A 115,343-nucleotide genomic window follows, 5' to 3' on the forward strand; every position below is an offset into this window, starting at 1 on the left:
AAGTTCCCGACACCGTTCGACGACGCCGTCTCCGGGGGCGAGGGCGGTGACGCCGAGCTTGGTGGCCTGGGCGCGGCGGTATTCGTTCGGTTCGACAACGACGGTGTAGGCCGCCCCCATCAGCTGTGCCAGGTGTGCGAGCACCAGGCCGACCGGGCCAGCGCCACTGATCAGTACGGCACGTCCTGCCACCGAGTAGTTGGCTCGTTGGATGGCGTGGACGGCGACGCCTGCCGCTTCGAGGAGAGCGCCCGACTCGAACGACAACGCGGCGGGCAGCTTTACGCAGATCCCGGCCGGCACGCTCATGTATTCGGCGAAGAGCCCGTCGATGTGCATGCCGATGATCCCGGTTCGTTCGCACGTGTGCGCATCCCCGGTGCGACAGGGAAAGCACTCGCCGCAGGTGAGGTGACTTTCCAGCGCCACTCGATCGCCGACGGTCAGTCCGGTGACCCCGGGCCCGACTTCGACGACAGTTCCCGCGCCTTCGTGACCGAGGATGACGGGCAGGTTCAGATTGAATGCCTGCGCGGACGGTGTCCACTCGTAAAGTTCACGATCGGTGCCGCACAAGGACGCCGCTGCGACCTCGATGACGACGTGGCCGTCGCCGGCCTTCGGGTCGGCGGCGTCGGTGACGTAGTCGACGCCGCGTTGTGCTGCTGATTTCATTACCGCTCTCACGGGTTGCCTTCTTTCTCTCGATCTGGAGGTCTGGTTTATGCGGGGAGGTGGCCGGCGAAGCGGCGCAGGATGTGCGGGGGGCCGACTTGTCCGCCCTTGAGGAGCAGTCGGCATCCTGCGACGGGTGCTGCGTCGTCGCTGTGGCAGATCGGCCCGGCGGTGACGAACTGTTCGGCGACCCGTAGTTGCGCCACGCCCATGGCGATCAGGGCGTGGCTCGAGGTGTCGCCGCCGAAGACGGCGATGTCGTGGGTCAGGCCAGCGGACGCCATTCGGGCGGCGAGAGAACCGATCAGAGTTCCGACATGGGCGGGGTCGACCGGTCCGAGGTTCGAGAAGCGTGGGTCGTCGGATCCTCGGGTGGTGTGCACCACGACATCGTGGCCGGCGGACAGTGCCGCCGACACCGCCGCGTCGAGGGCGGCCAGTTGCTGAGGTTCGGAGGACGCCAACAGGGAGGGCGGTACCGGCACCTCGACCCAGCCATGGTCGAGGGCGTCGGCGATCTGCTGCGCGGTCACACTCGACGCCGAGGCGCTGACCGCCAGGACCGGGCCGCTGGCGCGGTGGGGGTCGGAGGTGGTGGGGGTGCGGTGTCCTACGGTGCGGGCGAGGGCGGACATGATGCCCCCGGATCCGACGACGATGGCCGGGGTCGATCGGGCCGGATGCGTGCGGAGGGTCCCGGCGACGGTGTCGAGGTGGGTGTCGTTGACAGCGTCCACGACGAACGCCGGTCCGCCCGCGACGCGGTGCTGTTCCCATGCCTGGGTGAAGGTGCCGTCGTCGTAGGTCGGCAGCTGGATCGCACCGGGGATGGTCTGGGTGCCGAACTGCTCGGCCAGGATTTCGCGTAGGTCGGCCTCGTGCATCGGAGTGGAGGGATGGGTGGCCATGACCGGGTGTCGGTCCAGTCGGTAGATCTGTCCGTCGTAGGTGGCGTAGTGATGACTGAACGCGGTGAACCGGCCGAATCCTGGCTGCGCCGGCACCACCGGGATGGGTCCGTGCTCGGGAAATTGTTCGTGGATCAGCTCGATTCCGCGGCCGATGCTGCCGAGCTTCGGTGAACTGTCGAACGTCGAGCAGACCTTGTACAGCAGTACCTCAAGATCGAGTTCGGCGATGCGGGCGAGATCGCGGCGTACGTGTTCGTCGAAGGCCGTTCCACCGAGGGACCGCGCCGGCCCGGCGATACCGACGACGTCGGCGTCGGTGGGTAGTGCTGCGTCGCCGATCACGAGAACGGCATCGAGTCCGTATCGATGTGCTTGTGCGAGCACGTCGCTTGCGCCGGTGAGATCGTCGGCGACGAATCCGAAGGAGGCCATTTCAGTTCCTTCCGAACGCCTGCACTGCATGCAGGAGGTCGGTGTTGCCGTCGTCGGCGTGGTCCGTGGCGGCGGTGGTCAGTGGGACCCCGTCGACGGCCGCCGCCCACGCTTCGCGCAGGCTCCGGACACCGGCGGCGGGGCCGTCCGGGTGGGCGGCTACTCCACCGCCGGCAAGCATCAACAGGTCGGTCGATCCGATCGCATCGAAGGTCGGAGCAGGTGTGGTGACGTTCTGGCCGGAGGACAGCACCGGTAGTGGCGTGATCGTCTCACCGAGGGGCGTCAGCAGGGACTGCACGTTCGCGGTGACCTGCGCATCGCGTTCGTAGAATTTGCTGCCCAGCCCGCTCACGTGGAGGTGGTCGGCACCAGCGAGTCGGGCGAGTTGCTGCCATACCTGGTAGTCGATGCCCACGCCTTTTGCACGCATCGATGCCGCCAGGCCAGCGCGGTGTCCGTGGATGGGGACCTCGGTGAACGAGCGCAGCCATTCGAGTGCCGGGATGCCCATGACCGGAATGTTGAGCATCACGCATCGTCCACCGGCTCGAACGACCATGTCGTGCCGCTTGCGCAGACCTTTCAGGTCGCCGGTGATGTTGAATGCGTACATCGTCGGGTGTCCGGTGATCTGCTCGGCGGCAGCGATCTCCTCGGTGGCGACCGCGACACGTCGTTCCAGTGGCAGGTAGTCGGGATCGGTCATCAGCTCGTCATCCTTGATGACATCGATCGACGCTCTCGCCAATTCCCGTACCACGAGCCGGAACTCATCTTCGGACAACCCGACATTCGGCTTGACGATGGTGCCGATGAGCACGCCTGGAGCGGCGCCGATCAGCTTCCGGGTACCCCCGATCCCGTAGGCGGGGCCGGGGTGGGCGGAGACGAATTCCTCGGGCAGCGTCAGCGACTCGAGCCGACAGGCGAACAGGTCGCCGAGCTCGAAGAGGTTCCCGGCGATAGTGGTGTGCAAGGTCGCCAGGTCGGTACCGATGTTTTCCATCGGGAAATCCACGGTCACCAGCGCGGCCCGGACTTTTTCCGGGGCGGTACGGGAGCCGAGGGAGGGTGGGCACACCCCCAATTCCTCGACCTCGACGACCTGTGCGGCATGCCTTTCCCGGATCCGCGCCGACTCTCCCGGCACCGGGACGAACGTGCCGCTGGACTGTTCCCCCGCCATCAGGGCTGCTGCCTTCTCCGGAGGAATTTCCGACTCGAGGTAGTAGGTGCATCGCACCGTGCGTTGATCTCGCATGAAGTCTCCAATCGTGGGCCGGCCGCTCGTGTTCGGCGGACGTCGGCCTGGCGCATCTGAGGTGGCGCATTTCTCCGCGGGCACCCCGGCGAAATTTGTGCGTACTTTTCGTACGTACATTAGACTGTGATTGCAGTCACCGTCAACCGAATGAGGATCCAATGCACGTCAACGCCATTACGCACGCCTACGATGAGGTCGTGCATACGGAAGTGAGGGGGCAACTCCCGCGCGTCGACCGAGATGATCCGCGCCCACTTCACGTGCAGATTTTCGACATACTGCATCAGCAGATCTCCAGCCACGCCCTGCCACCCGGGTCCGCGCTGCCCACCGAAGACGAACTGCAGCAGCAGTTCGGCGTCTCGCGCAGCGTGGTCCGGCAAGCGTTGGCGAGCCTGGCCGACCGGGGTTTGATTCACCGCCAGCGCGGTCGCGGAAGCGTGGTCGCCGCCGCTCCTGTGCTCCGGCGCAGCGTGCAACGCGCCGGAGGTCTGAGCGAGCAGGCTGTTGCACAGGGGCAGCAGCTCCGCACGCATGTCGTCAGCGTCCAGCCGTCCGCGCCGCCGGATGCGGCGTTGGGTGAATTGGGGACCGGACGAGCCTGGCAGATCGAGCGTGTCCGTTACCTGGACGATGTCCCAGTCGCCTACATGCGCACCTGGGTACCCCGCGAACTCTTCCCTCACTTCACCGCGGAACTGCTCGAGGGCAACTCGCTGTTGGCGCTCATGCGGGCACACGGGTACGCACCCGCCGGTGGCCCACGGCAGGTCCAAGCCGTCGCCGCGGACCCGAGCCTTGCGGCCTTCCTCGAGGTCGAGGCTGGGGATCCGCTCCTGCTTCTCGAAGGCGTCACCCGCGACACCAGTGGGCAGGGCCTCGAATGGTTCAGCGTCTGGCACCGCGCGAACACGGTCTTCGACGTCGACGCGCAAGTTGTCGCCACGCCTCCGGCGATCTCGCCGGAGCAGGTCACCCGGCTGCGTTCGATGGCGCGTGAACTCGACGCCGCGCTGGCCGAAATTGACGGCAGCCTCTGATCGGTAGGACCGTCCCGCCTTCGCTGCGACCGCTTGTGGTCGAGACGAACGGCGCGAAGGCCTGGCCATAGGCGCGGCGCGGGGGGCGCCCCTCGGGCGCGCGGCCCGGCGAAGGGCAGTGGCACTGGCGGATGCCCTGCGCGGCAGCGGCATCGGACTATCTGGATGCGGCGCTGCCGGTGGTGCGCTGCATTGCTGCCGGGGCTGGTCACCCCTCGATCGTGTTCGGCACGCCCACCTGTTGACAGTGACCGCAGTCACGCTTAATGTACGTACGAAAGATACGTACAAGCGGATCGGCTGAAGTCGCCGCTCGATGCGCCCGAGTCGTCCGGGCACTCCGGAATTGTCGTGAACTCGTTTCGACGAATTCCCTCCGCTATACCCCCGCCGCCCGGCTATCCGCGGGCGACGTCCCTGACAGATCATGAAAACTGCGGACCTACCGGTTCCTTCAAGGGAGAATCCCATGACCGTCCCCATCAAAGCCGCCATAGACAAGATTCCCGGCGGCATGATGCTCATTCCGCTGCTTCTCGGCGCCATCATCCATACCTTTGCACCCGAAGCAGGCAGCTTCTTCGGCTCGTTCACCGGCGCGTTCTTCACCGGCCTCGCCCCGATCCTGGCGGTGTTCTTCTTCTGCCTCGGAGCGACCCTGGAAGTGCGTTCCACGCCGTACATCATGAAAAAGGGCGGCGTCCTCCTCGGCAGTAAGATTGCCTTCGCCGCCCTCATCGGCATCGTCGCCGGCAGGCTTCTCGGTGAGGCGCCCATCGAGAGTGGATTCTTCGCCGGACTGTCCGTCCTGGCGATCGTCGCCGCCCTCAACGACACCAACGGCGGTCTCTATATCTCCTTGATGGGTCAGTACGGGCGGAAGAAGGACGCCGGCGCGTACTCGATCATGTCTCTCGAATCGGGTCCCTTCTTGACCATGGTGACGCTCGGCATCGCAGGCTTGGCCGCATTCCCCTGGCAGGCGCTGGTCGGCGCCATCTTGCCGCTGGCCCTGGGCATGCTGGTCGGCAATCTCGACCCAAAGATGCGTGCACTCCTGGCTCCGGCCGTTCCCGCAATGGTGCCGTTCCTCGGGCTGGCATTGGGCCTGACCATCAACCTCAATTCGGTTGTCACCGCCGGCCTCCTCGGCATCGTGCTCGGACTCTTCGTCGTCCTCGTCGGTGGGCTGGTCCTGTTCCTCGCCGACAAGCTCTCCGGCGGTGACGGCGTCGCCGGTCTGGCCGCAGCCACTACCGCCGGCAACGCCGCGCTTGTTCCCGCCATCGTGGCCGAGGCCAACCCCATCTACGCTCCTGCCGCGGAGACCGCCACCGTCCTCGTCGCCGCCTCCACCGTCGTCACCGCCATTCTGTGCCCCGTCATCACCTCCGCCTGGTCACGGCGTGTCAACCGGAACGCACAGAGCGCACCCACCGAGGACGCTGCCCCGGACGACGCACCCTCGCTCACCCAGGCCGGGACCGCACCCACCCCGGCAGCATCACGCGCCCATCACGTGCTGCCGCCAACCTGACAACTGCATCGACGCCCGTCCATCCCGACACGAGAGTGAACTCAATGCCACTGGCGCAGCAATCTTTTCGGAACAGGACCGCACCCGACCGCATCAGCGAGGACACGACGCAGCCGGCACCGGCGCCAGAGTCGCCGACACCGACCCTCCGCTGTGGACGCCGCACGAAGATCGTGTGCACCCTCGGACCCGCAACAGCCACGGGCGACCGCATACGCGAACTCGTCGACTGCGGAATGGACATCGCACGGCTCAACTTCAGCCACGGCGAACATTCCGATCATGAGAAGAACTACCTCCGGGTGCGGGACGCATCCGAACGCACCGGCCGGGCCGTGGGTATTCTCGCCGACCTTCAGGGCCCGAAGATCAGGTTGGGACGTTTCGCCGAAGGCAGCACCGTCTGGTCGGAAGGCGATCTCGTGCGGATCACCGTCGACGAGTGCGAGGGCACCCACGACCGGGTGTCCACCACCTACAAGCAACTGGCCGAAGACGCCGAACCCGGTGACCGGTTGCTCGTCGACGACGGCAAGATCGCATTGGTCGTCACCGGCGTCGAGGGCAACGACGTCGTGTGCCGGGTCACCGAGGGCGGACCTGTCAGCAACAACAAGGGTGTGTCCCTGCCGGGGATGAACGTGTCGGTTCCGGCCCTCTCGGGCAAGGACATCGCCGATCTCGAGTTCGCACTGCGTCTCGGCGTCGACCTCATCGCGCTGTCGTTCGTGCGATCGGCGGCAGACATCGAACTCGTCCACGCCGTGATGGATCGGGTCGGCCGCAGGGTCCCGGTGATCGCGAAGCTCGAGAAGCCGGAGGCGATCGACGACCTCGAGGCCATCGTGCTGGCGTTCGACGCCGTGATGGTCGCCCGCGGCGACCTGGGTGTCGAGCTTCCTCTCGAACAGGTGCCGCTCGCGCAGAAGCGGGCCATCCAGATCGCCCGCGAGAATGCGAAGCCGGTCATCGTCGCGACGCAGATGCTCGAGTCGATGATCGAGAACTCGCGGCCCACCCGCGCCGAGGCATCCGACGTGGCCAACGCCGTCCTCGACGGCGCCGACGCCGTCATGCTGTCGGGCGAAACGTCCGTCGGGAAGCACGTGATGGAGGCGGTCCGTACCATGGGCCGCATCATCAGCGCGGTGGAGGAAAAATCCACGCACGTTCCACCGCTGACGCACCTTCCCCGCACGAAGGGCGGAGTGCTGTCCTATGCAGCGCGCGACATCGGGGAACGACTGGGCGCGGCGGCGCTCGTCGCGTTCACTCAATCCGGGGACACGGTGCGGCGGCTGGCGCGACTGCACACTCCGCTGCCGTTGCTGGCGTTCACCCCGATCCCGGCGGTGCGCGCGCAGCTCGCACTGACGTGGGGCACTGAGACGTTCCTCGTCGACCCCGTGGAGTCGACCGATCAGATGATCCACCAGGTCGACCACGCGCTCCTCGGCCTGGGCAGGTACCAGCAGGGCGATCTCGTCGTCATTGTCGCGGGGTCGCCTCCGGGCACCGTCGGCTCGACCAACCTGATCCACGTCCACAGGATCGGCGACGAAGACCACCGCTGACTGGTCGCATCGGCGTCGATGCCTACCCGATGCCGGTGCGACCCTCCACCACTATCACCGCCGCCTCGACGAACACGGTGATGACTCGGCACGATCACCCACCGTGCATCACCCACCACCGGAGAACCTGATGCCTGGCAGTCTCACCCGAAACCGCGTCGGACATCTTGTCCGCCGCAACGACAAACACGGCTACCGCACCGGGCAATGGGCACAGATCGTGATGACCGTACAGTCAGGCAACCGTGATTCCTGGCTGGTTGTCTACCAGGACGGCGAAACCGATGTGATCCCGATCGACAATCACACGGACCGATACGAATTCTGTTCCCAGCCGGTCGACTGGCGGTACTGACCTGACCGTCGTGGACCTGTTCTCGGCCACAAGACAACCGGGCAGGACACCACTTCTGTGGCCGTGGCGCCCAAACCCGCTGCTGAGGTGGGGGATTGGGAACTGCGCGACCGCAATTGCGGCACCGAGTTCGTAGTGTTCTTCCCACCACATCCCGCGGTCCGGCGCGGGCGCGGGTCGAAGGCCGCGCTGAGCTTCCCCCGCCTTCCCGGAGACTTCCGAACCAGGTTTGATCGTAGGAACCGAGGAAGGACGTCATCGTGGGAACGAGGAAGTATCCACCGGAGTTGCGTGAGCGTGCGGTCCGGTTGTATCGGGAGTCCGATCCGAAGCCGGTGCTCCGGCGGCTGGCCGAGCAGCTGAACGTGCATCCCGAGGCGCTGCGGACCTGGATCCGGCAGGCCGAGGCCGATCACGGCGAGCGCGACGACCGGCCGACGACGGCGATGCTCGAGGAGAACCGGCGCTTGGCGAAGGAGAACGCGGAGCTGCGTCGGGTCAATGAGGTGCTGCGGGCGGCGAGTGCGTATTTTGCGTCGGAGATCGACCCGACCCGGAGAAGGTCATGAATTTCATTGACGACCATGACTTCTCGGTCGGTCTCGTACTACGGGTCCTGGATATCGCGTCGTCGACCTACTACGACTGGCGGGCACGGGTGACCCTGCCGTCGCGGCGGCGACGGGAGGACGCCGCACTGCTGGAGTTGATCGATGAGATCCGCGCCTCGCACGAGTTCGCCGCCACCTACGGCTCCCCGCGGGTCTGGCTCGAACTGCGCCGCCGCGGGGTGCGGGTCGGCCGTAAACGCGTCGAACGGATCATGCGGGAGAACGATCGCCGCGGCGCCTACCTGCGGAAAGGCTGGAAGGGTGGCTCGACGAAGCAGAATCCGCGGCACACCGCCGCCCCGGACCTGCTGGAGCGCGATTTCACGGCAACGGCACCGAACCGCAAGTGGGTGGCGGATCTGACGCGGATACCGACCGGTGAGGGAGTGCTGTGGCTGGCCAGTGTGCGTGACGCCTTCTCCAACAAGGTCGTCGGCTGGCGATCCGGGCCGAGAGCGGACACCGATCTGGTGCTCTCCGCGCTCGACTATGCCCTGTATTCCCGCGACATCCGGGCCGGGGAGCTGACTTTCCACAGCGACAAGGGCTGTCAGTATACGGCGGTTCGGTTCACGCAGCGGCTCGTCGATGCCGGCATCGCCCCGTCCACCGGCAGCGTCGGGGACAGCTTCGACAACGCGCTCGCCGAAAATCTGTGGTCGACCTTGAAAATTGAATTGATGTACTGGCCTGCAATCACTTTCGCCACTCGATCGGAGGCGGAGTTCGCGTTGTTCCGCTATATCGACGGGTGGTACAACCCACGCAGGATTCAGGCCGGCTTGGGCGGTCTCTCACCGGACGAATACGAACACGCTTACCACGACCGACCAGGTGGACAGGAGGCAGATATTATCCAACCTGAGCTCATCGGAGCCATGTAGAAAAGTTTCCGGAGAAGCGGGGGAACCTCACGCCTAGGAAATCTGTCATACCTGTCCCGTTCTGGACCGCTGCTGCGACACGTATTCGAGGCGGGCGAATCCTACGGGGTGTGGGGGCGCAATGATCGTCGAGGAACGCGCCCTATTCCCTCGCCGGGTGTTCGATCTCCCTGCCCGTTAACCCCTTCTCATTTCGAATTTAGGAGTGCAGTTGTCCCACATCGTCCAGGTAGGAGCCCGCGAAATCCTCGACTCCCGTGGCAACCCCACGGTCGAGGTCGAGGTGCTGCTCGAGGACGGAAGTTTCGCCCGCGCTGCAGTCCCGTCGGGCGCCTCCACCGGCGAGCACGAGGCCGTGGAGCTGCGTGACGGCGGCGAGCGTTACCTCGGCAAGGGCGTCGAGAAGGCCGTCGAGGCCGTCCTCGCGGAGATCGGCCCGGCCATCATCGGCCTCGACGCCACCGAGCAGCGCACCGTCGACCAGGCGCTCCTCGATGCCGACGGCACCCCCGACAAGGGCCGCCTCGGCGCGAACGCCCTGCTCGGCGCGTCGCTCGCCGTCGCGAAGGCCGGCGCGGAGTCGTCCGGGCTCGAGCTGTTCCGCTACGTCGGCGGCCCGAACGCCCACATCCTTCCCGTTCCGATGATGAACATCCTCAACGGTGGTGCCCACGCCGACACGGGCGTCGACGTCCAGGAGTTCATGGTCGCGCCGATCGGTGCCCCGACCTTCAAGGAATCCCTCCGCTGGGGTGCCGAGGTCTATCACTCCCTCAAGTCCGTGCTCAAGAGCAAGGGTCTGGCCACCGGCCTCGGCGACGAGGGCGGTTTCGCCCCCGACGTCGCGGGCACCAAGGCCGCGCTCGACCTGATCAGCGAGGCCATCGCCAAGACCGGCCTGAAGCTGGGCAGCGATGTCGCGCTCGCTCTGGACGTCGCGGCCACCGAGTTCTACACCGAGGGCACCGGCTACAAGTTCGAGGGCCAGAACCGGACGGCGGCCGAGATGGGCGCCTTCTACGCCGACCTGCTCGGCCAGTACCCGCTGGTCTCCATCGAGGATCCGCTCAGCGAGGACGACTGGGAGGGCTGGGTCGCGCTCACCGAGGCGATCGGCGACAGGATCCAGCTCGTCGGCGACGACCTGTTCGTCACCAACCCGGAGCGCCTCGAGGACGGCATCGTCCGTGGCGCCGCGAACGCGCTGCTCGTGAAGGTCAACCAGATCGGCACCCTCACCGAGACCCTCGACGCCGTCGACCTCGCGCACCGCAACGGCTACAAGACGATGATGAGCCACCGGTCCGGGGAGACCGAGGACACCATCATCGCCGATCTCGCCGTCGCCGTCGGCAGCGGACAGATCAAGACCGGCGCGCCCGCCCGCTCGGAGCGTGTCGCGAAGTACAACCAGCTGCTGCGCATCGAGGAGTCCCTCGGTGACGTCGCTCGCTACGCCGGCGAGCTCGCCTTCCCGCGGTTCTCCGTCGAGGGCTGACCGCCGGCATGAGTCAGCGCGGTAGATCTACGCGATGGTGTACTTCTACCTTCAACTCGTTTGCGGTCGTTGCTGCAGGACGTCGCAATGAGTCCGCAGCGCCGAGCGGCAGTGACCGGCAGCGGGCCGAGCGTGTCCGGTTGATCAACGATCAATAGCACTGGTCGTTTTCAACAAAACACTGGCACCGGACGCACCACCTTCGTTGGGTTGTCACCGATGCACGGGTGTGGGGAAGTGTCGTCTACCCGGATCAGGGCAAACGTTGGGTGTCGCGCGGCGGGGCCAGTCGGGGGTCTGGCTGTGTTGACGGGCACGCAGGTAGCCGTACGCGCAGACGGCCATCAGCACCAGCGCTCCGAGTAGCAGCCCGGCGGTCACAATCACGCATTTGCAACATCCGCCACTTGTGGTCGGCATCGTGCGGTGGCATCAGCTCGCCGATAACCACTTCTGGAGGTACACGTGAACGCCGACAACCGGATCCCGACCAGCTCCCCGTGGGGCGCCGTGCAGGACGGCCGCGTTCTCGCCCATGGCATCATCATCGCCTCGACAGCCGGGCACGGCGGCGTGCGGATCAGCCCCGCACGGTTGAAACAAATGCCTGCCGCCCTGCGACTCGGGCGCCGGCGCTGGTTCGAGGAAGACTGCGAGGCAGCACTCGTCGGACTTGCCTTTGCCGACGACCTCGAATTCACCGACAGTCGGCGAGACGACCTGGCCGCCGTCGTCGCCAAATTGGTTCCCGACGAACTGGGAGGCGTACTTCGGTCGCACGCTCGAGCCGGGAGAGTCGTACCTGCGGGACAAGGAAACCTTCGAAGCGGCCACGGCCGACCAGTTCGTCGTCGACAGTGCGTTGGGGGACTGGCACGAGGACGTCCCGGCAGGACTGGTCGGAGTGACCGCACTCCGCCGCAGTGACGGCATCCGCGGCAAGTTCCTGGTGGCCGCGGAGCGGTACTCCCGGCGCAACCGGTTCGGGTACGTGATCGACGAGACGGTCGACGTGGTGTGGTCGTCCGCGCCGAAACTCGCGGCGTAGTCACCGGACGGTCGGCCCTCGGGGAAGTCAGTCCTGCCCACCGGCTTTTGGGTCGGTCAGCCGCAGCATGGTCAGGAACAGGTGGGCGGCGGTGACGAGGGTGACGTGGTGGTGCCAACCGAGCCAGGAACGGCCCTCGAAATGATCGAGTCCGAGGGCGACCTTGAGCTCACGGTAGTCGTGTTCGATACGCCAACGCAGCTTCGCGAGTCGGACGAGCTCGTCGATCGGGGTGTCGGCGGGCAGGGTCGACAGCCAATAATCGGTGGGCTGCGCTGCGCCGGTTGGCCATTCGGCCAGCAACCACACCTGTTCGACCGAGCCGTCGTCGGCGCGAGGCACCCGATGTCCCGCGGGGCGGGCCCGTAGCGCGACGAACTGGGAGCGCATGACGGCCTCGGGATTGCCCGGTGTGGACTTGGTGCCCCGTCGCCACGACACCGTCAGCGCCTGATTTCGTCCGGCGGCGGTCACCATGTCCTGGCAGCTCGATTTCGGGACCCGGTAACGAGCGGTGAAGGGGCGGCCTCGACCGGTGCGTGGTGGGGTCTCGGGGACAGCGTCGGCCGGGTACACGCTGGTCGTGGCCTTGACCGCCACCATGTAGGCAATACCGCGGGCGGTGAGTTCGCCACGGAACTGGGCGCCCTCACCGTAGCCGGCATCGGCAACGACCACACCTGGCCGGGGGCGGCCCCAGGCGAGGAGTTCGTCGATCATCTCCACCGCCATCGCCGACTTGGAGCGATGCCGCTGGTCGGACGGTATCGCCGACTTCACCCGCCGAGCGGCAACCGCACTCGCCTCATCAGAGTCCTCGACACACCCATCGTCCCAGCTCGGCGGCACGAACAATCGCCAGTTCAGGGGGCAGGACGCCTCATCGGACGCGGCGTGCACGCTGACCGCGATCTGACAATTTCCGACCTTGCCCAAGGTGCCCGAGTACTGCCGTGCCACGCACGGTGAGGCGTCGCCGTCCTTGGCGAATCCGGTGTCGTCGACCACCCACGCATCCGGGGCGATCACCTCGCACGCTGTGCGGGAGAGCACCATACGCACCGGTTCGACCTTCCACGGCGAGCTGGTCACGAACTGCTGCAACCGTTGATGGGGGCTCCCCCTTGAGTATGGACATCGTGAACACTGGATCCTGAGGATCCAGAGAAAGTGATGTCACAGATGGCGAAGAAGGCATACTCGGCGGAATTCAAGGCCGATGCCGTCGCGCTGTACCTGTCCGACCCGAGCCACACCTTCGATGGCATCGGCAACGACCTGGGCGTCAGCCGGGAGACCCTGCGCAACTGGGTCCGCGCCGAACGCAAACGCACCGGCACCCCCACCGCCGACAGGCCCCGGAAGCCGGCATCGACGGGCGGGGTATCGTCCGAGTCCGTGTTGGAGGAAGAAAACAGGCAGCTCAAGGCCCAGATCCGGAAGCTGGAGACCGAGCGGGAGATCCTGCGCAGGGCCGCGAAATATTTCGCGGGCGAGACGAATTGGTGAGGAGCCGTAACTTACAGATGTTTCGATAATTGAGTGAGTACGGATCATAAGGAAAGTCCGGTGTGGTCGAGGAAACCGTGGCACAGGTCGTAGCTCGAGCCGATCCGGGTCAGCCCGGTCTCGGTTGCGGTGCGGACCTCGTCGAGGGTATCGGGACACAGGTTGGCCAGTTCGGTGGATTTCATGTTCCCCCAGACCTGTTCGATCGGGTTGAGTTCGGGCGCATACGCCGGGAGTGAGCTTCCCCCGCCTTCCCGGAGACTTCCGAACCAGGTTTGATCGTAGGAACCGAGGAAGGACGTCATCGTGGGAACGAGGAAGTATCCACCGGAGTTGCGTGAGCGTGCGGTCCGGTTGTATCGGGAGTCCGATCCGAAGCCGGTGCTCCGGCGGCTGGCCGAGCAGCTGAACGTGCATCCCGAGGCGCTGCGGACCTGGATCCGGCAGGCCGAGGCCGATCACGGCGAGCGCGACGACCGGCCGACGACGGCGATGCTCGAGGAGAACCGGCGCTTGGCGAAGGAGAACGCGGAGCTGCGTCGGGTCAATGAGGTGCTGCGGGCGGCGAGTGCGTATTTTGCGTCGGAGATCGACCCGACCCGGAGAAGGTCATGAATTTCATTGACGACCATGACTTCTCGGTCGGTCTCGTACTACGGGTCCTGGATATCGCGTCGTCGACCTACTACGACTGGCGGGCACGGGTGACCCTGCCGTCGCGGCGGCGACGGGAGGACGCCGCACTGCTGGAGTTGATCGATGAGATCCGCGCCTCGCACGAGTTCGCCGCCACCTACGGCTCCCCGCGGGTCTGGCTCGAACTGCGCCGCCGCGGGGTGCGGGTCGGCCGTAAACGCGTCGAACGGATCATGCGGGAGAACGATCGCCGCGGCGCCTACCTGCGGAAAGGCTGGAAGGGTGGCTCGACGAAGCAGAATCCGCGGCACACCGCCGCCCCGGACCTGCTGGAGCGCGATTTCACGGCAACGGCACCGAACCGCAAGTGGGTGGCGGATCTGACGCGGATACCGACCGGTGAGGGAGTGCTGTGGCTGGCCAGTGTGCGTGACGCCTTCTCCAACAAGGTCGTCGGCTGGCGATCCGGGCCGAGAGCGGACACCGATCTGGTGCTCTCCGCGCTCGACTATGCCCTGTATTCCCGCGACATCCGGGCCGGGGAGCTGACTTTCCACAGCGACAAGGGCTGTCAGTATACGGCGGTTCGGTTCACGCAGCGGCTCGTCGATGCCGGCATCGCCCCGTCCACCGGCAGCGTCGGGGACAGCTTCGACAACGCGCTCGCCGAAAATCTGTGGTCGACCTTGAAAATTGAATTGATGTACTGGCCTGCAATCACTTTCGCCACTCGATCGGAGGCGGAGTTCGCGTTGTTCCGCTATATCGACGGGTGGTACAACCCACGCAGGATTCAGGCCGGCTTGGGCGGTCTCTCACCGGACGAATACGAACACGCTTACCACGACCGACCAGGTGGACAGGAGGCAGATATTATCCAACCTGAGCTCATCGGAGCCATGTAGAAAAGTTTCCGGAGAAGCGGGGGAACCTCAGAGGCGTTCGACGTGGAGCCAGTGGCGTTGGGTGGCCAGCCAGGCGGTCATCGCCCGGGACCGGTGGGCCATGAGCCCGTCCCAGAGCACGATGAGCTTCTCACCGGCGAAGTGGGCGCGTAGTTCGGTGAGGAACTCGATGAGCTTGCCGGTGTCGTAGGCGCCGTCGGTCATGGAAAACACGAACGCGCTTTCGCTGCGGTCGGGGCGATAGGCCAGCACCCCGGCCATGGACATGCGCTTCCAGGAAAAACGGTGACGGAGTACGGGTGTGACACCTTTCGGCGCCCAGGTCGCGCGGACCACCGGGAGCAGCGAAACACCGCTTTCGTCCTGGAAGCAGATCCATGCACCTCGGCGCCGCGCTATTTTTTTATCCGCGGCCACTCGTTCTCACGCCACGCAACGATGGCATCCTCGTCGCGTTCGACCGCCCGCCGGGCGGGACGTTGCCGGCTCCAGCCGAGCCTGGTCCGCAGAATCGTCCACGTCTGGGTGGGACCGTAGGTCACGCCGGTGAGCCGCTCGATCACGATCGCGACCCGCCCCAGGGTCCATACCCCGGTGGCGAAGCCGTGAGCCTGGGGGCCTTTGAGCAGTTCTTCTCGGATCACCTCGATCTGGGTGTCGTCGAGACGTGGCCGGCGTCCCGCCCGACCTGCACCTTCGAGCGCTTCGCTACCACCTTCGGTCCACTGCCGAAACCATCGGGACGCAGTCTGCTGGGAAACCTCTAATTCGACCGCGACATCGATCTGCCGTCGTCCTGCGGCGAACATCTCCGCGGCCTGCATCCGCCGCTCGCGCAACGCGTCGAGATCACGACGAGCTCCGCGTTGCTTGTCTTTCCGGGCGTCGGACTCCCCGCCGGAACCGGTCTTCTTCCCTGCCATTCGTCAATGATCAAGCAGTGCGGTGCGAATCATGCACAACGACACGCCCTATTACCGAAACATCTTTAACTACTGCCGGAATTGATCTCGTTGTCGTGGTCCTGGATCAGGCGCTTCAAGGCTTCGAGCGTGCGGGGAGGGCGGGCCCGGCGGAAGACGAGGACTCTTGCGAGCTCGGGCCCGGCGAAGGCCAGCATCGGCTTGGACCTGCCGGCGTGGTAGCTCAGCACGTTGCGCTTGCGGCCCATCAATTCGGCCGCGAGGGTCAAGGTGACGGTGTTACGGCTTCGGAGCACAGCGGTCAGGACGCGGTGACGGTGATCAAGGGTGCCGAAGCCGGGGTTGCGGCCGCGGCCGTCCCTGCCTGCACTTTGCCGTTCGGCCTCGGTCAGGACCTGTTGACACGGTTCGAGCCGGAGCACGAGCTGGTCGAACTCTTCGCGTGTCAAGCCGGTCAGGACGGGATGGGTGAGTAGGAAAGTCGTTTCGTCCGGGATCGGTGGCGGTGCTGGCTTGGGTGCGGACCGAGCAGCTTGTACGGGGTCGTGTGGGGCGATCGTGTAGTTCCACTCACCATGGAACTCGTCGCGAGTGACGCGCTCCATGATCGCTTTACGGTTGGCCCGGGTAAGCGTGCGACCGGTGGGGTAGGTGTTCTCGTCCAGCACGGCCTTGATGGTCAGTCCGGTGCGAGTCCGGGTCGCCGAGATCGTCTGGATCAGTACTTCGTAGCTGGTCAGGGGTTGGCCGCGCAGGCTGTGGGTGATGCGCGAGAACAGGCGATGTTCGACCTTGTTCCACTTCGATGTCCCGGGCGGGAAGTGGGCGACCGTGACGAACAGTCCGGACTCGTCGGCGAAGGCAGCGAGGTCCATCTTGAACAGGTGGGAGTCGGCGGAGTTCGCTCCGCCGGAGTCCGCTGTGACCAGCAGCCTGCCAGCGCCGGGGTAGTCCGCCTTGCCCTGGTCATTCCACCAGCGGCGCAGGGACTCCACTGCGAAGGCGGCGGTGTTGCGGTTGGTGCCCACGTTCACCCAGCCGGTGTCTCGTCCCAGGTCATAGACGCCGTAGGGGATGGCGACCGGGGTGTCCGGCCCGGTGAAATCATGGTCCGGAGCGGTGATCGGATTGCCCTTGGGGCGGTAGGCGCGGCCGGGACGAGCGAACTCGCCGATCGGTTCTTTCTGCTTTGCGTCTACGCTCACCACGGGTAGGCCGCGGGCCAGGAAGAGCTCGGCGGCCGCGTTGATATGGCGGAACTGGGCGTCCCGGTCCGGGGACTGCAAGCCGGCCCGGGTCTTGGCCATGGCTTGCAGGCTGAATCCCATCTCTCGCAGTAGCCTGCCGACCACTGGAGCGCTGACCGGATGTCCCGCATCGCTCAGCTCTCGGGCCAAGTCCCGCAATGACGCCGTGGTCCAGCGTAATGCAGACACCGGATCACCCACCTCCCGCGGCTCGATCAGCGCCTCGAGCGCCGGCCGGAGACCAGGGTCTCGCACAGCAGCCGACCTGCGGCCGCCGCCTGACCGACGTGTCCGGCCCAATGGCTCTGCCCCGCTGCTAAGTTCGGCGCATCCCCGCGCGACGGTCGACTCCGATACTCCCGCCAGCCGGGCCACCGCTACGATCCCGCCGTGGCCCAGCGCTGTGGCCTCCGAAGCCAGATACAGACGACGTTGCCGCTCATCCAGATGCGGTAGCAACGCTGCGAACTTCACGTCCAGGACAGCCCGGTCCTTCTCAGAAATCCTCACAACAGACCACGTATCACGGCACGCACCGCAGCTGCCTCAAAACCGTCAGTAATTTACTGACGGTTCCTCACCAGTTCGTCTCGCCCGCGAAATATTTCGCGGCCCTGCGCAGGATCTCCCGTTCGGTTTCGAGCTTCCGGATCTGCGCTCTGAGCTGCTTGTTCTCTTCTTCCAACACGGACTCGGACGATACCTCGCGCCCCGACCTCAGCGTCCGGGGCGGATGTGTGGCCTCGGATGTACCGGTTCGTTTACGTTCGGCGCGTACCCAGTTGCGTAAAGTTTCTCGGCTGATCCCCAGGTCCTTGCCGATGCCCTCGTAGGTGTGGTTCGGGTCGGACAGGTACAGCGCGACGGCATCGGCCTTGAACTCTGCCGAGTATGCCTTCATCGCCATCAGTGACATCTCTTCCTCTGGATCCTCACGATCCAGTGTTCACGATGTCCTCACTTCTGGGGGAACCCCCCAGCGAGCCAGCTCGGCGATGGACACCCCATCGTCGGCGTAGCGGCGGAACAGCTCGCTTACCAGCACTGCTTCGTGCTCGACGACCTCGTAGGCGGCGCCGGCGTGGTCGTTCTTGCGGACATAGCGGTAGCCGAACGGAGCGCCGGAGAGCACGCCCACCGACCCGGTCTTGGCACGATGGGTCTTGCCGCGCCGGTAGCGTTCGAGGATCTGCGCCTTCTCGTACTCGGCGAACATGCCCTGGAACTGCACTAGCAGTTGGTCCTCCGGCGAGTCGCCACTGGGACCCTGGACGAACTGCACCCGGGTTCCGGCGCGGGTGAACTCCTCGATCAGCAGGCCTGGTAGGCGAACTTGCGAGGTAATCGTCCGCAGGAGAACGGGATCGTCATGTTCGACACCACCACCGTTGCGATTACTCGGTATCGGTGGCGGGCGAGCAACATCCCCACACCATGGTCCAGCACGGGAGCGTCGGTTCCCGCCTGATAGTGGCAGTCCGTGGAGCGCCGGATGCGATGAGAGTCGCACGTCCGGTGCGGAGGGCGGCCCGGGGAAACGGGCCGGGAGCAATCCCGGCACCGCGCCCCGGTCCGACCCCTACATCATCGGTCTGACCCGGTCCGCGATCGGGACACTCGTCGAGCGCACCAGCAGATTCACGACACTACTACACCTGCCACGTCTGAAAGGTTATGGGACAGCGGCGATGGTGAAGAACGGGCCGGCCCTGTCCGGATATGGTTCCGAGTCCCCTCCGTGATGTTCTGGCGGCGACGCTGACACCATTGCCCGAGCGTCTACGAAGATCCGTGACATGGGATCGGGGAAGGGAACTGGCGCGTCATGCCGAGCTGACCGCTTCCACCGGTATCCGCGTTTACTTCTGTGATCCGTACAGTCCGTGGCAGCGGGGGACGAACGAGAACACGAATGGGCTTTTGCGGCAGTATTTTCCGAAAGGTGCCAATCTGTCCAGATACGTTCGACGGGACCTCGATGCGGTCGCGCATGCGCTCAATAACCGCCCCCGAAAAGTTCTCGGTTGGAGAACGCCTGCGGAAGTTTTTGCCGATCAACTACACTCACCCACACGACGCAGTGTTGCGACGACCGATTGAATCCGCCCAGTACACGTCGCTGGCCTTCACCGAGGCATTCCCCGGGCCAGCCACCACAAACGCTTACAGGCGGTTCAGCTCGCGCTGGAACTCGGCCAGGACCGACAACATGCCGTACATGGCGCAGCCCTCGGCGGTGGCAGTGTCGCGTTACCCACATGTGGCAATCAACGTGTTGCCGGGCCAGGCGTCTGAGCTGGATTGGCAGCACATCAGTGCACACGACGTAACAGCGCGGCGAGGGCTTGGCCGCCGCCGATGCACATGGTGACAATACCTAGTTCTAGATCGCGTCGCACCAGATCTTTGGCAACACGCAAGGTCAGAATGGCGCCGGTGGCGCCGACGGGGTGGCCAAGTGCGATCGCACCCCCATAGGGATTAGTCTTCTCCGAATCAAGCTTGGCGTCGCGGATTACCGCGACCGCCTGAGAGGCGAATGCCTCGTTCAACTCGATGGTGTCGATGTCGGCGGCGGTGGTGCCGGTCTGCTCGAACAGTTTGGCGAGCGCCAACGCCGGTGCGTAGCCCATCAGCTCCGGCTCGAGGGCAGCGGTCGCGACCGACTCGATCGTTGCCAGCCCGCCCAACCCTCTCTCCCGGGCAACGGATCCACGAGAAAGTACCAGCGCACCTGCCCCGTCGTTGATGCCCGAAGCGTTGCCGGCAGTGACGGTCCCACCGGCCTCGAAGGCAGGGCGCAGCGTGGCCAAGGTTGCGACAGTGGTGCTGGACTTGGGATGTTCGTCCGTGGTGATGGTGACAGGCTTGCGACCTCCGACCTGGACTGGGGTGATCTCCTCGTCGAACACGGCTCGGGCACGAGCGGTAGCGGCGCGGCGCTGCGATTCGGCCGCGAACTCGTCCTGCTGTTGACGGCTGATTCCGTACTTGCGTGCAACGTTCTCGGCGGTGATACCCATGTGTATGCCGTCGAAGGGGTCGGTGAGCATGCCGACGGTGCCGTCGACGAGCGTCCGATTCCCGAGTTTGTAACCGGTGCGGGCCCCGAAGTCGTAGAAGGGCATGCGGGACATGTTCTCGTTACCCCCGGCGACGGTGAGACTGGCTCCACCCCAACGTATCTGCATCGCAGCGGACCATACAGCCTGCAACCCTGAGCCGCACAACCGGTTGACGGTATGGGCAGGGACCGAAACCGGCAGTCCAGCGGACAGGGCGACACGGCGAGCGTTGTAAGCATCCGCCCCCACCTGACCAACACAGCCCATCACCACTTCATCGATGTCCTCGGGCGCGACGCCCGCGCGGACAAGGGCGAACTTGGTGGCGGTGGCGCCGAGTTCGTGGGCGGGTACATCGACGAACACGCCACCGAAGCTGCCAACGGGGGTGCGGGCACCGTCGACGATGACGACAGATTCCTGAGTGGTCATGTCTGGTATCTTCCAATCTTGTTTGTTGCAGGTGTATCCGTCGGAGCCCGAGCTGTTCGGGCATCCGACGTGCTGAGTGCTGTGAGTCGATGCCGTGAGTTACGGTATGTAACCGTCCGAGGTCGTCTTTACGGGTGGGTGGTCGCCGGAACGTCGAACTGTACCGATGACTTCTCTGCGAGGTAAGGCTGGACGAGTTCCGCATTGAGCCGGACGTGTGCTGGTGCGGCGAGGTATGCAGTGAAGGCGTCGTGGTCCCGAAATATGGCGGTGACGGCGTAGTCGGCGGTGGTTTCTCGCAGTCTAAGATCCTTTCCGTGCCAGTAGGATTCGATTCCCTGGCATGCTGATGCGAGTTTGTCGAGGGACGCGGACAGTGTGGTGAATACATGCTCGGGGGTGTCGTGAGTGAAGGTCAGTGTGATCACGTGGCCCATCGGCATTTTGCGGTCCTTGTCTGGAGAAAGTGGGAGGAGGGAGATGCCCGGGATCGGCCTGACTCGGGCATCTCCCTCGGTTCGCGCCGGCGACCGTCGCCTAGGACAGCGGCGCACCGGTCGCGGCACGAACCTGTTCTGAGGTGACATCGGGGGCGCATTTGCGCAGCGCCAGCCCGGTGTCGGTGATATCGAGGACCGCCAGGTTGGTTATGATGCGGTTGACCACGCCCTCGCCCGTGAGTGGCAGGGCGCATTCCTCGACGATCTTCGGGTTGCCGTCCCGGTCGGTGTGTTCCATGAGCACGATGACCTTGCGGGCACCGTGCACCAGGTCCATCGCCCCACCCATGCCCTTAACCATCTTGCCCGGGACCATCCAGTTCGCCAGGTCTCCGGATGCAGAGACCTGCATTCCGCCGAGTACTGCGGTGTCGATGTGTCCGCCGCGGATCATCCCGAACGAGGCGGCCGAATCGAAGTACGACGCACCGGGGTTGACGGTAACGGTTTCCTTGCCGGCGTTGATGAGGTCGGCGTCGACGTCGTGTTCATCCGGGTAGGGCCCGGTACCGAGAATTCCATTTTCGCTGTGCAGGGTTACTCGTACACCCGCCGGCAGAAAGTTCGGGATCAGCGTGGGCAGTCCGATCCCGAGGTTGACGTACTGTCCCGGCGCGAGTTCTTGGGCCGCGCGGGCAGCCATCTGTTCGCGCGTCCAGCCTTGGGTTTGCACTACTGCGGTCATGGTCAGTCCTCCTTGCCGGCGCGGACGGTACGTTTTTCAATGTGTTTGTCCTGCGGGCCTGTGTGCACGATCCGGTCGACGTATATGCCCGGCAGGTGCACCTGAGCAGGGTCGATGTCCCCAGGTGCGACGAGTTGCTCGACCTCGACAATGCAAAGTCGTCCGGCCATCGCTGCAAGGGGATTGAAGTTCTGTGCCGCCTTGTTGAAGACCAGGTTGCCTTCGGTGTCCCCGATGAGGGCGTGGACAAGCGCGTAATCCGCGGTGATCGACTCCTCGAGAACGTATCGCTTTCCAGCGAACGTCCGGGTTTCCTTCGGCGGGGAGGCGAGCTCAACTGACCCATCTCGTGCGTAGCGCCACGGCAGTCCGCCGGCAGAGATCGGGGTTCCGACTCCGGCCGGCGTGAAGAAGGCTGGGATGCCAGCGCCGCCGGCTCGGAGTTTCTCGGCCAGGGTGCCTTGCGGGGTGAGTTCCACCTCGAGTTCTCCGGAGAGGTACTGGCGGGCGAATTCTTTGTTCTCGCCCACGTAGGAGGCGATCATCCGCCGGATCTTGCCGCGGGTGAGCAACAGATCCAGTCCGTGTCCGGTAGCTCCGCAGTTGTTGGATATCACCTCGAGATCGGCGACGTCCGTGTCCGCGAGGGCGGCGATCACCGTGTCCGGTACCCCGGCGAGACCGAATCCACCGACCGCGAGCGAGGAACCGGAAGGGATATCTGATACCGCAACGGCCGCAGATGCGACCACTTTCGGCCGAGCGAGGGATGTCGTCAATCCTTGTACAGACATCGTGTGATGCCCCCTTCCGGTTGAGCTGAGGCCGAGTGGGCCCGATGTATGCGTTCTGTCAGCGCAGTCTGCGCGGTCGAGTTGCGGTCGATCGTGCGTGGATGGCAGGGCCCGACCTGCAGATCATTTCCTTCGCGGATGGTGCGGAACTCATGCGAGCTGGATGCGTTGTAAATCGGATCCAACGGTCGCGTCACCTCCGTACCCTTCTTGCGCCCACCCGTTCCAAACGTCGGCATCGATGGATTCATTGGTTATGTCGGCAACATGTGACAACACGAGTCGTCGGGCGCCTGCCTGTTCGGCGACGGAGCCGACCCTTTGCACCTCTACATGAGACTCGAGCATGTGGGATCGGAACGCTTCGGGTAGATCTGCCCCTTGCAGGTTGATCGCCTCGTGCACAAGCAGATCGGTCCGGTTCGCAAGCCTGATGACGTTCTCGGAATAGGCTGTGTCTCCGGAGAAAGTAACCGATCCGTAGTCGGTATCGAACCGGAATGCAAATGATGGAAACACCGGCCCATGGGGAACCAAGACTGCAGTCACTCGTACACGGTCGTCTTCCATTACCGTGAAAGGTGTCATGCTCGGTGCCCTGGTGGTGTAGTTGACGTCGACTTCAGGGATTCCAATTTCTGTGATGTCCATGAGCGTGCGGACGTCGCGTATTCCGCTGTCGCGGAGAAACATATTGGTGCTGTATGCGAACGCATCGTGCAAGCGATCAGCGAACTTGATCGTTCCGGGTGTTGGATCGGTGCCCACCGTGGTAGCTTCACCGCCGCCGAACTTCGGCGGAAGGCCACCGGCCGGGCCAGGTCCGTGCACGTGGACCGGATTCTCGATCCAGTCGCCATATGCGCTGTTGGGAACCGTTCCCCCTGCGAGGAAGAAGTCATAGAAGTCCGAGACATGGTCGGCGTGCAGATGGGTCAGGAAGATCGAGTTCAGATTTCTCTGCTGCAGACCCGAGCGTACATACTGGCTTGCAGATGCACGGCCGCAGTCGACAAGATACACCTGGCCCTCGATGACTACAGCAGTTGAGATGCCTGTTCGATTGGGTTCGATAGGAGGGCCGCCTTGCGTGCCCAGAAGAATGATCTCGAAACGTTCCTCACCGATGGCAGGCGGGACGGTGACGTCGTCGAACGTCTGTGGGAGTGTCGCTGATCCTGTCCCTGAAGAGCAGCCAGACAGCCCCACTGCAGCGGCGAGACTTCCTGCACCGGCCAGTAGGCCTCGCCTGGTCAGTTTGTTGGAAGGATCAAACACCTTGCTTGTGAGGCACATACTTCTCCATGTCGAGTTCGGGCCGATTCGTTTGCGAGATAGGAGTTCTTGTGTAGGAACCCTCGGTCATACGGGGTTCGGTGCCAGCGCTCCAGCCCCCGCGTACTGGGCCGATGACCCTAACTTTGCTTCGATCTCAAGTAACCGATTCCACTTGGCGGTTCGTTCCGAGCGGGTGGTTGATCCGACCTTGATCTGTCCTGTGCGCCAGCCCACCGCCAGGTCGGACAGCCACGAATCTTCGGACTCACCCGATCGGGCGGAGAGCACTGTGGCGACGTTGTGTTCTCGCGCGAGGTCGACGACCTCGCGTGCCTGTGTGAGAGTGCCGATCTGATTGGGCTTGACCAGAACAGCATTTGCTGCGCCGCGGTCCACTCCCTGTGCCAGTCGCTGGGGATTGGTCACGAACAGGTCGTCACCGAGGAGCTGGGTGGAGGGAAGAGCTGCTTGTGCCTTGGGCCAATGGTCCCAATCGTCTTCGGACAGGATGTCTTCGATGGACACGATCGGGAAGTCCGACGACCATGCTTCGAGTTCGGCGATGAGCTCGCTGGAGCTCAGGTGCCGGTTCTCGGAGGCGAAATGGTAGCGGGCCGAGTTCACGTCGTAGAACTCGGTGGCGGCGACATCGATCGCGATCGCGGCCTGTGCTCCGAGATCGAGGTCGGCCTTGGCGATGCCGCGCGCGAGAAACTCCAATGCCGCACGGTTGGACGGCAGTCTCGGGCCCAGTCCACCCTCGTCAGCGACGAGCGCGACATCGTATCCGGCATCCTCGAGGACTTGGGCGGTGCCACGACGCACTCGCCAGGCGAATTCGATCGCCTCGCGGAAGCTGTCGGCGCCGACCGGGACGACGAGGAAGTCCTGGATGTCGACCGCTCCGTCGGCGTGGGCGCCACCGGAGATGACGTTGACCATGGGCAGCGGAAGCAGGGGGTCGTTTCCGATGTGGGCGTAGAGGGACAATCCGGCGGCTCGGGCAGCGGCTCGGGCTGAGGCGATCGACACCGACAAGACGGCATTCGAACCCATCGTCGATAGGTGGGGTGTACCGTCTGCCTCGCGCAGAGCGGCGTCGACGGCTCGTTGGTCGGTGGCGTCGATCCCGCAGACGGCGTCGCGCAGTGGGGTGTTGGCGTTCGCGACCGCGTAGGTTACGCCTTTTCCGCCGTACCGGATCCCGCCATCGCGTAGTTCGACGGCTTCGTGGGTGCCGGTGGAGGCACCCGACGGCACGATCGCTGTGGCCGCGGTCCCGTCGTGGAGGGTGACCTCCGTGGCCACGGTCGGATTGCCGCGGGAATCGAGGGCCTCCCAGGAGAACACCGATTTGATTCGGGTACCGGACATGGTCAGTTCCTCCAGAGAAGGTCGAAGGTGGGGCGGGGATGAAGTAGTACCTGCCGAGCGATCTGGAGCGCCTGCGCCCGGGCGGCCGGGGACAGGTAGGTCGCCGGTGACTTACCGTCGACGCGGGCGAGCAGAAGGCACCCGATCTGCCGCAGCAGGTGGTCGCGGTCGAGCTCGGGCAATCGAGGCTGGGGGTGGGTGAGGTAGGCATCGAGGAATGCTCGTGCCAAATCCCGGAATTCGTGGGCTGCGGACGGAGTGTGCAGTGCCTTGCACACGAAATGCGCCAGCATGAAGGCCACGTCGAAGGTCGGGTCACCGATGTGGGTTACCTCCCAGTCGATGATCCACAACCCGTCGGCACCGGTGAGGATGTTCTTCGGCGAGAAGTCCCCGTGGACCAGACACATCCGGGTGGCGAGCATATGGTCGACGGTGGCCTCGATCGCTGGGGCGAGGTCGTGATGGTGGGCGCTCGTCCATCGGTAGAACGGGTCGACTCTGAGTTCGAGGAAGGCGTCGGTGTCGGCGAACGTGTTTCGCATGACCGAGTTGTCGCTGGACTCCGCGTGCAGGGTGGCCGACAGCCGTCCCAGAACTGCGCCGATGTGGGGCGCGACCTGTCCTGCGAGCAGGTCGGTCTTCCATTCGGTGAAGTCCCGTGGGGCTCGGGCGAGGGCCATCAAGTGTCTGTCCTCGTCCAATGCCAGCATCGGCGGCACGTGGTGCGGCAGTAGCGTGCCTGCGGCGTCGATCGCGTGTGCCTCGGTGATAAGGCGTTGTGGGGAGGCATACCAGTCGGCCTCGACGCGAAGTTTGGGAAGCGCACGCTTGACGACGACGTCTACTCCAGGACCGGAGACGGCCAGGACGTCGTTGGACACTCCCCCCGACAGCGGTGCGATGTCGAGAGGCGTGTCCTCGTTGGCGAGGCCGCGGTCGATCAGGAAGGCCGTCACCTCATCAGCAAGCCCGGTCGTGGTGTTATCGATGGGGTGAATGGTCATGTCAGCGCCGTGTTCCGGGTCGAGAAGCGTGCGTGTGGGGAGTCGATCACCTGGGCGTTGACCACATGCGAAGGTAGTTCGCCGCGCAGCACGGCGGCGACATTCGTTGCAGCCGTGCGTTGCAGGTCTGCGACGGCTTCGTCGGAGATGAATGCCGCGTGTGGCGTCAGGATCACGTCCGGTCGATGGCGGAGCGGATGGTCCTTCCCGGGAGGTTCGGTGGCCATCACATCGAGTGCGGCTCCGGCCAGGGTATTGCGTTCGAGCGCGTCGAGCAGGGCTGATTCGTCGATGAGTGCACCGCGTGAGGTGTTGATCACCACGGCGCCGGGGGGAAGCAACCCGAGTTCGCGGGCTCCGATGATGCCGGTCGTGGCCGGGTTCGCCGGCAGATGGAGGGACAGGATGTCGGCGCAGGCGAGAAGCTCGTCGAGCGTGCGGGTGAACGTCACCCCGGCGTCTTCCCTCTTGCCGGCCTGTGACGGGGAGAACGCCACGACGTTCATCCCGAAGGCCTGGACCCGGTGGGCTACAGCCCGCCCGATGGCTCCGAAGCCGACCAGCCCGACAGTTCTGTTTCGGAGCCGTTTGAGTGCGCCGAATTCTTTGTTGTCCCAACCACCGGTGGCGGTTTGCTGCGCGAACTGCGCGACTTTACGTGTGTGTCCGAGGATCAGGGCGAGGGTGTGGTCGGCGACTTCTTCGGTGCAGAACTCGGGAACGTTGGACACGATCACGCCGAGCCGGGTGGCGCATTCGACGTCGACGTTGTCGAGTCCGACCCCGTAGCGGCCGACGGTTCGGCAGGATCGTGCTGCTTCCAGGACTCGAGCGGTGACCGGCTTCCAGCAGGTCAAGATCGCGTCGACGTCGGCTGCGAGGTCGACGAGCTCGTCTTCGGTTCCGGTGTCGGCCACGACGAGCTCCGCACCTACCCGGGCGAGGATCTCACGTTCGATGTCGAGGGTGGGCCAGGAGTAGTCCGTGACCAGGATGGTGCTCATGCGTGCGCCGGTTCCGGTCCGGCGAAGGTGTGGCTCATCTGCCCGATACCGGTGATCCAGCTTTCGATGACGTCGCCCTCGCGCAGGAAACGTGGCGGGTTCCAGGCGGTGCCGACGCCGGAGGGTGTTCCGGTGAAGATGAGGTCACCCGGGGTGAGGGTCACGATTCCCGAGATGTATTCGATCAGCTGGCCCACCGGGAAGATGAGGTCGCTGGTGCTCGAGTTCTGTACCTCTTTGCCGTTGAGCAAGCTACCCAGGGCGATGTTGTTCCGGTCGTCGAATTCGTCAGGAGTGACCAGGACGGGGCCGATCGCGGAGTATCCGGGGAAGGACTTGCCGAGGCCGAATTGCGGGTGCGATTCGGGACGCTGCTGCACGTCCCGGTCGGAGAAGTCCTGGCCGATGGTCACTCCGGCGACATAGTCCCACGCATCGTCGGCGGAAACCTTGTGGGCTTCGCGGCCGATCACGATGACCGCTTCGACTTCCCAGTCCACGCGGGGTCCGGACAGTGCGATGGTGGTGCCCGGTCCGGTCACCGAGGTGGGGAACTTCGGGAACACGAGCGGGTATTCGGGGACGGGCCAGCCCGCCTCGGCGACATGCTTGGCATAGTTGACGCCGATACCGAATCCCTGCAACGGTGTCGGGCTCGGTGCCCCGAACTGGTCCTGACGAAGGTCACCGGCGGACGCGAACGATGCGGACTGTGCCCATTCGCTGAATTCCTGCCACACGTGGAAGAGGGCGGCGATGTCGGCGGGGAATCGGCCGCTGCTGGCTTGTTCGATGTCGAGTGCTTGGTCACCGGAGATGAGTACGGCGCGGTTGTTTTGGTTCGCGATCTTCATGAAGTGCCCTCTGAGCAAAAGTTGGATAGGGAATAGGTGCGCGTAGGCGCAGTGAGATGGTTACGACGTCGCTGTCGTCGTCGGTCTCTTGATCAGTTCGGAGTCCGATTCGCCGGCCTTGCGGCGGGCGATCAGGTCTTCCATGTCGAACTCGATGCCGATGGGGTTGGCGGCGAACTCGGGGCCGAACATGAACTCGTTCGCCTCGTCGACGGTCTCGTACACGTCGACCTGCATCTCGGCTTGGTTTCCGTCCGGATCCCGGTAGTACAGCGACAGGGTCGGTCCATGGTGGATCTGCCACCAGGGGGTGATGTCCTCGTCGCGGAGTCGTTCGTAGGTGGCGATCAGGTCGGCGAGGGTGGCATAGGTGAATGCCACGTGGTGCATACCGAGCGTGTCGGGATCGTGCGGTTTGTACCCGTCGGCGAGGTTCGCCAGGGCCAGCCGGTGGTGTTCGTCGTCGTAGGCGAGGAAACAGATGCGGTCGTTTCCGTACTGGACCTTGGCCTCGAGAACGTTGAGCCACCAATCGCGGAGCCGGGGAACGTCGTTGGTCTGGAACACCACGTGGGCCAGACGTTCGGGCGAGGGCATGAGGACCTCCTGTATCGGGATGGAATAGATTGTCAGAGAAGCGTTGTGGGGAGCTCGTCGACACCGAGCAGAACCTTGCCGTGCACCTCTGCGGCGGTCTCGAACAGCGCGAAGGCGTGCCGGCTGGCGGCTTCGCTGTCGCGCCAGATCCGCTGAAGAGGGTTGGCGTTCGCGAACGATGAGGCGCCGTGCGCAGAGACCAAGGTGCGAATCGCTTCCCGTGCGGTCTTGATGGCGTAGGCATTGGCCACCCTAATGCGGGTCCGGTCGGCGAGCTCAAGTGTGCGTCCGGCGGCGACAGTGGTTGTGACCTCGTCGCAGAGGGTGTAGACGAGTGCGCGGGCGGATTCGATCTGCGCGGCGGCTTCCGCGACGGCCAGCTGCACCGTCGGCGCGTACGTCTGCTGCTCGTAGCTCGAGTACGCGATGCCGCGCCGGGCGGCTTTTTCGATCACCAGGTCGAGGGCGGCTCGGGCCAATCCCAATTGTGGGCCGGCGAGGATCAGACATCCGGGAGCGAGAAACGGGGCCTGGTAGAGGTATTCGTCCGTGAACGGGGTCGGCAATCCGTGCACGGCCGAGGCGCCGAGGGCAAGTACGCGGTGTTCGGGCACGAAGACGTCGTCAAGAACGACGGTGTTGCTTCCGGAACCGGACATTCCGGCGACGAACCATGTCTCCTCGATCGTGTAGTCGGACACCGGAATCATGCCGAACCCGACATCGGGGTTGCCGTCGCTGTTGGTGAGCGGAAATCCCACCATGGCCCAGTTCGCGTGCCAGCTCCCTGAGGCGAAGCCCCACTTGCCGGTCACCCTCCAGCCGCCATCGACTTTGGTGCTCGACCCGGAGGGGGTGAACACTCCACAGGTGCGGGCGCCGCCTGCCGTGCCATAGATTTCGTTCTGGGCCTGCTCGCTGTACAGTCCGACAAACCAGTTGCCGATGTTGAGCAGGCTGAACGCCCATGCAGTCGACCCGTCACCACGCCCGAGTGCTTCTTCGATCGCGATCCAGGTGCTGAAGTCTGCTTCGAATCCGCCGTGGCGTCGGGGCACCGAGACCCGGAAGAGCCCGGCTTGGTCCATGGCATCGATGTTGTCCTGGTCCACGCGACGGTGTTCTTCGGTGGAGGCCGCGTTCTTCTGCAGCAGTGGGATCAGTGCTTCCGCGCGGGAGACGAGATCAGTCTGATCGCTCACGCTGTCAGCTGTCTTTTCAACGACGGTGGTCATGGTCTTCTCCAGGGGTGAGGGCGGCGAGGGGCGCCGGAGGTGATCTGTCGGAGGCCGTACCGGTTGTTGCCGTGCAGGTAGCGACCGATGGCCGGCCCGTGTGGTGTCGGGTGGAAATGAAGGACTGGGCAGGGTCAGAGCATCGAGAGTTCGACGAGTGGTCGCGGGTGTGGTGTCGGAACGGTCGGCCGCATCTCGAGGTGGTGTCCTAGCCGATCCCGCTTGGTGCGTAGGTAGGCGAGGTTGTGGTCGGTCTCGGCTGTGGGAAGTTGGACTCGCCCCACGAGCTCGAGTGAGTGGCCGCCGAGACCCTCGTATTTGGTCGGGTTGTTGGTGATCAGGCGCAGCCGGCGCACTCCGAGGTCGATGAGGATGTGGGCGCCGACCTCGTAGCTGCGGGCGTCCACGGGAAGGCCCTGCGCCAGGTTCGCATCGACGGTGTCCAGTCCTTGGTCTTGAAGGGCGTAGGCGCGGATCTTGTGTGCCAGACCGATTCCGCGGCCTTCGTGTCCACGTAGGTAGACCAGGACACCGCAGCCCTCCTCGGCGATGGCTGCGAGAGCTTGTTCGAGTTGTATTCCGCAGTCGCAGCGCAGGGAACCGAGGACGTCACCGGTGAGGCACTCACTGTGTACCCGTACGAGCACTCCGGCATCGGTCTGCCCGGCGGCGTCGACATCACCCATCACGAGAGCCAGGTGTTCGATGTCATCGAGTGTCGATCGGAACGCCATCGCGCGGAACTGCCCGAAGGCGGTGGGCATCGAGGACGTGGAGACCTGCTCGACGTGCGACTCAGTGGCGTTGCGGTAGCGCACCAGGTCGGTGATATGAAGAATCGGGAGTCCGTGTGCGTAGGCGAAGGCCGCTAGGTCCTTTCCCTGCCGCATCGATCCGTCGTCAGCGACGATTTCGGAGATCACCGCCACCTCACCCGCTCCTGCCAGGCGCACCAGATCGACCGAGGCTTCGGTGTGGCCGGGGCGCACGAGTACTCCACCGGGGCGGGCGCGGAGTGGAAAGATATGGCCGGGTCGTCGAAGGTCGTCGGGGGACGTGGTGTCGCCGGCCAGAGCGTGCACTGTGATGGCGCGGTCGGTCGCTGATACACCTGTGCCGGTGTCGACGTGGTCGACCGTCACGGTGAACGCTGTCCCGTGTGCATCGGTGTTGTCCTCGACCATCAGCGGAAGCCGCAGCGCTGCTGCGCGCTCGGCGGTCATCGGAGCGCAGACGATCCCGGTGCTGTGTCGCACGATGAAGGCCATCTGCTCGTCCGTGACGGACGAGGCCGCAACCACGAGATCCCCCTCGTTTTCCCGGTCGGCATCGTCGATGACGACGATCATCCGGCCTGCGGCGAGTGCGGCGACCGCGTGGTCCACGGCGTCATGAGGATGAAGAGGCATCATGGTGTCACCTCCGCTGCACAATGGGTACCGAACGTGCGTGCGTGATATGTCAGCGGCGGGGCGGGAGAAGCGACGGCTTCGACGATGCCACCATAGGCGAGGACATGATCGCCGCCATCGACCAAATCCACGAGATCGCACGCCAGCCACCCCGCGGTCCCGTGCAGTCGGGGAAGCCCACCGGAGCTCGTCCACGACGTTCCCACGAACTTGTCCGACCCTTTGCGGGCGAACTGCATAGCTGTATCGGACTGTGCGTGAGACAAAATGTTCACCCCGAAACTTCCAGTCTCGCGCACCACCGCCAGCAGAGCTGAACCGCGGTCGAGTGATACCAGGACCATCGGCGGATCCATCGACAACGACGCGAACGCGCTGACAGTAGTGCCGTGAGGTCGCTTGCCGTCCATAGCAGTCACGACGGACACTGGGGTGCACACCCCCGCCATGACTTCGCGGAACTCGGTTCCGACGGATTGCGCCGACCTACGATCGGCTAGCCGTACGTCCATTGGGTGCCTCCCACGTCCAGTCGGGTCCGCCACACACTCGAGTGTCTGTGACTTCTGTCATAAACAACTGTGCGGTGGATCACCCGACAAGGGGCCGGGGTAACTACGTAGATGACTACGTATCTAATTATCGGTGTTCGCGTGATACCAGCCAGCGACCTGAGTGCGGGAGGTAAAACCCAACTTGACCAGGATGTTTTCCACGTGGGTTTCCGCCGTACGTGGTGCGATCACCAAGTCAGCAGCGATCTGAGCATTACTCGAACCCTCGGCGATCAGCGCCGCGACCTGCCATTCGCGGGGAGTGAGCACGCCAGCCGCCTTGGGGCGGCCACGACTCTTGCCCCCGGTGTTCCCCGTACCGGCACCTTCGGGGTGAGCGAGACCCGAGCCCTGCGCGGGCGAGGAACCTGCCGATGCGCGGTCCGGTGCCCTCAATACCAGGTCGAGGACCTCATTCACCTTCATCTTCGCGCCGCGGGCAAGTTCGGCATCGAATCTCTCGATGCCGAGGTCCTTTTCGAGAATGTCGACATGCTCGTGGTGAATTTCGAGGTACTGGTCGAAACCGAACAAGGGGTTTCCGATCGGCCCCCAGAGGGATCGATTCGCCCCGAGTAGCCGTGCGGCGCGCACCCGATTCCCGCGATCACATTCGAGCCAACCGAACACTTCGAGCGCGAACGCGATACCGGTGAGGTCGGCAAGGGACCGCTTCGACCGGATGCTCCTACGCAAGAGTTCAGCACAAGGGTCCGTTTCTCCCGTTTGCCAGAGGTCGACAGCGTTGACCCAGTCCCCCCAGCTTCGCGCCCACACTTCGCCGATCTCGTCACTGCGACGCCGAAGGATGACCCCCAACGAGCGTGACCGCTCGAGATTTCCGAGGACCAAATGAATCCACGACTGCTGAGCGAGCGCCAACAGATGAACCGAGTCCCACAGCTCAACGGTGTCGAAGATCGACACTGCCTCCTCGTACAGGCGGGCCGACTCGTCGAAACGCCCGGTGAACATCGCCGCCGATGCCCTTGCTTGGGTGACATAGCCGGTCAAGATTGGGTTGTTATCGGCAGCAGCTCGCTCGGCCGCTTCGTCGAGGACGGGAATCGCCGCCCGAGGGTCGCCCTGCGCCAACGCGATCCACCCCTTGACCCACAGAGACTTTGCTGAAAGTTCCGCAGGAGAGGTTGACAATCGATCGAACCAATATTGGCCCTCTCGTGCAAGTCCCGAGATCCACCGATGCCACAGGCCGGTAATCATGTCATCGGCCACCGCTGCGTGGATATCTCGTTCGAGACCGTTACGGATTGCTTGCCGGATGTTCGGAATTTCCGACATCACTGAGTTCGCCGCATCGACCTGGCCCGCTCCCGAACGCCACGCGCGCTCAGCGACAGCGACAATATCTGCGTAGTGGCGAAGATGGCGTAGCGCCAGCTCCGATTCGTCTACTACGCGCTCGTCGGATGACGCGGACAAGAGCCGCCGCCCGAATTGCCGGATCGGTTCGAGCAATCTGTACCGGTTTTCATCGTCGAGGCGATCAACGACAGATTTGGTGATCAGCCCGAGAATCCATTCCCGCACCTGCGTCTCATTCACACTGCCGAAAGTGCAAATGGTGACCGCGCTGTCGAGGGTGAAGCTGCCAGCGAAGTACGACAAGCGGATCCAAGTCTGCTGCTCACCGGGCGTACACAGGTCATAGCTCCACTTCATTGCCGCTTCGATAGTCTGGTGGCGCACGTCCACCCCTCGCACTTTTGCCGTCGGCAACCCCTCACTCGATTCGAGACGATGCGCGATCTCGGCGATGCTCAGGTTCCGGACCTGCACAGCAGTCAGTTCAATCGCCAGAGGAATTCCGTCCAGCCGCCTGCACAGCCGGACAACGTCGTCGATGTTGCCGGCGTCGACGACAAAGCCTGGAGATGCAGCGGACGCACGCTGCTCGAACAATTCCACTGCTTCGAAGCCGGCAGCGTCGTCGCTGACAAGACCACCATCATCAAGCTCGGGGACCGCGAGAGGAGGAACCGACACCACATGCTCGCCCGCCACCGCCAGGGGCTCGCGGCTGGTCACAATGATCCGCAAATCGCGGGCACGTCGAATCAGGGAGCCCGCCAGAGCTGCCACCGCGTCGACCAGGTGTTCACCGTTGTCCAGAATCAGCAGTGCCCGACGATCAGACAGATGTCTGAGTACCACTTCAACGGTGTCTGCGCTCGATTGATCAGCAATCCGCATCGCCTCCGCAACTACCATGGCAATCGCCGTTGGGTCCGTCACATCCGCCAGTTCGACGAACCACACCCCGCCAGGAAAAGAACGAGCCACCCGCCGCGCCGCCTGAATTGCCAGTCGCGTTTTCCCCACCCCGCCAGGACCGGTAATGGTCACAATCGGTGTTGTCGCCAACGCCGACTTGACCGCAGTGACCAACTCTCGCCTCCCGACGAAACTCGTCGGGCTTTCCGGCAAGTTCCGCTCCTGAAACGGGGACGTTCTCGTCGACATAGCCCTACCTCATCGTTCGCCACCGGATCGATCGGACACCAAACCTACATCCAGACATCCGCGCTCAACTCAGCCTGAATAAATCGATCAGATGGTGGCAGCGCCGGTCCGCGTACCGAGGCCGAGGCCGAGGCGAGGTTCCCGCGGACAGGGCCGTTGATGACCCGGAAGCTGAATCTCGAGTTGATCGCCGAGCACTGGAACGACCTGCTCCGGCTGGCGGGGTCGTTGAAGTTCGGGCACGCCACCGCCTCGCTGCTGGTCGGCAAGCTCTCGGCGTCGGGTCGTCAGAACGCCCTGGCTGCCGCGTTGAAGGAGTACGGGGCGCTGCGGCGCACCATCTACGCCGCGAAATACCTCGCCGATGCGGACTATCGGCGCAAGATCTCCCGCCAGCTGAACAAGGGCGAGTCCCTGCACGCGCTGCGCCGCGACCTGCTCTACGCCCACGAGGGCATGATCCGGGCCCGGCACCTGGACGGGCAGACCGAACAGGCCTGGTGCCTCACGTTGGCGACGAACGCCGTGGTCGCTTGGACGACAGAGTATTACGGCCTGGCGGTCGAGCAGATGCGGCGTACCGGCCGTCGGATCGATGAGGACGTACTGGCCCATATCAGTCCAGCGCACAGCGAGAACATCAATTTCTTCGGCGCGATCGAGGTCGATATCGATGCCGAACTCGCCGCGTTGGGGCCGACCGGGTACCGGCCGCGGCGGGTGCGCGACACCCTGTTCTAGTGAATTTCGCCGACTCTGCGTGGCTGCTCGGGTGCACAGCCGGTGAGCGTGCTCAGCCAGAGGTGGATAGCTGGGCAGAGGTCATTGCGGCTGGCAGTGGTTCCGGCTTCGATGCCGGTCCACGGTCAGGACCGGGTGCCATACAGGCGCTCGTAGAGCAGGCTGATCAGGTTGTGCGCGCCGCTGCGACCCAAAGCCGTCACGGCTCCTGGACGATCTCTGCAGCGACAGTGACGACGGCTTGGCCGACGGCGCCTCCGCTGCGGCTGGCGATGGCGGCAGGCACGTCATCGAACGCGTAGGTCTCGGTGACGGGCGGGGTGATCGAGCCGTCGCGCAGGAAGGTGGAGAGGGCTTCGCGGGTGAGGTCGCGTTCGGTGTCGGAGCGGAAGAGGGCAAGGGCTCCGCTGACGGAGTAGTCGTTGAAGACGATGTGCTGGGGGTCGGGTTGCCCCCACGTGCCGCTGGCGAAGCCGACCAGCAGAACGCGCCCCCCGCGGCTGACGGCTCTGGTGGCTTGCTCGTATGTTTCACCGCCGACGGTGTCGTAGATGACGTCGGCGCCGCGGCTGCCGCTGAGTTCGAGCACCGTCTCGGCGAGGTCGTGTTCGGTGAGGTCGATGACGTGGTCGGCGCCTTGGAGCCGGCAGAAGCGTGCTTTGTCCTCGTGGCGGGCGGTGGCGATGACGGTGGCACCGAGGGCTTTGCCGAGTTGGATGGCGGCCGATCCCGTGCGTCCTGAGCCGCCCAGGACCAGGAGGGTCTCGCCTTCGCTGAGGGCGGCGCGGTGGGCAAGGCTGATGTGGGCGAGGTGGTAGGAGCCGGGGAACCCGGCGGCGTGTGTGTCGGTGAGTTCGGCGGGGGCCGGTGTTGCCCCGAGGGCGGGGCTGAGGGTGTATTCGGCGAGTCCGCCGATCGCGATGTCGGCCCGGCTGTTGCCCATGATCCGGGTGCCCGCGGAGAAGGGATATCCGGGGCCGGGTTTGTCCACGATGCCGACGATTTCCTGGCCGGGAGAGACCGGGGCCGAGGGGACCAGCGGGTAGCGGCCCTGGACCATCATCAGGTCGGGCAGCGCGACGCTGGCGGCCAGGACGCGCACGCGGGCCTCGTTCGGGCCGGGTTCGGGAAGGGGGACTTCCACCTTCTTCAGGACGGTGTTCGGCGGGCCGAACTCGCTTGCCTGCCAGCGTTTCATGAAAGCGTTCCTTTCGGTCGGGACAAGCGCCGAGCCGGTTTAGGCGGACGACGTGTTCGGGTCGGGTCGCTCAGCCGGCGCGGCCGGTGAACGATCTCTTAATGCTTGTCGAGGATTCCGGGAGTGTCGTGCAGGACAACACTCTGCTCCAGCACGGCCCGTTCCATGCGGAACCCGTTGGCCGGCGCGGCTTCGTCGGCGGTGCCGAAGGAGATGCCGAACAGCAGCTTCAGGTCTGTGGGGACTTCCAGGAATTCGCGGACCGTGTCGGCGTAGAACCCGAGCATGGTCTGCGGAATACCGCCGAGCCCCCGGGCGGTCAGCGACAGCAGAAAGTTCTGGGCGTACATGCCGATATCGCCTGCCGCCCGCACCCCGTCACCGAACGCCGGCATGAAAAGGAAAGCGACGTGAGGTGCGCCGAAGAAATCCAGGTTCTCGCGCGCCGCCGCCTTCCTGGCTGCCTGGTCCGAGCGCGCGATGCCCATGGCCCCGTAGAGGGTCGCGGCATGGTGGTGGGCCCGATCGAGATAGGTGCCCTCACCGAAGTCGGCGTAGTCGAAGGTGAAGTCGGGCGAGATTCGCTCCTGGTCATCGGCCTGGAGCAGTTCCTTGCTCAGCGCGTCCCGCGCCGCGCCAGAGACCACATGCACCGTCCACGGCTGGGTGTTGCAGTTCGACGGCGCCATCTGCGCATCCTCCAGCACACCCCGGATATCCGCGGGAGACACCGGATCGGGAAGGAACTTCCGTACAGAGTGCCGGGACCGCACGAGGTCGCTGAACGCTACGGACGTGGACAAAACATCTCCTTTCGAACTCGCCCGATACGTGGGGCACGACTGTGCCATACATACCGGCGGGCTCGTCGGTGGTGTCGGTGATGGAATCGACGTCAGCGGTGAAGGGAGCGGTTGAGTTCCACCATGTCGTCCAGCGCGGGCAGGGAGGGGAGACCCGCTAGGTACTCCAGCTGGCGGTCACGGATGCCCGGGGTCTGCTCCCGGTCGGCCGCCTGCAGGGCCGGCCCCAGCTCGTCGAGGCTCAGCTCGGTGCAGTACGCGGGCGTTGCCGGCTGCTGACGCCAGGAGTCGGCCAGTTTGCCTGCGTCGAAGGGGTCGAAGCCGCTCTCGTCCACCAGGCGCATGGCTACGCGCCGCGCCTCGTCGGAGTCGGCCGCGACCGGAAGCGCGATCCGGCCCGGCGTGCCCGCGGGAACACCCTTGGTCTTCAAGGTGCCTTCCAGGACCGCGTTCCACGCCTTGACCACGGGCCGTCCCAACTGCTCGGCCACCCACAGGCTCTCGACTTGGCCCTGCCCCAACCCCTCGATAGGAACGTTCCACGCCCGGAAGGGGGCGTAGTTGGTGGTGTCGATGACGACGGTCTCCTCGGGCACGGAAGTGAACAGTCCGGCGACCTCCGGGACCTTGAAGAAGGGGACGGACAGGATCACGACGTCCTTGCCCTGTACGGCGTCGGCAGCCGTCGCCGCTTGCGCCCCGAACTCCAGCACATCCGCATCGATGGTCTCTGGGCCCCGGGAGTTCGCGACGGCGACCTCGTGCCCGCCTGCACTGAAGATGCGCGCCAGGTGTGCCCCGATCGCCCCTGTACCGATAACACCTATTTTCATACTTGGTCCTTACTCGAGACGCGACCCTCCCCGGAAGGGGAGGGCGAGACGTGATAACTGACTTTGGGCAAACGGACCGCACGGCCCGCAGTTCAGGAAAGGGGCCGCCCGCGGCACCCTTCCTACGGCTTTCCGGCAGCCTGCTGGGGACGTGGCCGGCGACCGATGTCCTATACGTGGTTGTTCCGGACGTCCTGCTCGCGGTATCCGCTTTCGATGAGGGCGCGCAGCCGATCCAGCGATGCCTCGTCGACGGTGCCGGTTCCCCTGACCCAAGCCACCGAGCTGGACGCGAGAAAGAGGTCGTACCCCTTCACCGACGCTCTCGTGTCCCCGGCGCGCTGCGCGGCCCGCACGTACTTGTCGGTAATGGCGATGAGCTGGTCACACGGGAGGGTGAGCGGGTTGTCCGGTTCCTGTGCCCTAGCCGCGGCCATGAGCGGTTCGGGCAGTCCGCTGAAGGCGCTGAAGTAGTCCTCCATCGCCCGCAGCCACTGACGCAGCGCCTCGGAGGCGTCACCGAGCTGTGAGATGTCTTCCCGGCGGGTTACCAACTCCTCGGAGCGCGTCTGCAACACGGCCGCCAGCAGCGCCCCACGGGTGGGGAAGTGCCGGTACAGCGTCCCGACCCCGACGCCCGCCTCCTTGGCCACCGCCTCCAGCGAGGCACCGACGCCATGCTGCAGGAAGTGACGCTGGGCCGCCTCCAAGAGAGCGGCGCGGTTGCGCTGGACATCCGCACGGGGTCTGCGAACCTGCTGCTCCTTATTGCTGCTCATACGCCTCCTCCCTCACGCGATCCGACGGTTACACAAAACGGAGGATGCCTCCGTGTGTTGTCGAGCGTAAACCGGAGATGGCCTCCGGTCAACTCACCCACCTCCCCGAAGGGCAGGAACCCGCCCCTGCGCTCCAGGGGGCCGGCCCCCTACAGCGCGGTTCGCATACCTGGCCTGACGGCCGGGCTGATGCTCCACCAGATTGCCCGGAACTGCGAGCACGCCGAATTCGACAGTTGCGGTCGGCAAACCGGGCGATGAGACGAAAACGGTCGTTACTGTCCCAAATCGGGCGCGGCGAATCGGATCGGCAAAGCCGCAGCTCGCCGAGACCTCGAAACGGGTCAGAACCCGTGTGCGGAATCTAGGAGACGAAACCGGGTCTGTCGGCCCTTTATGGGACAGTCCCGGGCATGGCCAGGTTCGGATACGCGCGGGTGTCCACGCGCGGACAAAAAGACGACTCCCAGATCGACGCACTCACCGCCACCGGCTGCGAAAAGATCTGGGTCGACAAAGCATCCGGGAAACTGGCACGCCGCCCGGAATGGGACAAATGCTTCGAACACCTGCGCTGCGGCGACGAACTCGTCATCACCCGGCTCTCACGCCCGTTCCGATCGGTGCGGCACATGACCGAACTCGCCGCCGCCCTCGACGAACGCGGCATCGACCTGGTCGTGCTCAAACAAGGCATCGACACCACCACCCCCGCCGGACGGTTCCTGTTCCACGTCATCGCCGCCATGGACGAAATGACCGCCGACCTCATCAGCGAAGGCACCCTCGAAGGACTCGAATCCGCCCGAGCACGCGGACGAGTCGGCGGGCGCCCAGCGGCCTTGACCACCCTGCAGGCGCTCAAGGCACGCCAGATGTACGACGAAACCGACGACCACGGCAAACGCCGCTACACCGTCGCCCAGATCGCCGAAACCTTCAACGTCTCCCGCAAAACCATCTACCGCCACCTCGACCGCCCGTAACCAGCAGCTACGCCATATCCGCCCGAAATTCGGCCGATGCTACGGCTACCCCGAGTCCGCCGCGGTCTGCACGCTGACGCTCCCAGCGCGCCATCGGTGGGACACGCCGTGGCTGTCCATGGCCATCGCGTATCCGTGCGACAGCTCCTCAGGCACCTGCTGACATTCCGTGCGGCCTACCGCTGACATCGAGTGACGTATCGCCAGGTCGACCCGCTGACAGTTCCGTGCGGCCTCTCAATCGTCGACCTCGGTGCCGGGCGCTCCGTCCGCGACGGCCTGACAATCCGTCGAGAGCCCCCCGCCGCGCCGTGCAGTGCGCCCGGCGCACGGGTTATCGTGCGTTCGTCGTCGGTGACGCCTCAGCAACGTCGGTGCACGGTGCCGGGACTGTAAGAACAACGGTGTAACTCTGAAAGGAGATACGCCACCATGACTGATGTGATTGATCGTGAGGCAGAGACGAACTCAGTTCAGCCGAGTGTCAGCGATGCGCGACTGAAGGAGCTGGTCGAGCAAGCGCGGGCCGAAGGGTTGCAGTTGACCGGCGACGGTGGGTTGTTGGCGAAGCTGACCAAGCTGGTGGTGGAGTCCGCGCTCGAGGGCGAGATGGATGACCACCTCGGCTACGGCAAGAGCGACCCGGCCGGCAGGGGCAGCGGCAACTCCCGCAACGGCAGGCGAGCCAAGACCGTGTTGACCGAGGCCGGTCCGGTCGAGCTCGACGTGCCTCGGGACCGGGATTCCTCCTTCGAGCCGAAGATCGTGGCGAAGCGGCAGCGGCGGCTGACCGGGGTGGAGGACATGGTGATCTCGCTGTCGGCCAAGGGGTTGACCACCGGTGAAATCTCTGCGCACATGGCCGAGGTGTACGGCGCCGAGGTGTCCAAGCAGACGATCTCGACGATCACCGAGCGGGTGATGGACGGCATGGCCGAGTGGCAGAATCGGCCGTTGGATCCTGTGTACCCGGTGTTGTTCATCGACTGCATTCACGTCAAGATCCGCGACGGTAATGTGGCCAACCGGCCGATCTACGTCGTGCTGGGGGTCACTGCCGACGGCACCCGCGACATTCTGGGGTTATGGGCCGGCGAGCACGGCGACGGGGAAGGAGCGAAGTACTGGCTTCGGGTGTTGTCCGAGCTGAAAAATCGTGGTGTGCAAGACGTTCTGATCGCCGTGTGCGACGGTCTGAAGTATCTGCCCGACTCGATCGGGCAGGTGTGGCCGCAGACCATTGTGCAAACCTGCGTGGTGCACCTCCTTCGCAATACCTACGCCTACGCCTCTCGTAAGGACTGGGCCGAGATCGCCAAGGACCTCAAACCGGTGTACACCGCGCCGACGGAGCAGGCCGCGCTGGACCGGTTCGTCGAGTTCAGCGACAAATGGGAGAAACGCTATCCCGCGATCATCCGGCTCTGGACCAACGCCTGGGCCGAGTTCGTGCCGTTCCTGCAGTTCGACAACGCCATCAGGCAGGTCATCTACACGACCAACGCCATCGAGAGTGTCAACGCCAGGATCCGGAGAGCCGTGAAGGCTCGCGGTCACTTCCCGACCGAGGCCGCGGCCCTGAAATGCGTGTACCTGGCCATCATGAGCCTCGATCCCAAAGGCACCGCCCGCCAACGCTGGTCCAACCGCTGGAAGGCAGCACTGAACGCCTTCGAAATCACCTTCGACGGACGCCTGTCCACCGGACGAAAGTAACGACAAATCAACCAGTTACACCGTTATCTGGACAGACCCCCGGTGCCAGCGGGCCATCCGTCCCTACCGCGGCGGCCCACCGTGCCCGACTTAATATTGATGGATAATCCTTACTATCCATTCTGGATCGGTGCACAGATTTGATCGGGTCCGTACCGCAGCCGCTGTGCCGCTGTAGGCGTCCCGTGAAGTGGTGGGATTTGGGGGCAAGCGGCGCGGCTCCGACGTAGAGAGGGCCGTCGGCGGGATCTTCGGTGTGTACGGCCAAGCACGCATCGGAGAAAGAGGTCCACCGATGGCCCTGTCCCAGTCTGCCCTGTCCGAACTGCTCGACGCATTCCGGACCGGAGAAGGAGTCGATCTGATCCGTGAATCGGTCCGGATGGTGATGCAAGAACTGATCGAAACCGAAGCCACCGAACAGATCGGCGCAGGCCGCTATGAACGCACCGAATCACGCACGACCGAACGCAACGGAGCCCGGCCCCGACTGGTGGCCACCCAGGCCGGCGACGTCGAGCTGCGGATCCCGAAACTGCGCAAAGGCTCGTTCTACCCCACGATCGGCGAACCGCGCCGGCGGATCGACCAGGCGCTGTACGCGGTGGTGATGGAGGCCTACGTGCACGGAGTTTCCACTCGCAGCGTGGACGACCTCGTTGCGGCCCTGGGAATCGACTCCGATATTTCCAAGTCCGAGGTGTCGCGGATCTGCGCCGGCCTCGACGAGGTCGTCGGCGCGTTCCGCAACCGTTCGCTCGAACACACCGCGTTTTTCGTACGTCTACCTCGACGCGACCTACCTGCACGTACGTGGGCGCCCCCTCGCAGGTGACCTCCATGGCGGTCGTGGTCGCCACCGGGATCACCGCCACCGGTGCACGGGAAGTGCTGGGCCTCGATGTCGGCGACAGTGAGGACGAGGTGTTCTGGCGCGGCTTTCTCGCTTCGCTGAAGAAACGCGGCCTGTCCGGTGTCCGACTGGTCATCAGCGACCAGCACGCCGGCCTGGTCACCGCTCTGCGCCGCTCGTTCCAGGGGCCGGGCACCAGCGGTGCCGGGTGCATTTCGCGCGCAACCTGCTGGCGCATGTCCCCAAGTCGCACTCCGACATCCCACCGGACCTCTTCGGGATGGCATTGACGCGAAACATTTCGTGGCCTTGCGCAGGATGTCTCGCACATCGCTGAGCTTGTCGTCCTCCCGCGCAGCACCTGCAGGACCGCCCTCCCGGCACGCTTGTCGGGTGCCGGGAAGGGGTGGAGCAGTACGGCAGGATTCGGGTTCACGATCTCATTGCCGCCGATGGCGTGCAATTTCATGTGATTTCCGTCAGTTCGGCCCCTCGGCCGGCTCGACCTCTTCACCGATCACCAGTGCATGCTCGGGACAAGCGTCCACTCCGCGGCGTGCCACTTCCTCGTCTCCAGCTCGGACATAGAACGGCTCGACTGTCGAGTATCCATTGTCGTCGACGGGAAACAGGTGCTCGTCGACCGCGAAGCACTGCGCGTGCCCGACACATCTGTCACGCTCCAGGCGCACAATCATTGCCTTTTCTCGGTGGGTTTTCATCTGCGCCACCTTCATGTGCTGATCGGGATGTTGGTGACCGTGCGAACAGCGACGTTGTCATATACCAATGCGTCGATGTCGATCTCGTAGTCGGGGATGAGACGGAACATCTCTTCCAGGGCGACTCGGACTTCGAGTCGCGCCAGGTGTGAGCCGAGGCATCGGTGCAGTCCGCTCGCAAAGGTCATGTGGCTGATCTTCTTTCGGTCGAAATCGACGCTGAGCGGGTCGACGTGGAATGTCGGATCGACGTTCGCTGCAGCCCAGAACGCGTTCACCTGTTCTCCGGCACGAACGATCAATCCATCGCCGAGGTCGATGTCAGCTTCCGGATACCGCATGCCGGAAGGGACGGGGGATTCGTATCGCATCAATTCTTCGATAGCTTTCCGCAACTTTCCTGGATCGTCGACAAGTTGTCGACGCCGATCCGGATTCGTGCCGAGCCATGTGACGAGGCATGACATCGAGGCTGTCACTGTGTCGAGGCCGGCGAACATCAGCAAGAACAGGATGTTGATCAGATCGAATTCATCGATCGGCCGGCCATCGACCTCCGATCGCAGCAGGTTGGCGATGACATCATCGGCGCTGTCATCGAGGTTCCTACGCTTCTCCTTCAGGAACTCGTCGAAGTACTCGAGGAGCTTCCCGCCTGCGAGCGCCATGTTTGCGTCGATCTCCTCGGTCGTCTCCCCCTTGGGATGGATCACCCCATCCTTGAACTCGAGGAAGAAACCGAGGTCCTCGACCGGGGCCCCGACCAGGCTCAGGAAACTCTGGCACGGCAGCGGAACACAGAAGTTGCCGTACAGTTCCGCGCCCCCGCCGTCCCGAATCGCCTCGAGGAGACCGCGGGCGAGCCCCCGGATCTGAGTCTCGAGGTGGGCCATCGCTCGTGGCGCGAACATCGGGTCGAGTAGTCGGCGCCACTTCATGTGATCCGGACCGTCGATTTCCAGCGGGATGAGCCGGCCTTCGTGACCGAAACTCCCTCCCCGGCCGCCGTTGCCAAGCACGCTCGGATGTCTGTTCACGGTGAGAATGTCTTCGTACCGATAGAGATGCAGAGCACCGTCGATGTGCTCGGCGCGAACGTTCCGCGCCTTTTCCGAGTAGACGGCCTGTGGTTCGGCGAGGGTCTTGACTTGCTGGGACAGTCCTGAGATTCGCGGATCGAATCGAAGCGATAAGTCCATGCGTGCATACCTTCGAGGGGCAGATAGTCGGGTCCGAACGAGTGTTGTGCGTGAGCGCCGGCCGGGCCCTGCGCGGTTGGAGGCCGGGCCGACGCACTCGCGCGTCGACGAAGAACGGTCCGGTTCAACCGACCGGCTTCGTCCACCGCTCAACGGTTGATCTGGTCGCGCAGTTCATCCGGAATGGAACCCGACGTGATGTCCTGGTCCTGACCCAGATCGGTCGGAAAGATGATCGAGGTTCGGGCGAATTGGCCACCGTCTGCGGATTGAATCGACTGACCGGACATGTATCTCGACTCGTCGGACGCAAGAAAGAGTGCCAGATTTGCGTTGTCACGGATCAGCGGCGGCTGGTCGAGACGCAGCGGCATCGCCCGGTGGTCGGGATCCCACGGTTGCATCTCTTCGTACGACTTCCCCAGTACCTCGGCGTCGGACGGCAGCGCGAAGTTCACAGACATGCCGTGGGTCGGGCAGAGGGCGTTGGCGTGAATGCCGAACTTGCCGAATTCCAGGGCCGCCGCGCGCACCAGGCCGTTCACCGCCGCTTTCGATGCGGTGTACATGGGAAATCCGGGGTAGGCGTTGTAGGAAGCCGCGGACGATGTGGCGAGCAGTGTCCCGGGTCGGCTGTGTGCGATCATCCATCGCGCAGCGGACCTCCATGCGAGATAGACGCCAGTAGAGTTCACCGCGAATATGTTGTTCCAATCCGCCAGCGAGGACTCGGCCAGCGGCTGCATCCCGAATCCGGGCTCGGGGATACCGGCATTCGCCCACATCACATCGATGCGTCCGAAGGTCTCGACGGCAATCGATACCAAGGCATCCATGTCCGCTTCGACGCGGACGTCTGCATCGACAGCCGACGCGGCGCCACCTTGGTCGAGGATCTCCTGTGCGACCGCCTGTGCGCGACCGGGTACGACGTCGCTGACGATGACAGACGCTCCTTCGGATGCGAAGAGCAGCGCTCCTTCACGTCCGAGTCCGGATCCCGACCCGGTGATTGCAACAACTTTGTCTTTCATACGCATGCGCTGGCCTTTCAGTGGCTGGGGCTGGCGATCGACTTGATGCGCAGGTACTCCCGGAATCCGGCGACGCCGTGTTCGACACCGTCGCCGCTGATTCCGTACCCACCGAACGGGGCGTCGGGTGAGAGGTAGAAGGAGTTGTTGATGTTGACGGTTCCTGCCCTGAGCCTACGAGCCACCGCCCACGCGCGATCCTCGTCGGCAGACTGCACGTAGGCCGAGAGCCCATACCGCGAGTTGTTCGCTACACGGACCGCTTCGTCGTCGTCACCCTCGTATCGGATCACGGAGAGCACGGGGCCGAACACCTCCGTCTGTGCGATCTCCGAGTTTTCGTCGACATCCACCAGAACTGTCGGGCGATACCAGAAGCCGCGACCATTGCGGTCGCCGCGTTCACCGCCGACAAGGACTCGAGCGCCTTCGGCGCGCGCACGGTCGACCAACCCTTCGATGCGCTCGAGCTGGTCCTCCCGGATGATCGGGCCGACCACGTTCGCAGGATCGTTCGGATCGCCCCAGGGGAGCTTTCCGACAAACGCTTCCAAGCGTTTGAGAACCTGGTCGTAGACATCACTGTGGACAACCATGCGCGTCGCGAGTGCACAACCTTGACCGCTGTTGGCCATGCACATCGCAACCCCGAGGCCGCATGCCATGTCCAAGTCGGCGTCCGGAAGGATGATGTTGGCCGACTTTCCTCCCAGTTCGAGAACCGTGTGCCGGATGCCGTTGGCCGCGCGCTCGGCGATCCGCTGACCCACGCCCGGCGAGCCGGTGAAGTGGAACAGATCGATTCGCTGGTCGGCGGTCATCGCGTCACCGACGATCCCCTTGTCCGCGGAACTCAGCGCATGGAACGCGCCTGCCGGGATGTCGGTGGAGTCCCTGATGACCTCGGCCAGGAGCGCTGCAGTCAGGGGGGTGTCCGGGGCACTCTTGAGGATCACCGCGTTGCCGGTCGCGAGACCATGGTGCACCTTCCATATGGCGGTCATGAACGGCGCATTCCACGGCGTGATCGCACCGACGACGCCGTAGGGCTCATAGCGAACTTGCCGCTCGCTGTGCGTGCCCAGCACCTCGTAGGGGCCGAGATCCTCTTCCCAGGGGAACGATGTGATGAGGTTGTTGAAGAAGTCCATCCCTTCGATCATGAAGCGCACGTGCGTGGCCAGATTGGACCGCACGACACCCGCCTCTGCGATCAGCAACTCTTCGAATTCGCTCGCACGAGCGCGAAGTCCGTTCTGCAGCTGAACCATGCAGTGCTTCCGGAACTCGTGATCGGTCCCCCAGCCGGATGTGTCGGCAAACCTCCGCGCTGCAGTGACGGCGTCGTCTACATCCTCCGTACCCGCGTCCGCCGCCTGCGTGATCACGGACTCATCGGCAGGGTTGATGACGGGATAGCGTCGTCCGGATCGTGCCTCGCGGAACTCGCCATCGATGAACAGCCGTCCCTCGGGTTGTGTTGTGTCCATGAGACCTTCCTGTTGCCGGGGCGCAAGGACCCGCTCGTCGTCTGCCTGTGTACGGGTCCGCGCGTCAGACAGGAGCCGGTCATTTGTGGTGTAACCCTCGGAATGATTCAACTGTAATCTGCGTCTCACGTCAAGGGAGCGCAACTCCCTATCTGGAGGACGTGAGACCATGGGGCGGTGACCGCCAGCCCCGCACGGAAACGCCGATCGAGCAATGAGGTACGCGCACTCATCACCAGCGCGGCATACGAAGAGTTCGCGAGAACCGGCCTCGACGGCACCAGCATCCGCTCGGTCGCCGAGCGAGCAGGCGTCACCGAGTCGATGATCTTCCGGCACTTCACGACGAAGGACGAACTCTTCCGGGCAACAGCAGCGGGCCCACTCGTTCGGTTCATGTACGAGTTCGCAAGCACCATAGCGACACGCCCCGAGGACGACCCCCGCGATGTCACGTTTCGCTTCGTATCAGGCCTCTACGACCTGTGCATGTCCAACAGGCAGATCTTGGTGTCACTGAGCGCCAGGGTGCCGGGTGAAAGCACCGGGTCGGTCGACGAACCTGTTTTCGAAGCCTGCCTGGATGCTTTGGTGAGGGGAGTGGAACGGTACGTCGAGATAGGCCGCAGCAACGCGACCGGGGAGGTGCGCAGCTCGGTTCGCCTGGCGCTGGCCCTGATCCTGGGCGCGACTCTCAGCGCGAACAACCTGTTCCCACGTGACACCGACGAGTCGGAAATCAAGCGAATGCTTTGCGACTTCGTGCTGTACGGCGCTGGTTATATTCCACACCACGAAGCATGATCCGCTGCGGCACTGCGCCGTTGTCGATCAGGATGGCGTTGTCGGTGGAGATCGCCGCTCCCTCGCACACGCACACCGATTTCAGAATTTCTTCGTCCAGTAGCGAGCACGATCGCTGATCTTCTGAAGGCCGGACCGGCCGCCGTGGTCGTCCGCTCTCCGAACACCGTCTTCGGCACTCCACTGGCGGAACCACCCTTGATGGGGCTGCCGGCCCCGGCCGACGAGATCGGCGACGGTGATGCCGTCCGGGGCGAGGGGCTGCTGCGGCAGCAGACCGAGGGTGCGGGCCAGGGTGCGCGCCGGCATCTCGGTGAGCTCGGTACCGTCCAGAAGGACTCGGCCGTGTCGCGGCGACAACAGGCGGGCCAAGCCCCGCAACAGCGTCGATTTGCCGCACCCGTTGGGTCCGACGACCGCAGTGATACGGCCGGCAGGCAGGTTCGTGGTCACCTGGTCGACGATCAGCGAGGAGCCGTAGCCCAGGCTGAGCTGCTCGGTCGTCAACGAGACCGACTGGATTGCGTGTGCTGGCTGCGGTGTCATCCGGCGGCTCCGATGCGGTGGGCGCGGGCGAGGAGATAGAGCAGGACCGGCGCTCCGAGGATCGCCGTGAGGACTCCGACGGGCATCTCCGACGGCGCGAAGATCGAGCGGCCGGCCAGATCGGCGCCGACCACCAGGAGGGCGCCGACGGCGACAGAGGGCGCAAGACCGACCTGCCGCTCAGCGAGGATGCGGCGGGTGATCTGAGGTGCCACCAGGGCAACGAAACCGATGGGGCCGGCAGCTGCGGTCGCCATCGCGGCGAGGACCACTGCAATCAGCAGCAACAGCACCTTGCGGCCTTGACCGGCTCCGGTCAGGGTGCGGGTGAGATCGTCGCCGAGCTCGAGCAGCCGCAGGTGCCGCGACTCCACGATCAGGACCGGGACCGTCGCCGCCAGCGCGACGACGATGATGGTCACGTGCAGCCCGCTGCGATTGGCCAGGCTGCCGGTCAGCCAGGCGGCGGCACTCATGGCTCGGTGGATGTCGGAACGGGTGAGCAGATAGGAGATGGCCGAGGAGAGCATCGCCGCGACACCGATCCCGACCAGCACCAGCCGGAAGCCGTGCAGACCGCGCCGGTAAGCGATGAGCACGATCATCAGCGCAGCGAGGATCGCGCCGGCCGGCGCACCGAACACGAGCTGCAGACCGCTGCCCCCCACGATGAGCAGCACGGTCAATGCGCCCATCACCGCCCCGGAATTGATGCCGATGATGTCGGGGCTGACGAGCGGATTGGCGGCGATGCGCTGCAATATGGCGCCCGAGAGCGCAAAGGCCGCGCCGACACCGAGCCCGGTCAGCGCCCGGGGCAGGCGGTCGCCCAGCACGACCTCGCGCTCGATGAGGGTGCCTCCGCCGCCCACGATGGTGATGGCGTCGGAAACCGAGATCGGGTACACCCCGAGGACCAAGGAAGCCGTGGCGACCGCAACGGCGGCCACGCCGGCGAGAACGGTGAGCAGCACCGAGGAGCGGCTGATCCGAAAGGAGACCGGGGTACCTCGCGGGGCCACGAAGAGCGTGTCGCGGGTCGGACCGCGGCGCACCGGCGAACTCATGTGCCGACCACCTTGCGGTTACGGACCAGGTAGAGGAAGAACGGGGCGCCGACCAGGCCGGTGATGATTCCGACCTGCAGCTGTTCGGGCTGGACCATGAGGCGTCCGAGGATGTCGGCGATCAGCAGCAGCATGGGCGCGAGCACGATGGTCCAGGCGAGCACCCAGCGGTAATCCGAGCCCGTGATCATCCGTGCGATGTGGGGTACCACGAGCCCGATGAACCCGACCGGACCTGCGATAGCGGTGGCGCCACCCGCAAGCAGAACCACGGCGAGAGCCGTCGTGAACGCGTGGCGGAGGTAAGGCTATCCTCAGTGCATGGGAAGGAAGAAGAACACTCCAACCGGTCGCCAATTCACCATGGCGCATGTACGTCACGCCGAGCGCATCAGCCCCAGCTTCGTCCGCCTGACCCTCGGCGGGTTGGACCGGCTGGAGCGGCGAGGGTACGACCACTGGTGCCGGCTCTTCTTCGCGCGCGAGGGGCAGGACGCGCTGCAGTTGCCGACGCGGACCAGTGAGATCGGTTGGTACCTGCAGTACCTCGCCACACCCAGGGTGCGACGCCCGTGGGTCCGGGCGTACACGGTCCGCGACGTCCGTCCTGGCACGGGGGAGGTGGACATCGACTTCGTGATCCACGGGGACGAGGCACGGGGTCTGGGACCGGCGGCTCGGTTCGCGCTCGCTGCCCGCCCTGGTGATCGCGTGGGATTCCTGGACCAGGGCATCGGCTTCACACCGGATCATCCGCACGACTGGACCCTGCTCGTCGGTGATGAGACAGCACTGCCCGCCGTGGCCGGGATCTGTGCCTCTCTGCCCGAGGCGGCCCGGGGGATCGCGATCATCGAGGTCCCCACGGCCGGTGACCGACAGCAGTTCCGGGTGCCGCCCGAGATGCAGGTGCGTTGGTTCCATCGCGACGAGTCGCTTGCGGGCGCCGACCGGCCGGGGCAACTCGCCTTGGACGTTCTGAAGGCGACCGTTCCGCTGGACGGCGTCGTCCACGCGCACCTCATCGGCGAGTCCGGTCTCGCTACGGGGGCTCGCCGGCACCTCGTGCAGGAGTGGGGCGTGCCCAAACGCAACGCGGATTTCGTCGGCTACTGGCGTCACGGGCGACCTGCGACGACCTGACTAGGGTGTGTCGCGTTCGGGGGTCGTCAGATGCACACCTTGATGTGAGTGCTGGTCAACGTCAGGGTCCGCATCCGCACCGCGGCCGAGTCGAAGCTCGGCGCGGCGGCAACACTTCATAGTGCTGCAACGACAGTGTGTGATGTCGACGTGTGTAATGGCTGACGCGGGCTCGGGTTGGTTCATGCGGCGCCAGTTCGACCAGTGCCACACATGGAGCAGAGTGTGCCGCACAGGACACACGACACGATTGAACAGTCGTCGAATCTCGTTGACCGTCAGAGGGATCAAACAATCAGGACCGTTGAAGATCCCCTTCTCGAGTGTCTCGGCGCAGGATCGTCAAGAATGCGGCCGCGGCCATCGGCAAGGTGATGTGCTGGTACCAGGCGGTGTAGCCGCGGACCTGGTAGGGCGAGAGCTCGTCGAGGCGCAGTGGCGGGCGAGCTGAGCGACGATCAGGGCTTCGCAAACGCCGTCGCGGGTGCGCAGCACGAATGCGGGGAGAGCTCGGAGGTGTACCAGTGTGCCGACTCCCGTTTCGGTCAGGACACCTCACCGAACCGATCGGCTGTAGCCTCACCGACCTCGACTGCGCCGTCCTGCGCCCCGGGGCGGTCCAGATCCTGTTTTGCCCTAGTCAACAAAACGCGGGAGAGGTGAACGCTCGGGTCGAGTCGTTCCCGTGCAGCGGCGAGGCCCGTCCGGTGCGATTTCGGCCGGCGGGGTAGTCGAGAGCCGAAGAAGTGGCTGGCGCAGCACCTGGGGGAGGGCCGGCACCTCGAGAGACATGATCGGGGGCGAAAGTGCCGGTGAGGCAACATGTTGAAGGTACCGATGCCAGGGCTGACTCGCGTGCAGGCTCCATGTCCTGATCGGTGCTGAACTGTGATGAAAGGGGCGAATGGGGTGAAAAGGGTATGCTGGTCCGAGCGCCGGACTCGGCGCCGGATACAGGTCGCTTCCCGGGTTCGGCGACCACTCCGGTGATGGCGGTTGTGTGCCCCGCGAGGATCTCGGCCGTCGTCGTGCGTGCAGCGACACGACGAGCACGCCCGAGTGCCCGCGGGCTATCACCGCAGAAGGGACACGTACATGACAGACCCATCAACGTCCATACCCTTGATCGAGCGTGAGCGGTCCCGGCTGAGCGTGCCCGGCCGGTTCGACGCTGACCTCGACGGAGTCCTGGCATGATCTCCGCTCAACCTATCGATGTGCTGCTGGTCGAAGACGATCCGGGCGACGAGTTGATCACTCGTGAGGCCTTCGAAGACAACAGGATCGGCAATGCGTTGCATGTGGTTCGCGACGGTGCGGAAGCGTTGGACTTTCTGTACCGGCGCGGCCCGCACCTCCAGGCGCCGCGGCCTGATCTGATCCTGCTGGATTTGAATCTGCCCAAGTACAACGGCCGGCAGGTCCTCGAGAAGATCAAGTCCGATCCGGATCTGTCGGATATTCCGGTGGTGGTGCTCACCACCTCCTCGGCCGAGGAGGACATCGTGTGCAGCTACAAGGCGCATGCCAACGCGTACGTCACCAAGCCGGTCGATCTCGATCAGTTCACCGGGGCGGTGCGGCAGATCGACGAGTTCTTCGTCCAAGTGGTGCGGCTGCCCCGCCGCCGGTGACGACGACCGCAATCGCCATGATGGTGCGGTCGTGGCCGGTGTGCTCGCCCCGGGTCCGGTCCGGTCGTAGTCCGCTTGTTCGGCACCGGATCCGTATCGTCGCGCCTCGGCCGCTGCTTGCCGCGGCGCCGACATCGATGCTGCCACCGCCGGGGCTCCCTGCTTACCGAACCCGCGACGAGGTCGGTGGCGATTGTCGCCTCGGAGCTGTCTGTATAGATATTGTCTCCTTCACGTGGGCTGCGAAAGCGCCTACCGCTCGTCCGGCAATCGAGCGCGCCGTTGTCGACCGGGGCCATATCCTCGGCGGGGGAACGGCAACCTACGGATGGTCACCGGGTCCCTGGAACCGGGACCCACTAACGAATCCACTCGCTGCGTTGATGTAGAGCGACAACCTCCGCCCACTGGTTCTCAGCGGTCGGCGGGGTGCAGGTGGCGTGCCCCTGTGAGTAGGTCCGAGTTGTTCTAGAGTCCTAATTGCCCTGCTTGACCGCGATCTGCACCGCCGTCGCTCCCGACGCGGTCCGGACCTTGCGAATGTACGCCGATACCCGCCAGGTCCCACCGACCGCTTAGCCCGGGGCTTTCACGGAAATTCGACCTCAACCCGTGTCACACAGAAAGAAAGGTGCTCCGACCTGCGATAATTCGACTTGTCTAAGGTTGAACAATCGCGTGAGCCAGGAGCACCCTTCAGGTGAGCAAGTCTACGTCCCCCTACCCACACCTGTCCGCATCGGGTACCGGAACCGGCGTCGTGTCCCATGCCGGCGCTGTCCTGCTGCTGCGCACCGCCGAGAAAACCGGCCTCACCACAGCATTGACGACCGAACTCGCTCAGTTCCGGAAACCGTTGGCACGCCACGATCCTGGCAAGATCCTCCTCGACCTCGCGCTCTCCCTGGCGATCGGCGGGGACTGCCTCGCCGACATCAACCAACTACGCGCCCACCCCGAACTGTTCGGCCAGGTGGCCTCCGACCCGACTGTCTCCCGCCTGATCACCACCCTCGCCGGTGATGCCGACACCGCTCTCGCCGCGATCGGACGGGCCCGCGCTACCGCCCGCGCCCACGCCTGGACCGCCGCCGGGTCGGTGGCACCCGATCACGCCATCGACGAGCACACACCGCTGGTCATCGACATCGATGCCACCCTCGTCACCGCGCACTCGGACAAGGAATCTGCTGCCCCGAACTTCAAACGCGGCTTCGGGTTTCATCCGCTGTGTGCGTTCGTCGACCACGGTGAGCACGGCACCGGTGAACCCGTCGCGATGCTGCTGCGCCCGGGCAATGCCGGTTCGAACACCGCCGCCGATCACGTCACTGTCGTGCAGGGCGCCCTGGCGCAGTTGCCGTTCGACCCGGGATATCGGGTCGGGAAGAAGGTGCTGGTCCGGATCGATGGTGCCGGTGGCACCCACTCCTTGATCGAGTATCTGACCAAGCGCAGGCTCTCGTATTCGGTGGGATTCGGGTTGACCGACGCCTATGCCGCCGCGATCGATCTGGTTCCCGAGCAGGCATGGACTCCGGCTTACGACTCGGACGGGCAGGTCCGGGACGGGGCCTGGGTCACCGAGATCACCGGGCTGCTCGACCTGTCGACGTGGCCGACCGGCATGCGCGTGATCGTCAGGAAGGAGAGACCGCATCCGGGTGCGCAGTTGCGGTTCACCGACCGTGACGGCCTGCGGTTGACGGCGTTCGTGACCAACACCCGCCGCGGGCAACTCCCCGATCTGGAGTTGCGGCACCGCCGTCGGGCTCGGTGCGAGGACCGGATCCGGACAGCGAAAGCAACCGGGCTGCAGAATCTTCCGCTGCACGGGTTCGATCAGAACCGGATCTGGCTCGCGCTCGTGCAACTGGCATGCGAGTTGACCGCGTGGATGCAGATGCTGGCATTCACCGAGGTCCCGGCGCGGCGGTGGGAGCCGAAACGGCTGCGGCTGCGGGTGCTGTCGATCGCCGGGAAGATCGCCCGCCATGCCCGTCAGGTTCGGCTGCGGCTGGCCGCGACGGCTCCCGGTGTCGATGTTCTCGTGGCCGGCCTGAACCGGCTCACCGCGCTACCTGCACCTGTGTGACCTGCACGAATCTTCATTTATCGAGTCGAAAGGACACTCAGTTCGGGGCCGTGGACCCCGACGTCACCCGACCGTGTCGGGCGACCAAGCGTGGATGCACACCGGATCCACCGCCTCCACCATCGAATCCGAACTGGTCAGGCCGGCACGCGGGACTCACGAAAGATTGAGGCTAGCTGGCGGATGTTATTGATTACGTCCGATGCAGTCGGTTCTCGGACTGGATTAGCGCTCCACCCATAGATGGATTTCTCGGTCGAACTTTGTGCCGGCTGGAGGCTCGGGCGAACTGCCCTCGCCGGTCCCTGCCTCTGAGGGGCTGATGCCGGTTGTGGGAAGCGCTTCCTCAGCTCGTTGGCCGCAGGTGCCTCTACGGTGCTAGACGCGGACTTGACGAACTCGCCTTGTTCCTTAAGGGCGTGAAGTACTTCTCGTGATGTGACGCCCAGCTCTTGGGCGAGTTGGTGTACTCGGAGCTTCCCCATTTTGACCCTGCCTGAGTTCTTTGAGTGTGGAGACTATTCGGAGTCAGTGCCGGTGTTCTTGGTGCGCCGGCGGGGTTGGCGTAGGTCGGTGCGTGCGCCGCGTCCTGGACGGTTGCGGGCCCATTCGACGATCTCGCTGCGTTTCCACAGGGGTGTGTTGCCGATCTTCTCGACCGGTTTGGGGGCGTGGCCTCGGTTGACGTAGGAGTGGAAGGTCACCGGCTTGATCTCGTTGCCGGTTTCTTCCTTCAGTACCTCGACGCATTGCTGTGCCGTGAGGCGGTTCGGGTTCGCCATTGCTTCTGGCCTTTCGTTTCTCGGGGCCACGGTCATCGCCGGGTGTGCCGGGGTCCGGTTCTCGAAACTTTACATAGCGGAATTGCTTTGTGGAAACGTGTGGGCGTGCCCGGAGTTGCAACAATACAAATAAGTATTGTAAAGTTGTGAGCGAAAGAACGACCGAGGTAAGGGGAATCGGATGTCGATCATCACCGTTATGGCAGCGATTGCGCTGGCGGCACTGCTCGTCTGGACGATCGGCGCTCCGATCGCTCGCCTCGGTGGCGCCCTGCTGGCGATCGCCTCGTTGCTGTGCATCGTCTCCGGCGACCCGATCGCCACCCGCGCGCCGCTGCTCCTGGTCGGTGCGGCGCTGTGGCTGGCCGGTCACTTCCTGACCGCCTACAAAACCCGGACCTGGTCCTCGCGGCTGGCCGAGAACATCGTGATCCGCACGCCGTTGCGCTATCTCGATCCGGTCCGCGGCTACGAGCACCGCCATGCGCGCCGCATCGCTACGGGCAGCACGCCGGAGTCGACCCCCGGCCGGATTCACTCTCAGGCCGACGACTTCGCGCAGTGGGAGCGGGAACTGACCACCGACACCGCTCCCGCAGTCCCGACTCCGTCTGTCCGCCCCGTGGCCAAACGCGTCCCCGTCCGCCCGGCCGGGCCCTCGCGCGGTGCCGTCTACGGCAAGCGCGCAGCCAAGATCGCCACCAACATCGCCGTCCGCAAGGTTCCCGGTGCCCGCGCCGCGCGCTCGGCCTGGCGGTTCGTGCGCTGACCGCCTCTTCCTCCGGCTCACTTCATCCGCACACACGCTCAGAAAGGGTGGACCACTCATGTCCGCACTGACCATCACCCACACCCACGCCGACGGCACCCTGATCGACGGCACGAGCCGTGGTGACGGCTCCGCCGAGATCCTCAAGGCCCAGCGCTGGCGCTGGTCCTTGAGGATCTCGGGTCCGGGTACATCCCGCAGTCGCGGGACCGCCGCGCCAAGCGTGCCCAGATCGACGCCACCGCCGCCGCGCTGCGCGCCGCCGGATTCACCGTCGACGTCGACATCGACGACACCTACCGGCCCACTGCCGATGTCGAGGCCGACAAGATCGCCCGCCAGGCCGCCCGCGTGGACGCTCTCGATGCCAAGGCCGACCGTAAGGCCGGCACCGCCGAGGCCGCGTGGGCCGCCGACCAGGCCGCGCATGATGCGCTGCCCGAGGGTGGCGAGCCGATCAAGGTCGGCCACCACAGCGAGGCCCGGCACCGCCGCGCGGTGGAAAAGTCCTGGAACGCGCTCGGCAAGGCCGTGGCAGCCGAGCGTGAGGCCGCAGCCGCGCGGGGCCGCGCCGACGCCGCCGCCGAGACCACCGACCGTCGGTACGCCCCGGTCACCGTCGCGCGCCGGATCGACAAGCTCACCGCCGAGCTGCGCCGCCTCGAACGTGACCGCGACGGATACACCCGGACGCTGCACACCAACCAGCAGACCGGCCACAAGTACGTCGAGACCCACGAAGCTGCAACCAGGGACTACCGCGAGCGGGTACTCGCCGAGATCGAGCACACCGCCGACGAGCTCGCCTACTGGGAAGGCGTGCGCGCGCATCAGATCACCGCAGGCACCGCCGCCGCCTACAGCCGCGACGTTGTGGCCGTGGGCGATCTGGTGCGGTACGCAGGGCACTTCCACCGAGTCCTCAAGGTCAATGCGAAATCGGTGACCGTCGGCTCGATCGTCGGAGGTTCGTGGACAGATCGCGTCCCCTACACCGAGATCCGGGGACTGCGCGATGCCGACGGCCAGGTGGTGCGGATCGTCGACGGCACGCGGGTGACCGAACCTGAGACCAGCACCGAGACCGGCGCGGCTTGACCTGTGTCGTTCTTCCCGGGGCGCTCGGACAGCCCGAGCGCCCCGGCCTCGCGACATGGAGACGATGGGAGAAAACATGACCAAGACGCTCACCAACCGCCCGCGGCGACGAGATCGCCGTCGGGCAGCTGTGGACGGACGATCCGCGCCGCACCACCGTGCGGACGCTGCGCATCGACGACCTCGTTCGCGAGGGGAACCTGGGTTCGCGCGCGGTGTGCACCGTCATCCGCTCCCGCGACACCGACACCGGGCAGACCACCGAGCCCGGACGTGTCGTGTCGATCAACATCGACAGCCTGCACACCACCGCCGGTGGCCGTGGGTACCGTCTCGCCGTGGACGATTCGCGTCCCTCGCACTGAGGTTGTCCACCACGATCAGCAGAGGAGAAGCCGTGTCGTTGCAGATGCTGTCCCCGCGTGAGTGGGCCACTGCCATGCTCGCCGACCAGGCCGCCTGCATCCTCGACGTCGAGACTTCAGGGTTGACCGGCTCGATCCTCGAGATCGCAGTCATCGACGCTGCGACCGGCGTGGTCCTGCTCGACACGCTCGTCGACTGCCGGCCGGTGCAGATCGAACCCGGCGCTCACGCGGTGCACGGCATCGCTGCCGCCGATCTCGACGGTGCACCGTGCTGGCCGGAGGTGTTCGCGCAGCTGGCCGGTGTCACCTCCGGGCGTCAGGTCCTGGCCTACAACGCACCGTTCGATCACGGCCGCGTTCTCGCGGATTGCCACCGGGCGGGTATCGACCCCGGCGATCTCGCCGAGACCAGCCGCTGGCAGTGCGTGATGGCCCGTCGCTGCGACGCGCTCGGGCTCGGAGCGGAAGGGCGCGTGCGGCTCGGTGGCGGTCACCGCGCGCTTGCCGACGTGCGCGCGACCCGCGCGGTGCTTCGGATGCTCGCCGACGGGCGACCCGACACCGAGGGATCGGCTGCCCTGGCGGCCCGTGCTGCTGACAAACCCCGCGATGGAGAGCCGGTGTGCCGCCGACCCGTGCACTATCTCCGATGACCCGACCCTGTAAATAGGGCTCTGAACTGGGCAGACGGCACGTCCCGGTGGGATGGTCGGCCGCAACCGGATGTCGGCACCGGCGGTGCCTGTCACAGCCGATCCCAATAGAGCGATGTCCTGTTTGACCGTTATGCCCTCGGGAGAGCCGAGCGCGAGCAGAACAGGGGACGATGTGGACTTCAGCAGGGACGACAATGCTCCGTCGCGGTGGCGGACCAACCGCCGCGCAAGTGTCGACGAGCGCATTCTCCAACTCCAGGACGTGGTGATCCTCGGACCGTCCGCGTGCGGGGCAGGACTGCGCGCGGTGCGGTGGATCGGCGCAGCGGTGGTCCTCGTCGGGTTGTGCGTGGCGGCAGTGGGTCTGCTGTCGGTCATCGTCACCGGTGCGGACGAGCATTCGTCGACTCATGCGGAGGGGGAGGCAGGGTTCGTTCTGTTCTGTGGTCTGATGGTGTCCCTCCTGGGCCGTCTGATTCTGGCCGTCGCGCGTAGGCGTGCGATCAAGCGCGGCGCAGTGACCCGGGAAACGCTCACGGCTGCACCGCAGGAGTTCACCGACGCCTTCCGTCGGGCGGTCAACGCCGCCGACACCATCGGCGAATCTCTCGCCTACCGGCAGGGGTGGCTGCCGGGGGTGGATCTCGATGCGGCGTTGTGGGATCTGGCTCGGCATCTCGAGACCGGCACGCGGCTGCACGATGCGCTCGCCGGCGCACCGGTGGGGTTGGAGTACCGCGAGCAGATCGAGCGGGCTCGCGCCGCGCTGGATGGGTGTTTGGGGCATCTGCGGGCCGGGGCGGACCGTCTGACCGGCTTGGTGGGCCGGGTCGAGGCTTTGGACATGGAGTTGACCGCGCCTGTGCGCCGCGCCGAGCTCGAGGAGCTGCGCGAGTTGCGCGCGCGCCGCGACGCCGAGCAGATGAGCCGGCTCTCTGCCGCCACGGCGGACGTCGAATCCATCGACCCCGCGTTCGGTGATGTCGCGGACGCGGCGACCGGGGTGCTCGATGCGTACGACGAATTACCGAAAAGTGGGCTCTGAACTGCATAGATGACCCGTCCCGCGGGGCGGGCGGGCTCGAAATGGTCGATGCCGGGTGTGGGAAGAGTTCCCTGCGCCCGGCATTTTTTCTGGGTGTTCTCGTCACCGAAAGCTGCGTTGAGCTGCGGTGACGGCACGTCCCGGAGGGCGCGAACGGAAGGGGTGACCGTCCAGGGGTTGCAACTATACAAATAGCATTTGTATAGTTATTCCTGTCCGGAACACCGAACCAGGGAGAAGAAGATGTCGAATACCCCTGTTGCAGAACTCATCACCGTCACCATCACCGGAACTCCGGTGCGCGCCGAGATCGCCGAAATCCTCGACTACCGCACCGACTTCTTCGGCGGCCGAGGCATCGATGTCCGCCTGGTCGACGGCACCGTCGCCCGGCACGTCGATGCGCTCGACATCGAGGTGGGCGTCGCCGCGCGCACTGCGCGCACCGCTGCCTGATGTGCCTGCCGATCTCGAATCCACGTCCCAGTACAGGAGAACGCCCATGACAGCACCGGCCACCGCACTGCCTGCCGGGTTCGCCACCGAGGTCGACGGAGCTGCCGCGCTCATTGTCGGCGGCGTCCACTTCCTTCCCGCGTCATCCGCAGCGCGGCGCGCTGGCGCAGCCGTTCGCGGGTGCGCAGGGTTCGACTTCGGAGGTCGGGGTGATCGGCGTACCGCTGTACGCGCTGGTCGCGGTCGACTGGGCAACCGAGGTGACCACCATCGAGCGGGACCGCCGCACTCGCACGGTGTTCGCCACGGACTGGCTGGGCACTCCGCGAGGGGTCACGTGGTATCTGCACCCGGCCGTCCATGACGCCGCGCGCGGGCTGTATCTGCTCGATGATTCGGAGCCACCGCGAGTGATCCGCGGGCGTTCCGAAACGGTCTCGCCCCGCTCGAGCGAGCGGGATTTCAGTGGCCACCGCGTCGCTGACGATCAAGGGCCGGGGGTGCTGATATCACCCCCGGCCCGACCCCATTGTCCACCACCGACCGAACCGACCCGCACAGCACCCGAGAGGAATACCTACCGTGACCGCACAGTCCTACAACGTCCTCGCCGAACTCGACACCGAGTTCGGACCGGAGAACGCCGAGCAGCTGCTCGACCCCATCGCCGACTACAGCGGCGCGGCCGGGCGCTCCGAACTCGGCCACGCCGAGGTGATCGTCACCGTCCCAGCCGACTCGGTACGCCAGGCCAACTCCACCGCACCGGCGATCCTCGGGACCTATACCTGGCCCCTGCGCTCGGTGCGGGTGCTGCTCACCGCCGACTACGACCGCCTGCTCGACGGCGTGGATCTGCCGCCGCTGCTGTCGGTTCAGGGGGCCGCCGACCAGCTCGGAATCAGCCGCCAGGCCGTGCTCAAGGCGATCACCGCCCAGCGGCTGCCCGCCATCCGTGTTGGCGGCACCTGGATCGTGCGGGAATCGGCTGTGCGCGCCCGCGCTCAGCGCAGCGCGTGAGAGGCACCCTGTTGGTCGAACGCGGCCCTCTCGACGACAATTCGCGTCCCCGGGCACTCTGTCGTGCCCGCCTTACCGCCCGGCCTCCGCCGCAGAACCGACAAGGACCACCATGACCGCCCCACCGCTCGTCCTCCCGGGAGACCGCCAGTGCCCGGTGCTCATTCACGTCCCGCACGCCTCTCGTGTGATCCCCCTCGAACTGCGTCCGGACCTACTGCTCACCGGTATCGAGCTCGCAGCCGAACTCGATGAAGCCACCGACACCGCCACCGACGAGATCGCAGCAGCAGCACTCCGCCACACCCGTTTGAAACCGACGACCGTGGTCAATACCCTCTCGCGACTGGTGGTCGACCCCGAACGGTTCCCCGATGCCGGCGAACCGGCCAACGCCTTCGGCCGCGGCGCCGTTTACACCCGCACCTGCACCGGCGAGCGCCTGCGCACCGAACCGTATCCACGCGCCACCGCCCTGCTCGACACCTATTTCCGTCCCTACGCCGACGCGGTTACCTCTGCGGTCGAAGACCGCCTGCAGATGTGCGGGCGCGCGGTGATCATCGACCTGCACTCCTATCCCGCCACCCCGTCCGGTTTCGAGGACCCCACCGCCGAGCGTCCGGCGCTGTGTATCGGCACCGACCGGGTGCACACCCCGCCCTGGCTGACCGAGGCCGTCCGTGGCGCATTTGCGTCCCTGCCGGAAATCGACGAGATCGGCGAGAACACACCGTATGCGGGCAGTTACGTGCCGCTGCGCCACTACGGCCGCGACGAGCGCGTGAGTTCGGTGATGATCGAGCTACGCCGCGATGTCTACCTCCCCGACCCGCGCACCCCCGACCCCGCGCGCGTCGACCGGCTCGGCCGCGCGCTGGCCACCGTGATCGATCGGATCGCCACGCAGGTGGCCGCCGATGTGTAAACCCAAGCCCGGCCCGCGCTGCACCCCGCACATGCGCGCCCGCCTCGAGCAGGCCACCGCGCGCGTCGCGGCCGCCCGCGCGCGGCTGGCCGAGCATCCGGCTCACGCGCGGGTGCAACGCCGCCTCGCCGCCGCCGAAGCCGACCACGCGCAGACCCTGGCGTTGTTCGACTCCACTCCGGGCGGCCAGGACGACCTGCGAGCCGCGATCGACGCCGCGACCGACCCGCACGACCGACGCGCGCTGACCGTACGTCTGCGAGACGCTGAAAGGCTCAGAGCCGAACAGGTCGACGCGCTGCGCCGTGCCCGAGCAGAACACACCGATGAGGAAGGAACCGACGATGAGCAACGAGGAACCGATGACGCAGGAGCGGCGCGAAGCGTTCTGGAGGACGTTCGGCTGGAGTCCGGATCTTCCGGAAGCCGAGCGGAAGGAGATCGAGGATCGGTGGACCGATCCGAAGATCGAGGAGGCCGAAGCCCTCGGCTTCTGATCAACGGCCAGCAGATCACCCCGGTGGCCACGCATACCCTGCCCGGCGAGGTGCGCGCGAAACTCGAGTCCCGGGGGTTGTCTGCACCGCCTCTGCACGAGCTCGCGCCGGACGATTGCGGTCTGTATCGCGAGCAGATGCTCGCGCTGACCCGCAAGAACCCGCACGCCGCGTCGGTCTATGTCTACGACGAGGACGAATACCGGGCCATGCGGCTGCTGGTGACCGACGACGGCAAGGCCGGCGTCGCCCTCAAAGGCGACGAGATCGTCTCCGCTTTCGCGCACAAGGACTGCGCACACCCGCGCGCGGCCCGCGCCATGCTCCGGCACGCCACCGCGCTCGGCGGCCGCCGCCTGGACTGCTTCGACACCGTGCTTCCGGATCTGTACGCCGATGCCGGGTTCGTGCCGGTCGCGCGGCTGAAGTGGAACGACGACTACGCCCCCGACGGCTGGGACTACGACACCTTCCGGACCTTCAATGACGGACGTCCCGATGTGGTGTTCATGGCGTATGACCCCGACCGCGTCGGTGGCATGTACACGCGTGGGGGTGGGGAGTACGTCGACGACTACGACGACGGCATCGCCCGCGCCCAGCAGTACCGGCCGCACTGACGACCTGTGTCCCGCGCGTGGTGGCCCGAATCCGTCCCCGCAACCGAGCGTGTCGGTTGCGGGGACGGCTCGCTTTGCCGGGTTGGCCTGGGCGAAGGGCACATCCACCTGAATGGGGGCTGTGCGGCACGGTCACCTCGAATTCTTTTGCGTGACGAGTGAGCAGGCGGTCCTGGAAACCTACTCAGGCCGCTGCCTTTCGGTGCGGGTGCTGCTCACGGACGACCAAGACCGCTTCGTCGCCGGTGTGGAGTTGCCGCAGCTGGCATCTCGTTGATCTGCGGATCTCGGCTTGCTGGACATAGCGTTGGATGGGGTGGTGCCGCTGGCACGCCGATATCACCTATAAGTGATATCATCTGTAGGTGATGAAGTGGGTGGTGGACGTCGAGCGAATCGAGGCGTGGTTAACGCAACTGGACGACGACTCGTACGACCAGGTGATCGCTGCACTCGAGTTGCTTGCGGAGAACGGCCCCATGTTGGGGCGGCCCTTGGTGGACACCGTGGAAACCTCGCGGCACTCGAACATGAAAGAACTACGACCGGGATCACGTGGACGATCCGAACTGCGGATTCTTTTCGCCTTCGACCCGAAGCGGTCGGCGATCATGTTGATCGCCGGGGACAAATCAGGACAGTGGAAGAAGTGGTACAAGGTGAACATTCCAATAGCCGATGACCTCTTCGACGAACATCTCGAACAGTTGGAAGGGAAGTGATCGTGATGGCCAAGAGTCTTGACGATATGTTGGCTCAGCGACCGGCCGACCGTGAGAAGGTGGACGCTCACAAGCAGCGGATGCGCTCGCAGGTTCGCGCGTACAAACTGAAGGAACTTCGGAAAGAGCTTCTGCTCTCACAGGGCCAGGTCGCCGACCGTCTCGGAGTCGGACAGAACCGGATCTCGAACATCGAGCGCGGCGATCTCGATCGGGTGCGGCTCGACACGCTGAAGCGGTACGTCGACGCCGTGGGTGGATCGCTTCGGATCGAAGTCGAGGTGGGCGACAACCGGTACCAAATCGTCTGATCCTCTGTTTCCCGCACGTGCTCACGGACTCCCGCGGAGTGCGCCGCCACGTGCCGTACGCGGGCAAGAGCCATGCCGACCTCTCCTGGCCGCGGAAGGCGCACTATCAGTGCGGAGGTGTCACTCCGCTCGCGCTTCCCTGCACCGGAGGAATTCCTCGAGCCTCTCCTTCCGGCGGTTGTCGACCGCCCGCCGGTTCTCCCCGGCGTGCCTCGACCGACTGGGGCCGGGGGCCACGGGCACCGACACGGCCGGGGATGTCGCTCTCTCGCACTCGTTCGTGCAAAGGTGTGGCTCATGGCTGTCGCTGCGGGTCCGGCTCGGTGGTGGACCGTGCTGTCGGTGGTGACCGCGATCCTGGTCGGGCTGGTGTGCTGTGTGATCGTGTGGGCGTTCCTGCCGCCGGTCGTCTTCTTCCCGTGGTTCGCTCTTGCAGCCTGGGTTCTTTTGATTCTGGGTGCGGTGTGGTTGGTGCTCGGGGTGGTCGGCTGGTTCAAGTTTCGCGCTCTGCGCGTCACCACGATCGCGCCGGTGGTGGTGCTTGCTACCGCAGGGTTGGTGATGTTGTCGGTCCCCTCGACGGTGGCGTTCGCGGTGTCGAAGGGTTCTCTGGCCGCAGCGGCGGCGCCATGTGTGCAGACGTGGGACGATCGGCGGATCGGGATGTACCAGGTGCGGCGGATCCAACCGGTCGACGGCGGGTGTCTGTTCTACATCGAAGGCGGTCTGATCGACTCGATCGGACTGGCCTACCTGCCCGAAGGCGCACCATATCTGGGCAAACCCCGCCACGACGGGGACATCGGGTACACGCCGTACCGCGGCGACTGGTATCGATTCGTTCAACGCTTCTAAGGTCTGCCGATCGAGTCGACCGCCCGCACCGGTACGACTGTGCGGGTCGGAGCCGATCCCGACGCCTGGTGGCTCGGCCCGCGCCGGGTCCACCTCGGCGGCGACCCCGCGAAATGGCGCCGCATCCCCGCCACGTCGTGGGCGCCGAACAGGACGATCTGCAGGTCGGAGCCTATGCCGTTCTGTGTCGGACTCACCTCATCACCCCTGACTCGAAAACCGCTGGCGTTGCGGCAGACTGTCTAAATGCTGTTGACCATCTCCGCTGAACGCTCACCGGCACTCGAGGCTCCGAGTGACGTGGGTTACCTGCTGCACAAGCACCCGGATCGGATGCAATCGTTCAGCGTGTACGGGGGAACAGCGCACGTGTTCTACCCGGAGGTCAGCAGCGAGAAGTGCACAGTCGCACTGGTCCTCGAGGTTGATCCGGTCGCGTTGGTGCGTGGACGGTCCGGTTCGAACGACGGTTTCGCGTTGGGCCAGTACGTCAACGATCGGCCCTACGTGGCGTCGTCTTTGATGTCGGTGGCACTGGGCAAAGTATTTCGGTCGGCGCTGAACGGGCGCTGCGTCGGCCACGAAGAACTCGTCGATTCGGCGCTCGACCTGACGATCTCGCTGCCCGCCGTCCCCGGAAATCCTGACCTGGTGCGACGGTTGTTCTCCCCGATGGGGTGGGACGTCGCCGCGACACCGATCGGGCTGGACGCCACCCGCCCGGAGTGGGGCGATGCACCGTTGGTGTCGTTGACCCTCGTCGGGTCGCTGCGTCTGGCCGACGCGCTGAACCATCTTTATGTGTTGCTGCCGGTGCTCGATGACACCAAGCACTACTGGGTCGGCGACGACGAGGTCGACAAGCTGATACGGGCCGGCGCGGGCTGGCTGAGCACCCACCCGGAGCGGGACGTGGTGACACATCGGTATCTGGCTCACCAACGTGGACTGAAGGCCGCCGCACTACAACGACTCGCCGAGCTCGATGACCGACCGGTCGAGGACGGGGTCGACGATGCGGAACCCGTCCTCGCCCGGCCGCTGGTCCGCATGCGTCACGATGCTGTGCTCGAGGTGGTGCGCGCCCTTCGCCCCACCTCGATCGCCGATCTGGGGTGCGGGTCCGGTGCCCTCCTGGGATCGCTGCTCGAGGTGCAGGGTGTGGCGCGGGTGATCGGCACCGAAGTCTCCGATGCGTCGTTGTCGACGGCTGCCAAGCGTCTCCATGTCGACCGGATGACCGAGCGGCAGTCCGAGCGGTTGACGTTGTTGTTGTCGTCGTTGCAGTACGAGGACGACCGCCTGGGCGGTCTCGACCTGGTGATTCTCATGGAGGTCATCGAACACATCGACCCGGAACGGTTGCCGGCGGTCGTGGGAAACGTCTTCGGGGCGATGCGACCGCGTCATGTCGTGGTCACCACACCGAACAGCGAGTACAACGTGCGGTACCCCGCGCTGGCCCGCGGTGGCTTCCGCCATCCGGATCACCGCTTCGAGTGGACACGCGAGCAGTTCGCGGCGTGGACCCGTGCCGTGGGTGAAGCGCACGACTACGAGGTTGTCCTGCAGCCGGTGGGAGACTGCGATCCGCAGGTCGGGTCGCCCACTCAGATGGCTGTGTTCAGTCTGCGCGGACAATCGGAGGACGCAGCGTGAGCGAGTTGACCATTCCCGAGCTGTCGCTGGTCGTGCTGATCGGTGTCAGCGGATCGGGCAAGTCGACGTTCGCGGCGACTCATTTCGCTGCGACCGAAGTCGTCTCCAGTGATGAGTGCCGGGCGCTGGTCTCGGATGACCCGAACGATCAGGGCGCGACGACCGATGCCTTCGAGGTGCTCGAGTTCATTGCCGGTAAGCGTCTTTCGCGTGGCCGGTTGACCGTCATCGACGCGACCAACGTGCAGGCGTCAGCGCGCCGGTCGCTGCTGGCGTTGGCCAAGGCGCACGATGTGCTGCCGGTGGCGATTGTGCTGGATCTACCGGTAGGACTCGCTGGTGAGCGTAACGCCGCACGTCCGGATCGTAATTTCGCGGCTCATGTCATCAAACGCCAGCACGACCAATTGCGCCGATCGATGCGCGGTCTCAAACGCGAGGGCTTCCGCACGATCCATGTCCTGGACTCGATCGAGGCCGTGGAGCAGGCATCGATTGTGCGCACCCGCCTGTTCAACGACCGGCGGGACGAGCATGGACCGTTCGACGTGATCGGCGACGTTCACGGTTGTCGGGAAGAGCTGGAGATACTGCTCGACCGGCTGGGATATGTGATCGTGCGTGACGGCGAAGGCCGAGCGGTCGACGCCGCGCACCCGGATGGTCGGCGGGCGGTGTTCGTGGGCGATGTGATCGACCGCGGCCCGGACTCGCCGGGCGTGTTGCGTCTGGTGATGGGCATGGTGGCGAGCACGAACGCCTTGTGTGTGTCCGGCAATCACGAGGCCAAACTGGCCCGGGCGCTGGGTCGTGGGGACGTCAAGGCCACGCACGGTCTGCAGGAGACGCTCGAGCAGCTCTCGCACGAAGACGAGACGTTCGTCATCGAGACACGGCAGTTCTGTGACGCGCTGGTGGCGCACTACGTCCTCGACGACGGCAAGCTGGTGGTGGCACACGCGGGTCTGAAGGAGAAGTACCACGGTCGGGCCTCGGGTCGGGTCCGGGCGTTCGCCCTCTACGGCGACACCAGTGGGGAGACCGATGAGTTCGGCCTTCCGGTTCGGTATCCGTGGGCCGAGGACTACCGCGGGTCTGCAACGGTCCTGTACGGGCACACCCCGGTACCGGAGGTGGAATGGGTCAACAACACGATGTGCCTGGACACCGGCTGTGTGTTCGGTGGCAGCCTGACCGCGTTGCGCTACCCCGAACGGGAGATCGTCTCGGTGCCGTCCCTGCGGATGTACTACGAGCCGATCCGCCCGTTGGCTCCGCCCGAGCGTGATCCGCAGGTCTTGAAGCTGTCTGATGTGCTCGGTCACCGCGTGATCGAGACCGAACACATGGGTCGGATCTCGTTGCGGGAGGAGAACGCGGCCGGGGCGCTGGAGGTGATGAGCAGGTTCGCCATCGCGCCGGCCGATCTGCTCTATCTGCCTCCGACGATGTCGCCGGTCGACAGCTCACCACGAGACGGACTGCTCGAACACCCCGACGAGGCGTTCGACCATTACGCGAAACACTCCGTCGGCCGGGTGATGTGCGAGGAGAAGCACATGGGCTCGCGGGCGATCGTGCGGGTGACCGTCGACGGGACCGGTGTCATCTATTCCCGCACGGGCCGTGCGTTCTTCGATGCCGATCGGCAGTCGGCTGTGCTGTCTCGGGTCGCCGATGCCCTCGCCGCGGCAGGGGTGTGGGCGGACCTCGGTGCGAGCTGGTTACTGCTCGATGCCGAGATAGTGCCGTGGACCGCGAAAGCCGAGGCGATGATTCGCGAGCAGTACGCGAAAGTCGGGGCTGCGGCCACAACCTCCCTGCCGGCGACCGTCGCGGTGCTCGAGGCAGCCGCAGCGCGAGGCGCCGACGTCGCCGACCTGCTCACCAGGACGCGTTCGCGGGCCGCCAACGCCGAACTTTTCGTGGACTCCTATCGCCACTACGTGCAACCGATCGACAACGCGCTGGGCATCCAGGTGGCACCTTTCCAGATTCTGGCCGGCGACAGTGCTACCTACGAAAGGCGTCACCATCAGTGGCATCTGGATCTGGCCGACCGGCTCGTCGCCGCAGACCCGGAGCTGTTCCGGCCCACCCGCAGGCTCGTCGTCGAGACAGCCGACGACGCGTCTCGTGCCGCGGGGGTGAGGTGGTGGGAGGACCTCACCGCCGGCGGTGGTGAGGGCATGGTGGTCAAGCCGTTCGACAATCTCGTCCGTGGCCGGAAGGGGCTCGTGCAGCCGGGTCTGAAGGTGCGTGGGCGTGAATACCTGCGGATCATCTACGGCGCCGATTACACCGACCCGGCGACGTTGGCCCGGCTCAAGCAGCGCAACCTCGGCACGAAACGATCGATGGCATTGCGTGAGTACGCCCTCGGCCTCGAGGCTCTGCGCCGTGCTGTCAGCGGCGAGCCCGTCTGGCGCATCCACCAGTGTGTGTTCGGTGTGCTCGCCATGGAATCCGAACCCGTCGACCCGCGTCTGTGAACGACTCGATAGCCGACCCAGAGTTCTTGCTGCTGAACCGCGAACGCCAGTTCGCGCTCGAACGCGACCGGCGACACTGGTTCACCACCGCGGTTACCGAGGTGCCACTGCGTACGCGGGTGCCGATGGATTTCACCCCCGATCGGGTACCGTCCCATGATCCGCAGACCGGGGCGTTCGACGCGGGAAACGACCTGACGATGCTCTCGCGACGGCCCCGCAGCGCCGACGGGTGGGAACCATCATGGGGTGCGCGCTTCTACGTCTGGTCGAATCCCGACTGGGACTGGGCAGCCGGGATGCTTCGCGGCGACCTCGATGACGACACCATCGCCGGTCTTCAAGCCATGCTGCATCCGGGCGAACCCGTCGATCGACAACGCCGCATCGACAAGGACGGGCGACGTCGGCGATAACCCCTGTGCTCCGATCACTCGGAACACCTCGAGCTACTCGTATCCGGTCACCGGTCAGCGTGGTCGCACAGTGTGCCGATCGGACAGATCGTCGAATCACCGTGCGGATCGATCCAGACCGCCTCTGCCGACCGCAGTCCCGGAACAAGCAGATGACTGCCGCGGCTGGGCCATTGCACGAACTCGTATCCCGCGAGGTTGTCCTGAACGACTTCTGCGATCCAGGCGGCGGCTTCACCGAATGAGGCGTCCATGGTCAACCCTCCACCGGTGTTGAACCCGCCGATCCCTCGAATGCTCTGCCAGCCGACGAAGACGTAGTAGTCACCGTTGATCGACAAGTCCCACACCAGCTTGTCCGTGTCCACGTACCGTCCGTACCGAAGGCAACGCAGATCTCGGCCGACGGCGGCGAAAGCCTCGACCCACGGGCCGGGGGGATCGAGATCGGGCCCTTCGATCGGTCCGGATTCGCTGTCGACCAGAGGGATGCGCCATATCAAGCTGTCTTCGTTCCACCGGTCCACACGGGGCATGTCGACATCATTCCGGTCCGGGTCGCGGTGAATGTACTCGAGTCGAAAATGCCCTGGAGATCAGTAGCGACGTCTCCGGGATGGGTTCTCACCATGGCCGCCGATCAGGTATCACGAAGCGCCCAGGTAAGGCTTCACGTGCCTTCGATGCACCGCCCCGGCACGAAAAACGCGCTCACCTGCGAGATCGGGACGATAGCTGCGTAAACGGAAATTTACATCGGTCACCCCGCACAAATTGTGAGTGACATACCCCCAGGTCACAAAAAATGGCCGGAATGTCCGATTGTAGTGTCGAGATGCAGCGAAGATTGACAAACCCGACCACATAGATTGACAACGATCACTCGGACCGACACCGCTCGTACCTGTGCTTATTCGCGAGAACAGCAGTCGGCGTCACCTCTATTCTGTCAAAGTCGGTTGTCGATCTGCCTCACGGTTGTGGATGCACCAGACCGAGATCGGTGCGACCGCTGCGATCGTCGGCGCGGAGCCATGAGGTTGTCGGGTGGGCGTGTCAAGATCAACGACATGAACGCACAGGCGAGCCCGATCCTGGAATCGGCAGTGGTGCTGGCGATGGACTACGGGCAATTCTGTCTCGACGGTGGGCTCGGGGACATCGACAACGAGCTCGAGCTGCTCGAGCAGGCCCAGGCGGAGCAGCCCAGCGCCGGTGACGGCACCATGGTTGTGGTGGTGTGCCCGCACCAGAACAATTTCGAGATGAGCGTGGACGTGCAGGTCTTCGACCGTCGTCCCGCAGCCGATCGGTCCCAGTGGCAGCAGGTCAGCGAAAACCGCCTCGAAGTCGACGCGCCCGGGATGCTGAGCCTGTCGTCCCCGACCACCGAGCCGGTCACCGTTGCGGTGCCGCCCGGACAGTACGTGGTGGAGGTGTCCGGGCGTGGTTTCGTCAACTACGGCTGGCCCGGTTCGACCACTCCCGGGGATGTGTGGCGCCTACGGCTGTGGCCCAACGACGACAGCGTCCTCGAACCCGCACAACTGTGGGAGATGCCCGGATGCGGCGTCCCGGAGAACACCCCGTCCTCGACGCACGAATCCGGCAGTTCGGTGACGGACGGATCGTGAAGCCGCGACCGAGGTCGACGATTGTCGGTGACTTGCCCGCTTATCGATCCGTCTGCAGCGACGATCAGCGAGGTGGACCGTACGGACTTCCCGTTGAGGTGGCGTGAGATCGGAAGAGCATCAAGGTGATCGAAGCCGAACTCTATGTCCAATACGGATCCACCTTGCCCTTTCAGCAGGTCAGCATGCCGATGCCGGATCTTCCTGCCGCGACCGGCGACATCCTCACGTGGGATGGCGACCAACGACTCCTGGTCGTAGCGACGGCGTCCTCGTTGGGGGCGGTCGCATTTCGCTCCGAGGTAGTGACTGCCGAGCCTGCGATAGACGGTGCCGGATGGGACGAATGGCAGGAGGTATCGGTCCAGTTCGACAGCGGCGATGTCCGACTTCGGGATCTCGACGCCGACACCGTACTCCTCGACGCAAGCCTTGTTTCCCTACCGGGTCGGTACCGAGCCCGCCTCTACGCCACAGGTCGCGACTGCGGAGTTGAACTGCAAGAAGCCGGCGATGATCTCGTCGAACGCTATCTCATGCAGTTATGGCCCGAAACCGCGCCGAGACCGCCGACCCCGGTGATGAAGGTCGATCGACGGGCTCGGTAGCACTGTGCCGATGTCCCACCGGCTGTGCTCGGGTCACATGTAGTACGGCATGCTGTCGACCGAATAGCCGAACATGCCCATGCACAGGCCGGTCAGCAGAAATGCCACGAGAAAGCCCGCGAGGGCCAACCGGGCACGCCGCCACACGATGAGCGCGACCGCGCCCACTGTCGCCACTGCGACGAGTGGAGCTGCCCAGCACAGCCAGTAGTCGACCCCGCCGGGTGGAAAAGACGGCACGTCGAACGCGCGCTGCACGACCGTCACCGCCTGCCAGTAGCTCACTGCGCAGAAGAGGATTCCGGCGAAGGTACCCCAGCACAGCAACGCCAATCGGTATTCGCCACGCCTCTCGGACACCTCGTCAGCCTAGAAGAGTCGCGGTCCCGATAGCCGGTGGACACCGATGTTCTCCGTCCACCTTCCGGAACGAGCATCGAATAATGTCGCAGCATGCGCATATCCGGTCCGGAGTTCGGTTCGCGGTGGGACATCGAGTTCACCTTCGAACCCACCGATCACATTCGGGACGTACTCGTCTGCGCGTTCGCCCGGCTCTCCCGGGACACTCTGCGCTTCGCGGCGATGAACACGTTCGATCCCGGGGTGTGGCGCATCGACATCCGACTCGAGGTCGTCCCGGTACCGGGGTTGGTGTGCTCCCTCGTCGTCGGCGGCACGCCGCACAGCGGTTTCGGTATCACCAGCGCGGTGGAGGACGTCGCCACCACGGTCGAGATCGCGTCCTACTTCCAGGATGTCGACGAATGGCTGCAATGGCCCACGCTGCCCGACGGCCGGCATCTGACCCCCAGAATCGTCGACGGACGAGCTGTGTGGGGACGGTACACAGGGGAGGTCGTCGCGCCGATCGGGGAACTCACCGACTACGTCGACCGCCTGCACCACTGAGCGCAGCCGGCATCCGGCATCGTCCATACGGTGCGCTCGGGCAGGATCATTCCTCCTCGAGGAAGGGCTCTTCCGCGTCGAGCAGTTCGGCGTCTTCGGGAGACAGGTTCTCGCCCGGTTGCACCGTGCGGGTCAGCGAACCGTCTCGATCGAATCTCTCCGGTGCCTGGACGATCTGCAGACCCCGCGCCAGTGTTTCGACCTGGTCCTCGTCGGCACCGGCTCCCTCTGCGAAGAACGCTGCTGCGACCGCATCGTGGGCCAGCGCCTGCGCCAGCGGCCAGTCCCGGATGTACTCGTCCATGGGATCTGTGGGATCGCGCCTGCTCAACGACTCGGAGATGCACCGCTCGAAGTAGGCGGCGACCAGGTCCTGGGAACGAGCCCACTGCTCCCGCAGTCCGGTTGCGGCAGCTGCCTCCTGCAACTGCGCACGGATATCGAGGGCATCGGCGACGCGCATCGGCGGGGACCGGCGCACCCGGTCGACGTAGTCGTCGAACCCGATCGCCGCGACGGTGGTGAATGTATCGACGATGGTCGGCCAGTTCGGTCCCAGATGCTCGACGAGGTCCGCGTCGGTGATCGTGGTCGCCTCGAGGTGCTGAACCAGCCTGTCGAGAGGCCGATTCGGGTCGTCGTACATCCCGTCCCGATCCGCCTGGCGTAGCCATTCCATTTCCGCGATCGTGGCGTCCCCAGGTACCGAACTGGCTTGCGCAAGTGCTTCGCCGATGGACAGTTCGGTCCCGGTTGCGACCTGCGGCCCCCATGCGGCGCCGTTGACCCGCAACAACTCCGCGGCGCGTTGCACGACGGTGGTCAACCGCTCCGACGTACCCGCGAGATGGGGTGGATTCTCGATAGACGAATCCGGAGCTGAGGTCGGGCTCGATGGCGTACTCGCCGCATCGTGACTGCGCGCCGCGGCCGCGGCCGGAGTGTCCCTCGCTCCGGTCTTCCATACTCCGATCGCCGCAGCAGCCACAACAGCGCAGACGGCTACTGCTACCAGAGCCTTCACCCCGCGACGTCGTGGCTGCACTTCTGTACGTCTCCTTCGATACGGCCTCTACGGGTTGTCCGAATCCGAACCCGATCTGGACAGTACCGGGTGCAGGAGTGCCACTCATCGGTCAGCAGCGGCCGGTGGCCTCTGGCTCAATGCCACATTTCACCGAAGATCTCCGGCCGTCTCTTCCTGAAGGTCACACTCCTCGGTCCCCGGCCCCGTCGTGACGATTCTGAGGGGGTAAGAACACAATCGACTTCGGACACCGCCGCAAATTGCGCGGAGTCGAGATTGCCGAGTGCTCGACGCTTTCCGGGTGCGTGGTCAGAATTCGGTGTCGCGCGCGTACCTGTCTTCGATGTTCTTCGCCTCGTGATGCAGCGATTCGACAGAGAGGTGTCTTTTATCCCGGCGGTCTGTGCTCGCTGTGGCCGGGGAGCGGTCACCCTGGGGTGGGGTGGTGGAATGTCAAAACCCCGGGGACGTGCACTGTGGGGTGCAGAGGCCGCTCCGGGGTCTTCGCTGTCAACTATATCGGTACTGGAGGGATATGCCCAACCGCAGCGCGGCCGTGACGCAGGCGATGCGTGTGTTGTTGACGCCGGAGCGGTTGTCGTCGTATCTCGCGGCGACCGGAGGTGATCTTGATCGGGCGTTGGATCTGTACGAGTGGAACGCTCGCCTGGGTGCGGCGGTGTTCGAGGATCTCGGTTACCTCGAGGTGGTCTTGCGCAACGCTTGTCACACCCAGCTCGATCGGTGGAACCACCGCAATCTGGGTGCCGATCCGTGGTATCTGACGGCACCGTTGACGCCGCAGTCGCAGAAGGATGTTGCCGAGGCGCGGCGCCGTGCGACGCGCGGGGGCCGCGCGGAGGTGCCGGGTCGGGTGGTGGCGGAGTTGATGTTCGGGTTCTGGCGTTTTCTGCATGCGCGCACCTATGAGGCCACGTTGTGGACTCCGTGTGTGCGGCACGCGTATCCGCACCAGCGTCCCAACCGACGTCAGGATGTCTATCGACGGCTTGATCACCTCAACACGCTGCGGAATCGGATTGCTCATCACGAGCCGATCCACGGCGCGCAGATCGCCGGCACCGGACAGGACGTCGCCGGTCTGCATGGGGAGTTGCTTGAGGTGTTGTCCTGGATCGATCCGACGGTGGCGAGGTGGGTGCGCGAGCGCAGCGCGGTGCCGGCGTTGCTGGCGGCCCGACCGGCCTGACGAGGTACGTGTCGCCTGCATCAGGGTGCTGTGTGAGCGCGCCCGCGACACTAGTGTTCCCGCCACCGAGCGGGTTGCGTTGATCGAGAAGATGACCGCCCGCTGGGCGCAGGTCCCCACCCCACCCGGGCTCACGGAGCTGTCCGAGCTCGGTGGTTGCCCGGTCACCCCGAAGAACTACGCACCACGGAAGATGAATCTCGGAAGGGACACGTGATGAGCCTGTACACCGTCAGTTACCTCGGTCAGGATCAGTGGCTCGCCTTCGAGGACACGCAGGCCGCCCGGATCTACGCGTATGTCCCGAAGCTGGGCAGGTTCGTGCTGCACCGCCAGCTCGGCCGGGACTTCTACTGGGACAACGAGCTCGACTGGACGCCGGTCGACGCCGCGACCGGCCACGGCATTGTTGAGGCCGGGCAACTCGGCAAGCTCGACGACCCGCGGCACCGCGACCTGCTCGACGAGCTGACCGCCGAACCCGACCATAAGACGCTGGCCGAGGTGTTCGGTGCCCAGCCTGTCCCTGAGCGCACCCCTTCGCCGAAGGAGTTCGCTGCGGCAAAGGTCAATGCCCTGGCTTCAGCTGCACCGGGAAAGTGGTTCACCTACAAGGTCTATGACCGCGACAAGCGTAAGGCGGCCAGCGTCGCCGCTCGCGATCTGCGTACCGGGAAGATCGCTGCGGTCCGCAAGTCCGGTCTGCACATCGATTCCCGGGTGACCTCGACCGTCGATGGTCGTTTCGCTGTGGAGATCGCCCGTACCACCTGAAACGAAGGTGTTCCGGTCGGCAGGAAACGACACCCCGCACCCCCTCGGCGCGGGGAAGGGACGCGGTAGAGATCCGCGCCTGCCGTGGGGCGGATATGTATTCACACGCGGGCATCAGTGTGTGACGATGCCACGGAAGGGCCGGATGGAACTGGAACTGTCCTCTGCGACCAGGGCCGTGTAACGGCATCGCCGCGTGTGTTTTCACGGGCCGTCCGAACCGCCGAACACGAGGTGGGGTGTACCGACAACCGACTCGTGCGGATGGAGTTGGTGCTGCAGGGATGCGAGCGCGGCGTCGTCGAGAGTTCCCCGGTAGATCTGACAGGCCCAATCGAAATCCGTGGTGGACCAAGCCACCTGGTGGCCGTGCACCTTGACCCTCCATGGTGTGCTCGATCGGGGCCGTCGGATGAGCCAGCCTGTCCGCTGGTCTGTGCCCAGTGGTGCGGAGAACGCACCGGACTGCGGATCGGTCAGCTCGACCAGGCGCGGGGTGAAATCCATCAGCACCGGCACGTGGATGGGTTTGGCGGTGATGTTCTCCCGGAACCACTGCATCGATTCCTCCCACCGGGTAGCGGGCGGGCCGCCGTGTCCGGCGCGGACGCGGGAGTCCTCGTCGGAGACGACCGGTCCGTCCCATGTGAACAGGGAAGGATCGAGCGGCTCCCCCACGGTCAGGTCGGTGAATGCGGCGCCGTCGATGCCGTCACCCGAATGTTGCGCAAGCACCGTGCCGGTCTCGGCATCGACCACCAGACGAATCGAGGGCTTGGGCCTACGGTCACTCTCACGTGCGGCCAGGTCCACGGACCAGCAACGGCGGTCGAGAAACTCGAGGTCGGTCACCGGTCCTGTCGGACGGGCATGGTGGTCTCCGACCCAATGTTCGACCCGTGGGGTGATCACGAGGTACCGGCCCGAACCCGGAGAATGCACCCGGCGTAGTTCGGTGCAGCGAGGACGATCGGGTTCGGTAGTGAAGTCCCAGGCGGTGGTGCCGTCGCTGACGAACAGCACGTGCCCGTCGAGCGTTTCGATTCTCGATCGGCGTCCCCACCGATACAGACGTACGCCCTCGAGTCGGAAGGGGAGAAAGACGGGTTCTTCGCCGTAGGTGCCGTAGTAGTAGTGAAACGGTTCGTCGGAGTTGCGGTACGCGGCAACTACACCGTGGATTGGCTCGCGAGGCCCGTCGGCCATGGTCACCAGCATCTGCACCCATGCGGTCATCACATCCTCCGACACGGACGAGTGCGGTCCCACAGAGGCCAGGGGACGGGACGTCGCCCGGGAACATCTCCGGTGTCGATCTCCGCTCGGTGACGAGGCTGTCCGTGCGGTGGTGACAAGGCGGGGGACATCACGTGGATGTGTTCTGACATCGGTCGTCGCTCCCGAGTACTCCGTCCGCAGACGAAGAGATCGAGTGTACAGCTCTCGCATCGAGACAAGCTCAGAGGCGCCGTCAGAACTTCGGCTCACGTCAGCACGTCCCAGTCCGGTTACCAGGGATCGTAAAGTCGCGGCGTGTCCGTTACCGGATTGTCCGTGGGCGCGAGGCCGCACCGTACCGACGCCGAAGGTCAGAGCTTCCACAGCCACAGCACCGCGCGGCGCCGGGTGGGGGAGATGACGCGGTGGTCGTGACGCAGCCGCGGGTTGGGGTGACCGCGGTCGGTAAGGATGCGCGCGGCGTCCGCCACGGCGATGGGGTCCAGGTCGGTGCGGGTGCGTAGCCGGTAGGCGGCGGCGTGGCGGGTGTGGGGGATGCGGTGCGGGCCGGCGTCGACAACCACCGGCGGGTGCAGTGGGTGTTGTCGTCGTTGATGATGACGTCGCCGGGTTGCAGGCGGGTTCGGCGCGCCCTTGCCGGGCGCAGGTGAGGTCCAGTTGGTCTCCTTGTCCGCGGTAGGTGTGTAGTTGGCGAGGTGTCGTAGGAACATGCGGCGCACGGGAGTGGGCAGGAAGTCGTGGTCTGTGCGGGTGCGGCTGCCGATCCCGGCCAACGGCACAACGCGGCCGATCTGCCAGATGGCGGTGGCGCTGTCGAGGAAGGCATGTGCGGCGGCGATGGCGTCGGGATCGTCGGTGATCAGCGCGGTTTCGTCGGCGATGGTCGAGGCGTGGGAGGCGCTGGCCGGGCCGACGATTACCTTCTCTGCGGTGACGATCAGTCCGGTGTGCAGGTTCGGTGTGGACAGCACCTGCACGCCGGCGTCGAGGAAGTGGGCGAGGGCGGTGGGGGAGGTGGCGTGTGCGCGCACGGCGGCGCGGGCGGCGTTGACGCTCAGCTGGTCCCCGGCCCGCAGTGGCAGCAGGTCGGGTGCGGTGTGGTCGAGGTAGGCGATGGCCACACGCCGGGGCCCGGGGTGGCGGGGTCGTTCCAGTTCAGTCGTCGGCGAATTCGTGTCGGTTCTCCCAGGTAGGTCGGTGACGGCGCAGCTCGTCGATGAACAGAGTGAGCGCGCGTCGTTGGTGCGGGGGCGCAGCATCGACTGCGCGTTGCGTGACGTGTGCGCGAAGGTGCTCGAAGAACTCGAATCCGCGGCGGTGTTCGGCTTGGCTCAAGACCGCTACACCCGGGTACTTCCGGTCGGTGTATTCCCGTAACGGGACAGGTAGTGGTTCGCGGCCTGATACTGCTCCGAAGGGATCGACATTGCGCCAGCGCTTGAGCAGCGCGACGATGTCGATTCCCTGCTCTGCGAGTCCGTCGAGCATCAATAGATCCCGCCAGGTCACGATCGCGGGAACATGGACCCGATAAAAGTTCGGATTGTCGTTGAACTTCTGCACCAGGGGCGCAGCTTGGGTGAAGATCAGGTTCTCGAGGGTGAGATCACCTGGTATCCCGGCGTCGGGTACGACGACCAGCGGCACGAACCGGGTGCGGTGGGTGACTTTCGTGGCGAGCTTGTTCCATCCCCGGCTGAGGAACAGGTCGACGGTGCTGAGGAATTGTCCGAACTTCGTGGTGGTGAAGCGGGTGCGGATCTCATCCTCGAGAGCCGCGAAGGTGCCGCTGCGCTCGGCGAACGGCTGGGGCAGGTTGCGCATGTTGGCGTCGACGAGTACGCATCCGTGGTCTCGGAACAGGGCGAAGTCGCAGATCTTCGGTATTTTGCCCTTGCTGGTGCGCCATGTGTGTTTCATGGCTTTCTCCTCCACCAATACGGTGGCGCCGCTGGTGTCGTACGAGCAGATGCGTTCCAGTACCTCCCCGACGCGTTCTTCGAAGATGTCGCGCATCGCCGTGGCGTAGTGGTCGGCTTGCTTGGAATCTTGTTGGTACAACATGTTGTGGGATTCCAGGTAGAGGTGGTCACCGAAGATGCGTTGGATGACGAACTGGAACCGCACCGGCAGCAATGTGCCGTCGTCGAGCTGCACAAACGGGTACTGCTGCAGTTTGTAGCGCGTCCACAAGAAGGCGTCGCGCCCTTGCTCACGTGCGAGAAGATCGCGCATCTCGGCCAGAGACAGCGAGCAGTGTTCGACCAGAAAAGCCACAGCCTCCGGAGAGACCTTCGAGTCGAAGAATCCGACATCGATTCGCGTGAAGCCCTCATGCCGCCACAGGTTGTAGAACAACCAGCCCAGTGCCAGGAAGTCGTCCAGGACGACCCCGGTGATGCGATGCCATTGAGCGGCCGGCGTCTCCGCAAGGCCGGCGAGTGCTTTCGGGGCAGTACGCGCAGACCAAGCCCGTTGCCAGGTACTCGCGGTGGAGGTGGCAAGGAATTCCCACGGGTCGGGAAACAACAGCGACGCCTGCGCCACCCTGGTGACGGTGAGCTCGGCGAGTGCACCGTCGAAGTCGACTCCACGTGACGGCATCGCTGCTTCGTCGGCCTCGTCGGCGATCGTCAGCAGCATTGCCAACAGTTCGTCATCGGAGACGACCTCTGCATCCGCGTTGTCGGTCGCATCCGCGTACACGATGACTTCTTTGATCGCGGTCAGCAACGAGATGGTGTGCAGCACGGCATTACCGCGTCGCAGCTGATCGGTCGCCTGGCCTCGCGCCGGCTCGCTGACCCCGGCCAAGAACGACCGCACCACCGAGTCGTCGCTGCTGGTGATCGCGGATAGGTCGAGGTCGGCGAGCAAGCGGGAAACCTTCTCCAGCGTTGGAGCCAGGCTCGATCGTGCCCATCGCTCCTGCCGCGCCACGGGATCTACAGGGGCGAGTGCAGGAACATCACTGATGCGGACGATGCGAGGACCGGCGTCCTGACGGAAGAACTCATCGAGATTCACGAGGCGATCATGCTGTGTGCTGCCGACACGGAGCCTGCGGCGCGGCCCGGCGGGCCAGTGCCCGTGCCGATGACCGGGAAGATCGGTCTGTGAACTCGTCTCCGCGAGATCCATCGCCGAGTGTCGGTGGATTCGTGCGACCGGATTGTCGGTATCGCTCGTTACGGTCGTTTCATGGACGTGCCGACGTCGCCCTACGGCTCAGCTGCTGATCTCCCCAGTGTCGTCGAACTCGATCAGCGACTCGAAGAGTTCCAGGCTTTCGCGGAGTCGGTGCTGGTGGACGATGCCGTGCGGGAACAGATCGCATCCTTGGAAACGCAGCGTCACCGCGTCGTCTCGATCGTCGACAGGTTCTACGAGCTGCTGGGACCTCGGAACTGGGTGTTCACCGACTATCTCGTTCTGGATGAGGTCGAGGACATCATCGACACCGCTGACGTCGACGTCGCCGAACGGCGCTTGATCGACTACTACAAGTCCGATCGACGAATCGACTCCCAGCTGCTTCTACTGAACACGCTTCCCTTCATGCGACCGCGCAGAGCCCTGCTCGACAAGGCGCTCGCGGACTACCGTGAGGGTCGCTACTACAGCACAGTGCTCGTCCTGCTCACCGTCATGGACGGGTTCGTCAACGACACCGACCGGCAGAACGGCCGCAAGAATCTCAACAGCCGTGACCCCTCGGAGATGGTGTCTTGGGATAGCGTTGCCGGCCACCACATGGGACTGAGCCACGCTCACCGCACCTTCAACGCCGGTGTCTACAAGACGACGACCGACCCGGCGACCGAGCTGCTACGCAACGGGATTCTGCACGGCATGGTCATCGACTTCGACAACGATATCGTCGCGACCAAAGCATGGAACCGACTGTTCGCGGTTGCGGATTGGGCGAGGGCATGCCAGAAGCAGTCCCACCGCCCCGAACCGACCCCGACTGCATCCGAGGTCGCTCAGGCGTTCCTCGCGCAAAGGGAGACGACGCAACGCCTCGCTCGGTGGCGTCCCCACGAGCACACCATCAGCCCGAACCCCGAGGGCCGTTCCGACATCGATCGCACCTGTCTGGACTTCCTCCAGAGGTGGCAGAACCAGCAGTGGGCACTGGTTGGCAAGCACTTCCATGTCAGCGGTGCGACCATGCCGGATCAGAAACGGGCAGTGAAAACCAAACGCCTCTACGGCCGCTTCGCACTCACCTCGTGGTCCGTCGACCGCATCCACCACAAGGGCGCCGCCCTCGCCGAGGCGCACGTCCGCCTGATCGTCAACGACGCGCCGTTCACCGCGGTGATGAAGTGGTTGTATACCGACGGCCAGGGCGGAACCTTCTTCGACTGGCAGGACGGGGGACTCTGGCGACTCTTCCCGTACTGGCCCTCCCTCTTCCTCACCGAGGCGACCTGACCCCATCCCCCCGGAGTGCAGGGCAGCTGGGGGTGCCCTTCCACGCTTCGATGCGCCCTGACCGGCCTACCGACCCCGCCACCCGGGCCCAGCAGACGCAGCACCACCACACTGGCCGAAACGACGCGGCCGCGGCACAGACACGAGTGAGGTGACCGTAGCCGGCGCGGATACGCGGCGTCCGGTCCGGGCGAGGGATCGAGGTCGGCACCGCCTTCACAGGGCGTCGCCGCGTCGACCGCGGTCCACGAGCGCGGATTCCTCCGCAGAGGTCGCGCAGGTGCCGCTGCGGGACCGAGCGGAGTGGGTGGCTGTCTCTGACGAAGTCGCTGCACAGACTCTCTGATCGACTCGAATCCGGAACTCGCGAAAATCTTCCTCCGCCGATGCGGAGAGCCGGTCTTCTTCGTGCCGATGGGGGATCGATCATCGCCGCTGCCGGCGACGGCGCATGCTTGCCGGCGTGCCGATCGGGAAGGATCGTTGATCCCGTTGGCGTCGAGCGGCATCACAGGTGCGTTCGGTCCTGCGCGTGGCCATAAGCTGGCCGTACGGCTCGTGCGGGGTGGGTGACCATTGAACCGGATGTCAGGTCGGGTCAGGGGGTAGGGGCCCTTCCGGCTGCGTCCACGGTATCGAGCAGGTGGCGGGGGTTCTCGGACGAAGACCGCTGCGGACGCTCGGTGTGGACGGGGTCGCCGTGGCCGCGCTGCCCCGTCACCCACGGGTGATACCATTTGGTATATAGCCAGTTGAGGTGGTGAATACGATGTCGGTGGCGTTCGAGAACGATATCGAGCGGCAACTGCGGGCGATCTCCCCGCGCGCGGAACTTGCGCAGCTCGAGAAGATCCGCGCTGTCCTCGCCGCGGTCGAGGCCGGATGGTCGCAACGCGAGATCGCACGCCGTGTCGGAGTGGAGCAGCCCGAGATCAGTCGACTACTGAAGAAGGCTCGTCTGCGGCCGGATATCCGCGAGCGCACCCCTCGTGAGGTACTGCTGCGGTATGCGGTCGGCGAGATCGATCACGAGCAGATGATGGACGAACTCGAGCACTGGGACTACACCTTCGGTGGCCCGCCCGAGGGCGACCCGAACGCCGACGCCTACGTACGCGGGAGCTGGGATCAGATCGAACGCGCGGGGGATCTGCTCAGCGACGACGACTATCAGCGTCTGCTCGAGGTCACCGCGGCGCGGCGGGCGGCGAGCCGCCGATAGTGGAACAGCTGTGCGTCAAAACCCACACCGTTCTCGACTCGTGGTGCGCCCCGGGCGGGATACTCGACACTGGTGGTGACCGGGCATCGTTTCGCCTGTACGCCGACGACCCCCGCCGCCGTCGCACCAAAGATGCGATTGTCGAGGCGTATCTAGCCGAGCAGGACGGCGTCGAGCACGGTGGCCGGTGCGCGATCGTCACCGCTGGCGTTCCCGGCGCCGGTAAGTCCACCGCGATCGAGTCCCGTGGTCTGGCAGGACACGGTTGGTGTGTCCTCGATGCGGATCGGCTCGAGGATCACCTGATCGGTGACGGGCTCGGCCGCGGCGTCTACGACGATCTGCTCGAGATGGTCTTGCCGGATGGTCGCCGGTTGCGTCCGCGGGAGTTGGCCACGCTCGTGCACCGCGAATCCACTGAGATTCTCGACATGGCACGGGAACGCTGTATCAGGGCGGGGGAGAACATCGTCATCGAAGGCACGTTCCGCTGGGACGGTCTCGGCGCGCAGTTGCTGACCGAACTCGGCGGTGCCGGCTATACGGATCTGACCATCGTCGATGTGGAAGTCACCTGCGCCACTGCACTTCATCGCGCGCAGGACAGGTGGTGGACCGGTCGCATCGACCCGGACAACGACCTCGGTGGTCGTTTCACTCCGACCGCGGCGATCACCGATCTCTATCCGCACGGATCGGCGCGGTCGATCTGTGCACGCAATGCACGGGCGGCGTTCGAGCATCCGCTCTCGGCGGTGATCGAGTCGATGACGTTGTTCGTCGACGATTACACGACCGGCACGCATGTGGAGTCGACGGTGACCAAACACAACGGCGTCGTCAACTACGATTCACACACCGCGCCGTAACCGTCCTGGCTTCTGCGGTGTAGCACCGGATGCTCGGGTCACCAGAGCTCCAGTTCCGCACCGACATCTCGCATCCCGTCGGCAGATTCAACGGGGGACGTGTTATTTATGCACGTAAAAGGGAGGATTCGTGTGGTTGTCGCAACACTGCTGGTGGTGATCGTCCAGTGGTGAACATGAGCCGGGGACGGTCGCACCGGGGATTGTCGGTGCTGGTGACCGAGCTTGCCATCGGCGATGGTGAGGTCGCGCCACCGCAGGTCGGCGACATCGGACGCTATTCCCTGTTGTTCATGGAAACGCTGCCGGATGAGGCGGATCCGAGCATCGTCACCGTCGACGTCGATGTCGAGCCTCTCGATGACGGCATCCCGCTGTTCCAGCCGTCGGCTTCTGCGGGTTTCCGGGACGAGGAGCGGTGGTGGGAGTGGCGATTGTTCGTGCGCGGTGACGGGTGGACGGCCACCTGGTACAGCCGGCGCCCCGGGGACCTGACCCCGGTTCTTGGACACGCTGATTCCAGCATCTGCTGGGAAAGCGAGATGATTGAGAACCATGGGACGGAAGAATTACTCCGAGGAGTTTCGGAGGCAGGCGGTCGACCTGTACGAGTCGACTCCTGAAGCGACGATCCGCGGGGTCGCGGCGGATCTGGGTGTCGAGCGCGGCACCATGCGTCATTGGATCGACCAGTACGGCACCGGTAGGAAAAGAGCCGTTGCCGGGGCCGTCACCACCGGCGCACCCCGAACCCGCCCGCGTGCGGGCGATGCCGGTGATGTGCCGGAGACCTCGGACGTCCGGATCGCCCGCCTCGAGGCCGAGAACGCTGCGCTGCGGGCGGAGACGACCAAACTGACCACCGAACGCGAGATCCTGCGTCAGGCGGCCAAGTATTTCGCAGGGGAGACGAACTGGTGAGCCGCTTCCAGTTCGTTGCCGACCACTGCGACACCTACGAGGTGAAGCGGCTGTGTGAGCTCGTCGAGATCGAGCGATCGTCCTATTACGCCTGGCAGCGGGCTGCGCCGTCGAGAGCGGCGCGAGCCGAGGCCGATGCGCGGCTCGCCGAGCGGATCAAAACCGTACACACAGGGGACAACACCTACGGGGCACCGAGGATCACCGCGGAGATCAACGACGGCGTCCCCGCAGAGGAGCGGGTCAACCACAAACGGGTTGCCCGCGTCATGCGCGAACACGGCATCGTCGGGTACCGGCGACGCCGCGCAGTGCGCACCACGATCCCCGAGCCCGCCGATCAGAAGGTCCCCGACCTGGTCAAGCGTGACTTCAGTGCGAGTGAACCCAACCGCAGGTACGTCGGCGACATCACGTATCTGCCCATCGGCGACGGGACCAACCTGTATCTGGCCACGGTCATCGACTGCTATTCGCGGCGTCTGGTGGGCTGGTCGATCGCTGACCACATGCGCACCGAACTCGTCCGTGATGCTCTTACCGACGCGAAGCTCACACGCGGCAGCCTCGCCGGTTCCGTCTTCCACTCCGATCACGGATCGCAATACACAGCAAAGGATTTCGCATCCTTGTGCGCCGAGCTCGGGGTCATCCAGTCGATGGGTGCGGTCGGTACCAGCGCCGACAACAGTCTCGCCGAGTCGTTCAATGCCGCCCTCAAGCGGGAGGTCCTCCAGGATGCCGGCTCCTGGTCCGACGCGGTCACCTGTCGGCGTCGGGTGTTCGCCTGGCTCGTCCGATACAACACACGCCGCCGGCATTCCTGGTGCCGGTACCTGTCCCCGAACGCCTACGAAACCCGGTACGCCGCTACGCTGGTGTCCGCGGCGTAATCCACCACCGTGTCCACGAATCGGGGGTAAGGCCCCCGCTATCGGGCGGCAACGATTGACCGGTCGGATCATCGGGGATCTCGGTTATGCCACCACCGGCTCGGTCACCGGACGGATCCTGCGTGCCCGGATCGTCTCCGACACCTACCGGTTCGTCGAGTCGTCCCCGACCGAACCTTCGCGTCCTGCACGCTGGGTTCCGGTACCGGGCACCCGGCGTTTTCGGGACGTGGCCGCGGCGATCGGGGTGTTCCGGGACGACCTTCGTCTACCGGCGCACCTGGCTGCCGGTGAGGACCGGACCCGTGAATGCGGAGTCCTGGTGGATCTCGACCTCGACGACGTGCCGCCGCCACCGGTGCGGCCTGCTGTTGTTCCGGCCGCGGTGTCCGCGCACGGCCCGGATGTGTGGATCATCGATCGGGAACTGCCGGTGGTGCTCCGCCTGCACGAACAGCAGGTGGTGGGTGAGTACCGGTTTCCGGGCGCAATCCTCCCCGCACCGGCACACCGTCCGCGTTGGGTGCATGCCGACGCCGACGGTTGCTGGGTGGTCGGACGAGACGGAATCTTCCGCTGCACTCTCGAAGAGGCGGCCGTGCGGATCGACGAGCACCGCGTCACCGGATCCGCCGCACTCGACGGGGTGCTGCTGTCCTGGCATCACACCGACGGGCAGAGCGTGCTGAGCATGCGGTGGCCGGACGGGCGGCACCACGACCTCGAGCCCGTCGACGGCCGTATCCACACCGTGCACCCAGGCCCCGACAATTTCCTCGGGCTATTGCGCTCCGGTGCCCACACCGACGACGCGCGCAGCCGATTGTTCACCATCGACCCGAACGGACACCTACACCTGGGCCCGACTCTGCCGGCAGGGACGGGCACAGTCATCGTCGGAGGCGAACCTGCGTGGTTGGTCGATCCCCGAGGACAGTGGGTGCCGATCTGTCCGGATCTGACCATGCGCGAGGTCGAATCCCCTGGGATCAAGGGAAGTTCGGTCGGAACGGTCGGGCCGTGGGTATGGGTCGTGCATCCCGCGGATGATGATCGGAGCATCGAGCCGAACCCGTACAGCGATTGGCACTGTCTGCTGTCGATTCTCGATCCGGTGACCTTCACCCTGCACCGCCGTCTGGTGATTCATTCGCCGTACCCGGAAGTGTCCTACGACGGCGACGGGCGGATCTGGATCGTCGCCGGGAAGGTATGGGTCGTCGACCCACAATCGTCGGAGCCGGCACAGCAGCTGTCCCTCGACCGGTTCCTGGGACGGTAAGCCCGCCTGATCATCTTAAGCAGCACCGGCCGGCCCTCGCCCCGATCGGCACTCAGCTGAACAGCGCAGCCAGCCACGCCGCGGCCGCCGCGGCGCGCCCCCGGGAGGGCTGATGCTGATCCTGCGGTGTCGCAGGTTTCGCGGGTGCGGTGGTGTCACGACTGTGGTCGAAGTTCGACGAGGACTCCGACCTCCTGGAGTGTGCGCCCGCCGGTCCCGGTGCAGATCGGAGTGCAGGGGCCACTGCGGGAGGATCGGTGTAGGAAGCGCACCGGGGCGGTCGTGGCAATCCGTGTCGGAGAAAGCCGACACGGCTCTTCGGGCACCCTGCGGCGTGCCCGGCGTGCCCGGCATACAGCCGCCGTACTGTTCGGTGATGAGCACCGATCACGCGTACGGGGTCTACACCCTCGAACTCGGCCCCTACGACAGCCTCGCCGAACTGCACAGTGAACTGTCCAACCACGCAGGCACCTTCGCCAACGAAGTGGCTGTGACCGCGGACGCCGTCGTGATCTCGATATCGCATTCGGTCATCGCGGTCGACGGACGGTGGTGGGCCTCGGTTGTCACCACGACCGACGAAGGCGTCGATCCCTGATCGTGGTGTTGTCGACCTGTACCCCCTATGGGCTATGAGCAGTTATAGAGGGGGCTGTGCCGTCCCGCGCCCCCGAGCGGTCGAGCGGTCGAGGGGATCCATGTTCGGGGCTGGTGCTGTCTGAATCGGATGGTCCTTCACCTCACAGGTGCCGGTGCCCAGGGTGTGTCGCCTGTGCGGTGCCATTCGACGGGGCGGCCGTCGACTCGGACCAGGCGTGGGTCGAGCCAGAAAGTAGCGTCGGGATCCCATCCGGCCAGGACACTGGCCCCGGTGTGGGCGGATAGCGGGAGCGCCCGCCCGGGGGTGGTGAGATAGCCGAGGACGGTCAGGTGCACCGCGTCGTAGTCGGCGCTCACCGCTGCCCAGTCCGGCAGGTACCACTGCAGATGTTTGCCGGTGGCCTCGTACCAGTCGGAGCGCCGCGACGCCGGTACTGCGAGGGGGTACGCGTCGACGAGTCGAGTCCAGGCGGCGGGGCCGGTGATCTCGTAGATTCGCGCCGCGTCGTCGACATGCACCGGCCACACCCGGGCGTGGCGACCGTCGGAGTTGTCGTCTTCGGCGAGCAGCAACTCCACCGCACCCAGATTCTGCCGTGCGCGGCTGGTGACCCGGACTCTGCTCGGGACCGGGGTCGACCACCACTCGCCGCTGATCTGTCGCTCGGGTTCGGCGTCCAGAAAGCGCCGGAACCGATCCTCGGCGTCGAGGACATGCCGCCGCCAGGCCGGCAGGTCGGCGTCCTGGTCCTGGTTCGCCCAGAACGTCTCGGACCATTCCTCGGTGGAGTTGTAGCGCTTCTGCACTGCTCGTTGGCATGTCGGATCCATCGGCGTACTCCACCACCGGGCATGCTCGCAGGCCAGCACCGCCTCGACGATCGGTCTCGAGGCGGTGACGATAGCCGGATCGGCGAACCAGAGGTCCTCCTCGTCCGGGGGTTGCCAGTACCGCGCGAAATCCGTTGCCCGGCCCAATGCTTCGAGTACGTCGAGCTCGGACAACTGCGCGACGGTTTCAACGTCGACGGCGGCCAGGACGTCGAGGGCATCTGCCTGGGTGAGTGGCTCGAGATAGTTGCTCGCTCGCTCGTCGGTGCTGCACGCATAGCCCAGGTGGGCGGCGAACCGTCGGCCCCGCGGTGCGGCCAGCACGTGCCGGGCGGTATCCATGCCGACAAACCTACCGCCACGTCCACCAGGGCAGACCCTGTCTCGAGGCAGTGAAACGCTAGGGTGCGGTATGCCGGAAATCGCGCGCCGGCGGCGCACTCAGCCGCCCCCGCCGCACATCGTCTACCAGGCGCTGATCGACCCCGACCGTGATCCGGCTCGTCCGTGGTTGATGCTGCACGAGGACGAACAACGCCCCGAGGTCGTCGAGACGATCGAGCCGGATCTGGTGGTGTGGACCTCGATCTGGCCGTGGCGCGACGATGCTCGGATCCGGTTCGAGCTCTCCGGATCCCGGCGCAGCGACACCACCGTGTGCTGGACACTGACTGTCGACGAGCCGGTACCGGACGACGAGACGATCCTGCGGATGCGCAAGCGCGTGAACGAGCTCATCAACGCGAACCTGCGTTTCACCTTCGGGCAGTAGCTGCGCGCTCTCACCTCGAGGTCCCGTGCACGAGGTTGTGATGGCAACACGCGGGCCCACGATCTCGCCACGGTCTCGATGAGATCGTGGCAGGCTCTGGGTTCGTGTGGACCACGGACAGTTTCGTGCAGGATGTTTCGGCCGGCGCGTGGGTGCACGATGCACTGTCGCGATTCGCGGACGGTCACCACGGCCACCTGGTCGGTGATGTGGTGCCGCCAGTGTTCGAGGCCTACGCCCGCGTCTTGCATCCGGCTCATCGGCGGACCGGTCCTGCAGCCGGGGACGTCGAGCCGGTCACCTGGGGTGAGGTGGCGGAGGCGAACGGCCGCATCGCGCATCCGTTGATGGAGTGGGATTTCCTCACTGCCGCGCCCCACCGCGGCCAGGGACAGTCGGGGCTGTGGGACGAAGGACCGCTGATCGGCGGCTTGGACGGTGCGACTGCCCGGGCCTTGATCGCCGTGCTTGCGTCCTTCACGACGACTGCGGACCGGTGCTGGTTCGCGATCTGGGAAGGACACAGCATCCTCGATGATGTGCGTGACCGCGCCGGACGTATGCAGGCGGGGTGGATGGGGATGTTCGTGATCGCCGATGCGATCACCGCAGGCGGCAGCCGGTTCCGCACCTTGCTCTCGCCGAATCTGTGGTGGCCGCAGGACCGCGCGTGGTGCGTGGCGACGGATATCGACCTGATGGCCAGCTACGTGGGCGGATCCAGACAGTGTGTCGAGGCGATCCTTGAATCACCCGATCTGGAAGCGTTCGAAGTGGCGGTCGAGATGAGCGTTCAGTGGGACAGCGACACCATCAACCCGCGCCCGGAACGCTCCTGAGTCCGGACGGCACTCGGGTTCGTAGAGCGATGCCATCCAGCCTGCGAGAAAGCGGATTACAGACTGATGGTGGAGCAGCCCAGAGGAGATATGTCTCCAGGCTGGAGAACACGTTTCCGGAGACGTCGCCGCTGATCTCCGACGCATTCGCGACTCGAGTCCACGCCCAGCGACCGGGACCGCAATGATGTCGTCATGCCCCGTGTGGACCCGTGGAACGAAGACAGCTTGATATGGCGCATACCTACGGTCGACAGCGAATCCGGACCGATCGAGGGGCCAACTATCGACCCCCGGGTCGGTGGTTCAAAGCTCTCGCCGCCGTCGGCCGAGATCTGCGTTGCCTTCGGTACGGACGGCACGTGGACACGGACAAGCTGGTGTGGGACTTGTCGATCAACGGTGACTACTACGTCTTCGTCGGCTGGCAGAGCATTCGAGGGATCGGCGGGTTCAACACCGGTGGAGGGTTGACCATGGACGCCTCATTCAGTGAAGCCGCCGCCTGGATCGCAGAAGTCGTTCAGGACAACCTCGCGGGATACGAGTTCGTGCAATGGCCCAGCCGAGGCAGTCATGTGCTTGTTCCTCGATTACGGCCGGCAGAGGCGGTCTGGATCGATCCGCACGGCGATGCGGCGATTTGTCCGATCGGCATACTGTATGACCACTCTGACCGGTGGCGTGTTACTCCGGGCTCGGCGTAAGCCGTGTCCAAAACCCAAGGAGCGAAGGTCACGGTCTTCCTCGAGTTCGAGACCTCATTCGCCGCGATTTAGTGAGACTGCTCGACATCCCTTCGCGTTATATGCGCCCGGCTAGGCTGCGGATGTGGCCAGAGCAGTGTGGTGGGTTTCAGCATTGGTCGCGTTGGCTTTCACGGTGTGGGTGGGGATCTCGTGGTCGATGGCCGACGTGTCGTTGTCGTGCTCGAAGATCGGTGAAAGCCAGTCCTGGTTCCGGTGTGAAGACCGCCTGGTCCACGTGCTGGGGATCTGGCCTCTGGTCGGCCTGGGATTGTTGCTCGCGCTCCCGCCCGTGGTGGCGGCATTGGCCATGCGGAGGTGGGTTTCCTGGCTCGTTGTCGCCGTGCTCGTTGGTGTGGCCATCACTGGGTTGGCGAACTGGACTTCCTTCTGGGGATCGCTGCTCTTCGCTGTTCTGCTCGTAGCCCTGGGAGCGGTCGCGGCCGCGCGGCAAGGCCGCCCCGCGCCGGGCAACTCCCGAGAGCGGTCTGTGGCAGTGACGTGATGACAGGGTTGACGACGTTTTTCTGGGTTGGTCATTTGTCAGGCATGCGTTAGCTGTCGAGGGCTTCGTCAGCGGACGGCCCTACGTTTCAGGTCTACGAGGACGCCGGGCCTCTTCGCTCACGGTCATGGTGCGCCACGTAGTGTTCGACCCTACCGATCGGGAGCTGTTCAGTGAGCAGCGGCAACGCTTCGATTGGAGCCTGCTGCAGAACGGCCATGTCTTCCGTTACAACACCGGCTTCCAGTTCGATAGTGCCTGCGTTCGGCTCGGCGGCTTGGGATGTCTCGTGCACCGCATCGACGTCGGCGAGATCAATCGCAGTGGGCGGTCAGCGACGGCCGGGCGCGTTGTCAGCGGAAGTGTCTGTGGTGTCGATGAACAACTGCATCATCTCGAAGGACCGGTCGGCAGCATCGTCGATGGTGAAGATCCGGTCGAGGAGTTCTTCGACGGGCAAAGGCTTGGGTATTTCCCGGTACTGGTTGTCGACGCGACCGATGCGGAGACGAGTGCTGGTGTCGATGCAGTCCAGAACGGATCGGACGGCCTCGCGTCCCGCCACCCAGGAATTTGTTCCCATCGCTTTGAGTACGTCGGCGATGGACACCCAGTCGCGTATCGCGCGTCGTTCGGCCAGCAGCAGTTCTTCGAGGGTGTTCTGGTCGGGCATAACGGTCTCTTCCTGAGCGACGACGGACGGCAGTATGTACCCGGCCGAGGATCATTCGTCCCATACGGCGGTGAACTCGTACCACGGGCCGTCGAGGTGAGCCGCGTCGATCCGGTCTATTCCCGAACGGTCCGGAGGAGGTCCTGCCGGCGAGTAGATCCAGCCGCCGGAGGTGGTCAGAAAATTCTGATCGGCGTCGTAGAAGTACACAGCCCCGTTCTCGCGTCGCTCGACCCGGGACATCGTGTACGGCCCGACGGGCACCCCGAACACGGCAGACTCCGGTGAGGACAGCACCGTGTGGACGGCGGCGTCGAAGTCGCTGCGTGAGGACTCGAACGACGGCGACGGAACCCCCAGAACAGCCACCGTCGCGGCGATCACCGTGATCGGAGCAGCCGCGATCCACCACGACCACCGCCGGTCCCGCCCGATCACCAACGCGGACTTGACCACCCACACCAGACCGACGACCACCAACAGAGCCCCGAAGACCAGGACGACCATCGAATTGGTGAAGGCATCGACGGTGTGCCTGTGGCCCGGCCACCAATCCAGCAGGGCGAACACGATTCCGGTGCACAGCAGTACCGACGTCACTGCCACGATCAGCCCCGGTGGGCGTGCCGGGCGGCCGATCGGATCACGCAACACCCACGGCTGCCGCGGCGCCGGTGGCGTGTCATCGCCGTTCATGAGTCGAGTTTTGCACGTCAGCGCACCGAGTCATGTTATCTGGACGCGACTGGAATGGGTGATCCGCGTTCGGGAATATGCCTCGAACACGGTCCGCTGCATCGCTTCCGCCAGAGCGAATCCTGACCGTAGACGAGCACCCGGCACGACCGCGGTGTGGCAGGGTCGGATACGTGAGTGAGCACAGCGGCTCTGGTCCCGGCGACCGGCAGCAGATGAATCGCCATGTCGACCCGAACTCGCAGTCGCTGGTGTGGCGGGTCGACGACGTACTCGACGACACCACCCCCGGCGACTGGATCACCGAGGCCCTGCCGCGCTTCGAGTACACCGTCGGATCGCTGGTGCCCTCGATCTACACGCTGTATTCCCGGGTGCTGCACCCTGCTGCCCGGATCGATCCCGACACCGGGCAGCAGGTTCGGGTGCGCTGGGCCGAGGTCGCCGCCCGCACCGGCGGTGTGATCCACCAGAGCGTCGAGTGGGGCTCACTGCTGCAGGCCGGTATCCATCGCGGGGTCGGGGAGGGCCGCGACCTCGTCTGGCACCAGGAACCCGACGAAGGTGATATGCCGGAAGAGCAGTTCGCGGCCCTGGCCGAGGTTCTCGTCGAGCACACCAGCACCCTGGACGATTGCTGGTTCGGGTTCTGGGAAGGCCGCGCGGGTCAAGCCCTGCACCTTCCCGGACCGCGGGTCCGCATCCCGCACCGGGACAACTTTCTGGTGCACGGCACGGTGCGCGATGCGGTGCGCACCCTGGGCTCGTGCGGGCCGAACCTGTGGTGGCCGCAGGACCGGGCCTGGTTCGTCGCCACCGACATCGACCTGATGTCCACCTATATCGGCTCGTCCACCGACTGCGCCCTGGCATTGGCGGCGCACCCGGAGCTGGAAGTCATCGACACCAGCAGCCGTCGGAAGGTCACCTGGGACAGCGACGAGATCAACCCGCTCCCACCGCGCCCGTACGGGCAGTAACCCGCGATGGTGACCTACACTTCGGCGCACCCGGTTCCACCTGTGAGACGACAATCGTCCCTCGTCCGAGACCGGTTGCACACGCTGGCCGACATGATGATCATCGGTCGTGAGGGGCCGGCCGGGCACGGGAAAATCCTCGTCTGGATTGTCGCAACCGATCTGGACGGCGGCCAGTGGAATGTGCGCAGGTGCGCTCGGCGCCCCGTTCGGAACCTCTGCTCCGCAGGCCGCACATCGGTTACATCACCGGATTTCACACGCGTGGTTCTTCTACGCTGTAGGGGGCACGGTCGGAGGGTCTATGAGCATTCGAATAACGTCGAAGACACCGGACGACGAACCGGGGACCACGTTGTTGCCGGTTCGCGATCGAATCGACGAAGACCTACGCGACCACCCAGCGGTCAGGCTTGCGCGCGAAGCAGTCCCAGCGATGTACCGCACCGCGAGCGGAACGCGATTCGGTCCAGTCCGGCTCATCGAGCGCAACTGCGATGTCGCCGTCGTATTCGCCGCGGATACGACTCGTTGCGTGGTTCTTGTGCAGCCAGGCGACGATTCGCCGGAGGCATCTCTCATCCTCGAGGTGCCCAATCCCGGCGTTGGATTCGATCGCTCGTTTCGGACGTCGTACTTGCAGCGGTTGAAAGCCCACCAGTCCGGTGATCCATCCGGAGCGGAGAAACCACCGGAGTTCGGCTGGATGGCATTGGCCGGAATCGCTGCCGACGGCGTGTCTCGGTTCGAAGTGAGGTCTTCGCTCGATGCGGACACCGGAGGTGTCGGCGCCGATGGTGTCGTCCTGTCGGTGCTCCGGGCGCGGTGGCGGGAGAAACTGCACGTCGCCGTAACCCTGGCCAGTGGCGAGACCGTCCCCATCCATCATCCAAGCCTGCGATCACCACGTTGAGCCGCATCAGGACAGCAGCCGGTGCTCTCGCGCTACGACCTGCGCACCGGCACCCCGGTCGGGATCGTCTCGAGTTGCCGTGGCTTGATCCGATCATCGGTGCATCGGCCGGTGACACGGTCTATACGCTGGGGAGCGTCGCCTGGAAACCCCGAAGAATCAGCTACGACGCAGTAGAACGTGAGAAGGGTGCGGTTGTTCTTCAAGTACATCCGGACGAGCGAAGCATCGGGTCGTAAGGTCGAGGCATTGGATTGAAGTGTGCTCGTCCGGTGGCGCCTCGGCCGAGGTCGGCGCTGGCGATGGACACTGCGACAGCAGCCCGACGGGCCCCGATGTCCCAGAGTTGTTCCGTTGAACACGAGGTCCTCGGAGGGGTCGACCTTCGGAGATGTCTGCCTCGGTGTGGTTGCCGCTGAACGTGATCCGATCGGTGCTACTGCCCGGGTCGTTCTGATGTTGTTGCGGGTGTGTGGGTGGAGGCGAGGTCGGTGAGGTCCCGCAGGCTTTCGGAGGTGTCGACGGGATGCCACTGGCCGAGGGGTCGGGGGGTGACGGAGATGTCGATGAGGTGCTGGTCGGGGAACATGGTGGGTGCGCCGACGGAGATGCCGGGGGTGAACGAGATGGTGATGGTGCCGGAGGACAGGGTTCTGCTCGTGCTGATCTGTATGCCGGCGTCGGCGGGTTCTTCGCGAACCCATCCATTGCGTTCCAATCCGATCAGTGCGGCGGCGGGTACGTGCAGGCGTTCGAAGCGGGTCAGGCGCAGGTCGGTGCGGTCCGGCCCGATGGCCTGGTGCACGGTGCGGTGGAGTTGTTCGAACGGCTGCGCCACCTCGAATCGGGTGCGCCACGCGGGGAGGGTGTCACCGAGTTCGCAGGGGTGCACGAGTCCGATGACCTCCTCGTCGCTGGCGGAGACCACGGTGTCGTCGAGGTCGTGGAAAGTGTGGTCGTCGGCGATGTAGAAGGCTGCGCGTAGATGCTCGCCGGTGGGCTCGTAGACGCCCCACACCAGTCGCCGCACGAGGTGGACCAGCAGCGGGTGGTCGACGAAGAAGTCGGTGAATTCGATTGCGGTCCAGCGTCGGCGAATGACCATCGCCTGCTCGAGGCGGGCGATCTGATCGCCGGCGACGGCCTTGAGACTCTTGCGCAGCGCGGTGAACCGGGCGTATGCGGTCGGGGCGAGGTCGGGGTCGTCGCCGGCGGCGGGTTTGGGCAGTGTCTTGCGTATGCGGCCGGTGGTGTCGTGGAGGATCGGGCGGAGGTGTTCGTCGAAGTCGAGGATGAACGAGCGCGGCCCGTAGTCCAGGTGCAGCGCGTCGGGGGTGTCGAGGTCGAAGGTCGGGACGAGACGGTCGCCGAGTTGGTCGGCGCTCAGGCCGAGGTCGACGGCGATCTGCTCGATCTTGTCCTGCGCGGCGGTTTTCAGGGCGGGGAATGTCAGTTTCTCGGAGATGGCGTGCAGGTGCAGCAGGGCGGTGTCGGTGCCGATCTGGGCGAGGGCGTCGAGGCCGGCGACGGCGCGTTTATGGGCGGATTGGCCCGGCCAGCTGCGGATCAGGGGGCTGAGCATGGTCACGGTGTCGTCGTCGCCGACGAGTGCTTGCAGGGTGAGGATCCATCCCTGCGCCGCCGGATATCCGGCGTGGCGCCACTGCTCGAACAGCGCCCGCGCCCACTGCGCCAGCGTGGGGGCGTCGAGTTCGCCGATCACCTGCTCGATACCGGCGTACATCACATCGGGCTGGCACAGTGCCGCCATCAGGCACAGATTCGTGGTGGCGTCGAGCGGCAACGCGTTATCGCCGCCGCGTGCGTGGAGGGGCGGGAGCAGTTCCGGGCGCAGCCACGACGGTAGGGCCGGCATGCGGGCGGGCAGCCGCAAGACCGGGTCGGTGGTGAGTAGGGTGTCGATCACCTCGGCTGCCTCGCGTCCGTATCCGGCCGCGGCTGATCGGATCGTGTCGCCCCAGCCGATGCTGTGCAGATACAGCAGGGCGGTCTCCGTAGCCGCGCGCGGCGGTCCGGGGGTACCGACCGCGGCGGGAATCAGATCGTGCGCTGTGGTGGGGGCGTGCCGCTCCAGCCACTGCTGCGCCGCAGCACGGGTGGGGCGGCGGGTGCACCAGGTGGCCATGAGCGCGGCGATCTCGCCGCCTTCGACCGGCAGCAACGCCTCGAGGTGGCCGACCGGTGTGGAGCGCACCGCCGCGAGCACGTAGCCGATCGCTTCGGTGTCGAACCGGCCGAGGATTCGTTGCAGGTCGGGTAGAGCGCGCCACACGAAGCCGGGTTGTGCGCCGTCGAGATAGGGCCGGATCATCTCGACCGGGGCCTGCGAAAAGGTCTCGACCCTCAGACCTCGAGGATGCCGCAGATAGGCCTCGATATGTGCCCGCCAACCCGATCCGGGCCCGATGGGATAGCGGGGCGCAGTCTGCGTCCACCGCTGTCGTTCCCCGGCGCGCCAGCGCGTGCGCACCGGGGTGGGGGAGGACTCGACCGAGACGGTGACCGGTTTCGGTCGGCGATAGCCCACCCACGGGGGCGAGGCCAGCAGCGCCGGCACCCGGCCGGCCGGGACGTCCGCAGGCACTGCGGTGTCAGGGGTATCGGGGGACAGTTCGGGGTGGGTGCGCAGATGGTCGTCGCGCAGGCGCTGGAGTCCGCGTTCGGTGAACAGGCGCAGTGCCCGGCGGGGGAAGCGGTCTGCGGCGGCGAGCACCGAGCGTTCGACGTTCTTGCGGCCGAGGCGGTCGAGCAGCAGAGCGAACGCCTCGTCGGTGGGCATGTGCGACAGATAGTCGTAGATCTTGTAGCGGTTGGCGGCCGAGACGTTGCCGTCGGCGATTTCGGCGAGCAGCGGCGCGCACGCCGGCCCCAGATGACAGACCAGACTGGGCAGGACCGCTTTGCCGGTGCCGAGCATCCAGATCAGATGCCCGCGGTCGTGGCCGGCGTCGATCGATGCGTCGATGAGCGCGTCGAGCTGGTCCATCGTGGTGATCGATCCGAACAGTGCCTGCCGGTAGCCGTCGAGATCGCTCCAATGATTACGCGGGGGGATCGCCGCGATGGCCGCGTCGACCCACTCCTGCCGGGATGGGAGCAGGTAGACGATCATGGCGTCGACCGCCCGGGAGCGACCCCGCAGCTGCGCGAATGTCTCCACCAGGGAGGTGTAGTCGTCGTCCGGCAGGGCGGCGACCAGACGCCGCAAGCCGATATGCGGCTCCCACGGCCGGAAACCCACCATGTGCCCGCCGCGACAGCGGGTCGTCACGACGGGGCCTTGGATCATGTCGGGGGCGACCGCGCCGATGGCCGGGGATCCCTCGTAGGCCGGCCGGCCATCGGAGGGGCTCGACCGTGCCACCCCGAGCTGCGTCATCGATGCCACCAGTTGCGCTGCCCCGGCGACCTCGAATCGGGTGACCCACAGATCCAGCAGGTCACCGGTGGCCGGGAAGTCGCTGGTGGCACACACCAATGTCGCGATCACCGCGTGCCCGAGCACATCCGGTGCTCCGGCGAGAGCGGCGCGCCCGTGGGCGACGAGGGCCGGATCGGAATCGGGATTGTCCAGCGCCGAGGCAATGAACTCTGTTGCGTCGTCGTAGGTCCTCACGGCCCGGGCGGCGGCGTCGGCGGACACCCGCTCGCGTGGAGCCGGGCCGAGTCCTCGGATCGGCAGGGCTGTGCCCCACCAGCGAGTCGGTACAACCCAGCGGTCCTCGTCGGTAGCGGTGTCCATGCCGGCGATTGTTACCGACGGTCCCGACACCACGTCCGACGGCGTGCCACTGAGACAAATACAGGCCTGACATCAGGTGAGGTGTCGGCTCCAGAAAGTGTCGTCTGCCCAGCTGTCCGGGATGCCCATGCCGGCCAGGTTCATCCGGGGACGGGTGTGGAGCAGCTCATGGAGCCGCCGCGCCCAACTGCTGCGCGGAGATACGGAGTCGAGCGCGGATTGCAGCGATACCAGCACGGGGTAGAGACGCTTTCTCGACCGTGCAGGAAGGGCGTGAGGTCCCTCCAACCACGAGATGGTCCGGGAGCTCGGGATGGCGGGGTAGACACCGAGACCGACATTCCACAGTCGCCCGTGGTGAGCGCAGATGTTGCGCACCCGCACGTAGGTCTGCAGCCAGGACTCCAGCACTGGCGCGGTCAAACCGAGACTTGCCGCGACTGCGGTCCGGTCGGCGCGCCGACTCAAGTTGCGGTAGGTAGTGGCCAGCTGTCCGATCGTCAGTGTCTCGACCATGAGCCAGGACGGCGGAAGCTCCGGTGTGCGATAGGTGGTCAGGTAGTGCTCGAGCGCCGAGCGATGGACCAACGAGTCTTCCCCCGCGTCGGGTGTGCCACGCAATCGATCGTCGCAGGTGTCCTGGACGATGTTCAACAGCTTGGCGTGCTTGCCTCGGTGATGGAAGTGGTCGGAGTCGGTGTACCAGTGCGGGTCGTCGTAGGTGGTCGACATATGGTCGGTCAATGCCGCGCGGACAGCGACTTCCACGCGCTCGAGCGCATCCATCACCAGCAGCCGCAGAGCCCTGTCGAAGACATAGAGATCAAGCACATCATCGAACGCCGTGCCCTCACGGAATAAATGATCGGCTCCCCCGTCCTGGAACGGGATCGTGTAGGGCGAGAGCCGGTAGTAGCCGATATGACGCAAATAGCGGCGGGCCCGATCGGGGTCGGGGATCTGCAAGCCGCGCTCGGCGAGGCGATCGACAAGCTCGTCGAGGCTCAGCGGTGGCTTGTCATAGTCCAACAACCCCCGAGGTCGCAGAGGGCGCGGGGCACGTGGCGGCCGGACCATGTACGCGTTCCCTCCCTGTGCCCGGACAAAGAAAATCCCCCAAGTGCGCATCGTGGAGAGGCGTGGGGGATGTGGTGCCATCAAGGCTAGCATGGGTATGGAGCGACGTGCATGTCGAGGACAGTGGCAACTTCGACAATCCCGGTTCCCCCGAAAAATGGCAGACCGTGCGCGTCCGGCCCGATCCCGTCGATGTGGCAGTAGCCCTGCGGACAGGGTAACCCCGCGCCCGGTGGTGTCGTGGTCTTGGTGCGTCCCTCGGTCTTTGCGGCCGGTCGTGATGAGGTGCTGTTCCTGCGCACCGTCAGCGGTGTCCTGGTCCTCGCGTGTTGTCGGTGGGGGGACGGCGAATGCCGATCCCGGGGCTTCACGTCGAGATCGGTGAGTGTTTATCGAATGAGGCTTGATCGAGCATCGCGCCTATCATAGCCCCGAATCCCGCTACCAGTACGTGGGCCTGTGTTACTGGGAGCCACCAGCAGTCCCACTTCACGGTCGGTCCTCCGGCGGCAGGATCGGATTCTTCTGCCGGCCAGCGTTCGGTGACATCGGCACCGGGAGTGTTCATCCGGTAGTAGTGCCGCACGGCGATTTCGTCTCTCATGGGCCGCAGGTCGTATCTCTGTACCCCTACGTGCCGCACCACGTGCCCGTGTCTGCCGGTTTCCTCGAACAGTTCGCGAACGGCGGTCTGTTCGGGGGACTCGCCGGGTTTGATGGTTCCGGCGGGCACCTGTACGCCGGTAACCGTCATCGGTAGGTCGCGGTGGGTGAACACCAGAAGGTGATGGGCGTTCCCCCAGTGATATGGACACCAGTTCCTATGCGGCAGCGGCCAGCGTAGCCGATCGCTTCTCGAATTCGATCGGACAGCTCTGACCGAGAGCGGAATGTCTCCTTCTCGTGTTGTAGCGCGTGACCCAGCGGAACACGTCGGCGCGCGCGTCACCTGCACTGTTCCAACGCTTCCGACCCTGTAACGTCTCCCGTTTCAACGTCGCATTGAACGACTCCGCCGCAGCGTTGTCCGCCGATGTTCCGACCGCGCCTCGCGAGCGGGTCACCCCCAATTCACGACACACATCGACGAAGTCGGTCGAGGTGTATTGGGTCCCGTTGTCGCTGTGAAAGATTGCGCCGTCCAACCCACCGGCACCGCGCACCGACGCGGCCGCCCGCAGCGCATCGGTGACCAGTTCGGTGCGCATATGATCGCCGATCGACCACCCCGCCAAACGCTTGGAGTGCAGATCCAATACCGTTGCCAGGTACAGGAATTTGCCGTCACCAACCGGGAGGTAGGTAATGTCCCCGACGTAGCGGGTGTTCGGTGTGCTCGCGGTGAAGTCCCGCTGAATCAAATCCGGGACCGCAGCCGCGTCCGGGTCGGGCACGGTGGTGCGCACCGGTTTGCGCAGATGCACCCCAACAATCCCGTGCTCGCGCATCACCCGCTCGACCCGTTTGTGGTTCACCTCGAGTCCGGCCTCCCGCAGCTCCGCGGTCACCCGTGGGGACCCGTAGGTGCTGTCGGAGTCGGCGTGGATAACGCGGATCTGCTCGGCCAACTCCTGATCGGCGCGGGCGCGTTCGGCCCGGGCCGGCGCCGAGGCCCGCCACCGGTAGAAACCGGAGCGGGACACCTCGAGGATCTGGCACAGCCACTTCACCGGGAAGGTGTCGCGGTGGTCGTCGACGAATTGGAAGCGGCTCACCAGTTCGTCTCGCCCGCGAAATATTTCGCGGCCCTGCGCAGGATCTCCCGTTCGGTTTCGAGCTTCCGGATCTGCGCTCTGAGCTGCTTGTTCTCTTCTTCCAACACGGACTCGGACGATACCTCGCGCCCCGACCTCAGCGTCCGGGGCGGATGTGTGGCCTCGGATGTACCGGTTCGTTTACGTTCGGCGCGTACCCAGTTGCGTAAAGTTTCTCGGCTGATCCCCAGGTCCTTACCGATGCCCTCATAGGTGTGGTTCGGGTCGGACAGGTACAGCGCGACGGCATCGGCCTTGAACTCTGCCGAGTATGCCTTCATCGCCATCAGTGACATCTCTTCCTCTGGATCCTCACGATCCAGTGTTCACGATGTCCTCACTTCAGGGGGAACCCCCGACGTCGTCTTCCGAGCCATGGTCGCGGACCAATCATCACTTATAGACCTCGCTGCTTGACAGAGGAGCTAGGGACAGACCCGACTGGGGTCAAGGCCCGACTACATCTCACCGGCGGTGTCGCGGTTGTCCGTGGGTCTGTCCAGATAACGGTGTAACTGGTTGATTTGTCGTTACTTTCGTCCGGTGGACAGGCGTCCGTCGAAGGTGATTTCGAAGGCGTTCAGTGCTGCCTTCCAGCGGTTGGACCAGCGTTGGCGGGCGGTGCCTTTGGGATCGAGGCTCATGATGGCCAGGTACACGCATTTCAGGGCCGCGGCCTCGGTCGGGAAGTGACCGCGAGCCTTCACGGCTCTCCGGATCCTGGCGTTGACACTCTCGATGGCGTTGGTCGTGTAGATGACCTGCCTGATGGCGTTGTCGAACTGCAGGAACGGCACGAACTCGGCCCAGGCGTTGGTCCAGAGCCGGATGATCGCGGGATAGCGTTTCTCCCATTTGTCGCTGAACTCGACGAACCGGTCCAGCGCGGCCTGCTCCGTCGGCGCGGTGTACACCGGTTTGAGGTCCTTGGCGATCTCGGCCCAGTCCTTACGAGAGGCGTAGGCGTAGGTATTGCGAAGGAGGTGCACCACGCAGGTTTGCACAATGGTCTGCGGCCACACCTGCCCGATCGAGTCGGGCAGATACTTCAGACCGTCGCACACGGCGATCAGAACGTCTTGCACACCACGATTTTTCAGCTCGGACAACACCCGAAGCCAGTACTTCGCTCCTTCCCCGTCGCCGTGCTCGCCGGCCCATAACCCCAGAATGTCGCGGGTGCCGTCGGCAGTGACCCCCAGCACGACGTAGATCGGCCGGTTGGCCACATTACCGTCGCGGATCTTGACGTGAATGCAGTCGATGAACAACACCGGGTACACAGGATCCAACGGCCGATTCTGCCACTCGGCCATGCCGTCCATCACCCGCTCGGTGATCGTCGAGATCGTCTGCTTGGACACCTCGGCGCCGTACACCTCGGCCATGTGCGCAGAGATTTCACCGGTGGTCAACCCCTTGGCCGACAGCGAGATCACCATGTCCTCCACCCCGGTCAGCCGCCGCTGCCGCTTCGCCACGATCTTCGGCTCGAAGGAGGAATCCCGGTCCCGAGGCACGTCGAGCTCGACCGGACCGGCCTCGGTCAACACGGTCTTGGCTCGCCTGCCGTTGCGGGAGTTGCCGCTGCCCCTGCCGGCCGGGTCGCTCTTGCCGTAGCCGAGGTGGTCATCCATCTCGCCCTCGAGCGCGGACTCCACCACCAGCTTGGTCAGCTTCGCCAACAACCCACCGTCGCCGGTCAACTGCAACCCTTCGGCCCGCGCTTGCTCGACCAGCTCCTTCAGTCGCGCATCGCTGACACTCGGCTGAACTGAGTTCGTCTCTGCCTCACGATCAATCACATCAGTCATGGTGGCGTATCTCCTTTCAGAGTTACACCGTTGTTCTTACAGTCCCTTGTCCGTGGCTGTGGGTGATCCGGTCGGTGTTGGTCTTGGTGGTGAGGTGTGCCCGGACCGGTAGTGCCGGTTGACGAACCGGCGGCGGTGCCGGTCGAGTACGGCCGCATTCTGCCGGTCCCGGTCGCTTTGTTGCCGGGTGTGGGCGTGACGCTCGGCGGTGTGGTGGTGTTCGAGGCGGTCGGCTGCACGGGTCGCCGACTCGTCGTGCAGGACGCGTGCGGCGGTGCGGTCACAGGTGATCAATATTTGCCGGCAGGCCGAATGAATCGGAGAGCCCTGCTCGAGATCACGCGGCAGGTGCTGTTCGAGCAGCCCCAGCGGGACACGTAGGAGACGGTAGTGGGCCCGCAGCATTGTTTCGATGATGGGGGGTACGGGCATGATTCAGTGCCTTTCGTTCGACGGTCAGGTCCTCGGTTCGGAGATGTCGGGTTCCGTTGCAGGGATGCGAACCTGGGGCGCCTTCGATACTCAGGTGCCTGGACACTCAGGTGCCTGGACTCTTGCACCGAGCCGGCGGGACCGGATGAACGCTGCACACATCCGCACTCCTCATGACGGCACAGAACTGCCACGAGGGCCCTTGCGGTTCGACTATCGATGATGCTCGAGACTGTTCGGCTCGGGTGTCACGCTTTCGTGCATGTCCTCGTACGCTCGGTCGGCGGCGAGCGTGGGCTCGATGAGCAACAGACGTAGGCAGGTTCCGTGCCGGCCGAAAACGTGGATCTGGTTGCGTGGTTGATCCGGTGCCGGTCCGACGAGGTCGATGCCGTCGGGGGGATCGATACTTCGTTGCGAGATGCTCAGGGCATTCCAGTCGAAGGCGATCCGTTCGGTTCGTCCCAGGCGGTGGGTCAGTGCGCAGACCAGGTCGTGGAGTTCGACGGTGAGGTTGCCGCCCCGTGGCCACCAGGCGCCGTCAACGCTGGTGGAACGGTCATCAGGGTCGCGCAGAAGCAGCCGCACCGTGCGGGTCGGCACATCGAAGGGCTGTCCACCATCGGCGGTGGCCTGGAAACGCCGCAGGTCACCGTTGGTGAACGGGCGTCGCGCCGGGCTGGTCATGTTCCTTCTCCCGCTTCAGGTTCGGATCGAGGCCGGTATCGGCATCCGACGTCCGGGTCAGCGGCCATCGACCGGAACCGATAGCCCCGGCAGTCGCCGCGGAGTCGCCGAGGCCCGGCGGGATAACGAGAAAAGGATCGATCCAAGCGAATCCGGGCGTGGTGCAGCGTCATCGTGACGCTCCTGACTGGGCCGCGGGGCGGCCTGCTCATATCGACGGCGCCGACGAGACCGGGAATGGTCTCGCACTTCAGGCCCCGGCACCTCGATCCTACGCTCACCGGGGCTGGGCGGCCGGTGACCTGGGCACACCCGAGTAAGTCACGCGCCGGTAACGGCACCGGAGGCACCCTCGGCCGCAGACCGCACCGGCCGCAGCGAGCCGGGGGGCGAGCTGTTCACGGGTGGCTCGGGGGTGTGCGTCGACGTGGACGCCTGCCCGGCCGGGCGGCGGTGTTGCGGTGCGGCCGATGGTGGCCGGCCACCAGTGAGCACGGCAGTTCGTCGTCGCAGCGCACGCCGCATTCCGGCAGCGGGCACCGGTGGTCGGGCAGATGACGGTGACAGAAGTAGTTGCCGCATCCGGCTTCGTCGTCCTTCTTACGCCCGAGGGGGTTGTGCCCGCACAAATACCCGCGTCCCCGGTCGATTCGCTGGTGACATTCGGGATCGTCGCATTCGGCCTCGACTCCGTAGCCGGCTTCGCGGCCGTCGGGAAGGATGTAGTACACGAAACCCATGGTTTCTCCTCGTCGGTGAAACACCGTCGTCTCCATGGGATGTCCGTGGATCGGGTTCCGATTCCGAATTGCATTGGTGCCCAGCGCCGAGGGAAGGTACAACCGGACCATCGATCGTTGAGGCCTCTTCCATCGGCGGAGTCCGTGTGCACCGCTGAGCAAGGAACCCCGGAACTCGTTGACGCCGCGCAGCGTGCTGCTGTCTGTCCTGTCGTCCTGGTCGAGGGGCCGTGGCGGTTCGCGTTCGTCGTCAAAGGGCGAGTGGTCCGATGCGAGGTGTCGGTCGAAGACGGCATCGCCAGCTGCTGGGTTGAACCGGCGATGCCTCCCCGAGCTGAGCTATCCGGATAGACCGGCCTGGGTACGCACGGCGTACCCAGGCCGGCGGATCGTAAACATACGTGTTCGATGGCACGCGTTTCGAGCGACGGTGCACGGAGGCGGCCGGAACGGTTGCGCGGCCCCCTGCAGGGCGCATCCGATCCGGCCTCGTTCAGCGTCCCATCCCTCACGGCACCAGCGATAGGGGTGTGCATCGACGAAAAGACCCCACCGGTCGGACGGAAGCCGTGTCGGCGGGGTCTCGACCACCGCGCAGGGGGTGCCGGTGGTGCCGATTAGCCTACCGAGCTATGCACAGGCGGAAAAGGCACAACGTCGTAATGCAGCGACCGGCGTGATGGATCGCTGTCCGAGCAGATGCACCTCGCCGAGAACACGGCCGCTGCCGACGCGAACGATGGTCGAGGTGGCACTACCGAGCAGGTACATAGGGCAACAGACCTCCGGGACCGTCGGCCTCCCTGCCAGGGGCCGCGCCGATCCGCAGTCCACAGGTGCACCACCGAACCGGATGATCATTCTGGTCATCGGAAAACGCTGTAACACAACCACATCGAACACCTCGACGAGGGGTCAACGACTTGACTCCGCACCGGTAGTGCTCTTGCGTCAACCGTGGCTCTGCCATCGGTGCAGGTCGGGTACACCATGCGTGACCTGCGCCGACGGGTTCGCCACGCTTTGCGGCGGACGAGCATCGGAGATGTCGGGTGCTTCGGGTCGATGAGCGTTCGCCCGATCGTACGCAGACTCGCTGCTCGTCATCTGTGCTTGTGTCGCGGGTCTGGGAGGAGGTGCGGTTCTAGCCTCGGATCGGCGAGCAGTCTCCCGGTAGCTGGTTGATAGGGCCAGCGGTGTCGGTGGAGTAGTGGGCCGAGCTGGGGGATTTGGAGAGCCGGGCGGCTGTGCGTTCCGTCCCTTGCGCGTTGCTCACCCGCCTCGGGCCCTCATCATCGCAGTATCGGCCGGTCTGGACGGAAAGGTTCATCGGACGGTAACCCCCGTCGATAGCTGCTGGGGGATGGTTTCGGTCGACGAGGGGCGAGAGGTTGATGTGGTCCATCCTCGGCGAGGGGGTGGGGATTTCCGGGGGCGCATGATCCGGCCGGAAGGGGGGGCCTTACCCCCGATTCGTGGACACGGTGGTGGATTACGCCGCGGACACCAGCGTAGCGGCGTACCGGGTTTCGTAGGCGTTCGGGGACAGGTACCGGCACCAGGAATGCCGGCGGCGTGTGTTGTATCGGACGAGCCAGGCGAACACCCGACGCCGACAGGTGACCGCGTCGGACCAGGAGCCGGCATCCTGGAGGACCTCCCGCTTGAGGGCGGCATTGAACGACTCGGCGAGACTGTTGTCGGCGCTGGTACCGACCGCACCCATCGACTGGATGACCCCGAGCTCGGCGCACAAGGATGCGAAATCCTTTGCTGTGTATTGCGATCCGTGATCGGAGTGGAAGACGGAACCGGCGAGGCTGCCGCGTGTGAGCTTCGCGTCGGTAAGAGCATCACGGACGAGTTCGGTGCGCATGTGGTCAGCGATCGACCAGCCCACCAGACGCCGCGAATAGCAGTCGATGACCGTGGCCAGATACAGGTTGGTCCCGTCGCCGATGGGCAGATACGTGATGTCGCCGACGTACCTGCGGTTGGGTTCACTCGCACTGAAGTCACGCTTGACCAGGTCGGGGACCTTCTGATCGGCGGGCTCGGGGATCGTGGTGCGCACTGCGCGGCGTCGCCGGTACCCGACGATGCCGTGTTCGCGCATGACGCGGGCAACCCGTTTGTGGTTGACCCGCTCCTCTGCGGGGACGCCGTCGTTGATCTCCGCGGTGATCCTCGGTGCCCCGTAGGTGTTGTCCCCTGTGTGTACGGTTTTGATCCGCTCGGCGAGCCGCGCATCGGCCTCGGCTCGCGCCGCTCTCGACGGCGCAGCCCGCTGCCAGGCGTAATAGGACGATCGCTCGATCTCGACGAGCTCACACAGCCGCTTCACCTCGTAGGTGTCGCAGTGGTCGGCAACGAACTGGAAGCGGCTCACCAGTTCGTCTCCCCTGCGAAATACTTGGCCGCCTGACGCAGGATCTCGCGTTCGGTGGTCAGTTTGGTCGTCTCCGCCCGCAGCGCAGCGTTCTCGGCCTCGAGGCGGGCGATCCGGACGTCCGAGGTCTCCGGCACATCACCGGCATCGCCCGCACGCGGGCGGGTTCGGGGTGCGCCGGTGGTGACGGCCCCGGCAACGGCTCTTTTCCTACCGGTGCCGTACTGGTCGATCCAATGACGCATGGTGCCGCGCTCGACACCCAGATCCGCCGCGACCCCGCGGATCGTCGCTTCAGGAGTCGACTCGTACAGGTCGACCGCCTGCCTCCGAAACTCCTCGGAGTAATTCTTCCGTCCCATGGTTCTCAATCATCTCGCTTTCCCAGCAGATGCTGGAATCAGCGTGTCCAAGAACCGGGGTCAGGTCCCGGGTATGCCCGCGCGGTGACCGGCCGGCACCCTGCTTCGGTCGGTCACGCAGGTCGGGCCCCCGTTACCTGCCGGGCCCCGACCTTCCGCCCGAAGGAGGTCCGGATGCCTCATCGGCGCCCCGGTGCCGATGATCGACGAGATGTCGCCGGGCCCCCGGTCCGCGGGGCGTGCACCGGTTTCACGAGCATCAGCCCGCCGGTGAGATGACCGACCGAACATGACCGTCGCCCTACGCTCTTGCGTCTCCGAGTTGCCGACCCGATGTCGGTGAGAAAGGGGATCGGTGTGGTTTCATCACAGAAAGAAACCGTTCGGTATTGGGAAGTCTTTGTCTGCGTCCAGTGGGCGTCATGGCCGAGACCGACGCAGCAGGAGAAAGAGCATCAGTTGTGACGACGGCCGACTCGTGGAGTGTCCCCGCACCTGGCGAAGACGAACGCATCCGTGACGTGCAGCGACTCGGGTTGCTCGATACCGCCCCGGAGGAACGATTCGAGCAGCCCACCCGCATCGCGCGGCAGGTGTTGGGAGTGCCGATGGCGTCGGTGTCGCTGATGGATCGGGACCGCCAGTGGTTCAAGTCGATTCAGGGACTGGAGCTGGTGCAGGTGCCGCGGGAGAACACGGTGTGCCGCACCACAATCGCCCGGGCCTATCGGCATCGAAACGATCCGGCGCTGATCCTGCCCGACGCGGCTGCCGATCCGGCATTCCGAACCATCCCCGGTATCGGGGGAGAAGGTGGTATCCGGTTCTACGCGGGATATCCGTTGTTCGGTCCGACCGGGCATCCGGTAGGCACCTTCTGCATCTACGACACCGTTGCGCGGCAGCTGGAGCCGGAACAAGTCGAGGCGTTCGCCGAGATCGCCGACTGGGTGCAACGCGAAGTCGAACGCGCCGACGAACTCGAGCGGGCCGCCGCGCTGCAGAACCAGCTTCTCCCATCACCACTGGCAGGGGTAACCGGTGTCGAGATCGCCACGGCGTGCCTGCCGGCGTTCGTCGTCGGCGGTGACTTCTACGACCACTACCGGCTGCGTCAAGGCGTGGTGCTCACCGTCGCCGACGTGATGGGTAAAGGCCTCGGCGCTGCCCTGGTCTCGTCCGCAGTCCGATCCTCGCTGCGCGGGGCGGCGCGGGTGCTCGAGCATTTCGGCGACAGTGCCTGCAGCGTCCTCGATACCGGGTCGGCGCTGACGTTGGCAGCGGAGAATCTCGCCGACGACTGTGACCGCACCGGGGTGTTCGTCACCGCCTTCGTCGCTGCGGTCGATCCGGTGACCGGGGAGGTGGACTTCGTCGATGCCGGACACGGACTGGCCCTGATCCGCCGCGCCGACGGCAGGACCGACTTTCTCGACGGCGGCGATCTGCCGATCGGGGTGCTGCCCGAGACGGTGTGGACCTCGCACTGCACCCAACTGAGGCCGGGGGAGATGCTGGTGATCTGTTCGGACGGGCTGCTCGATCTGCTCGACGAGCACAGCGATCGCGTCGAGCTCGGCCGGTTCGTCGCCGACTATCGATCCCCGGAGGCACTCATCGCTGCGGTGCGGGCCCTGGCGGACGGCCGGCCTCCCCTCGACGATGTGACCGTGCTGGCCGTGTACCGGCAAACTCTGTGACGGTCCGGCTCGGGGTGCGGGCTTCGACGATATCGTGAGCAGCCCCGGGGGTGCCCGCGCTCGGGGCGAGCGGGCAGGGGTGGAATCATCGTAGAAACACGCGCCGGTGGAGACAGGGAAGGGACCCAGTAGTGGACCAGCCTCTCATTCCCGAGCCCACCCGCGCCGACCCGGCGACGGTGTTCTCCGCGCTGGCGGAGATCCTCTACAGCGCCTCGGACCCGAGCGAGGTGTACACGGCGATCTGCGTCGCAGCGACCGTGCTGATCCCCGGCTGCGACCATGCGAGCGTGATGCTGCGGCAGGGGAAGAAGTACATCACCGTCGCGGCCACCAGTGAGGTCGCCGCCCGGATCGATGACCTCGAACGACAGCTCGGGCAAGGCCCGTGCGTCGATGCCATCGACGAGCAGATCCCGCAGATCGAGGCCGACCTGCGGGCCGGATCGGACTGGCCACAGTTGGCCGAGGCGATGCTCGCCGACACCCCGGTGCGCGGGGTGATGGCGTTCCGGTTGCTCATCGACCGCACCAAGGTCGGCGCGCTGAACCTGTTCTCCACCACCGCCGGAGCCTTCACCACCGCGGCGGCCGGGCAGGCCAGTGTGCTCGCGGCGTTCGCCTCGGTCACCGCCACCGCCGTCAGCCGCGAGCAGGACATCGCCTCGCTGCGCACCGGGCTGGCGAACAACCGGGAGATCGGCACCGCGGTGGGGCTGTTGATGGCACTGGAGAATCTGTCCGCCGAGGAGGCCTTCGACGTGCTGCGCCGCACCTCCCAGCAGATGAATCTCAAGGTCGCCGACCTGGCCCGGAGTCTGCTCGACCGCCATCGCTCCACCCCCGGATCCTGACCCTGCGGCCTGACCGCCGCTCTCCCGCTCGATTCTCCCGCAAGACGCGGATCGTTTCACCCGACGACCAAGGATGACCGGATGTCGGGTCGGGGCGGTGTAGGTGCCGGGTAGGGGGCTCTTACGGCTTCGCCCACGGTATCGAGCAGGTGGCGGGGGTTCTCGGATGAAGACCGCTGCGGGTGCTCGGTGTGGACGGGTTCGTCGTGGCCGCGCTGTCCGTCACCTACTAGTGATGCCATTTGGTATATGACCAGTTGAGGTGGTGAATACGATGTCGGTGGCGTTCGAGAACGATATCGAGCGGCAATTGCGTGCGATCTCCCCGCGCGCGGAACTTGCGCAGCTCGAGAAGATCCGCGCCGTCCTCGCCGCGGTCGAGGACGGATGGTCGCAGCGGCAGATCGCACGCCGTGTCGGGGTGGAGCAGCCCGAGATCAGCCGACTACTGAAGAAGGCTCGTCTGCGGCCGGATATCCGCGAGCGCACCCCTCGTGAGGTACTGCTGCGGTATGCGGTCGGTGAGCTCGATCACGAGCAGATGATGGACGAACTCGAGCACTGGGACTACACCTTCAGTGGCCCGCCCGAGGGCGACCCGAATGCCGACGTCTACGTGCGCGGCAGCTGGGATCAGATCGAACGCGCGGGGGATCTGCTCTCCGATACCGACTATCAGCGTCTGTTCGAGGTCACCGCGGCGCGGCGGGCGGCGAGCCGCCGATAGTGGAACAGCTGTGCGTCAAGACCCACACCGTTCTCGACTCGTGGTGCGCCCCGGGCGGGATACTCGACGCTGGTGGTGACCGGGCGTCGTTTCGCCTGTACACCGACGACCCACGCCGTCGCACCAAAGGTGCGATTGTCGAGGCGTATCTCTCTGAGCAGGACGGCGTCGAGCGCGGTGGCCGGTGCGCGATCGTCACCGCGGGCGTTCCCGGCGCCGGTAAGTCCACCGCGATCGAGTCCCGTGGTCTGGCAGGACACGGTTGGTGTGTCCTCGATGCGGATCGGCTCGAGGATCACCTGATCGGTGACGGGCTCGGCCGCGGCGTCGCGACCGGGTGGCCGTCGGCGAGGGCGTGTTCGAGGAGGTCGCCGTAGATCCCGTCGTCGACGGTCTGGTGGATCAGGTGGTCCTTGATGATGTCGGCATCGAGTCCGCCGATGGTCCTGCAGGTGCGCGATCTGCTGGCTGAGCAGGGTGGATTTGCCGGCGCTGGGTGGCCCGCGGTGATCAGTCCGAGCGGCCCTCCATTGCAACACTGCACAGATATGTATAGAGTTGCAGCATGACCTCGACCGTGAACATACCCGTGTCCCTCGCGGCGCGTAGGGGCGTATCAGCCCTCGCCGAGCTGAGCGAGGAGAAGCGTGTGGCTCTGACCAGTCACGGTCGCGTGGTCGCCGTCGTGGATTCTCCTGCACGTGTTGACGCCGAGGTCCGCGAGGTCCGCGACGCCGCCTGGGCCGTGGTGGAAGCCGCGGCTGATCTGGCCTCTCAGCGTTCCCGCCGGTACAGCCTCGACGAGCTGTGCGCGAAGGTCGGCGTCGACGCCGGTCGTGTCCGAGAGCGCGCGGCGCAACTGCGCACGCAGTCGGATGCGCGGTAACGAGCGACTGCCTGATGATCAGGCGGAGATCGTCTTCTCCGAGCCGTTCCTGCTTTACCTCGACGAACTGACGGCCGACGAACGGGAGTCGGTGATCTCCGACGTCGTGGCACTCTGCGGCAATCCGGTCGGTAAGCACCCGTTGAGCAACAAGTCGGCCACCGACCGCCTCGCGGGCCTGAACACCGTAGAGGTGCTGAACAAGAGGCACCGCGTCATCTTTTCCGCGCGCATTGAACAGGGCGTCGGGCTCATCGAGGTGATCTGCGCAGGCCCCCGAACCGGGAACGCGGTGTACGACGTCGCGAACGCCCTCGTGCGGTCGGGGCAGCTCACCGAGGAGGAGGCCACGCAGGTCTGGGACGCCCTCGCGTTGCTGGACATCATTGCCGAGACTGTGGGGCTCGACAGCTGGGACTACACGCCCCAACCTGCCGAGGCGCACCTCGTCCGCGCGCTAGTGCAACTCGGACTTCTCCCCGAGGAACTCGCCGTGGTTGTGTCCCGCCCCGAGGCCGAAGCGGCGATGCGCGACGGATACGACGAGTCGGGCCAGCCCAACCAGTATGCTGCTTTAGCAGCGGTGATGCGCGCGGCCCGCAGTCGATCGGACTACGGCGACGCGACCGATGTCCTCAAGCGTCGGACCGAGGAACGTTGCGGTGCGGATATGCCGCGGGCGCGGGCGACGTGCATCCGCCGTGTCGGACACCCGGGGCCGCACCGCGCTACTGCCTGAACCCGGGACCGGGTCCCGTAGTGGTGGGGATGTCCCGAGCTCCGTGGACCTTCAGTGGCGGCCCGGTGAGAATCAGGCCGCGTTCTCCTGATCGTTGCGCATGAGGGGTGCGACAGTTCCGGTGGACTCGCCCTTGAGCACGGAAGTTGCCAACCTGCCTGAGACAGGCGGATGGTGTTTATTCCGGTCGGTTGAGGTAGCGGGGGCGCCAGCGGCCGGCGGCGGAACCGCTGCGGGTACTGATCGAGAGGACGCGACATGATCCCAGATAAACAGTGCGACAGCAGCTTCGGTGCCACCCAGCTCGAGGAGCTGGGCTGGAGTAAACGCCGCCGTCCCATCTCGCGCCAGTGCAGGAACCGGCGGACGGTCTTGGCGCTACCGATACCGGACGACGAGACGATCATCCGGATGCGCAAGCGCGTGAACAGCTCATCAACGCGAACCTGCGTTTCACCTTCGGGCAGTAGCTTCGCGCTCCCACCTCGAGGTCCCGTGCACGAGGTTGTGATGGCAACACGCGGGGGCCGCGGTTCGCCGTGGTCTCGGCGAGGTCGTGGCAGGCTCTGGGTTCGTGTGGACGGCGGACAGTTTCGTGCAGGATGTTTCGGCCGGCGCGTGGGTGCACGAGGGGCTGTCGCGATTCGCAGATGGTCATCGCGGCATCTTGGTCGGGGATGTGGCGCCGCCGGTGTTCGAGGCCTACGCCCGGGTTCTCCATCCGGCTCATCGGCGGACCGGTCCTGCCGCCGGTGAGGTCGAGCCTGTCACCTGGGGTGAAGTGGCGGAGGCGAACGGACGTATCGCGCATCCGTTGATGGAGTGGGACTTCATCACTGCCGCGTCGCACCGGGGTCGGGGGCAGGCGGGTTTGTGGGACGAAGGGCCGGCGATCGGCGATCTGGACGGTGCGACTGCCCGGGCCTTGATCGCCGTGCTTGCGTCCTTCACGACGACTGCGGGCCGGTGCTGGTTCGCGATCTGGGAGGGAAACAGCATCCTCGATGATGTGCGTGACCGCGCCGGACGTATGCAGGCGGGGTGGATGGGGATGTTCGTGATCGCCGATGTGATCACCTCGGCAGACAGCCGGTTCCGCAGTTTGCTTTCGCCGAATCTGTGGTGGCCGCAGGACCGTGCGTGGTGTGTGGCGACGGATATCGATCTGATGGCCAGTTATGTGGGTGGGTCCAGGCAGTGTGTCGAGGCGATCCTCGCATCGTCCGGGCTGGAAGCGTTCGAGGTGGCGGTGGAGATGAGTGTGCAGTGGGACAGCGACACCATCAACCCGCGACCGGAACGCTTCTGAGCTCGGGCGGGGCACTCGGGTTCGTAGAGCGACGCCATCCAGCCTGCGAGAAAGGGGATTACAGACTGATGGTGGAGCAGCCCAGAGGAGATACGTCTCCAGGCTCGAGAACACGTTTCCGGAGACGTCGCCGCTGATCTCCGACGCAGTCTTGACTCGAGTCCACGCCGAGCTGTGCTCATGCGTGGCCGGGGGTTGCTGTGGTTCAGCGGTGGGTGGCGTCGGTGAGTAGTTCGGTGACGAGGTCGAGGTCGTCGGTGGTGATGTCGTGTCCGCCGGCGGTGTGGATGCGGTGGAGGGAGTGGGTGCGTTTGCGGGTGAACCATAGGTCGATGTGTAGTGCGATGTCGTGGGCGATGGCGGGGTCGACGGTGTGGAGTTGGGTCAGTGCGGTGCGGCGGGTGGCGGGGTCGAGGCTGAGGTGGGGCCTTACCCCCGATTCGTGGACACGGTGGTGGATTACGCCGCGGACACCAGCGTAGCGGCGTACCGGGTTTCGTAGGCGTTCGGGGACAGGTACCGGCACCAGGAATGCCGGCGGCGTGTGTTGTATCGGACGAGCCAGGCGAACACCCGACGCCGACAGGTGACCGCGTCGGACCAGGAGCCGGCATCCTGGAGGACCTCCCGCTTGAGGGCGGCATTGAACGACTCGGCGAGACTGTTGTCGGCGCTGGTACCGACCGCACCCATCGACTGGATGACCCCGAGCTCGGCGCACAAGGATGCGAAATCCTTTGCTGTGTATTGCGATCCGTGATCGGAGTGGAAGACGGAACCGGCGAGGCTGCCGCGTGTGAGCTTCGCGTCGGTAAGAGCATCACGGACGAGTTCGGTGCGCATGTGGTCAGCGATCGACCAGCCCACCAGACGCCGCGAATAGCAGTCGATGACCGTGGCCAGATACAGGTTGGTCCCGTCGCCGATGGGCAGATACGTGATGTCGCCGACGTACCTGCGGTTGGGTTCACTCGCACTGAAGTCACGCTTGACCAGGTCGGGGACCTTCTGATCGGCGGGCTCGGGGATCGTGGTGCGCACTGCGCGGCGTCGCCGGTACCCGACGATGCCGTGTTCGCGCATGACGCGGGCAACCCGTTTGTGGTTGACCCGCTCCTCTGCGGGGACGCCGTCGTTGATCTCCGCGGTGATCCTCGGTGCCCCGTAGGTGTTGTCCCCTGTGTGTACGGTTTTGATCCGCTCGGCGAGCCGCGCATCGGCCTCGGCTCGCGCCGCTCTCGACGGCGCAGCCCGCTGCCAGGCGTAATAGGACGATCGCTCGATCTCGACGAGCTCACACAGCCGCTTCACCTCGTAGGTGTCGCAGTGGTCGGCAACGAACTGGAAGCGGCTCACCAGTTCGTCTCCCCTGCGAAATACTTGGCCGCCTGACGCAGGATCTCGCGTTCGGTGGTCAGTTTGGTCGTCTCCGCCCGCAGCGCAGCGTTCTCGGCCTCGAGGCGGGCGATCCGGACGTCCGAGGTCTCCGGCACATCACCGGCATCGCCCGCACGCGGGCGGGTTCGGGGTGCGCCGGTGGTGACGGCCCCGGCAACGGCTCTTTTCCTACCGGTGCCGTACTGGTCGATCCAATGACGCATGGTGCCGCGCTCGACACCCAGATCCGCCGCGACCCCGCGGATCGTCGCTTCAGGAGTCGACTCGTACAGGTCGACCGCCTGCCTCCGAAACTCCTCGGAGTAATTCTTCCGTCCCATGGTTCTCAATCATCTCGCTTTCCCAGCAGATGCTGGAATCAGCGTGTCCAAGAACCGGGGTCAGGTCCCGTGCACGATGTCGAGGAGGTCGGTGCCTTGTTTGTTGGTGGAGCGGTTCATCACTGCTTGGAGTTTCATGGCGATCAGTGGTCCGGGTTCGGCGACGGGGGTGGTGACGTCGATGTGGTCGCCGTGGTTGCTGATGACTTCGATGTGTATGTCGGTGGCGGTGTCGTTGGCCCAGGCGTGTGCGGCGGCGTGGAGTCGGTCGCCGGGGTCGTCGCTGGGGTGGTCGAGTTCGATCTGGCGTACTTCGAGTACGTCGACTTTGACGGGGCCGTAGGTGGTGGGTAGAAGGACTGCAGCTGGTTCGATCGGTTGTGCACCGGAGGCGGCGCGCAGTATTTCCAGGTGGGGTGTTGCGTCGTGGAGTCGGTCGACGAGGTCGAGGTCGACGGTGGCGCGGTAGGGATTGGACAGTCGTGAGAGCACGGCCAGTCCGCCGACAATGACGGGTGGTCGGTGGAGGAGGGAGCGGATTTCGATGATGCCGTGAGCGACGGCGGACATGGCGTCGCCGAAGAAGGTGACGTGGTTACCAGACACGGGTCCACCGCTCGTCGGGGGTCCATATGTCGAGGATTTCGCGTCCGCGTCCGGTGTCTTGAGCGAGGTCGAGGGCGACGAACAGTGGGTGTGCCAGGGGCCATTCGAATGGGTTGGTGTCCGTGTCGATCCGGTTCTGGACTGCTGCGGGTACGGGCGCGACGCGTACGGTGGCGCGTGCGTGTCTGTTCGAGGGTGCTGCGCCGAGCAGGGTGGTGGCGCGCCGGAGGATCGACTGGTCGGCGACGAAGAAGTCGAGTATCTGGTCGGACCGGAAGGCCACGGGTGCGCCGTATGCGGATGCCGCGGCGGAATCACTGAGCGCCCAACCGGGTTCGACTCCCACCGTATCGAGTCCGAGCCGCAACGGCCGTATGACGCTTGCGTCGCCCGGGGCGGGCAATGATGCCAGGTGAGCCCGCGTGGTCGGCCAGTACTCAGCGACGTTCCAGAACAGTTCGGTTCCTGAGACCGTGTTGTGGGTGTCGATGAGACCGTCGCGTCGCAGCGCGGCAAGAATGTCGGAGACCGTG

At 65.3% G+C, this 115,343-nt stretch carries 112 protein-coding genes and 9 pseudogenes (2 of these 121 running past the window's edge); 60 read left to right on the forward strand and 61 right to left on the reverse strand.

Translation table 11 applies throughout. From position 1 onward, the window contains the following. The 3 genes in view from GON09_RS27620 to GON09_RS27630 are tightly spaced (at most 47 nt apart) and all read right to left on the reverse strand, a layout consistent with a single transcriptional unit that may run on beyond the window. Positions 1–675 carry the 5' portion of a zinc-dependent alcohol dehydrogenase gene (locus GON09_RS27620; protein WP_280521712.1) on the reverse strand. 357 nt of this gene lie to the left of the window's left edge, so the window shows 675 of its 1,032 coding nt (coding positions 1–675); the start codon lies at positions 673–675; the stop codon falls past the left edge of the window. A 47-nt stretch (positions 676–722) separates the two neighbouring features. Next, positions 723–2,018, reverse strand: a complete 1,296-nt coding sequence (locus GON09_RS27625) for a four-carbon acid sugar kinase family protein (protein WP_213935122.1) — start codon at positions 2,016–2,018, stop codon at positions 723–725. Position 2,019: 1 nt separating this feature from the next. Next, entirely contained in the window at positions 2,020–3,282 is a 1,263-nt protein-coding gene (locus tag GON09_RS27630; protein ID WP_213935123.1) for a RuBisCO large subunit C-terminal-like domain-containing protein, read from the reverse strand. A 200-nt stretch (positions 3,283–3,482) separates the two neighbouring features. Between GON09_RS27630 and GON09_RS27635 the strand changes: the two genes are divergently transcribed. From GON09_RS27635 to GON09_RS29095, 9 genes are all read left to right on the forward strand, one after another. Continuing rightward, positions 3,483–4,325: a GntR family transcriptional regulator gene (locus GON09_RS27635; protein WP_307854582.1), complete on the forward strand. Its 843-nt coding sequence runs from the start codon at positions 3,483–3,485 to the stop codon at positions 4,323–4,325. A 469-nt stretch (positions 4,326–4,794) separates the two neighbouring features. After that, a complete protein-coding gene (locus GON09_RS27640; protein WP_213935125.1) occupies positions 4,795–5,862 on the forward strand; it encodes a 2-keto-3-deoxygluconate permease in 1,068 nt (355 codons plus the stop codon). A 44-nt stretch (positions 5,863–5,906) separates the two neighbouring features. Next, the gene (pyk, locus tag GON09_RS27645; RefSeq protein ID WP_213935126.1) at positions 5,907–7,436 is read left to right on the forward strand and encodes a pyruvate kinase; all 1,530 of its coding nucleotides are present in this window, start codon (positions 5,907–5,909) and stop codon (positions 7,434–7,436) included. A gap of 130 nt (positions 7,437–7,566) precedes the next feature. Then, positions 7,567–7,791 carry a hypothetical protein gene (locus GON09_RS27650; protein ID WP_060655146.1) on the forward strand — a complete coding sequence of 75 codons (225 nt, stop codon included), beginning with the start codon at positions 7,567–7,569 and terminating at the stop codon, positions 7,789–7,791. 260 nt (positions 7,792–8,051) lie between these two features. Beyond that, the gene (locus GON09_RS27655; protein ID WP_213935068.1) at positions 8,052–8,360 is read left to right on the forward strand and encodes a transposase; all 309 of its coding nucleotides are present in this window, start codon (positions 8,052–8,054) and stop codon (positions 8,358–8,360) included. Next, a complete protein-coding gene (locus GON09_RS27660; RefSeq protein ID WP_213935069.1) occupies positions 8,357–9,286 on the forward strand; it encodes an IS3 family transposase in 930 nt (309 codons plus the stop codon). Before GON09_RS27655 ends, GON09_RS27660 begins: the two co-directional genes overlap by 4 nt. A 211-nt stretch (positions 9,287–9,497) precedes the next feature. Then, the gene (gene eno, locus GON09_RS27665) at positions 9,498–10,784 is read left to right on the forward strand and encodes a phosphopyruvate hydratase (protein WP_213935127.1); all 1,287 of its coding nucleotides are present in this window, start codon (positions 9,498–9,500) and stop codon (positions 10,782–10,784) included. A gap of 510 nt (positions 10,785–11,294) precedes the next feature. Then, positions 11,295–11,711, forward strand: coding sequence for a DUF7007 domain-containing protein (locus GON09_RS29090; RefSeq protein WP_374195423.1), 417 nt, complete (start codon positions 11,295–11,297; stop codon positions 11,709–11,711). After that, positions 11,689–11,832, forward strand: a complete 144-nt coding sequence (locus GON09_RS29095; RefSeq protein WP_374195414.1) for a hypothetical protein — start codon at positions 11,689–11,691, stop codon at positions 11,830–11,832. The genes GON09_RS29090 and GON09_RS29095 overlap by 23 nt, the downstream gene beginning before the upstream one ends. A 27-nt stretch (positions 11,833–11,859) precedes the next feature. Here the strand turns inward: GON09_RS29095 and GON09_RS27675 are convergent. After that, positions 11,860–12,954, reverse strand: a pseudogene (locus tag GON09_RS27675) (IS701 family transposase); the annotation flags it as partial. Positions 12,955–13,014: 60 nt separating this feature from the next. On the opposite strand from GON09_RS27675, the pseudogene GON09_RS27680 reads away from it, so the two are divergent. After that, positions 13,015–13,340, forward strand: a pseudogene (locus GON09_RS27680) (transposase); the annotation flags it as partial. A gap of 45 nt (positions 13,341–13,385) precedes the next feature. Here GON09_RS27680 and GON09_RS27685 read toward each other — a convergent pair. Continuing rightward, complete coding sequence (locus tag GON09_RS27685) at positions 13,386–13,526, reverse strand: hypothetical protein (protein ID WP_213935129.1); 141 nt, start codon at positions 13,524–13,526, stop codon at positions 13,386–13,388. A gap of 121 nt (positions 13,527–13,647) precedes the next feature. Between GON09_RS27685 and GON09_RS27690 the strand changes: the two genes are divergently transcribed. Further along, positions 13,648–13,956: a transposase gene (locus GON09_RS27690; RefSeq protein ID WP_213935068.1), complete on the forward strand. Its 309-nt coding sequence runs from the start codon at positions 13,648–13,650 to the stop codon at positions 13,954–13,956. After that, entirely contained in the window at positions 13,953–14,882 is a 930-nt protein-coding gene (locus GON09_RS27695) for an IS3 family transposase (RefSeq protein ID WP_213935069.1), read from the forward strand. Before GON09_RS27690 ends, GON09_RS27695 begins: the two co-directional genes overlap by 4 nt. Positions 14,883–14,909: 27 nt before the next feature. Here GON09_RS27695 and GON09_RS27700 read toward each other — a convergent pair whose 3' ends face one another. The 5 genes and pseudogenes from GON09_RS27700 to GON09_RS28630 form a co-directional block, all read right to left on the reverse strand. Then, positions 14,910–15,299: a transposase gene (locus GON09_RS27700; RefSeq protein ID WP_307854584.1), complete on the reverse strand. Its 390-nt coding sequence runs from the start codon at positions 15,297–15,299 to the stop codon at positions 14,910–14,912. Further along, positions 15,278–15,805, reverse strand: a complete 528-nt coding sequence (locus GON09_RS27705; protein WP_213935131.1) for a winged helix-turn-helix domain-containing protein — start codon at positions 15,803–15,805, stop codon at positions 15,278–15,280. The genes GON09_RS27700 and GON09_RS27705 overlap by 22 nt, the downstream gene beginning before the upstream one ends. Positions 15,806–15,870: 65 nt before the next feature. Next, a complete protein-coding gene (locus GON09_RS27710) occupies positions 15,871–17,562 on the reverse strand; it encodes an ISAzo13 family transposase (RefSeq protein ID WP_374195415.1) in 1,692 nt (563 codons plus the stop codon). 56 nt (positions 17,563–17,618) lie between these two features. Beyond that, positions 17,619–17,959, reverse strand: a pseudogene (locus GON09_RS27715) (transposase); the annotation flags it as partial. A 39-nt stretch (positions 17,960–17,998) separates the two neighbouring features. Then, entirely contained in the window at positions 17,999–18,613 is a 615-nt protein-coding gene (locus GON09_RS28630; RefSeq protein ID WP_307854585.1) for a recombinase family protein, read from the reverse strand. A 22-nt stretch (positions 18,614–18,635) separates the two neighbouring features. On the opposite strand from GON09_RS28630, the pseudogene GON09_RS27725 reads away from it, so the two are divergent. Continuing rightward, positions 18,636–19,152 (forward strand): annotated as a pseudogene (locus GON09_RS27725) (IS30 family transposase); the annotation flags it as partial. Between the two features lie 212 nt (positions 19,153–19,364). On the opposite strand, the gene GON09_RS27730 reads toward GON09_RS27725, so the two are convergent. The 14 genes from GON09_RS27730 to GON09_RS27795 form a co-directional block, all read right to left on the reverse strand. Continuing rightward, positions 19,365–20,549, reverse strand: a complete 1,185-nt coding sequence (locus tag GON09_RS27730; protein ID WP_213935133.1) for a thiolase family protein — start codon at positions 20,547–20,549, stop codon at positions 19,365–19,367. Between the two features lie 128 nt (positions 20,550–20,677). Then, on the reverse strand, positions 20,678–20,992 hold the full coding sequence (locus GON09_RS27735) for a Dabb family protein (protein ID WP_213935134.1): 315 nt from the start codon (positions 20,990–20,992) through the stop codon (positions 20,678–20,680). A 94-nt stretch (positions 20,993–21,086) separates the two neighbouring features. Further along, entirely contained in the window at positions 21,087–21,734 is a 648-nt protein-coding gene (locus GON09_RS27740) for a CoA transferase subunit B (RefSeq protein WP_213935135.1), read from the reverse strand. 2 nt (positions 21,735–21,736) lie between these two features. Next, positions 21,737–22,528, reverse strand: a complete 792-nt coding sequence (locus GON09_RS27745; protein WP_213935136.1) for a CoA transferase subunit A — start codon at positions 22,526–22,528, stop codon at positions 21,737–21,739. A 150-nt stretch (positions 22,529–22,678) separates the two neighbouring features. Continuing rightward, positions 22,679–23,824, reverse strand: coding sequence for an MBL fold metallo-hydrolase (locus GON09_RS27750; RefSeq protein ID WP_213935137.1), 1,146 nt, complete (start codon positions 23,822–23,824; stop codon positions 22,679–22,681). A gap of 66 nt (positions 23,825–23,890) precedes the next feature. Then, positions 23,891–25,180, reverse strand: a complete 1,290-nt coding sequence (gene eno / locus GON09_RS27755) for a phosphopyruvate hydratase (protein WP_213935138.1) — start codon at positions 25,178–25,180, stop codon at positions 23,891–23,893. 2 nt (positions 25,181–25,182) lie between these two features. Then, positions 25,183–26,187 carry a phosphotransferase family protein gene (locus GON09_RS27760; protein WP_213935139.1) on the reverse strand — a complete coding sequence of 335 codons (1,005 nt, stop codon included), beginning with the start codon at positions 26,185–26,187 and terminating at the stop codon, positions 25,183–25,185. Further along, the gene (locus GON09_RS27765; RefSeq protein WP_213935140.1) at positions 26,184–27,191 is read right to left on the reverse strand and encodes a C-terminal binding protein; all 1,008 of its coding nucleotides are present in this window, start codon (positions 27,189–27,191) and stop codon (positions 26,184–26,186) included. The genes GON09_RS27760 and GON09_RS27765 overlap by 4 nt, the downstream gene beginning before the upstream one ends. After that, positions 27,188–28,045, reverse strand: a complete 858-nt coding sequence (locus tag GON09_RS27770; RefSeq protein ID WP_213935141.1) for a fumarylacetoacetate hydrolase family protein — start codon at positions 28,043–28,045, stop codon at positions 27,188–27,190. The genes GON09_RS27765 and GON09_RS27770 overlap by 4 nt, the downstream gene beginning before the upstream one ends. 60 nt (positions 28,046–28,105) lie before the next feature. Further along, positions 28,106–28,642 carry a VOC family protein gene (locus tag GON09_RS27775; protein ID WP_213935142.1) on the reverse strand — a complete coding sequence of 179 codons (537 nt, stop codon included), beginning with the start codon at positions 28,640–28,642 and terminating at the stop codon, positions 28,106–28,108. Positions 28,643–28,674: 32 nt separating this feature from the next. Next, the gene (locus GON09_RS27780; protein WP_307854586.1) at positions 28,675–29,844 is read right to left on the reverse strand and encodes an acyl-CoA dehydrogenase family protein; all 1,170 of its coding nucleotides are present in this window, start codon (positions 29,842–29,844) and stop codon (positions 28,675–28,677) included. A 167-nt stretch (positions 29,845–30,011) separates the two neighbouring features. Next, positions 30,012–31,289, reverse strand: a complete 1,278-nt coding sequence (locus GON09_RS27785) for a bifunctional 3,4-dihydroxy-2-butanone-4-phosphate synthase/GTP cyclohydrolase II (RefSeq protein ID WP_213935144.1) — start codon at positions 31,287–31,289, stop codon at positions 30,012–30,014. Beyond that, on the reverse strand, positions 31,286–31,801 hold the full coding sequence (locus tag GON09_RS27790) for a flavin reductase family protein (RefSeq protein WP_213935258.1): 516 nt from the start codon (positions 31,799–31,801) through the stop codon (positions 31,286–31,288). Before GON09_RS27790 ends, GON09_RS27785 begins: the two co-directional genes overlap by 4 nt. A 123-nt stretch (positions 31,802–31,924) precedes the next feature. Continuing rightward, entirely contained in the window at positions 31,925–34,252 is a 2,328-nt protein-coding gene (locus GON09_RS27795) for an ATP-binding protein (protein WP_213935145.1), read from the reverse strand. Between the two features lie 180 nt (positions 34,253–34,432). Here GON09_RS27795 and GON09_RS27800 point away from each other — a divergent pair. Further along, a pseudogene (locus GON09_RS27800) lies at positions 34,433–35,068 on the forward strand (Tn3 family transposase); the annotation flags it as partial. A 199-nt stretch (positions 35,069–35,267) separates the two neighbouring features. Here the strand turns inward: GON09_RS27800 and GON09_RS27805 are convergent. The 4 genes from GON09_RS27805 to GON09_RS27820 form a co-directional block, all read right to left on the reverse strand. Then, on the reverse strand, positions 35,268–36,266 hold the full coding sequence (locus GON09_RS27805; RefSeq protein ID WP_213935146.1) for an NADPH:quinone oxidoreductase family protein: 999 nt from the start codon (positions 36,264–36,266) through the stop codon (positions 35,268–35,270). A 98-nt stretch (positions 36,267–36,364) separates the two neighbouring features. Then, positions 36,365–37,117, reverse strand: a complete 753-nt coding sequence (locus GON09_RS27810; RefSeq protein ID WP_244867067.1) for a nitroreductase — start codon at positions 37,115–37,117, stop codon at positions 36,365–36,367. Positions 37,118–37,161: 44 nt separating this feature from the next. Next, the gene (locus tag GON09_RS27815; RefSeq protein ID WP_213935148.1) at positions 37,162–37,902 is read right to left on the reverse strand and encodes an NADPH-dependent F420 reductase; all 741 of its coding nucleotides are present in this window, start codon (positions 37,900–37,902) and stop codon (positions 37,162–37,164) included. A gap of 170 nt (positions 37,903–38,072) precedes the next feature. Next, on the reverse strand, positions 38,073–38,681 hold the full coding sequence (locus tag GON09_RS27820) for a TetR/AcrR family transcriptional regulator (RefSeq protein ID WP_213935149.1): 609 nt from the start codon (positions 38,679–38,681) through the stop codon (positions 38,073–38,075). A 413-nt stretch (positions 38,682–39,094) separates the two neighbouring features. Here GON09_RS27820 and GON09_RS27825 point away from each other — a divergent pair, with 413 nt between their 5' ends. From GON09_RS27825 to GON09_RS27835, 3 genes and pseudogenes are all read left to right on the forward strand, one after another. Beyond that, positions 39,095–39,667 carry a recombinase family protein gene (locus GON09_RS27825; protein WP_213935150.1) on the forward strand — a complete coding sequence of 191 codons (573 nt, stop codon included), beginning with the start codon at positions 39,095–39,097 and terminating at the stop codon, positions 39,665–39,667. A 432-nt stretch (positions 39,668–40,099) separates the two neighbouring features. Continuing rightward, positions 40,100–41,383, forward strand: coding sequence for an IS256 family transposase (locus tag GON09_RS27830; RefSeq protein ID WP_213934750.1), 1,284 nt, complete (start codon positions 40,100–40,102; stop codon positions 41,381–41,383). Between the two features lie 295 nt (positions 41,384–41,678). Continuing rightward, a pseudogene (locus GON09_RS27835) lies at positions 41,679–42,519 on the forward strand (IS256 family transposase); the annotation flags it as partial. Between the two features lie 196 nt (positions 42,520–42,715). On the opposite strand, the gene GON09_RS27840 reads toward GON09_RS27835, so the two are convergent. The 4 genes from GON09_RS27840 to GON09_RS27855 all read right to left on the reverse strand — a co-directional run bounded on the left by GON09_RS27840 (position 42,716) and on the right by GON09_RS27855 (position 46,681). Then, positions 42,716–42,934 (reverse strand): ferredoxin, encoded by a 219-nt coding sequence (locus GON09_RS27840; protein ID WP_213935259.1) that lies wholly within the window; start codon positions 42,932–42,934, stop codon positions 42,716–42,718. 35 nt (positions 42,935–42,969) lie between these two features. Continuing rightward, entirely contained in the window at positions 42,970–44,157 is a 1,188-nt protein-coding gene (locus GON09_RS27845) for a cytochrome P450 (protein ID WP_213935151.1), read from the reverse strand. A gap of 149 nt (positions 44,158–44,306) precedes the next feature. Continuing rightward, entirely contained in the window at positions 44,307–45,197 is an 891-nt protein-coding gene (locus GON09_RS27850) for an SDR family NAD(P)-dependent oxidoreductase (protein WP_213935152.1), read from the reverse strand. 11 nt (positions 45,198–45,208) lie between these two features. After that, positions 45,209–46,681 carry an aldehyde dehydrogenase family protein gene (locus GON09_RS27855; protein ID WP_213935153.1) on the reverse strand — a complete coding sequence of 491 codons (1,473 nt, stop codon included), beginning with the start codon at positions 46,679–46,681 and terminating at the stop codon, positions 45,209–45,211. Positions 46,682–46,858: 177 nt separating this feature from the next. Between GON09_RS27855 and GON09_RS27860 the strand changes: the two genes are divergently transcribed. Continuing rightward, positions 46,859–47,485: a TetR/AcrR family transcriptional regulator gene (locus GON09_RS27860; protein ID WP_213935154.1), complete on the forward strand. Its 627-nt coding sequence runs from the start codon at positions 46,859–46,861 to the stop codon at positions 47,483–47,485. Positions 47,486–47,566: 81 nt separating this feature from the next. Here the strand turns inward: GON09_RS27860 and GON09_RS27865 are convergent, their stop codons facing one another. From GON09_RS27865 to GON09_RS27875, 3 genes and pseudogenes are all read right to left on the reverse strand, one after another. Beyond that, positions 47,567–48,031 (reverse strand): ABC transporter ATP-binding protein, encoded by a 465-nt coding sequence (locus tag GON09_RS27865; protein ID WP_374195416.1) that lies wholly within the window; start codon positions 48,029–48,031, stop codon positions 47,567–47,569. Beyond that, positions 48,028–49,098 (reverse strand): FecCD family ABC transporter permease, encoded by a 1,071-nt coding sequence (locus tag GON09_RS27870; protein WP_213935155.1) that lies wholly within the window; start codon positions 49,096–49,098, stop codon positions 48,028–48,030. The genes GON09_RS27865 and GON09_RS27870 overlap by 4 nt, the downstream gene beginning before the upstream one ends. Then, positions 49,095–49,379: pseudogene (locus GON09_RS27875) on the reverse strand (iron chelate uptake ABC transporter family permease subunit); the annotation flags it as partial. The pseudogene GON09_RS27875 and the gene GON09_RS27870, both read right to left, overlap by 4 nt. Before the next feature lie 40 nt (positions 49,380–49,419). On the opposite strand from GON09_RS27875, the gene GON09_RS27880 reads away from it, so the two are divergent. After that, positions 49,420–50,241 carry a siderophore-interacting protein gene (locus tag GON09_RS27880; protein WP_213935156.1) on the forward strand — a complete coding sequence of 274 codons (822 nt, stop codon included), beginning with the start codon at positions 49,420–49,422 and terminating at the stop codon, positions 50,239–50,241. 295 nt (positions 50,242–50,536) lie between these two features. Here the strand turns inward: GON09_RS27880 and GON09_RS29100 are convergent. After that, positions 50,537–50,662: pseudogene (locus tag GON09_RS29100) on the reverse strand (IS701 family transposase); the annotation flags it as partial. Between the two features lie 772 nt (positions 50,663–51,434). On the opposite strand from GON09_RS29100, the gene GON09_RS27885 reads away from it, so the two are divergent. Together GON09_RS27885 and GON09_RS27890 are read left to right on the forward strand one after the other, a co-directional pair. Then, the gene (locus GON09_RS27885) at positions 51,435–51,875 is read left to right on the forward strand and encodes a response regulator (RefSeq protein ID WP_213935157.1); all 441 of its coding nucleotides are present in this window, start codon (positions 51,435–51,437) and stop codon (positions 51,873–51,875) included. 700 nt (positions 51,876–52,575) lie between these two features. Continuing rightward, positions 52,576–53,970 (forward strand): IS1380 family transposase, encoded by a 1,395-nt coding sequence (locus tag GON09_RS27890; RefSeq protein WP_213934638.1) that lies wholly within the window; start codon positions 52,576–52,578, stop codon positions 53,968–53,970. Between the two features lie 335 nt (positions 53,971–54,305). Here GON09_RS27890 and GON09_RS29130 read toward each other — a convergent pair. Together GON09_RS29130 and GON09_RS27900 are read right to left on the reverse strand one after the other, a co-directional pair. Then, positions 54,306–54,455, reverse strand: a pseudogene (locus GON09_RS29130) (translation initiation factor IF-2 N-terminal domain-containing protein); the annotation flags it as partial. 33 nt (positions 54,456–54,488) lie between these two features. Next, positions 54,489–54,752 carry a helix-turn-helix transcriptional regulator gene (locus tag GON09_RS27900; protein WP_213934636.1) on the reverse strand — a complete coding sequence of 88 codons (264 nt, stop codon included), beginning with the start codon at positions 54,750–54,752 and terminating at the stop codon, positions 54,489–54,491. Positions 54,753–54,933: 181 nt separating this feature from the next. Here GON09_RS27900 and GON09_RS27905 point away from each other — a divergent pair, with 181 nt between their 5' ends. Both GON09_RS27905 and GON09_RS27910 read left to right on the forward strand, forming a co-directional pair. Further along, a complete protein-coding gene (locus GON09_RS27905; RefSeq protein WP_213934635.1) occupies positions 54,934–55,521 on the forward strand; it encodes a hypothetical protein in 588 nt (195 codons plus the stop codon). A gap of 351 nt (positions 55,522–55,872) precedes the next feature. Then, positions 55,873–56,619, forward strand: a complete 747-nt coding sequence (locus GON09_RS27910; protein ID WP_307854531.1) for a DUF3560 domain-containing protein — start codon at positions 55,873–55,875, stop codon at positions 56,617–56,619. Between the two features lie 89 nt (positions 56,620–56,708). Here GON09_RS27910 and GON09_RS27915 read toward each other — a convergent pair whose 3' ends face one another. Continuing rightward, complete coding sequence (locus GON09_RS27915; RefSeq protein ID WP_213935158.1) at positions 56,709–56,981, reverse strand: hypothetical protein; 273 nt, start codon at positions 56,979–56,981, stop codon at positions 56,709–56,711. A 35-nt stretch (positions 56,982–57,016) separates the two neighbouring features. Between GON09_RS27915 and GON09_RS27920 the strand changes: the two genes are divergently transcribed. The 12 genes from GON09_RS27920 (at position 57,017) to GON09_RS27975 (ending at position 68,664) form a co-directional block, all read left to right on the forward strand. Further along, positions 57,017–57,640, forward strand: a complete 624-nt coding sequence (locus GON09_RS27920) for a 3'-5' exonuclease (protein ID WP_307854588.1) — start codon at positions 57,017–57,019, stop codon at positions 57,638–57,640. Positions 57,641–57,815: 175 nt separating this feature from the next. Next, positions 57,816–58,688, forward strand: coding sequence for a hypothetical protein (locus GON09_RS27925; protein ID WP_213935159.1), 873 nt, complete (start codon positions 57,816–57,818; stop codon positions 58,686–58,688). Between the two features lie 243 nt (positions 58,689–58,931). Then, entirely contained in the window at positions 58,932–59,144 is a 213-nt protein-coding gene (locus GON09_RS27930) for a hypothetical protein (RefSeq protein WP_213935160.1), read from the forward strand. A gap of 582 nt (positions 59,145–59,726) precedes the next feature. Then, the gene (locus tag GON09_RS28930) at positions 59,727–60,164 is read left to right on the forward strand and encodes a helix-turn-helix domain-containing protein (protein ID WP_213935161.1); all 438 of its coding nucleotides are present in this window, start codon (positions 59,727–59,729) and stop codon (positions 60,162–60,164) included. Positions 60,165–60,276: 112 nt separating this feature from the next. Further along, positions 60,277–61,092, forward strand: a complete 816-nt coding sequence (locus GON09_RS27940) for an N-formylglutamate amidohydrolase (RefSeq protein ID WP_213935162.1) — start codon at positions 60,277–60,279, stop codon at positions 61,090–61,092. Beyond that, the gene (locus GON09_RS28645; RefSeq protein WP_244867068.1) at positions 61,085–62,209 is read left to right on the forward strand and encodes a hypothetical protein; all 1,125 of its coding nucleotides are present in this window, start codon (positions 61,085–61,087) and stop codon (positions 62,207–62,209) included. Before GON09_RS27940 ends, GON09_RS28645 begins: the two co-directional genes overlap by 8 nt. A gap of 368 nt (positions 62,210–62,577) precedes the next feature. Further along, complete coding sequence (locus GON09_RS27950) at positions 62,578–62,931, forward strand: type II toxin-antitoxin system RelE/ParE family toxin (RefSeq protein WP_244867159.1); 354 nt, start codon at positions 62,578–62,580, stop codon at positions 62,929–62,931. Between the two features lie 59 nt (positions 62,932–62,990). Beyond that, positions 62,991–63,242 (forward strand): helix-turn-helix domain-containing protein, encoded by a 252-nt coding sequence (locus GON09_RS27955; protein ID WP_307854589.1) that lies wholly within the window; start codon positions 62,991–62,993, stop codon positions 63,240–63,242. A gap of 297 nt (positions 63,243–63,539) precedes the next feature. Further along, on the forward strand, positions 63,540–64,097 hold the full coding sequence (locus GON09_RS27960) for a hypothetical protein (protein ID WP_213935165.1): 558 nt from the start codon (positions 63,540–63,542) through the stop codon (positions 64,095–64,097). A 246-nt stretch (positions 64,098–64,343) separates the two neighbouring features. Continuing rightward, on the forward strand, positions 64,344–65,756 hold the full coding sequence (locus GON09_RS27965; protein WP_213935166.1) for a 3' terminal RNA ribose 2'-O-methyltransferase Hen1: 1,413 nt from the start codon (positions 64,344–64,346) through the stop codon (positions 65,754–65,756). Further along, on the forward strand, positions 65,753–68,248 hold the full coding sequence (locus GON09_RS27970; protein ID WP_213935167.1) for a polynucleotide kinase-phosphatase: 2,496 nt from the start codon (positions 65,753–65,755) through the stop codon (positions 68,246–68,248). The genes GON09_RS27965 and GON09_RS27970 overlap by 4 nt, the downstream gene beginning before the upstream one ends. Then, positions 68,245–68,664, forward strand: coding sequence for a hypothetical protein (locus GON09_RS27975; protein ID WP_213935168.1), 420 nt, complete (start codon positions 68,245–68,247; stop codon positions 68,662–68,664). Before GON09_RS27970 ends, GON09_RS27975 begins: the two co-directional genes overlap by 4 nt. A gap of 47 nt (positions 68,665–68,711) precedes the next feature. On the opposite strand, the gene GON09_RS28650 is transcribed toward GON09_RS27975, so the two are convergent. Next, complete coding sequence (locus GON09_RS28650; protein ID WP_307854591.1) at positions 68,712–69,032, reverse strand: hypothetical protein; 321 nt, start codon at positions 69,030–69,032, stop codon at positions 68,712–68,714. A 702-nt stretch (positions 69,033–69,734) separates the two neighbouring features. On the opposite strand from GON09_RS28650, the gene GON09_RS27985 reads away from it, so the two are divergent. Further along, a complete protein-coding gene (locus GON09_RS27985; RefSeq protein ID WP_213935170.1) occupies positions 69,735–70,298 on the forward strand; it encodes a hypothetical protein in 564 nt (187 codons plus the stop codon). Positions 70,299–70,423: 125 nt separating this feature from the next. Beyond that, entirely contained in the window at positions 70,424–70,906 is a 483-nt protein-coding gene (locus GON09_RS27990) for a hypothetical protein (RefSeq protein ID WP_213935171.1), read from the forward strand. Between the two features lie 33 nt (positions 70,907–70,939). On the opposite strand, the gene GON09_RS27995 is transcribed toward GON09_RS27990, so the two are convergent. Then, positions 70,940–71,266, reverse strand: coding sequence for a hypothetical protein (locus GON09_RS27995; protein WP_213935172.1), 327 nt, complete (start codon positions 71,264–71,266; stop codon positions 70,940–70,942). 93 nt (positions 71,267–71,359) lie between these two features. On the opposite strand from GON09_RS27995, the gene GON09_RS28000 reads away from it, so the two are divergent. Next, on the forward strand, positions 71,360–71,818 hold the full coding sequence (locus tag GON09_RS28000; protein ID WP_213935173.1) for a hypothetical protein: 459 nt from the start codon (positions 71,360–71,362) through the stop codon (positions 71,816–71,818). A 46-nt stretch (positions 71,819–71,864) separates the two neighbouring features. Here GON09_RS28000 and GON09_RS28005 read toward each other — a convergent pair whose 3' ends face one another. Then, entirely contained in the window at positions 71,865–72,863 is a 999-nt protein-coding gene (locus GON09_RS28005) for a hypothetical protein (RefSeq protein ID WP_307854592.1), read from the reverse strand. Positions 72,864–73,485: 622 nt separating this feature from the next. Here GON09_RS28005 and GON09_RS28010 point away from each other — a divergent pair. Both GON09_RS28010 and GON09_RS28015 read left to right on the forward strand, forming a co-directional pair. Continuing rightward, positions 73,486–74,055 carry a hypothetical protein gene (locus tag GON09_RS28010; protein WP_213935174.1) on the forward strand — a complete coding sequence of 190 codons (570 nt, stop codon included), beginning with the start codon at positions 73,486–73,488 and terminating at the stop codon, positions 74,053–74,055. A gap of 216 nt (positions 74,056–74,271) precedes the next feature. Beyond that, positions 74,272–74,829, forward strand: a complete 558-nt coding sequence (locus GON09_RS28015; RefSeq protein WP_213935272.1) for a hypothetical protein — start codon at positions 74,272–74,274, stop codon at positions 74,827–74,829. Between the two features lie 204 nt (positions 74,830–75,033). Here the strand turns inward: GON09_RS28015 and GON09_RS28020 are convergent, their stop codons facing one another. The 3 genes from GON09_RS28020 to GON09_RS28030 all read right to left on the reverse strand — a co-directional run bounded on the left by GON09_RS28020 (position 75,034) and on the right by GON09_RS28030 (position 79,095). Continuing rightward, the gene (locus GON09_RS28020) at positions 75,034–76,065 is read right to left on the reverse strand and encodes a hypothetical protein (protein ID WP_213935175.1); all 1,032 of its coding nucleotides are present in this window, start codon (positions 76,063–76,065) and stop codon (positions 75,034–75,036) included. A 353-nt stretch (positions 76,066–76,418) separates the two neighbouring features. Then, positions 76,419–77,189 carry a phosphatidylserine/phosphatidylglycerophosphate/cardiolipin synthase family protein gene (locus GON09_RS28025; RefSeq protein WP_213935176.1) on the reverse strand — a complete coding sequence of 257 codons (771 nt, stop codon included), beginning with the start codon at positions 77,187–77,189 and terminating at the stop codon, positions 76,419–76,421. 34 nt (positions 77,190–77,223) lie between these two features. Continuing rightward, positions 77,224–79,095 (reverse strand): hypothetical protein, encoded by a 1,872-nt coding sequence (locus tag GON09_RS28030; protein ID WP_213935177.1) that lies wholly within the window; start codon positions 79,093–79,095, stop codon positions 77,224–77,226. A gap of 174 nt (positions 79,096–79,269) precedes the next feature. Here GON09_RS28030 and GON09_RS28035 point away from each other — a divergent pair, with 174 nt between their 5' ends. The 7 genes from GON09_RS28035 (at position 79,270) to GON09_RS28065 (ending at position 86,296) form a co-directional block, all read left to right on the forward strand. Beyond that, positions 79,270–80,508, forward strand: coding sequence for a hypothetical protein (locus GON09_RS28035; RefSeq protein ID WP_213935178.1), 1,239 nt, complete (start codon positions 79,270–79,272; stop codon positions 80,506–80,508). A 769-nt stretch (positions 80,509–81,277) separates the two neighbouring features. Then, a complete protein-coding gene (locus tag GON09_RS28040; protein WP_213935179.1) occupies positions 81,278–81,730 on the forward strand; it encodes a hypothetical protein in 453 nt (150 codons plus the stop codon). After that, positions 81,730–82,599, forward strand: coding sequence for a zeta toxin family protein (locus tag GON09_RS28045; RefSeq protein WP_213935180.1), 870 nt, complete (start codon positions 81,730–81,732; stop codon positions 82,597–82,599). Before GON09_RS28040 ends, GON09_RS28045 begins: the two co-directional genes overlap by 1 nt. Before the next feature lie 209 nt (positions 82,600–82,808). Then, complete coding sequence (locus GON09_RS28050; protein ID WP_244867069.1) at positions 82,809–83,222, forward strand: hypothetical protein; 414 nt, start codon at positions 82,809–82,811, stop codon at positions 83,220–83,222. Further along, a protein-coding gene (locus tag GON09_RS28055; protein WP_374195413.1) for an IS3 family transposase occupies positions 83,155–84,413 on the forward strand; the annotation gives its coding sequence in 2 pieces (ribosomal slippage) (positions 83,155–83,506 and positions 83,506–84,413; 1,260 coding nt in all). Before GON09_RS28050 ends, GON09_RS28055 begins: the two co-directional genes overlap by 68 nt. A gap of 55 nt (positions 84,414–84,468) precedes the next feature. Further along, positions 84,469–85,695, forward strand: a complete 1,227-nt coding sequence (locus GON09_RS28060) for a hypothetical protein (RefSeq protein ID WP_213935181.1) — start codon at positions 84,469–84,471, stop codon at positions 85,693–85,695. Positions 85,696–86,071: 376 nt separating this feature from the next. Then, a complete protein-coding gene (locus tag GON09_RS28065; protein ID WP_213935182.1) occupies positions 86,072–86,296 on the forward strand; it encodes a hypothetical protein in 225 nt (74 codons plus the stop codon). A 137-nt stretch (positions 86,297–86,433) separates the two neighbouring features. Here the strand turns inward: GON09_RS28065 and GON09_RS28070 are convergent, their stop codons facing one another. Continuing rightward, positions 86,434–87,471, reverse strand: a complete 1,038-nt coding sequence (locus tag GON09_RS28070) for a hypothetical protein (RefSeq protein WP_213935183.1) — start codon at positions 87,469–87,471, stop codon at positions 86,434–86,436. A gap of 70 nt (positions 87,472–87,541) precedes the next feature. Here GON09_RS28070 and GON09_RS28075 point away from each other — a divergent pair, with 70 nt between their 5' ends. From GON09_RS28075 to GON09_RS28090, 4 genes are all read left to right on the forward strand, one after another. Beyond that, positions 87,542–87,901: a hypothetical protein gene (locus tag GON09_RS28075; protein ID WP_213935184.1), complete on the forward strand. Its 360-nt coding sequence runs from the start codon at positions 87,542–87,544 to the stop codon at positions 87,899–87,901. Positions 87,902–88,212: 311 nt separating this feature from the next. Further along, positions 88,213–88,740, forward strand: a complete 528-nt coding sequence (locus GON09_RS28080; RefSeq protein ID WP_244867070.1) for a hypothetical protein — start codon at positions 88,213–88,215, stop codon at positions 88,738–88,740. A 362-nt stretch (positions 88,741–89,102) separates the two neighbouring features. After that, on the forward strand, positions 89,103–89,447 hold the full coding sequence (locus GON09_RS28655) for a hypothetical protein (RefSeq protein ID WP_307854593.1): 345 nt from the start codon (positions 89,103–89,105) through the stop codon (positions 89,445–89,447). A 124-nt stretch (positions 89,448–89,571) separates the two neighbouring features. Next, positions 89,572–89,991 (forward strand): ABC transporter permease, encoded by a 420-nt coding sequence (locus GON09_RS28090; protein WP_307854594.1) that lies wholly within the window; start codon positions 89,572–89,574, stop codon positions 89,989–89,991. Between the two features lie 331 nt (positions 89,992–90,322). Here the strand turns inward: GON09_RS28090 and GON09_RS28095 are convergent, their stop codons facing one another. Further along, a complete protein-coding gene (locus GON09_RS28095) occupies positions 90,323–90,664 on the reverse strand; it encodes a hypothetical protein (RefSeq protein WP_213935186.1) in 342 nt (113 codons plus the stop codon). Positions 90,665–90,715: 51 nt separating this feature from the next. Next, complete coding sequence (locus tag GON09_RS28100; RefSeq protein WP_213935187.1) at positions 90,716–91,360, reverse strand: DUF1109 domain-containing protein; 645 nt, start codon at positions 91,358–91,360, stop codon at positions 90,716–90,718. A 173-nt stretch (positions 91,361–91,533) separates the two neighbouring features. On the opposite strand from GON09_RS28100, the gene GON09_RS28105 reads away from it, so the two are divergent. Further along, positions 91,534–92,340, forward strand: coding sequence for a hypothetical protein (locus tag GON09_RS28105; protein ID WP_213935188.1), 807 nt, complete (start codon positions 91,534–91,536; stop codon positions 92,338–92,340). A gap of 436 nt (positions 92,341–92,776) precedes the next feature. Continuing rightward, positions 92,777–93,253, forward strand: a complete 477-nt coding sequence (locus tag GON09_RS28110; protein ID WP_213935189.1) for a hypothetical protein — start codon at positions 92,777–92,779, stop codon at positions 93,251–93,253. Positions 93,254–93,689: 436 nt separating this feature from the next. On the opposite strand, the gene GON09_RS28115 is transcribed toward GON09_RS28110, so the two are convergent. From GON09_RS28115 to GON09_RS28155, 9 genes are all read right to left on the reverse strand, one after another. Further along, the gene (locus GON09_RS28115; protein ID WP_213935190.1) at positions 93,690–97,016 is read right to left on the reverse strand and encodes a DUF4132 domain-containing protein; all 3,327 of its coding nucleotides are present in this window, start codon (positions 97,014–97,016) and stop codon (positions 93,690–93,692) included. Positions 97,017–97,088: 72 nt separating this feature from the next. Continuing rightward, the gene (locus GON09_RS28120; RefSeq protein WP_244867071.1) at positions 97,089–98,048 is read right to left on the reverse strand and encodes an Abi family protein; all 960 of its coding nucleotides are present in this window, start codon (positions 98,046–98,048) and stop codon (positions 97,089–97,091) included. A gap of 412 nt (positions 98,049–98,460) precedes the next feature. After that, entirely contained in the window at positions 98,461–98,871 is a 411-nt protein-coding gene (locus tag GON09_RS28125) for an NUDIX domain-containing protein (RefSeq protein WP_307854595.1), read from the reverse strand. 43 nt (positions 98,872–98,914) lie between these two features. After that, a protein-coding gene (locus GON09_RS28130; protein WP_213935265.1) for an IS3 family transposase occupies positions 98,915–100,134 on the reverse strand; the annotation gives its coding sequence in 2 pieces (ribosomal slippage) (positions 98,915–99,825 and positions 99,825–100,134; 1,221 coding nt in all). 243 nt (positions 100,135–100,377) lie between these two features. Next, positions 100,378–101,661, reverse strand: a complete 1,284-nt coding sequence (locus GON09_RS28135; protein WP_213934750.1) for an IS256 family transposase — start codon at positions 101,659–101,661, stop codon at positions 100,378–100,380. A gap of 36 nt (positions 101,662–101,697) precedes the next feature. Then, positions 101,698–102,093, reverse strand: coding sequence for a hypothetical protein (locus GON09_RS28140; protein ID WP_213935192.1), 396 nt, complete (start codon positions 102,091–102,093; stop codon positions 101,698–101,700). A 213-nt stretch (positions 102,094–102,306) separates the two neighbouring features. Then, positions 102,307–102,780 (reverse strand): DUF5994 family protein, encoded by a 474-nt coding sequence (locus GON09_RS28145; RefSeq protein WP_213935193.1) that lies wholly within the window; start codon positions 102,778–102,780, stop codon positions 102,307–102,309. A gap of 398 nt (positions 102,781–103,178) precedes the next feature. Continuing rightward, positions 103,179–103,520 carry a hypothetical protein gene (locus GON09_RS28150; RefSeq protein WP_213935194.1) on the reverse strand — a complete coding sequence of 114 codons (342 nt, stop codon included), beginning with the start codon at positions 103,518–103,520 and terminating at the stop codon, positions 103,179–103,181. Positions 103,521–105,012: 1,492 nt separating this feature from the next. Then, positions 105,013–106,271 (reverse strand): IS3 family transposase gene (locus GON09_RS28155; protein WP_374195413.1). Its coding sequence is split into 2 segments (ribosomal slippage): positions 105,013–105,920 and positions 105,920–106,271, totalling 1,260 coding nucleotides; the frame shifts between segments, so codons are not numbered across the junction. A gap of 422 nt (positions 106,272–106,693) precedes the next feature. On the opposite strand from GON09_RS28155, the gene GON09_RS28160 reads away from it, so the two are divergent. From GON09_RS28160 to GON09_RS28190, 7 genes are all read left to right on the forward strand, one after another. Next, a complete protein-coding gene (locus GON09_RS28160) occupies positions 106,694–107,971 on the forward strand; it encodes a PP2C family protein-serine/threonine phosphatase (protein WP_213935195.1) in 1,278 nt (425 codons plus the stop codon). 131 nt (positions 107,972–108,102) lie between these two features. After that, positions 108,103–108,825: a GAF and ANTAR domain-containing protein gene (locus GON09_RS28165; RefSeq protein ID WP_307854596.1), complete on the forward strand. Its 723-nt coding sequence runs from the start codon at positions 108,103–108,105 to the stop codon at positions 108,823–108,825. Positions 108,826–109,099: 274 nt separating this feature from the next. After that, positions 109,100–109,552 (forward strand): hypothetical protein, encoded by a 453-nt coding sequence (locus GON09_RS28170; RefSeq protein WP_213935196.1) that lies wholly within the window; start codon positions 109,100–109,102, stop codon positions 109,550–109,552. After that, positions 109,552–109,929, forward strand: a complete 378-nt coding sequence (locus tag GON09_RS28175; RefSeq protein WP_213935197.1) for a hypothetical protein — start codon at positions 109,552–109,554, stop codon at positions 109,927–109,929. Before GON09_RS28170 ends, GON09_RS28175 begins: the two co-directional genes overlap by 1 nt. A gap of 188 nt (positions 109,930–110,117) precedes the next feature. Next, complete coding sequence (locus tag GON09_RS28180; RefSeq protein ID WP_213935198.1) at positions 110,118–110,438, forward strand: hypothetical protein; 321 nt, start codon at positions 110,118–110,120, stop codon at positions 110,436–110,438. Beyond that, complete coding sequence (locus GON09_RS28185) at positions 110,428–111,177, forward strand: hypothetical protein (protein ID WP_213935199.1); 750 nt, start codon at positions 110,428–110,430, stop codon at positions 111,175–111,177. Before GON09_RS28180 ends, GON09_RS28185 begins: the two co-directional genes overlap by 11 nt. A gap of 595 nt (positions 111,178–111,772) precedes the next feature. Further along, positions 111,773–112,486, forward strand: coding sequence for a hypothetical protein (locus tag GON09_RS28190; protein WP_307854597.1), 714 nt, complete (start codon positions 111,773–111,775; stop codon positions 112,484–112,486). Between the two features lie 205 nt (positions 112,487–112,691). Here GON09_RS28190 and GON09_RS28195 read toward each other — a convergent pair whose 3' ends face one another. The 4 genes from GON09_RS28195 to GON09_RS28210 form a co-directional block, all read right to left on the reverse strand. Beyond that, positions 112,692–113,012, reverse strand: a complete 321-nt coding sequence (locus GON09_RS28195; protein WP_213935201.1) for a hypothetical protein — start codon at positions 113,010–113,012, stop codon at positions 112,692–112,694. Then, a protein-coding gene (locus tag GON09_RS28200) for an IS3 family transposase (RefSeq protein WP_374195413.1) occupies positions 112,946–114,204 on the reverse strand; the annotation gives its coding sequence in 2 pieces (ribosomal slippage) (positions 112,946–113,853 and positions 113,853–114,204; 1,260 coding nt in all). The genes GON09_RS28195 and GON09_RS28200 overlap by 67 nt, the downstream gene beginning before the upstream one ends. Positions 114,205–114,264: 60 nt before the next feature. Further along, a complete protein-coding gene (locus tag GON09_RS28205; RefSeq protein WP_244867072.1) occupies positions 114,265–114,810 on the reverse strand; it encodes a nucleotidyl transferase AbiEii/AbiGii toxin family protein in 546 nt (181 codons plus the stop codon). Continuing rightward, positions 114,800–115,343 carry the 3' portion of a winged helix-turn-helix domain-containing protein gene (locus tag GON09_RS28210; RefSeq protein ID WP_244867073.1) on the reverse strand. The gene runs 470 nt beyond the window's last position, so the window shows 544 of its 1,014 coding nt (coding positions 471–1,014); its start codon lies off the right edge, out of view; its stop codon occupies positions 114,800–114,802. Before GON09_RS28210 ends, GON09_RS28205 begins: the two co-directional genes overlap by 11 nt.

This window comes from Rhodococcus sp. B50 (assembly GCF_013602415.1).
Lineage (GTDB): Bacteria > Actinomycetota > Actinomycetes > Mycobacteriales > Mycobacteriaceae > Rhodococcus.

What these genes read in the sequence shown, in the direction of transcription:
- GON09_RS27650 (WP_060655146.1), top strand. Translation starts at nt 7,567, where the DNA reads ATGCCTGGCAGTCTCACCCGAAACCGCGTCGGACATCTTGTCCGCCGC.
- GON09_RS27630 (WP_213935123.1), bottom strand. Translation starts at nt 3,282, where the DNA reads ATGCGAGATCAACGCACGGTGCGATGCACCTACTACCTCGAGTCGGAA.
- GON09_RS27695 (WP_213935069.1), top strand. Translation starts at nt 13,953, where the DNA reads ATGAATTTCATTGACGACCATGACTTCTCGGTCGGTCTCGTACTACGG.
- GON09_RS27765 (WP_213935140.1), bottom strand. Translation starts at nt 27,191, where the DNA reads ATGAGCACCATCCTGGTCACGGACTACTCCTGGCCCACCCTCGACATC.
- GON09_RS28145 (WP_213935193.1), bottom strand. Translation starts at nt 102,780, where the DNA reads ATGACCAGCCCGGCGCGACGCCCGTTCACCAACGGTGACCTGCGGCGT.
- GON09_RS27940 (WP_213935162.1), top strand. Translation starts at nt 60,277, where the DNA reads ATGACCGCCCCACCGCTCGTCCTCCCGGGAGACCGCCAGTGCCCGGTG.
- GON09_RS27840 (WP_213935259.1), bottom strand. Translation starts at nt 42,934, where the DNA reads ATGATTGTGCGCCTGGAGCGTGACAGATGTGTCGGGCACGCGCAGTGC.
- GON09_RS28015 (WP_213935272.1), top strand. Translation starts at nt 74,272, where the DNA reads ATGAGCCTGTACACCGTCAGTTACCTCGGTCAGGATCAGTGGCTCGCC.
- GON09_RS27985 (WP_213935170.1), top strand. Translation starts at nt 69,735, where the DNA reads ATGAACGCACAGGCGAGCCCGATCCTGGAATCGGCAGTGGTGCTGGCG.
- GON09_RS27760 (WP_213935139.1), bottom strand. Translation starts at nt 26,187, where the DNA reads ATGACCATTCACCCCATCGATAACACCACGACCGGGCTTGCTGATGAG.
- GON09_RS27965 (WP_213935166.1), top strand. Translation starts at nt 64,344, where the DNA reads ATGCTGTTGACCATCTCCGCTGAACGCTCACCGGCACTCGAGGCTCCG.
- GON09_RS27950 (WP_244867159.1), top strand. Translation starts at nt 62,578, where the DNA reads ATGAAGTGGGTGGTGGACGTCGAGCGAATCGAGGCGTGGTTAACGCAA.
- GON09_RS27790 (WP_213935258.1), bottom strand. Translation starts at nt 31,801, where the DNA reads ATGGACGTACGGCTAGCCGATCGTAGGTCGGCGCAATCCGTCGGAACC.
- GON09_RS28150 (WP_213935194.1), bottom strand. Translation starts at nt 103,520, where the DNA reads ATGGGTTTCGTGTACTACATCCTTCCCGACGGCCGCGAAGCCGGCTAC.
- GON09_RS27750 (WP_213935137.1), bottom strand. Translation starts at nt 23,824, where the DNA reads ATGTGCCTCACAAGCAAGGTGTTTGATCCTTCCAACAAACTGACCAGG.
- GON09_RS27805 (WP_213935146.1), bottom strand. Translation starts at nt 36,266, where the DNA reads ATGAAACGCTGGCAGGCAAGCGAGTTCGGCCCGCCGAACACCGTCCTG.
- GON09_RS28040 (WP_213935179.1), top strand. Translation starts at nt 81,278, where the DNA reads ATGTCGGTGGCGTTCGAGAACGATATCGAGCGGCAACTGCGGGCGATC.
- pyk (WP_213935126.1), top strand. Translation starts at nt 5,907, where the DNA reads ATGCCACTGGCGCAGCAATCTTTTCGGAACAGGACCGCACCCGACCGC.
- GON09_RS27685 (WP_213935129.1), bottom strand. Translation starts at nt 13,526, where the DNA reads ATGAAATCCACCGAACTGGCCAACCTGTGTCCCGATACCCTCGACGAG.
- GON09_RS28065 (WP_213935182.1), top strand. Translation starts at nt 86,072, where the DNA reads ATGAGCACCGATCACGCGTACGGGGTCTACACCCTCGAACTCGGCCCC.
- GON09_RS27960 (WP_213935165.1), top strand. Translation starts at nt 63,540, where the DNA reads ATGGCTGTCGCTGCGGGTCCGGCTCGGTGGTGGACCGTGCTGTCGGTG.
- GON09_RS27625 (WP_213935122.1), bottom strand. Translation starts at nt 2,018, where the DNA reads ATGGCCTCCTTCGGATTCGTCGCCGACGATCTCACCGGCGCAAGCGAC.
- GON09_RS27775 (WP_213935142.1), bottom strand. Translation starts at nt 28,642, where the DNA reads ATGCCCTCGCCCGAACGTCTGGCCCACGTGGTGTTCCAGACCAACGAC.
- GON09_RS28645 (WP_244867068.1), top strand. Translation starts at nt 61,085, where the DNA reads ATGTGTAAACCCAAGCCCGGCCCGCGCTGCACCCCGCACATGCGCGCC.
- GON09_RS27905 (WP_213934635.1), top strand. Translation starts at nt 54,934, where the DNA reads ATGTCGATCATCACCGTTATGGCAGCGATTGCGCTGGCGGCACTGCTC.
- GON09_RS28115 (WP_213935190.1), bottom strand. Translation starts at nt 97,016, where the DNA reads ATGGACACCGCTACCGACGAGGACCGCTGGGTTGTACCGACTCGCTGG.
- GON09_RS27880 (WP_213935156.1), top strand. Translation starts at nt 49,420, where the DNA reads ATGGGAAGGAAGAAGAACACTCCAACCGGTCGCCAATTCACCATGGCG.
- GON09_RS27740 (WP_213935135.1), bottom strand. Translation starts at nt 21,734, where the DNA reads ATGACCGCAGTAGTGCAAACCCAAGGCTGGACGCGCGAACAGATGGCT.
- GON09_RS27660 (WP_213935069.1), top strand. Translation starts at nt 8,357, where the DNA reads ATGAATTTCATTGACGACCATGACTTCTCGGTCGGTCTCGTACTACGG.
- GON09_RS28140 (WP_213935192.1), bottom strand. Translation starts at nt 102,093, where the DNA reads ATGCCCGTACCCCCCATCATCGAAACAATGCTGCGGGCCCACTACCGT.
- GON09_RS28100 (WP_213935187.1), bottom strand. Translation starts at nt 91,360, where the DNA reads ATGAACGGCGATGACACGCCACCGGCGCCGCGGCAGCCGTGGGTGTTG.
- GON09_RS28020 (WP_213935175.1), bottom strand. Translation starts at nt 76,065, where the DNA reads ATGACCGCATGGGTGCAGATGCTGGTGACCATGGCCGACGGGCCTCGC.
- GON09_RS27865 (WP_374195416.1), bottom strand. Translation starts at nt 48,031, where the DNA reads ATGACACCGCAGCCAGCACACGCAATCCAGTCGGTCTCGTTGACGACC.
- GON09_RS28000 (WP_213935173.1), top strand. Translation starts at nt 71,360, where the DNA reads ATGCGCATATCCGGTCCGGAGTTCGGTTCGCGGTGGGACATCGAGTTC.
- GON09_RS27810 (WP_244867067.1), bottom strand. Translation starts at nt 37,117, where the DNA reads ATGGCACAGTCGTGCCCCACGTATCGGGCGAGTTCGAAAGGAGATGTT.
- GON09_RS28170 (WP_213935196.1), top strand. Translation starts at nt 109,100, where the DNA reads ATGTCGGTGGCGTTCGAGAACGATATCGAGCGGCAATTGCGTGCGATC.
- GON09_RS27900 (WP_213934636.1), bottom strand. Translation starts at nt 54,752, where the DNA reads ATGGCGAACCCGAACCGCCTCACGGCACAGCAATGCGTCGAGGTACTG.
- GON09_RS28185 (WP_213935199.1), top strand. Translation starts at nt 110,428, where the DNA reads ATGCGCGGTAACGAGCGACTGCCTGATGATCAGGCGGAGATCGTCTTC.
- GON09_RS28160 (WP_213935195.1), top strand. Translation starts at nt 106,694, where the DNA reads ATGGCCGAGACCGACGCAGCAGGAGAAAGAGCATCAGTTGTGACGACG.
- GON09_RS28075 (WP_213935184.1), top strand. Translation starts at nt 87,542, where the DNA reads ATGCCGGAAATCGCGCGCCGGCGGCGCACTCAGCCGCCCCCGCCGCAC.
- eno (WP_213935138.1), bottom strand. Translation starts at nt 25,180, where the DNA reads ATGTCCGGTACCCGAATCAAATCGGTGTTCTCCTGGGAGGCCCTCGAT.
- GON09_RS27855 (WP_213935153.1), bottom strand. Translation starts at nt 46,681, where the DNA reads ATGGACACAACACAACCCGAGGGACGGCTGTTCATCGATGGCGAGTTC.
- GON09_RS28070 (WP_213935183.1), bottom strand. Translation starts at nt 87,471, where the DNA reads ATGGATACCGCCCGGCACGTGCTGGCCGCACCGCGGGGCCGACGGTTC.
- GON09_RS27845 (WP_213935151.1), bottom strand. Translation starts at nt 44,157, where the DNA reads ATGGACTTATCGCTTCGATTCGATCCGCGAATCTCAGGACTGTCCCAG.
- GON09_RS27930 (WP_213935160.1), top strand. Translation starts at nt 58,932, where the DNA reads ATGTCGAATACCCCTGTTGCAGAACTCATCACCGTCACCATCACCGGA.
- GON09_RS27785 (WP_213935144.1), bottom strand. Translation starts at nt 31,289, where the DNA reads ATGATGCCTCTTCATCCTCATGACGCCGTGGACCACGCGGTCGCCGCA.
- GON09_RS27825 (WP_213935150.1), top strand. Translation starts at nt 39,095, where the DNA reads ATGGCCAGGTTCGGATACGCGCGGGTGTCCACGCGCGGACAAAAAGAC.
- GON09_RS28110 (WP_213935189.1), top strand. Translation starts at nt 92,777, where the DNA reads ATGTACCGCACCGCGAGCGGAACGCGATTCGGTCCAGTCCGGCTCATC.
- GON09_RS27735 (WP_213935134.1), bottom strand. Translation starts at nt 20,992, where the DNA reads ATGCCGATGGGCCACGTGATCACACTGACCTTCACTCACGACACCCCC.
- GON09_RS27730 (WP_213935133.1), bottom strand. Translation starts at nt 20,549, where the DNA reads ATGACCACTCAGGAATCTGTCGTCATCGTCGACGGTGCCCGCACCCCC.
- GON09_RS27870 (WP_213935155.1), bottom strand. Translation starts at nt 49,098, where the DNA reads ATGAGTTCGCCGGTGCGCCGCGGTCCGACCCGCGACACGCTCTTCGTG.
- GON09_RS27830 (WP_213934750.1), top strand. Translation starts at nt 40,100, where the DNA reads ATGACTGATGTGATTGATCGTGAGGCAGAGACGAACTCAGTTCAGCCG.
- GON09_RS27815 (WP_213935148.1), bottom strand. Translation starts at nt 37,902, where the DNA reads ATGAAAATAGGTGTTATCGGTACAGGGGCGATCGGGGCACACCTGGCG.
- GON09_RS27640 (WP_213935125.1), top strand. Translation starts at nt 4,795, where the DNA reads ATGACCGTCCCCATCAAAGCCGCCATAGACAAGATTCCCGGCGGCATG.
- GON09_RS27850 (WP_213935152.1), bottom strand. Translation starts at nt 45,197, where the DNA reads ATGCGTATGAAAGACAAAGTTGTTGCAATCACCGGGTCGGGATCCGGA.
- GON09_RS27705 (WP_213935131.1), bottom strand. Translation starts at nt 15,805, where the DNA reads ATGGCAGGGAAGAAGACCGGTTCCGGCGGGGAGTCCGACGCCCGGAAA.
- GON09_RS27820 (WP_213935149.1), bottom strand. Translation starts at nt 38,681, where the DNA reads ATGAGCAGCAATAAGGAGCAGCAGGTTCGCAGACCCCGTGCGGATGTC.
- GON09_RS28180 (WP_213935198.1), top strand. Translation starts at nt 110,118, where the DNA reads ATGACCTCGACCGTGAACATACCCGTGTCCCTCGCGGCGCGTAGGGGC.
- GON09_RS28035 (WP_213935178.1), top strand. Translation starts at nt 79,270, where the DNA reads ATGGACGTGCCGACGTCGCCCTACGGCTCAGCTGCTGATCTCCCCAGT.
- GON09_RS27770 (WP_213935141.1), bottom strand. Translation starts at nt 28,045, where the DNA reads ATGAAGATCGCGAACCAAAACAACCGCGCCGTACTCATCTCCGGTGAC.
- GON09_RS28135 (WP_213934750.1), bottom strand. Translation starts at nt 101,661, where the DNA reads ATGACTGATGTGATTGATCGTGAGGCAGAGACGAACTCAGTTCAGCCG.
- GON09_RS27885 (WP_213935157.1), top strand. Translation starts at nt 51,435, where the DNA reads ATGATCTCCGCTCAACCTATCGATGTGCTGCTGGTCGAAGACGATCCG.
- GON09_RS28095 (WP_213935186.1), bottom strand. Translation starts at nt 90,664, where the DNA reads ATGCCCGACCAGAACACCCTCGAAGAACTGCTGCTGGCCGAACGACGC.
- GON09_RS27745 (WP_213935136.1), bottom strand. Translation starts at nt 22,528, where the DNA reads ATGTCTGTACAAGGATTGACGACATCCCTCGCTCGGCCGAAAGTGGTC.